Origin of the sequence: Actinosynnema sp. NPDC023794, from assembly GCF_040639675.1 — a bacterium.
Taxonomy (GTDB): domain Bacteria; phylum Actinomycetota; class Actinomycetes; order Mycobacteriales; family Pseudonocardiaceae; genus Actinosynnema; species Actinosynnema luteola.
The window spans coordinates 1-98812 of sequence record NZ_JBFAFR010000032.1 but is presented as its reverse complement, the minus strand read 5'-3'; the positions used below and the strand labels follow the sequence as shown (position 1 = coordinate 98812).

The 98812-nt window shown below is 71.3% G+C and carries 99 protein-coding genes, 1 pseudogene and 1 riboswitch; of the genes and pseudogenes, 50 read left to right on the top strand and 50 right to left on the bottom strand.

From position 1 onward, the window contains the following. Nucleotides 1-95 precede the first annotated feature (95 nt). Nucleotides 96-1331 carry a class I SAM-dependent methyltransferase gene (locus tag AB0H12_RS37975; protein ID WP_499629643.1) on the bottom strand — a complete coding sequence of 412 codons (1236 nt, stop codon included), beginning with the start codon at nt 1329-1331 and terminating at the stop codon, nt 96-98. A gap of 15 nt (nt 1332-1346) precedes the next feature. After that, on the bottom strand, nt 1347-2729 hold the full coding sequence (locus AB0H12_RS37970) for an FAD-binding oxidoreductase (protein WP_499629641.1): 1383 nt from the start codon (nt 2727-2729) through the stop codon (nt 1347-1349). 88 nt (nt 2730-2817) lie between these two features. Here AB0H12_RS37970 and AB0H12_RS37965 point away from each other — a divergent pair, with 88 nt between their 5' ends. The 4 genes from AB0H12_RS37965 to AB0H12_RS37950 all read left to right on the top strand — a co-directional run bounded on the left by AB0H12_RS37965 (nt 2818) and on the right by AB0H12_RS37950 (nt 6248). Further along, the gene (locus AB0H12_RS37965; protein WP_499629639.1) at nt 2818-4410 is read left to right on the top strand and encodes an acyl-CoA dehydrogenase family protein; all 1593 of its coding nucleotides are present in this window, start codon (nt 2818-2820) and stop codon (nt 4408-4410) included. Beyond that, on the top strand, nt 4407-5162 hold the full coding sequence (locus tag AB0H12_RS37960) for a crotonase/enoyl-CoA hydratase family protein (protein WP_499629637.1): 756 nt from the start codon (nt 4407-4409) through the stop codon (nt 5160-5162). The genes AB0H12_RS37965 and AB0H12_RS37960 overlap by 4 nt, the downstream gene beginning before the upstream one ends. A gap of 113 nt (nt 5163-5275) precedes the next feature. Continuing rightward, complete coding sequence (locus AB0H12_RS37955) at nt 5276-5488, top strand: hypothetical protein (protein ID WP_499629635.1); 213 nt, start codon at nt 5276-5278, stop codon at nt 5486-5488. A 103-nt stretch (nt 5489-5591) separates the two neighbouring features. Further along, nucleotides 5592-6248: a maleylpyruvate isomerase N-terminal domain-containing protein gene (locus tag AB0H12_RS37950; protein ID WP_499629633.1), complete on the top strand. Its 657-nt coding sequence runs from the start codon at nt 5592-5594 to the stop codon at nt 6246-6248. Nucleotides 6249-6314: 66 nt separating this feature from the next. Here the strand turns inward: AB0H12_RS37950 and AB0H12_RS37945 are convergent, their stop codons facing one another. From AB0H12_RS37945 to AB0H12_RS37930, 4 genes are all read right to left on the bottom strand, one after another. Further along, nucleotides 6315-7478, bottom strand: coding sequence for an acyl-CoA dehydrogenase family protein (locus AB0H12_RS37945; protein WP_499629631.1), 1164 nt, complete (start codon nt 7476-7478; stop codon nt 6315-6317). A gap of 3 nt (nt 7479-7481) precedes the next feature. After that, a complete protein-coding gene (locus AB0H12_RS37940) occupies nt 7482-9398 on the bottom strand; it encodes an acetyl/propionyl/methylcrotonyl-CoA carboxylase subunit alpha (protein WP_499629629.1) in 1917 nt (638 codons plus the stop codon). A 5-nt stretch (nt 9399-9403) separates the two neighbouring features. Beyond that, the gene (locus AB0H12_RS37935) at nt 9404-11008 is read right to left on the bottom strand and encodes a carboxyl transferase domain-containing protein (RefSeq protein ID WP_499629627.1); all 1605 of its coding nucleotides are present in this window, start codon (nt 11006-11008) and stop codon (nt 9404-9406) included. 116 nt (nt 11009-11124) lie between these two features. Next, on the bottom strand, nt 11125-11913 hold the full coding sequence (locus AB0H12_RS37930) for an SGNH/GDSL hydrolase family protein (RefSeq protein WP_499629625.1): 789 nt from the start codon (nt 11911-11913) through the stop codon (nt 11125-11127). Between the two features lie 182 nt (nt 11914-12095). Between AB0H12_RS37930 and AB0H12_RS37925 the strand changes: the two genes are divergently transcribed. Together AB0H12_RS37925 and AB0H12_RS37920 are read left to right on the top strand one after the other, a co-directional pair. Next, nucleotides 12096-12689, top strand: coding sequence for an SACE_7040 family transcriptional regulator (locus tag AB0H12_RS37925; protein WP_372470780.1), 594 nt, complete (start codon nt 12096-12098; stop codon nt 12687-12689). 120 nt (nt 12690-12809) lie between these two features. Then, nucleotides 12810-14960: a phospholipase A2 gene (locus AB0H12_RS37920; RefSeq protein WP_499629623.1), complete on the top strand. Its 2151-nt coding sequence runs from the start codon at nt 12810-12812 to the stop codon at nt 14958-14960. Nucleotides 14961-14999: 39 nt separating this feature from the next. Here AB0H12_RS37920 and AB0H12_RS37915 read toward each other — a convergent pair. From AB0H12_RS37915 to AB0H12_RS37900, 4 genes and pseudogenes are all read right to left on the bottom strand, one after another. Beyond that, nucleotides 15000-15824, bottom strand: a pseudogene (locus tag AB0H12_RS37915) (acyltransferase family protein); the annotation flags it as partial. Further along, complete coding sequence (locus AB0H12_RS37910; protein WP_499629621.1) at nt 15821-16495, bottom strand: alpha/beta hydrolase; 675 nt, start codon at nt 16493-16495, stop codon at nt 15821-15823. The gene AB0H12_RS37910 and the pseudogene AB0H12_RS37915, both read right to left, overlap by 4 nt. Before the next feature lie 63 nt (nt 16496-16558). Further along, a complete protein-coding gene (locus AB0H12_RS37905) occupies nt 16559-17206 on the bottom strand; it encodes a response regulator (protein ID WP_499629619.1) in 648 nt (215 codons plus the stop codon). Beyond that, nucleotides 17203-18318 carry a sensor histidine kinase gene (locus AB0H12_RS37900; protein ID WP_499629617.1) on the bottom strand — a complete coding sequence of 372 codons (1116 nt, stop codon included), beginning with the start codon at nt 18316-18318 and terminating at the stop codon, nt 17203-17205. Before AB0H12_RS37900 ends, AB0H12_RS37905 begins: the two co-directional genes overlap by 4 nt. A gap of 179 nt (nt 18319-18497) precedes the next feature. Here AB0H12_RS37900 and AB0H12_RS37895 point away from each other — a divergent pair, with 179 nt between their 5' ends. The 3 genes from AB0H12_RS37895 to rdmE all read left to right on the top strand — a co-directional run bounded on the left by AB0H12_RS37895 (nt 18498) and on the right by rdmE (nt 22113). Further along, the gene (locus tag AB0H12_RS37895) at nt 18498-18998 is read left to right on the top strand and encodes a hypothetical protein (RefSeq protein WP_499629616.1); all 501 of its coding nucleotides are present in this window, start codon (nt 18498-18500) and stop codon (nt 18996-18998) included. Nucleotides 18999-19505: 507 nt separating this feature from the next. Further along, nucleotides 19506-20522, top strand: a complete 1017-nt coding sequence (locus AB0H12_RS37890) for a Gfo/Idh/MocA family protein (protein ID WP_499629614.1) — start codon at nt 19506-19508, stop codon at nt 20520-20522. 43 nt (nt 20523-20565) lie between these two features. Continuing rightward, nucleotides 20566-22113 (top strand): aklavinone 12-hydroxylase RdmE, encoded by a 1548-nt coding sequence (rdmE, locus tag AB0H12_RS37885; RefSeq protein ID WP_499629612.1) that lies wholly within the window; start codon nt 20566-20568, stop codon nt 22111-22113. A gap of 159 nt (nt 22114-22272) precedes the next feature. Here rdmE and AB0H12_RS37880 read toward each other — a convergent pair whose 3' ends face one another. After that, nucleotides 22273-23544 carry an MFS transporter gene (locus AB0H12_RS37880; RefSeq protein WP_499629610.1) on the bottom strand — a complete coding sequence of 424 codons (1272 nt, stop codon included), beginning with the start codon at nt 23542-23544 and terminating at the stop codon, nt 22273-22275. 171 nt (nt 23545-23715) lie between these two features. Between AB0H12_RS37880 and AB0H12_RS37875 the strand changes: the two genes are divergently transcribed. From AB0H12_RS37875 to AB0H12_RS37855, 5 genes are all read left to right on the top strand, one after another. After that, nucleotides 23716-24069 (top strand): SSI family serine proteinase inhibitor, encoded by a 354-nt coding sequence (locus AB0H12_RS37875; protein ID WP_499629608.1) that lies wholly within the window; start codon nt 23716-23718, stop codon nt 24067-24069. 295 nt (nt 24070-24364) lie between these two features. Beyond that, entirely contained in the window at nt 24365-26278 is a 1914-nt protein-coding gene (locus AB0H12_RS37870; RefSeq protein WP_499629606.1) for an ABC1 kinase family protein, read from the top strand. A gap of 31 nt (nt 26279-26309) precedes the next feature. Continuing rightward, nucleotides 26310-27017 carry a hypothetical protein gene (locus AB0H12_RS37865; protein WP_499629604.1) on the top strand — a complete coding sequence of 236 codons (708 nt, stop codon included), beginning with the start codon at nt 26310-26312 and terminating at the stop codon, nt 27015-27017. Further along, nucleotides 27010-27324: a transcriptional regulator gene (locus AB0H12_RS37860; protein WP_499629602.1), complete on the top strand. Its 315-nt coding sequence runs from the start codon at nt 27010-27012 to the stop codon at nt 27322-27324. Before AB0H12_RS37865 ends, AB0H12_RS37860 begins: the two co-directional genes overlap by 8 nt. Further along, nucleotides 27321-27806 carry a glutathione peroxidase gene (locus AB0H12_RS37855; RefSeq protein WP_499629600.1) on the top strand — a complete coding sequence of 162 codons (486 nt, stop codon included), beginning with the start codon at nt 27321-27323 and terminating at the stop codon, nt 27804-27806. Before AB0H12_RS37860 ends, AB0H12_RS37855 begins: the two co-directional genes overlap by 4 nt. A 68-nt stretch (nt 27807-27874) precedes the next feature. Here the strand turns inward: AB0H12_RS37855 and AB0H12_RS37850 are convergent, their stop codons facing one another. Together AB0H12_RS37850 and gcvH are read right to left on the bottom strand one after the other, a co-directional pair. Next, a complete protein-coding gene (locus AB0H12_RS37850) occupies nt 27875-29239 on the bottom strand; it encodes an L-serine ammonia-lyase (protein WP_499629598.1) in 1365 nt (454 codons plus the stop codon). Nucleotides 29240-29243: 4 nt separating this feature from the next. Further along, on the bottom strand, nt 29244-29624 hold the full coding sequence (gene gcvH / locus AB0H12_RS37845) for a glycine cleavage system protein GcvH (RefSeq protein WP_499629596.1): 381 nt from the start codon (nt 29622-29624) through the stop codon (nt 29244-29246). A gap of 123 nt (nt 29625-29747) precedes the next feature. Continuing rightward, nucleotides 29748-29842, bottom strand: a riboswitch (glycine riboswitch). A 195-nt stretch (nt 29843-30037) separates the two neighbouring features. On the opposite strand from gcvH, the gene ald reads away from it, so the two are divergent. From ald to AB0H12_RS37805, 8 genes are all read left to right on the top strand, one after another. Beyond that, the gene (gene ald, locus AB0H12_RS37840; RefSeq protein WP_499629595.1) at nt 30038-31144 is read left to right on the top strand and encodes an alanine dehydrogenase; all 1107 of its coding nucleotides are present in this window, start codon (nt 30038-30040) and stop codon (nt 31142-31144) included. A 343-nt stretch (nt 31145-31487) separates the two neighbouring features. Continuing rightward, nucleotides 31488-31670, top strand: a complete 183-nt coding sequence (locus AB0H12_RS37835; protein WP_123745591.1) for a hypothetical protein — start codon at nt 31488-31490, stop codon at nt 31668-31670. Between the two features lie 5 nt (nt 31671-31675). Continuing rightward, the gene (locus tag AB0H12_RS37830) at nt 31676-32050 is read left to right on the top strand and encodes a hypothetical protein (protein ID WP_499629593.1); all 375 of its coding nucleotides are present in this window, start codon (nt 31676-31678) and stop codon (nt 32048-32050) included. Between the two features lie 48 nt (nt 32051-32098). Beyond that, nucleotides 32099-33316, top strand: a complete 1218-nt coding sequence (locus AB0H12_RS37825; RefSeq protein WP_499629591.1) for an ABC transporter ATP-binding protein — start codon at nt 32099-32101, stop codon at nt 33314-33316. Next, nucleotides 33316-34188 carry an ABC-2 transporter permease gene (locus AB0H12_RS37820; RefSeq protein ID WP_499629590.1) on the top strand — a complete coding sequence of 291 codons (873 nt, stop codon included), beginning with the start codon at nt 33316-33318 and terminating at the stop codon, nt 34186-34188. The genes AB0H12_RS37825 and AB0H12_RS37820 overlap by 1 nt, the downstream gene beginning before the upstream one ends. Before the next feature lie 94 nt (nt 34189-34282). Further along, on the top strand, nt 34283-38038 hold the full coding sequence (locus AB0H12_RS37815; RefSeq protein WP_499629588.1) for an ABC transporter ATP-binding protein: 3756 nt from the start codon (nt 34283-34285) through the stop codon (nt 38036-38038). A gap of 59 nt (nt 38039-38097) precedes the next feature. Continuing rightward, nucleotides 38098-38523, top strand: a complete 426-nt coding sequence (locus tag AB0H12_RS37810; protein ID WP_499629586.1) for an FAD-dependent monooxygenase — start codon at nt 38098-38100, stop codon at nt 38521-38523. Next, the gene (locus AB0H12_RS37805; protein ID WP_499629658.1) at nt 38496-38702 is read left to right on the top strand and encodes an aromatic-ring hydroxylase C-terminal domain-containing protein; all 207 of its coding nucleotides are present in this window, start codon (nt 38496-38498) and stop codon (nt 38700-38702) included. The genes AB0H12_RS37810 and AB0H12_RS37805 overlap by 28 nt, the downstream gene beginning before the upstream one ends. Before the next feature lie 67 nt (nt 38703-38769). Here AB0H12_RS37805 and AB0H12_RS37800 read toward each other — a convergent pair whose 3' ends face one another. Then, nucleotides 38770-39255, bottom strand: coding sequence for an SRPBCC family protein (locus AB0H12_RS37800; RefSeq protein ID WP_499629584.1), 486 nt, complete (start codon nt 39253-39255; stop codon nt 38770-38772). Continuing rightward, nucleotides 39252-39617 carry an ArsR/SmtB family transcription factor gene (locus tag AB0H12_RS37795; protein ID WP_499629582.1) on the bottom strand — a complete coding sequence of 122 codons (366 nt, stop codon included), beginning with the start codon at nt 39615-39617 and terminating at the stop codon, nt 39252-39254. The genes AB0H12_RS37800 and AB0H12_RS37795 overlap by 4 nt, the downstream gene beginning before the upstream one ends. A gap of 364 nt (nt 39618-39981) precedes the next feature. Between AB0H12_RS37795 and AB0H12_RS37790 the strand changes: the two genes are divergently transcribed. After that, complete coding sequence (locus AB0H12_RS37790; protein ID WP_499629580.1) at nt 39982-43701, top strand: multifunctional oxoglutarate decarboxylase/oxoglutarate dehydrogenase thiamine pyrophosphate-binding subunit/dihydrolipoyllysine-residue succinyltransferase subunit; 3720 nt, start codon at nt 39982-39984, stop codon at nt 43699-43701. 77 nt (nt 43702-43778) lie between these two features. After that, nucleotides 43779-43958 carry a DUF6104 family protein gene (locus tag AB0H12_RS37785; protein WP_230572188.1) on the top strand — a complete coding sequence of 60 codons (180 nt, stop codon included), beginning with the start codon at nt 43779-43781 and terminating at the stop codon, nt 43956-43958. Nucleotides 43959-44391: 433 nt separating this feature from the next. Here the strand turns inward: AB0H12_RS37785 and AB0H12_RS37780 are convergent, their stop codons facing one another. Continuing rightward, nucleotides 44392-45384, bottom strand: coding sequence for an aldo/keto reductase (locus AB0H12_RS37780; RefSeq protein WP_499629578.1), 993 nt, complete (start codon nt 45382-45384; stop codon nt 44392-44394). A gap of 137 nt (nt 45385-45521) precedes the next feature. Between AB0H12_RS37780 and AB0H12_RS37775 the strand changes: the two genes are divergently transcribed. Further along, nucleotides 45522-46889, top strand: a complete 1368-nt coding sequence (locus AB0H12_RS37775) for an O-antigen ligase family protein (RefSeq protein WP_499629576.1) — start codon at nt 45522-45524, stop codon at nt 46887-46889. Beyond that, complete coding sequence (locus AB0H12_RS37770) at nt 46886-47332, top strand: hypothetical protein (RefSeq protein ID WP_499629574.1); 447 nt, start codon at nt 46886-46888, stop codon at nt 47330-47332. Before AB0H12_RS37775 ends, AB0H12_RS37770 begins: the two co-directional genes overlap by 4 nt. Nucleotides 47333-47348: 16 nt before the next feature. On the opposite strand, the gene AB0H12_RS37765 is transcribed toward AB0H12_RS37770, so the two are convergent. The 4 genes from AB0H12_RS37765 to AB0H12_RS37750 form a co-directional block, all read right to left on the bottom strand. Beyond that, nucleotides 47349-48005 carry a response regulator gene (locus AB0H12_RS37765; protein ID WP_499629573.1) on the bottom strand — a complete coding sequence of 219 codons (657 nt, stop codon included), beginning with the start codon at nt 48003-48005 and terminating at the stop codon, nt 47349-47351. Beyond that, nucleotides 48002-49057: a sensor histidine kinase gene (locus tag AB0H12_RS37760; protein ID WP_499629571.1), complete on the bottom strand. Its 1056-nt coding sequence runs from the start codon at nt 49055-49057 to the stop codon at nt 48002-48004. Before AB0H12_RS37760 ends, AB0H12_RS37765 begins: the two co-directional genes overlap by 4 nt. An 11-nt stretch (nt 49058-49068) precedes the next feature. Then, nucleotides 49069-49662, bottom strand: a complete 594-nt coding sequence (locus AB0H12_RS37755; RefSeq protein WP_499629569.1) for a hypothetical protein — start codon at nt 49660-49662, stop codon at nt 49069-49071. Nucleotides 49663-49728: 66 nt separating this feature from the next. Beyond that, nucleotides 49729-50622, bottom strand: coding sequence for a LysR family transcriptional regulator (locus AB0H12_RS37750; protein WP_499629567.1), 894 nt, complete (start codon nt 50620-50622; stop codon nt 49729-49731). Nucleotides 50623-50692: 70 nt separating this feature from the next. Here AB0H12_RS37750 and AB0H12_RS37745 point away from each other — a divergent pair, with 70 nt between their 5' ends. Beyond that, entirely contained in the window at nt 50693-51571 is an 879-nt protein-coding gene (locus AB0H12_RS37745; RefSeq protein WP_499629565.1) for a dihydrodipicolinate synthase family protein, read from the top strand. Nucleotides 51572-51587: 16 nt separating this feature from the next. Here the strand turns inward: AB0H12_RS37745 and AB0H12_RS37740 are convergent, their stop codons facing one another. Continuing rightward, the gene (locus AB0H12_RS37740) at nt 51588-52388 is read right to left on the bottom strand and encodes a hypothetical protein (protein WP_499629563.1); all 801 of its coding nucleotides are present in this window, start codon (nt 52386-52388) and stop codon (nt 51588-51590) included. Nucleotides 52389-52900: 512 nt separating this feature from the next. On the opposite strand from AB0H12_RS37740, the gene AB0H12_RS37735 reads away from it, so the two are divergent. The 4 genes from AB0H12_RS37735 to AB0H12_RS37720 all read left to right on the top strand — a co-directional run bounded on the left by AB0H12_RS37735 (nt 52901) and on the right by AB0H12_RS37720 (nt 55769). Then, complete coding sequence (locus AB0H12_RS37735; RefSeq protein WP_499629561.1) at nt 52901-53512, top strand: hypothetical protein; 612 nt, start codon at nt 52901-52903, stop codon at nt 53510-53512. A gap of 127 nt (nt 53513-53639) precedes the next feature. After that, the gene (locus tag AB0H12_RS37730) at nt 53640-54497 is read left to right on the top strand and encodes an ATP cone domain-containing protein (RefSeq protein WP_499629656.1); all 858 of its coding nucleotides are present in this window, start codon (nt 53640-53642) and stop codon (nt 54495-54497) included. 62 nt (nt 54498-54559) lie between these two features. Beyond that, nucleotides 54560-55252 carry a hypothetical protein gene (locus tag AB0H12_RS37725; RefSeq protein WP_499629559.1) on the top strand — a complete coding sequence of 231 codons (693 nt, stop codon included), beginning with the start codon at nt 54560-54562 and terminating at the stop codon, nt 55250-55252. A gap of 16 nt (nt 55253-55268) precedes the next feature. After that, nucleotides 55269-55769 (top strand): NUDIX domain-containing protein, encoded by a 501-nt coding sequence (locus AB0H12_RS37720; RefSeq protein WP_499629557.1) that lies wholly within the window; start codon nt 55269-55271, stop codon nt 55767-55769. Between the two features lie 203 nt (nt 55770-55972). Here AB0H12_RS37720 and hutI read toward each other — a convergent pair whose 3' ends face one another. The 8 genes from hutI to hutH all read right to left on the bottom strand — a co-directional run bounded on the left by hutI (nt 55973) and on the right by hutH (nt 63783). Beyond that, nucleotides 55973-57118, bottom strand: coding sequence for an imidazolonepropionase (gene hutI, locus AB0H12_RS37715; protein WP_499629556.1), 1146 nt, complete (start codon nt 57116-57118; stop codon nt 55973-55975). Further along, on the bottom strand, nt 57115-57291 hold the full coding sequence (locus AB0H12_RS37710; RefSeq protein WP_499629654.1) for a DUF397 domain-containing protein: 177 nt from the start codon (nt 57289-57291) through the stop codon (nt 57115-57117). Before AB0H12_RS37710 ends, hutI begins: the two co-directional genes overlap by 4 nt. Before the next feature lie 20 nt (nt 57292-57311). Beyond that, a complete protein-coding gene (locus tag AB0H12_RS37705) occupies nt 57312-57629 on the bottom strand; it encodes a DUF5753 domain-containing protein (protein WP_499629652.1) in 318 nt (105 codons plus the stop codon). Then, nucleotides 57581-58072 carry a Scr1 family TA system antitoxin-like transcriptional regulator gene (locus AB0H12_RS37700; protein WP_499629554.1) on the bottom strand — a complete coding sequence of 164 codons (492 nt, stop codon included), beginning with the start codon at nt 58070-58072 and terminating at the stop codon, nt 57581-57583. Before AB0H12_RS37700 ends, AB0H12_RS37705 begins: the two co-directional genes overlap by 49 nt. A gap of 126 nt (nt 58073-58198) precedes the next feature. Beyond that, complete coding sequence (locus tag AB0H12_RS37695; RefSeq protein ID WP_499629552.1) at nt 58199-59467, bottom strand: formimidoylglutamate deiminase; 1269 nt, start codon at nt 59465-59467, stop codon at nt 58199-58201. Further along, nucleotides 59464-60642 carry an allantoate amidohydrolase gene (locus AB0H12_RS37690; RefSeq protein WP_499629551.1) on the bottom strand — a complete coding sequence of 393 codons (1179 nt, stop codon included), beginning with the start codon at nt 60640-60642 and terminating at the stop codon, nt 59464-59466. The genes AB0H12_RS37695 and AB0H12_RS37690 overlap by 4 nt, the downstream gene beginning before the upstream one ends. Beyond that, nucleotides 60635-62278, bottom strand: a complete 1644-nt coding sequence (gene hutU, locus AB0H12_RS37685; protein ID WP_499629549.1) for a urocanate hydratase — start codon at nt 62276-62278, stop codon at nt 60635-60637. The genes AB0H12_RS37690 and hutU overlap by 8 nt, the downstream gene beginning before the upstream one ends. Next, nucleotides 62278-63783 carry a histidine ammonia-lyase gene (gene hutH, locus AB0H12_RS37680; protein WP_499629547.1) on the bottom strand — a complete coding sequence of 502 codons (1506 nt, stop codon included), beginning with the start codon at nt 63781-63783 and terminating at the stop codon, nt 62278-62280. Before hutH ends, hutU begins: the two co-directional genes overlap by 1 nt. Nucleotides 63784-63927: 144 nt before the next feature. Here hutH and AB0H12_RS37675 point away from each other — a divergent pair, with 144 nt between their 5' ends. The 3 genes from AB0H12_RS37675 to AB0H12_RS37665 are packed head-to-tail and all read left to right on the top strand — an operon-like array spanning nt 63928 to nt 66424. Further along, nucleotides 63928-64866, top strand: coding sequence for an ABC transporter ATP-binding protein (locus AB0H12_RS37675; RefSeq protein WP_499629545.1), 939 nt, complete (start codon nt 63928-63930; stop codon nt 64864-64866). A gap of 3 nt (nt 64867-64869) precedes the next feature. Continuing rightward, nucleotides 64870-65637 carry an ABC transporter permease gene (locus AB0H12_RS37670; RefSeq protein ID WP_499629543.1) on the top strand — a complete coding sequence of 256 codons (768 nt, stop codon included), beginning with the start codon at nt 64870-64872 and terminating at the stop codon, nt 65635-65637. Then, the gene (locus AB0H12_RS37665; RefSeq protein ID WP_499629541.1) at nt 65630-66424 is read left to right on the top strand and encodes an ABC transporter permease; all 795 of its coding nucleotides are present in this window, start codon (nt 65630-65632) and stop codon (nt 66422-66424) included. Before AB0H12_RS37670 ends, AB0H12_RS37665 begins: the two co-directional genes overlap by 8 nt. 90 nt (nt 66425-66514) lie before the next feature. Here AB0H12_RS37665 and AB0H12_RS37660 read toward each other — a convergent pair whose 3' ends face one another. Both AB0H12_RS37660 and AB0H12_RS37655 read right to left on the bottom strand, forming a co-directional pair. Continuing rightward, entirely contained in the window at nt 66515-67528 is a 1014-nt protein-coding gene (locus AB0H12_RS37660; RefSeq protein WP_499629539.1) for a hypothetical protein, read from the bottom strand. Continuing rightward, the gene (locus AB0H12_RS37655) at nt 67525-68004 is read right to left on the bottom strand and encodes a SigE family RNA polymerase sigma factor (protein WP_499629537.1); all 480 of its coding nucleotides are present in this window, start codon (nt 68002-68004) and stop codon (nt 67525-67527) included. The genes AB0H12_RS37660 and AB0H12_RS37655 overlap by 4 nt, the downstream gene beginning before the upstream one ends. Nucleotides 68005-68049: 45 nt before the next feature. Here AB0H12_RS37655 and AB0H12_RS37650 point away from each other — a divergent pair, with 45 nt between their 5' ends. Continuing rightward, nucleotides 68050-68820, top strand: a complete 771-nt coding sequence (locus AB0H12_RS37650) for an IclR family transcriptional regulator (RefSeq protein ID WP_499629535.1) — start codon at nt 68050-68052, stop codon at nt 68818-68820. A gap of 345 nt (nt 68821-69165) precedes the next feature. Here AB0H12_RS37650 and AB0H12_RS37645 read toward each other — a convergent pair whose 3' ends face one another. From AB0H12_RS37645 to AB0H12_RS37630, 4 genes are read right to left on the bottom strand one after another with little or no spacing between them, the layout of a single operon-like run. Next, nucleotides 69166-70050 (bottom strand): ABC transporter substrate-binding protein, encoded by an 885-nt coding sequence (locus AB0H12_RS37645; protein WP_499629533.1) that lies wholly within the window; start codon nt 70048-70050, stop codon nt 69166-69168. After that, on the bottom strand, nt 70047-70808 hold the full coding sequence (locus tag AB0H12_RS37640; RefSeq protein WP_372470781.1) for an ABC transporter permease: 762 nt from the start codon (nt 70806-70808) through the stop codon (nt 70047-70049). The genes AB0H12_RS37645 and AB0H12_RS37640 overlap by 4 nt, the downstream gene beginning before the upstream one ends. Next, nucleotides 70808-71413 (bottom strand): ABC transporter permease, encoded by a 606-nt coding sequence (locus AB0H12_RS37635; protein ID WP_499629651.1) that lies wholly within the window; start codon nt 71411-71413, stop codon nt 70808-70810. The genes AB0H12_RS37640 and AB0H12_RS37635 overlap by 1 nt, the downstream gene beginning before the upstream one ends. 49 nt (nt 71414-71462) lie before the next feature. Then, nucleotides 71463-72512, bottom strand: coding sequence for an ABC transporter ATP-binding protein (locus AB0H12_RS37630; RefSeq protein WP_499629531.1), 1050 nt, complete (start codon nt 72510-72512; stop codon nt 71463-71465). A 104-nt stretch (nt 72513-72616) separates the two neighbouring features. Between AB0H12_RS37630 and AB0H12_RS37625 the strand changes: the two genes are divergently transcribed. Together AB0H12_RS37625 and AB0H12_RS37620 are read left to right on the top strand one after the other, a co-directional pair. Further along, nucleotides 72617-74170, top strand: coding sequence for a bis-aminopropyl spermidine synthase family protein (locus tag AB0H12_RS37625; RefSeq protein ID WP_499629529.1), 1554 nt, complete (start codon nt 72617-72619; stop codon nt 74168-74170). A gap of 86 nt (nt 74171-74256) precedes the next feature. Continuing rightward, nucleotides 74257-75042 (top strand): hypothetical protein, encoded by a 786-nt coding sequence (locus tag AB0H12_RS37620; protein ID WP_499629527.1) that lies wholly within the window; start codon nt 74257-74259, stop codon nt 75040-75042. A 9-nt stretch (nt 75043-75051) separates the two neighbouring features. Here AB0H12_RS37620 and AB0H12_RS37615 read toward each other — a convergent pair whose 3' ends face one another. The 4 genes from AB0H12_RS37615 to AB0H12_RS37600 form a co-directional block, all read right to left on the bottom strand. Further along, nucleotides 75052-75675, bottom strand: a complete 624-nt coding sequence (locus AB0H12_RS37615; RefSeq protein WP_499629525.1) for a hypothetical protein — start codon at nt 75673-75675, stop codon at nt 75052-75054. Further along, complete coding sequence (locus AB0H12_RS37610) at nt 75672-76139, bottom strand: YbaB/EbfC family nucleoid-associated protein (protein ID WP_499629523.1); 468 nt, start codon at nt 76137-76139, stop codon at nt 75672-75674. Before AB0H12_RS37610 ends, AB0H12_RS37615 begins: the two co-directional genes overlap by 4 nt. Before the next feature lie 49 nt (nt 76140-76188). Beyond that, complete coding sequence (locus AB0H12_RS37605; protein ID WP_499629521.1) at nt 76189-79362, bottom strand: sensor domain-containing protein; 3174 nt, start codon at nt 79360-79362, stop codon at nt 76189-76191. 223 nt (nt 79363-79585) lie between these two features. Beyond that, nucleotides 79586-80746, bottom strand: a complete 1161-nt coding sequence (locus tag AB0H12_RS37600; protein WP_499629649.1) for an NAD(P)-dependent malic enzyme — start codon at nt 80744-80746, stop codon at nt 79586-79588. 313 nt (nt 80747-81059) lie between these two features. On the opposite strand from AB0H12_RS37600, the gene AB0H12_RS37595 reads away from it, so the two are divergent. Then, a complete protein-coding gene (locus AB0H12_RS37595; protein ID WP_499629519.1) occupies nt 81060-81653 on the top strand; it encodes a dTDP-4-dehydrorhamnose 3,5-epimerase family protein in 594 nt (197 codons plus the stop codon). 138 nt (nt 81654-81791) lie between these two features. Here the strand turns inward: AB0H12_RS37595 and AB0H12_RS37590 are convergent, their stop codons facing one another. Then, nucleotides 81792-82127 (bottom strand): S26 family signal peptidase, encoded by a 336-nt coding sequence (locus AB0H12_RS37590; RefSeq protein WP_499629517.1) that lies wholly within the window; start codon nt 82125-82127, stop codon nt 81792-81794. Nucleotides 82128-82205: 78 nt separating this feature from the next. Here AB0H12_RS37590 and sodN point away from each other — a divergent pair, with 78 nt between their 5' ends. The 4 genes from sodN to AB0H12_RS37570 all read left to right on the top strand — a co-directional run bounded on the left by sodN (nt 82206) and on the right by AB0H12_RS37570 (nt 84689). Further along, a complete protein-coding gene (gene sodN, locus AB0H12_RS37585; RefSeq protein WP_073891370.1) occupies nt 82206-82625 on the top strand; it encodes a superoxide dismutase, Ni in 420 nt (139 codons plus the stop codon). A gap of 179 nt (nt 82626-82804) precedes the next feature. Then, on the top strand, nt 82805-83596 hold the full coding sequence (locus tag AB0H12_RS37580; protein ID WP_499629515.1) for a hypothetical protein: 792 nt from the start codon (nt 82805-82807) through the stop codon (nt 83594-83596). Between the two features lie 9 nt (nt 83597-83605). Continuing rightward, entirely contained in the window at nt 83606-84211 is a 606-nt protein-coding gene (locus AB0H12_RS37575; RefSeq protein WP_499629514.1) for a histidine phosphatase family protein, read from the top strand. Further along, a complete protein-coding gene (locus AB0H12_RS37570) occupies nt 84204-84689 on the top strand; it encodes a GNAT family N-acetyltransferase (RefSeq protein WP_499629512.1) in 486 nt (161 codons plus the stop codon). Before AB0H12_RS37575 ends, AB0H12_RS37570 begins: the two co-directional genes overlap by 8 nt. Here the strand turns inward: AB0H12_RS37570 and AB0H12_RS37565 are convergent. After that, a complete protein-coding gene (locus AB0H12_RS37565) occupies nt 84664-85161 on the bottom strand; it encodes a hypothetical protein (RefSeq protein WP_499629510.1) in 498 nt (165 codons plus the stop codon). The two genes, AB0H12_RS37570 and AB0H12_RS37565, sit on opposite strands and share 26 nt — an antisense overlap. A gap of 69 nt (nt 85162-85230) precedes the next feature. Here AB0H12_RS37565 and AB0H12_RS37560 point away from each other — a divergent pair, with 69 nt between their 5' ends. After that, on the top strand, nt 85231-85680 hold the full coding sequence (locus tag AB0H12_RS37560; protein ID WP_499629508.1) for a MarR family transcriptional regulator: 450 nt from the start codon (nt 85231-85233) through the stop codon (nt 85678-85680). Between the two features lie 90 nt (nt 85681-85770). Here AB0H12_RS37560 and AB0H12_RS37555 read toward each other — a convergent pair whose 3' ends face one another. The 3 genes from AB0H12_RS37555 to AB0H12_RS37545 form a co-directional block, all read right to left on the bottom strand. Continuing rightward, nucleotides 85771-86577, bottom strand: coding sequence for an SAM-dependent methyltransferase (locus AB0H12_RS37555; RefSeq protein WP_499629506.1), 807 nt, complete (start codon nt 86575-86577; stop codon nt 85771-85773). Nucleotides 86578-86777: 200 nt separating this feature from the next. Beyond that, nucleotides 86778-87527, bottom strand: coding sequence for a S1 family peptidase (locus AB0H12_RS37550; RefSeq protein WP_499629504.1), 750 nt, complete (start codon nt 87525-87527; stop codon nt 86778-86780). A gap of 145 nt (nt 87528-87672) precedes the next feature. Further along, entirely contained in the window at nt 87673-88077 is a 405-nt protein-coding gene (locus tag AB0H12_RS37545; RefSeq protein ID WP_499629502.1) for a hypothetical protein, read from the bottom strand. Nucleotides 88078-88379: 302 nt separating this feature from the next. On the opposite strand from AB0H12_RS37545, the gene AB0H12_RS37540 reads away from it, so the two are divergent. Continuing rightward, nucleotides 88380-89324, top strand: coding sequence for a diacylglycerol/lipid kinase family protein (locus AB0H12_RS37540; protein ID WP_499629500.1), 945 nt, complete (start codon nt 88380-88382; stop codon nt 89322-89324). Nucleotides 89325-89549: 225 nt separating this feature from the next. Beyond that, entirely contained in the window at nt 89550-89804 is a 255-nt protein-coding gene (locus tag AB0H12_RS37535; RefSeq protein ID WP_053719541.1) for a WhiB family transcriptional regulator, read from the top strand. A gap of 158 nt (nt 89805-89962) precedes the next feature. On the opposite strand, the gene AB0H12_RS37530 is transcribed toward AB0H12_RS37535, so the two are convergent. Both AB0H12_RS37530 and AB0H12_RS37525 read right to left on the bottom strand, forming a co-directional pair. Further along, on the bottom strand, nt 89963-91441 hold the full coding sequence (locus AB0H12_RS37530) for a histidine kinase N-terminal domain-containing protein (RefSeq protein ID WP_499629647.1): 1479 nt from the start codon (nt 91439-91441) through the stop codon (nt 89963-89965). Beyond that, nucleotides 91442-91657 carry a biotin/lipoyl-binding carrier protein gene (locus tag AB0H12_RS37525; RefSeq protein ID WP_499629498.1) on the bottom strand — a complete coding sequence of 72 codons (216 nt, stop codon included), beginning with the start codon at nt 91655-91657 and terminating at the stop codon, nt 91442-91444. Nucleotides 91658-91763: 106 nt separating this feature from the next. On the opposite strand from AB0H12_RS37525, the gene AB0H12_RS37520 reads away from it, so the two are divergent. Next, nucleotides 91764-91838, top strand: a complete 75-nt coding sequence (locus AB0H12_RS37520) for a 50S ribosomal protein bL37 (RefSeq protein WP_096498094.1) — start codon at nt 91764-91766, stop codon at nt 91836-91838. Between the two features lie 93 nt (nt 91839-91931). On the opposite strand, the gene rsrA is transcribed toward AB0H12_RS37520, so the two are convergent. Then, nucleotides 91932-92234 carry a mycothiol system anti-sigma-R factor gene (gene rsrA, locus AB0H12_RS37515; protein ID WP_499629496.1) on the bottom strand — a complete coding sequence of 101 codons (303 nt, stop codon included), beginning with the start codon at nt 92232-92234 and terminating at the stop codon, nt 91932-91934. Continuing rightward, nucleotides 92231-92857 carry a sigma-70 family RNA polymerase sigma factor gene (locus AB0H12_RS37510; RefSeq protein ID WP_498717611.1) on the bottom strand — a complete coding sequence of 209 codons (627 nt, stop codon included), beginning with the start codon at nt 92855-92857 and terminating at the stop codon, nt 92231-92233. The genes rsrA and AB0H12_RS37510 overlap by 4 nt, the downstream gene beginning before the upstream one ends. Before the next feature lie 214 nt (nt 92858-93071). On the opposite strand from AB0H12_RS37510, the gene ybaK reads away from it, so the two are divergent. Further along, nucleotides 93072-93548 carry a Cys-tRNA(Pro) deacylase gene (ybaK, locus tag AB0H12_RS37505; protein WP_499629494.1) on the top strand — a complete coding sequence of 159 codons (477 nt, stop codon included), beginning with the start codon at nt 93072-93074 and terminating at the stop codon, nt 93546-93548. Nucleotides 93549-93566: 18 nt separating this feature from the next. Here ybaK and AB0H12_RS37500 read toward each other — a convergent pair whose 3' ends face one another. Together AB0H12_RS37500 and AB0H12_RS37495 are read right to left on the bottom strand one after the other, a co-directional pair. Continuing rightward, nucleotides 93567-94181: an alpha/beta hydrolase family protein gene (locus AB0H12_RS37500; protein ID WP_499629492.1), complete on the bottom strand. Its 615-nt coding sequence runs from the start codon at nt 94179-94181 to the stop codon at nt 93567-93569. Next, complete coding sequence (locus tag AB0H12_RS37495; protein ID WP_499629645.1) at nt 94178-94939, bottom strand: SOS response-associated peptidase; 762 nt, start codon at nt 94937-94939, stop codon at nt 94178-94180. The genes AB0H12_RS37500 and AB0H12_RS37495 overlap by 4 nt, the downstream gene beginning before the upstream one ends. 101 nt (nt 94940-95040) lie before the next feature. Between AB0H12_RS37495 and aroA the strand changes: the two genes are divergently transcribed. From aroA to AB0H12_RS37480, 3 genes are all read left to right on the top strand, one after another. Continuing rightward, a complete protein-coding gene (gene aroA / locus AB0H12_RS37490) occupies nt 95041-96315 on the top strand; it encodes a 3-phosphoshikimate 1-carboxyvinyltransferase (protein WP_499629490.1) in 1275 nt (424 codons plus the stop codon). A 1-nt stretch (nt 96316) separates the two neighbouring features. Further along, complete coding sequence (gene rsgA, locus AB0H12_RS37485; protein ID WP_499629488.1) at nt 96317-97327, top strand: ribosome small subunit-dependent GTPase A; 1011 nt, start codon at nt 96317-96319, stop codon at nt 97325-97327. Between the two features lie 307 nt (nt 97328-97634). Further along, a partial coding sequence (locus AB0H12_RS37480) for a non-reducing end alpha-L-arabinofuranosidase family hydrolase (RefSeq protein ID WP_499629486.1) occupies nt 97635-98812 on the top strand: 1178 nt, incomplete at its 3' end.

The window sequence follows — 98812 nt, the reverse complement described above, 5'->3', positions numbered from 1 at the left end:
TGCCGGTCAGACCCGCGGCGTGCGCGTAGGCCGCCCGGACGCCGAGTTCCCGTTGCTCCATGTACGTCGGGTACGTGTGGTAGTCCGACGCCACGTCAGCCGAGCCACTCCGGGCGCAGCGGCATGTGCGACGTGGTGCCGTCGAGCTTCACGCCCAGCACCTGGTGCAGCTGGATGTTGTTGCGCTCGAAGCCCAACCGGGACGCGGCCAGGTACAGCCGCCACACCCGCGCCCGGCCGAGCCCCACCTCGGTCACCGCGTCGTCCCAGTGCTTCTCCAGGTTCTCGCACCACCCCGCCAGCGTCATGGCGTAGTGCTCGCGCAGGTTCTCCTCGTGCCGCACCTCGAACCCGGTGTCGTGCATCAACGACACGAGGTGGCCCGGCCCGACCAGCTCGCCGTCCGGGAACACGTACCGGTCGATGAACCCGCCGGTCCGCGCCGGCTGCTTGTTGTCCGGCCGGGTGATGCAGTGGTTGAGCAGCCGCCCGCCCGGCTTGAGCTTGCCGTACAGCGACCGGAAGTACGCGGGCAGCTTGGCCTTGCCGATGTGCTCGGTCAGGCCGATCGAGCTGACCGCGTCGAACCCGGTCTCCCGCACGTCCCGGTAGTCGAGGTAGCGCACCTCGGCCAGGTCGGACAGCCCGGCCTCCACGATGGCCTTCTGCGCCCACTCCGCCTGGTTGCGCGACAACGTCACGCCGAGCGCCTTCACGCCGTACTCGCGCGCGGCGTGCATGACCATCCCGCCCCAGCCGCAGCCGACGTCCAGCAGCCGCATGCCCGGCTTCAGCCCGAGCTTGCGCGCCACCAGGTCGTGCTTGGCGAACTGCGCCTCCTCCAAGGTGGACTCCGCGGTCGGGTACACGGCGCACGTGTACGCCATGGACGGTCCGAGGACCCACTCGTAGAACGTGTTCGACACGTCGTAGTGGTGCGCGATCGCCTCGCGGTCGCGCGCCTTGGAGTGCCGCAGGCCGCGCAGCCGGCGCTCCTGCGGCGGCACCTCGATCCTCGTGCCCAACCTGGTGCGCCCGAGCGTGGCCAGCAGCTCCACCCGCTCGCCCCAGGGCACCTCGCGCAACGAGATCTCGGACAGCTGCTTCAACGCCCCGTACACGTCACCGATGATCTCCAGGTGCCCGGTCACGTACGCGCGCGCCAGACCCAGCTCACCCGGCGCCGACGCCAGGTACGACAACGCCTCCGGTGTGCGCACCTCGATGCTCACACCCGCGTCGGCCGGCCCCGCGTGGCTGCCGTCGTACGCGCTGAACCGCACGGACTCGCCACCTCCGACCGCCCGCTGGAACACCTCCGCCAACCGCATTGGCCCCGGCTCCCTTCACCTACGGAGAACACACTTGGCGTACAAATCGGGCAGCCGGCCCGCCGGGTCGTACCGCTTCTTCAGGTCCTGGTACGTCGGGCCGTTGTAGTTCTCCCAGAACTCCTCCTCGCCGTAGTAGGAGTCGGAGTACAGGGACTTGTGCCCGCCCAGCTCGGTGACCTTGTCCTCGATCAGCCGGTTCCGGCTGCCCAGCTCCTCGTCGGGCCGCAGCGACACCGTCGACCAGAAGCCGACGTTGACGTACAGCACGTCCGGGTCCATCGGGTACAGCGGCCAGACCGTGCGACTGCCGTCCGGGCGGGCCCTCAACCGCACCGGGCACAGCCACACCGGGCTGATGCCGATCTCCCGGTGGAAGAAGTCCAGGAACTCGGCGAGCCGGTCCACCGGGATCTCCACGTCCTGGATCACCGGCTCCTGCACCGCCTTGCTCAACCGGTCGGACAGCTTGTGCCGCCGGTCCCACGCCACCACCTTGCGGTACACGTCCGAGCGCAGGTACCGCTTGGGCACGAGCCGCCGCACGACCGGGTGCTGCACGCCGAACGCCCGTGAGCACCAGAACCAGTCGGTGTCCCACCGCCACAGGTAGTCCCGCACGGTCAGGTAGTCGACGCTGCGCCGCTGGATGGACCGGTAGTAGATCTGGTTGCCGGTGTAGTCCGAGGTGAACGGCGCGGTGTCGGACCAGCTCCCCAGCGTCACGTACTGCTCGCCGCCGGAGAACACCGTCCCGTCGACGAAGTCGACCGGTTCACCCTGGTGCGAACCGTCGGCGCAGACCTCGGCGAGCATCCGGGCGCACTCGGCGGCGTCGGCGAACGGCACGTGCCGCAGCCGCACGTACGGCTTCACCGGCTCCAGCTCGATCTCCAGCCGCAGGGTGTAGCCGAGCGTGCCGTAGGAGTTCGGGAACCCGTGGAAGAGGCCGCCGTGGAGATCGTCCTGGGGGCGCGTGGTGACGACCTCGCCGTCGCCGGTCATCACTTCCAGCTCGCGCACGGACTCGTGCGGCAGGCCGTTGCGGAACGAGCTGGACTCGATGCCCAGCCCCGCCACGGCGCCGCCCAGCGTGATCGTCTTGAGCTGCGGCACGACCAGCGGCATGAGGCCGTGCGGCAGGGTGGCGTCGACCAGGTGCTCGTAGGTCGTCATGCCCTGGACCTGCGCGGTCCGCGCGGCGGCGTCCACCGACAGGACCCGGTTGAACCGGGCCACGTCGAGGCCGCCGGACTGGTCGGCGCGGAACCGGAAGAGGTTCGACGTCGACTTGGCCAGGCGCACCGGCGCGCCTGCCGGGATCGCCGCGTACTGGCCGCGCAACGCGGCCACGGCCCGCTCGTGGTCGGCCTCCTGGCCCTGCCGGTGATCCGTCACGGCACCGACGTTAGGCCGCCGGAGCTTGATCAGCACCCCCAAATTTCGCACCACCTCAAGTTACCGACGGGTAGTACGCTAGGCGGTTATGACCCACGCCACTCATGAGGTGACCAACCAGGTCCCGCCGCTGGAAGGGCACGACGTCTCGGCCGACCCGGCGTTGCTGGACGGCCTGCGGCGCGGCGGCGCGGAGTGGGCCGAACCCGAGGTGCGCGCGCTCGGCGTGCTCGCCGGCACGCCGCACGTCCAAGACCTGGGACGGCTGGCCAACGCGCACCCACCCGTCCTGCACACCCACGACCGGTACGGGCACCGGGTCGACGAGGTCGAGTTCCACCCCGCCTGGCACGAGCTGATGGGCACGGCGGTCGCCAACGGCCTGCACGCGGCGCCGTGGCGGGACGACCGGCCGGGCGCGCACGTCGCCCGCGCGGCCAAGTTCTACGTGTGGAGCCAGGCCGAGGCGGGCCACGGCTGCCCGATCTCGATGACGTACGCGGCCGTGCCCGCGCTGCGCGCGACGCCCGCGCTGGCCGAGCGGTTCGAGCCGCTGCTGGCGTCGCGGGAGTACGACTTCGGGTTGCGCGAGCCGTCGACCAAGCGGGGCCTCATCGCGGGCATGTCGATGACGGAGAAGCAGGGCGGGTCGGACGTGCGCGCGAACACCACGCGCGCCGCGCCCGTCGGTGACCACTACCTGCTGACCGGGCACAAGTGGTTCACGTCCGCGCCGATGTCCGACCTGTTCCTGACCCTGGCGCAGGCGCCGGGCGGCCTGTCGTGCTTCGTGCTGCCGCGCGTGCTGCCCGACGGCACGCGCAACGCGATGTTCCTCCAGCGGCTCAAGGACAAGCTCGGCAACAAGTCGAACGCGTCCGCGGAGCTGGAGTACGACGGCGCGGTCGGGTGGCTGGTCGGCGAGGAGGGCCGGGGCGTGCGGACCATCATCGAGATGGTCAACATGACCCGGCTGGACTGCGTGCTCGGGTCCGCGTCCGGGATGCGGCTGGGTCTGACGCAGGCCACGCACCACGCGGCGCACCGCGAGGCGTTCGGCGCGTACCTGGTCGACCAGCCCGCGATGCGCAACGTGCTGGCCGACCTGGCGGTGGAGTCGGAGGCGGCGACCACGGTGGCGTTGTGGCTGGCCGGCAACCGGAGCAGGCTGGGGCTCGCGGTGAGCAAGTACTGGGTGTGCAAGCGGGCTCCGGCGCACGCCGCCGAGGCGTTGGAGTGCCTGGGCGGCAACGGGTACATCGAGGACTCGGGGATGCCGCGGCTGTTCCGGGAGTCGCCGTTGATGTCCATCTGGGAGGGTTCGGGCAACGTGGCGGCGTTGGACGCGCTGCGCGCGCTCGGGCGTTCGCCGGAGGCGGTGGCGGAGTTCTTCGGCGAGTTGGACGCCGCGCGCGGCGCCGACCGGCGGTTGGACGCGGCGGTCGACGGGCTCAAGGACGAGCTGACCGATGTGGCCGACCTGGAGGTGCGGGCGCGCAGGCTCGTGGAGCGGATGGCGTTGGCGTTGCAGGGCGCGCTGCTGGTGCGGTACGGGCACCCGGCGGTGGCGGACGCGTTCTGCGCGTCGCGGTTGTCCGGTGACTGGGGCGTGGCGTTCGGCACGCTGCCGCGCGGTGTCGACTTCGGTGCGATCGTGGAACGGGGGTTGCCGAAGCCGTGAGCGCCGTCCGGGTTGAGCGGTCGGGACCGGTGTTCACCGTCCTGCTGGACCGGCCCGCCGTGCGCAACGCGGTGGACGGGCCGACCGCGCACACGTTGACCGAGGTGTTCCGCGAGTTCGACGAGGACCCGACCGCGGCGGTGGCCGTGCTGCACGGTGAAGGCGGCACGTTCTGCTCGGGCGCCGACCTGAAGGCGTTGGGCACTCCTCGGGGCAACGACGCGGAGTCGCCGTCCGGGCCGATGGGTCCGACGCGGTTGCGGCTGTCGAAGCCGGTGATCGCGGCGGTGTCCGGGCACGCGGTGGCGGGCGGGCTGGAACTGGCGCTGTGGTGCGACCTGCGGGTGGCGGACTCCGACGCGGTGTTCGGGGTGTTCTCGCGGCGGTGGGGCGTGCCGCTGATCGACGGCGGGACGGTGCGGTTGCCCCGGTTGATCGGCGCGTCGCGGGCGATGGACCTGGTGCTGACGGGTCGGCCGGTGACCGCCGCGGAGGCGTTGGACATCGGTCTGGTGAACCGGGTGGTCCCGACCGGGACGTCGCGTGCGGCGGCGGCGGCGTTGGCGCTGGAACTGGCCTCGTTCCCGCAGGTGTGCCTGCGGGAGGACCGGCTGTCGTTGCTGGAGCAGGAGGGGTTGCCGGAGGAGGCCGCCCTGGCCGGCGAACTGGAGCACGGCCGGATCTCGCTGACCGAGGTGGACAAGGGCCTGCGCCGGTTCCAGTCGGGTGAGGGCAGGCACGGGCGGTTCTAGCCCGTCACGCGCGCCGCTGATCAGGCCTTTCAGCGGCGCGAGGGCGGTTCGACGAGTCGCGGTGCCTCCGGTGGGCGGTACCGGGCCGGCCGGGGAACCGGGATGGTGGTGGCGTGCGATCCGACCGCGGCGCCACTGCCGGAACCCTCATCGCGAACAGCGGTCGAGCCGTGCACGTGGTCACCGGCGCGGCCCTCGGTGGTGGCCTGGTGGCCGCCGCCGCGCCCTGGTGGGCGTGGGTCGTCCTGCTCCCGGGCCTGTGGCTGTCATCCGTCGCCTTGCGCCGGATGACGCCTTCGGACCTCTTCACCAGGTGCGGCGCCTAGACGAGGCCCGCGCCGGGCGTCCGCAGGAACGTCGTTCGGGTCGCCCCGAGGACGTCTCGCGCTTCGCTTGTCCGCCATCGCGGCACCGCACTACCTTGCCGACGTGGACCTCTTCTCCCACACCTGGACGGCGTTGCGCACGGCGGTCGCCGAACTGCCGGACGAGGACTTCACCCGGCCTTCCGGCTGTGCCGGCCGGCTCGTGCGTGACCTGGTGTGCCACCTGGTCATCGACGCCCAGGACGTCCTGATCACCCTCGTGACCCCCGCCGGAACGGGAGCGACCCGCGACGCGGTGACCTACTGGAACGTCGCCGCGACGCCACCGACCGGCGACGACCCGCTCGACGCGCTGACCGTCCGGCTGGCCGCGGCGTACCGGGAGCCGGGGCTGCTCAAGTTCCACCTCGACGACGTCGGCGCCGCCGCCGGCCGTGCCGCCGAACTCGCCGACCCGGACCTCCTCGTGAGCACGCGCGGTGAGGTCCTCACCGCGGGCGACTACCTCACCGCGTACGTCCTGGAGTGGACGCTGCACCACCTCGACCTGGTCGCACACCTCCCGGACGCGGCGGACCCGCCCGCCGAGGGCCTCGCCCGGTCCCGCGAGATGCTGGAGGCGATCGCCGGAACCGCGTTCCCCGGGTCGTTCTCCGACGAGGACGCGCTGCTCGTCGGCACCGGCCGCCGCGCACCCACCCGGGCGGAGGAGGTCGAGCTGGGCGGGTTGACCGCGAAACTCCCGCTCATCCTCGGGTGATCGCCCAGGCGGGTGACGCGCCCGCCGGATCAGGCCGAGCGGGTCAAGCCGGGCCGAGCGAGCAGGTCAGGCCGAGCGGGTCAGGCCCAGTTCGCGGGCGATCAGCATCTTCTGCACCTCGCTGGTGCCCTCGCCGATCTCCAGGATCTTCGCGTCCCGGTAGAAGCGGCCGACCGGGTACTCGTTCATGAACCCGTACCCGCCGAAGATCTGCGTCGCCTGGCGCGCGTTGTCCATCGCCGCCTCCGACGACACCAGCTTCGCGATCGCCGCCTCGCGCTTGAACGGCTCGCCGCGCAGCATCTTCGCCGCCGCGTGGTAGTACGCCAGCCGCGCGGTGTGCGTGCGCGCCTCCATCTCGGCGATCTTGAACTGGATGGCCTGGTACTCGCCGATCTTGTGGCCGAACGCCTCGCGCTCGCCCGCGTACTTCAGGGACTCGTCCACGCACCCCTGCGCCAGGCCGACGCCGATCGCCGCGATCGCCACCCGGCCCTCGTCCAACGTCTGCAGGAACTGCGCGTACCCGCGCCCGCGCTCGCCGACCAGGTTCTCCAACGGCACGCGGCAGTCCTGGAACGACAGCTCACGCGTGTCCGACGCGTTCCACCCGACCTTGGAGTACTTGCGCGAGACCGAGAACCCCGGCGTGCCCGACGGCACGATGATCGCGGAGATCTCCGGCCTGCCGTCCTCCCGCCGCCCGGTCACCGCCGCCACCGTCACCAGACCGGTGACGTCCGTGCCCGAGTTGGTGATGAACGCCTTGGTGCCGTTGATCACCCACTCGTCGCCGTCGACCCGCGCGGTGGTCCGCAGCGCGCCCGCGTCCGACCCGCTGCCGGGCTCGGTGAGCCCGAACGAGCCGAGCACCTCACCGCTGCACAACCGGGGCAGCCAGGCCGCCTTCTGCTCGGCCGAACCGAACCGGAACACCGGCATCGTCCCCAGCGAGACGCCGGCCTCCAGCGTGATCGCCACCGAGGAGTCGACCCGCGCCAGCTCCTCCAACGCCAGGCACAACGCGAAGTAGTCGCCGCCCATCCCGCCGAACTCCTCCGGGAACGGCAGCCCGAACAGCCCCATGCGCCCCATCTTGGCGACGACCTCGTAGGGGAACTCCTCGCGCTCGTAGAAGCCCCCGATGACCGGCGCGACCTCCTCGCGGGCGAACTCCTCGACGGTCTTGCGCAGCGCCTCGTATTCCTCGTCAAGGCGGAAGTCCAACATCGCTCACTCCTCGTGGGGCACGACGACGGCAAGGGTTTCGTCCAGCGCGACCTGTTGGCCGGCCTGGACGTGCACTTCGGCGAGCACGCCTGCCACGGGTGACGTGACGGTGTGCTCCATCTTCATCGCTTCGACCACGAACAACGGCTGGCCGGCCGTCACGTGCTCGCCCCGCGCGACCCGCGCCACGAGCACCGTGCCGGGCATCGGGCTGGTCACCGGTCCACCGCTGCCCGCCGACGACGACGCGGCGGCCTCCGACGGCAGGGTCTCGGTCAACGCCCACGCGCGCCCGTCCGCGCCGAGCCACAGCACGTCGCCCTCGCGGGCCACCGCGTACCGCCGGCCGCCGACCACGAGCCACGTGCCCTCGACGTGGGCCGCGAGCCGCAGCGGTTCCCGTCCGTCGACGGACACCTCGTCGCCGCGGACCCGGACCTCGACCCCGTCGATCAGCCACTTCGTCCACGCGTGCTCGCCGACCCGCCACCCACCGGACCGCTCCCACGGGTCGTCGCCGCGCGTCGCGAGCTGCCGTTCCAACGCCGCCGCCGCCAGCACCTCGTCCGGCACGTCGTGGCGCGTCAGCGACTCCAGCTTCCGCTCCACCAGCCCGGTGTCCAGCGCACCCGCGCGCACGTCCGGGTCGGCCAGCAGCGCGCGCAGGAACGGGATGTTCGTCGTCACGCCCAGCAGGACCATCCGCCCCAACGCGGAGTCCAGCCGGCGCAACGCCTCCTCGCGCGTCGCCCCGTGCGCGATCACCTTGGCCAGCATGGGGTCGTAGTCGCTGCCGACGGTCAGCCCCACGCGCAACGCCGAGTCCACCCGCACGTCGGACGGCTCGTGCAGCGCCAGCACCGTGCCGCCGGTCGGCAGGAACCCGCGGGCCGGGTCCTCCGCGTAGACGCGGGCCTCGACGGCGTGCCCGGTCAGCTCCACCTCGTCGAGCCGGAGGTGCTCACCCGCCGCCACCCGCAACTGCCACTCGACCAGGTCCACCCCGGTCACCAGCTCGGTGACCGGGTGCTCCACCTGGAGCCGGGTGTTCATCTCCATGAAGTTGAGATCGCCGGACTTGCCGTCCGCGATGAACTCGACCGTACCGGCCCCGATGTAGCCGACGGCCTTGGCCACAGCGACCGCGTACTCGCCTGCCCGCTCGCGGGCCTCGGGCGTGAGGAACGGCGAAGGCGCTTCCTCGACGATCTTCTGGTGCCGCCGTTGGAGGCTGCACTCCCGCTCGCCGAGGTGCACCACGCGGCCGTGGGCGTCGGCCATCACCTGGACCTCGATGTGCCGGGGGTCGGTGACGAACCGCTCGATCAGCAGCGCGTCGTCGCCGAACGACCCGCGCGCCTCACGCCGCGCCGACTCGATGGCGTCCCTCAGGTCGTCACCGGACTCCACCAGCCGCATGCCCTTGCCGCCACCGCCGGCCGACGGCTTCAGCAGCACCGGGAAGCCGATCTCGGCCGCCGCCTCGACCAGGTCGTCGTCGGTCATCCCGACCTCGGTCCGCCCCGGCACCACCGGCACGCCCGCCGCCGCGACGGCCAGCTTGGCGCGGATCTTGTCGCCCATCGCCTCGATGGCGTCCGCGGGCGGCCCGATGAACACCAGCCCGGCCTTCTCGCACGCCCGCGCGAACTCCGCGTTCTCGGCGAGGAAGCCGTACCCGGGGTGCACCGCCCGCGCGCCCGTCGAGAGCGCCGCCTCGATGATCCGCTCGACCGACAGGTAGCTCTCGCGCGCCGACGCGGGTCCGATCCGGACCGCCACGTCGGCCATCCGCACGTGCAGCGCATCGGCGTCGGCATCGCTGAACACGGCCACCGAGTGGATCCCGAACCGCCGCAACGCGCGGATCACGCGCACCGCGATCTCGCCGCGGTTGGCGACCAGCACAGAGTCGAACATCGCCATCACATCCGGAAGACGCCGTAGGAAACCGGCTCGATCGGGGCGTTCGCCGCCGTGGACAGGGCCAGGCCGAGCACCATCCGCGTGTCGAGCGGGTCGATCACGCCGTCGTCCCAGAGCCTGGCCGTGGAGTAGTACGGGTTGCCCTGGTCCTCGTACTGCTGCCGGATCGGCGCCTTGAACGCCTCCTCGTCCTCGGCCGACCACTCGTCGCCGAGCTGGTCGCGCCGCACCGTCGCCAGCACCGAGGCCGCCTGCTCGCCGCCCATCACCGAGATCCGGGCGTTGGGCCACATCCACAGGAACCGGGGCGAGTAGGCCCGACCGCACATGGAGTAGTTGCCCGCGCCGAACGACCCGCCGATGACGACGGTGAACTTCGGCACCCGCGCGCACGCCACCGCCGTCACCATCTTCGCGCCGTGCTTGGCGATGCCCGCCGCCTCGTACTCGCGGCCGACCATGAACCCGCTGATGTTCTGCAGGAACACCAGCGGCACGCCGCGCTGGTCGCACAGCTGGATGAAGTGCGCGCCCTTCAACGCCGACTCGCCGAACAGCACGCCGTTGTTGGCCACGATGCCGACCGGGTGACCGTGGATCCGGGCGAACCCGGTGACCAGCGTCGCGCCGTACTCCTTCTTGAACTCGTGGAACCGGCTGCCGTCCACGACGCGGGCGATCACCTCGCGCACGTCGTAGGGCGTGCGGCTGTCCGTGGGCACGACGCCGTACAGCTCGGCGGGGTCGACGGCGGGCTCGACGGTCGGCTCGACCTGCCACGGGCGCGGCGCGCGCGGACCCAGCGTGCTGACGATCGAGCGCACGATCCGCAACGCGTGCGCGTCGTCCTCCGCGAGGTGGTCGGTGACGCCGGACGTGCGCGAGTGCAGTTCGCCGCCGCCCAGCTCCTCGGCCGTGACAACCTCGCCGGTCGCGGCCTTCACCAGCGGCGGGCCGCCGAGGAAGATCGTGCCCTGGCCGCGCACGATCACCGCCTCGTCCGACATCGCGGGCACGTACGCGCCGCCCGCCGTGCACGAGCCGAGCACGGCGGCGATCTGCGGTATGCCGCGGGCCGACATGGTGGCCTGGTTGAAGAAGATCCGGCCGAAGTGCTCGCGGTCCGGGAACACCTCGTCCTGCTTCGGCAGGAACGCGCCACCGGAGTCCACCAGGTAGACGCACGGCAGGTGGTTCTGCAACGCCACCTCTTGGGCGCGCAGGTGCTTCTTCACCGTCAGCGGGTAGTAGGTGCCGCCCTTGACGGTGGCGTCGTTGGCGACGACCACGACCTCGCGGCCGGACACGCGGCCGACGCCCGTGATGACGCCCGCGGCGGGAGCCTCGTCGCCGTACATGCCGTCCGCCGCCAGCGGCGACAGTTCGAGGAACGGCGAACCGGGGTCGAGCAGCGTGTCGACCCGGTCGCGCGGCAGCAGCTTGCCGCGCTCCACGTGCCGGGTCCGCGCCTTCTCCGGGCCGCCCAGGGCGGCCCGGCCGAGCTTGGCGCGCAGCTCGTGCACGAGCCGCGCGTGCTCGTCGTGGTAGCGCCGGAAGGCGTCGGCCGACTTGTCGGCCGTGCTGCGCAACACCGGGGCGTCCATCGAACTCCTCGCGGTTAGCCGTCGTTAACCTGAGGAGATGTTAGCGCTTGTTAACTCCTGTTCACAAGCCGGAGGGGGCCGCGGGTGCGGCCCCCTCCGGGTGATGCCGGGTCGGGTCAGCCGGTGACGGCGTTGAGCTGCGGCAGGTAGCCGAGGCGCTGACCGTTGCGGTTGGGGTGGTAGGACTCCTCCACCGGCCAGGACAGGCTGTTCAGCCACCAGTCCGACGAGCAGATCTCGTGCCCGGTGAACGCCGTGCGCAGGTCGCGATAGGCGAACGACTTCGCGCCCGCCCGGGCGGAGATGACCTGGTGCAGGGTGTCGGCGGCGGAGTTGATCGCCGCGCGCTTGGTGTCGCTCAGGCCGACCGAGCAGCTGCCCGGCACCTTGTACAGGCGCGGGTAGCCGAGCACGACGACCGTGGCGGACGGCGCGCGGGTGCGGATCTGCGCGTAGACGTTGTCCAGCAGGCCGGGCAGCGTGCCGGTGGCGTAGGCCTTCGCCTGGTTGACCCGGTTGACGCAGGTCGAGTCGGAGCCGAAGGTGCACGTGGTGATCACGTCGGTGAAGCCGGCGTCGTTCCCACCGATCGAGATGCTGACCAGGGAGGTCGAGGCCGCCAGCGCGCTGACCTGGTTGGCGAGCACGTCGCCGGTCTTGGCGCCGGAGCAGGCCACGAACTTGAACGACGCGGGCGCGTGCGACGCCGCCCAGAGCGCCGGGTAGCTGTATTGGCTGCGCTTGCAGCTGCCGGAGTCGCTGTAGTACGAGCCGGTGCCCGTTCCGGACGAGTAGGAGTCGCCGAGTGCGACGTAGTTGGCGGCGGCGGCTTCGGCCGGCACGACGAGTGCCAGCGTGGCGACGAGTGCCAGCGCCGCGCTGGACAGGGTTCGGACAAGGCGCATCGGAGCCTCCCGGAGGGAAACAACGCAGGGTGTGATGCGGAGCACAACAAGGGTTACCAGTAAGTAGTCCTATATAAAAAGAGTGGGTCAAGAGTTAACTACGCGTTTCGACCGCCGGCCCGTGATCGTGTGCCGGCCGCCAGGTTAACGCCCGTTTACGTGGACTGGGCCGGCCGTTTAAGATGGGCGTCGTGCCAGCCGAGCCAGCGAAGCAAACCCGCCGTGACCAGATCCTGGCCGCCGCCGCCGAACTGTTCGCCCGGCACGGCTTCCACGGCGTCGGCATCGACGACATCGGTGCCGCGGTGGGGATTTCCGGGCCGGCGCTGTACCGGCACTTCCGCAGCAAGGACGCGATGCTGGGCGAGATGCTGACGTCCATCAGCGAGCGACTGCTGGACGGCGGGCAGAACCGGGTGGCCGCTTCGGGCGACCCCGCGCACGCGCTTCGGGAATTGATCCGGTGGCACGTCGACTTCGCGTTGGACGACCCGGCGTTGATCACCGTGCAGATCCGCAACCTGGCGAACCTGACCGACCCGGACCGGCGGCGGGTGAGAGCGCTCCAGCGGCGTTACGTCGAGGTGTGGGTGGAGACGATCCGCAAGACGTCGCCGGAGGTGGACGAGCCGACCGCCCGTGCGGCGGCGCACGCCGTGTTCGGGTTGATCAACTCCACCCCCCACAGCGCGCACCTGGACCGTGACCAGATGGCCGCGCTGCTCTCGCAGATGGCGCTGGCGTCGTTGTCCGGCGCGCTGCCCGTGCGGCCGTGAAGTCCCGGGCCGCGTGTTCTCCAGCGTTGAACTCGGGGGTCCTGGACGTAGGACACGCGCGTTCTGGAGGTAGGACACGCGCCGGCTGGGAGTAGGACTCTCGCGTACGCTGGGCTGCCAATGGGTGACGTGGCGGTGAAGACCACCGGGGGGTGGCCGGGGCTCCGGTTGTTCGCCCGCCTGCCCGGCTGGTTCAGGTTCGTGCTGGTGGCGCTGGCCGTGTTCGTGTGCGGCGTGATCGCGTCCAGGCCGGCGGGCGCGACCGACACCTCGCCGCTGGAAGGTGACGTCGCGGTGGCGGCGAGGGCCGTCGAGGCGATGGCCCACCCGACCGGGGCGAACCCGCTCGTCGGGTTCCCGGCCGACTTCGGCGAGGTGACCAACCGCGAGCCGGTGGCGGTCGTCGGGCCCGACGGGTCCACCCGGGCCGTCGACCCGAACGGCGGGTGCTCCGGACCGGCGGGCAACACGGAGTGGGACTTCGGCACCGGCTGCAAGGCGCACGACCTGGGCTACGACCTGCTCCGCTACGCCGAGCACAAGGGCCGCCCGCTGGGCCCGGAGGCCCGCAAGTCCCTCGACGCCCGCCTCGCGGCCGACATGCACGCCCAGTGCGACGTGAACCCGCGCGGCCGCGCCGGCCAGTGCCACGCGACCGCCCAGCTCTACGCGGCGGGCCTGGAGTTCAACTCGTGGCGGCAGCGCTGGGGACCGCCCGGTCACGAACCCGTCCTCGCCTGGGGCTTCGGCAGCGCCGTCGTGGTGTTCCTGCTGCTCGCCCGCCTGCCCCGCAAACGGGGACCCGACGAACCCGTCGACGCGCCCCGGCCACGGGCCACCCACGACCGCTACGCCACGTTCCTGCGGCTGAGCGCGCTCGCCCTGGTGGTGATCGGCCAGTCCGTGATCACCGTCCTGCACTGGGCGGGGGTGAGCGCGACCTGGCTGTGGTTGCTCACCTGGGCGTTGCAGGCCATCCCGGTCTTCTACTTCGCGGGCGGCCACGCCAACCTCGCCGCCTGGCACGCCGTGCAGGCCGACCACGGCGGCTACGGCCGCTACCTGGCCGGGCGCATCTCCTGGCTGCTGCGACCCGTGCTGGCGTTCGTGCTGGCCTGGCTGGTCCTGCCGCTGCCGCTCGAGCTGCTCGACGTGGACAAGTCGCGGGTGGAGATGTTCGGCCGGCTCATCGCGCACCCGCTGTGGTTCCTCGGCCTGTACCTGGTCGCGGTCGCCGCCACCCCGGTCATGGCCTGGTTGCACCGCAACGCCCGGCTGGCCACGCCGGTCGCGCTCGTCGCCGCCATGATCGTGGTCGACCTCGCCCGCATCGGCTTCACGTGGCGCACCGGCGGCTACCTCAACCTGGTGCTGGGCGCGCTGCTGCTGCAACAGCTCGGCTTCCACTACGCCGACGGCAGCCTGCACCGCGTCTCGCGCAAGGTGCTCGGCGCCCTCGCGCTCGCCGCCGTGCCGGTGCTACTCGCGCTGATCACGTTCGGCGGCTACCCGCGCACGATGATGCCGCTGCCCGGCGAGGGCAGCTCGAACCTCAGCCCGCCCACCGTGTGCCTGCTCGTGCTCGGCCTCGCCCAGATCTGCGTCGTGCTGCTGCTCAAGCCCCGCGTCACGGCCTGGCTGGCCGGCAGCAGACCCTGGCGGGTCGTCGAGTTCGCCCGGACCACGCCCATGACGGTCTACCTCGGCTACCTGACCGTGCTGGCCGCCGTGATCGGGGTGCTCGGGCTGCTCGACTCGCCGGCCGCGTTCGACTGGGTCGCCACCAAGCCGCGCTGGCTGGCCGTGCTGGTGCTGCTGCTCCTGCCCGTCCTGGCCGTGTTCCACCGCTTCGAGCGCAACGCCGCGCTCAGCCCCTGCCGCACCCGCGAGACCCACCGCACCCGGCTCGCCGTCACGCTCGGCGCGGGCTACGGGGTGCTGGGCGTCCTCGGGTTCGTGGTCACCGGGTTCGCAGGCGCGGCGGGCACGCTGGTCGTGTTCAAGGTCGACCCGCTCCAGAACCTGATCCACCTGCTGCTGGGCTGGTACCTGCTGCACACCGCGCACACCGGCACTTGCCACGGCCGCCGTCCCTGGCTGCTCACCGCGCTGGCCTGCGTGCCGCCGCTGCTGGTGCTGGAGCCCACGGGCGCGATGGTCGTCCTGCACGGCGCGACGATCGTCGTCGCCCTGGCCGCGGCGGTACCGAAGCAGGACGAGGCACGCGCAGGTGAACACCGGCAGCCACGTCCCGCGTTCCAGCACCCATAGCGCGTCCGACGGCGGCGTGTGCAGGCCGCGCAACGAGCCGAACACCGATCCCGCCAACGTCACCACCAGCAACGCGCTCTGGTGCACCAGGAAGATCGGCAGCGCCCGCGCGTTCAGCCCCCGGGCCGGGAACGACGGCCGGACCAGCAGCACCAGCCCCACCTGCGCCATCGCCAACGCCAGCGCGGCGGCCGACGGCGGCGACAGGTTCGACTCCGCCGCGCCCGGCACACCGACCGCGCTCGCCGGGTACCCGACGGCCAACAGCAGCGCGAACACCACCCCGCCGGCCACGAACAGCACCGCACCCCACGAGCGGTGCTGCCCGCGTTGGGCCACGAGCACACCCACCTGCCACGGCGCCCACCACACCGCGACCACGTTCACCCAGCCGACGTCCACCGCGACCAGCGCGACCGGGATCACCAAGCCCCACCACCCCAGCCGCCGCAGCAACGGCGTGAACGCCGACAGCACCACGTACACGACGAGGAACCACAACGGCGTCACGACGAGGTACCCGACGGTCATCACGGTCTGCTGCGGCAACCCGCGCATCGACAGTCCGAACAGGACGGCGGCCCACGCGCCCAGCAGCACCACCACCGGCAGCACGAGCTTCCGCGCCCGCGACCACCACGGCACACCCGACCGCACCGCGCCGAACCCGCCGGTGAAGAAGAACAGCCCCAACGTCTGGAGCACCCACGTCAGCGGCGCCAGCTCCGGCATCCACCGCAACGGGCTGTCCACCACCAGCCCGTCGCCGGTGAGCACCACGGCCGTCACCAGCCAGTGCCCCAGCACGACCCCGACGATGGCGATCGCGCGCGTCGCGTCGATCACCGGATCCCGTTGCGTCATGGCGCCTCCCCCACCGCGAGCCGGGCCAGGGCGCGCAAGGACGCCGTGCCCTCCCGGAAGTACTCGTCGTGGCCGATGTCGCCGACGTCGAACACCCGCGCGCCGAACGCCGGTGCGACCGGGTCCGCCCCGTGCCCCAGGTCGCCCAGCCGCACCGAGGGCACCCACCGCGTCCAGTCCCGACCGCCGCGCGCCGCCCAGACCCGCGCGCCGGACGTCACCGAGTCCACCCGCACGCCGGGTGATCCGAGGAGCACCACGTCGTCGACGGGCGGCTGGGCCAGCCCGCACACCACCGACCCGTAGCTGTGGCACATCAGGTGCACGTGCCCCGGCAACGTCCGCACGTACTCGTCCAGCGCGACCGCGCCCGCCCGTGCCAACCGGCCGCCGGCCGCGTCCACCCCGAGCCCCGACGGCGTCCGGTACCCCAGCCACGCGACCACCGCGACGTCGTCCCGCCCGACGGACGCGTGCAGGTCGCGCGCCATCCGCCCGACCGTGTCGTCGAACCGCCGGTCGTCCACATCGGACCCCGGCACGACGACGGCGACGTGCGCGGCCCGGGCGAGGTCGCCGCGCACCTCGATCCTGGGCGTGAACGGCGGCGGGTCGCCACCCGGCACCGCCAGGACCAGCAGCGCGGCCACCAGCGCGATCTTCTTCGGCATGGCGCCGAAACTAGGAAGGCCACACCCCTCGGATCGTCACCCCGCGGTGCCGTTCCGGAGGCCCTACCCCGGTACCACGAGACCGGACTCGTAGGCCGCGATGACGGCTTGCGCCCGGTCGCGCAGGCCGAGCTTCATCAACACCCGGCTCACGTGCGTCTTCACCGTCTGCTCGGCCAGCACCAGGTGCGCGGCGATCTCGCCGTTGGACAGGCCCTGCGCGATCAGCCGCAGCACCTCGGTCTCCCGCTCGGTCAACGCGGTCAGCGCGGCGGGCTTCACCACCCGCACCGGCTGCGCCTTCACGAAGTCCTCGATGAGCCGCTTGGTCACCGACGGGGCCAGCAAGGCCTCGCCCCGCGCCACCACCCGCACCGCGGCCAGCAGCTCGCTCGCGGGCGCGTGCTTGAGCAGGAACCCGCTCGCACCGGCCCGCAACGCCTCGTAGACGTAGTCGTCCAGGTCGAACGTGGTCAGCACGAGCACCTTGACCGGGTCCTCGGCCAGCAGCCTGGTCGCGGTCAGCCCGTCCATCTCCGGCATCCGCACGTCCATCAGCACCACGTCCGGCCGCAGCCTGCGGACCTCGCTGACGGCGGCGACACCGTCGCCGGCCGACCCGACCACGCTGATGTCCGCCTGGGCGTCCAGCAGCGCGGAGAACCCCTCGCGCACCATCTCCTGGTCGTCCGCCACCAGCACCCGGATCATCGCTGCCCCACCGGCACGGTCGCCCGCACTTCGAACCCCCCGTCCGCGGTCGGTTCGGCGGTCAGCGAACCGCCGTGCACCGCCACCCGTTCCCGCATGCCCCTGAGCCCGTGCCCGCCGCCACCGCCGAGCGACGGCCCGCCCGCCGTGTTCCGCACGACGACCCGCAGCTCGTCGTCCACCAGGTCGACGGTGACCGACGTGGTCGCGCCCGGCGCGTGTCGCCCGGCGTTCGTGAGCGCCTCCTGCACGATCCGGTACGCGGTCAGCCCGACGGCCTCCGGCACCTCGGCGTCGGTGACGGTCGCGTCCGCGTGCAGCGACCGGATGTCGGCCAACCCCGGCTGCGGCGTCCGGTCGGGCCGCCGGCCGGACTCCCGCAGCACGCCGAGCAGCTGCTGCATGTCCGTGATCGCGGCCCTGGCCGCCGCGCCGAGCTCGGCGAACTCCTGCTTGCCCGCCTCGGGCAGGTCCGCGATCCGGTAGGGCGCGGTCTCGCACCGGACCACCACCAGCGACATGTGGTGCGCGACCACGTCGTGCATCTCGCGGGCGATCCGGGCGCGTTCGACCAGCGCCGCCTTCTCGTCCTGCTCGGCGTGGTAGCGCCGCTCGGCCCGCCCGCGCGCGCCGAACGCGTACCCGAGCAGGAGCACCAGCAGCAGCAGCCCGATGGTCGGCAGGGCCACGCCCGACTGCTCCATCCCGAGCAGCACGCCGGACGTGATCAACGCCACGAGCAGCACGACCCGGCCGCGGTGCGCGGTCGCGACCGCCAGCAGCACCGGCACGTACCACCACCACTGCCAGCTGCCCAGGGTCGACGGTTCCGAGGGCGTCAGCAGCCGCATGACCACCAGGCCCGCCGTGGCCAGCCGCCACGCCAGGAGCGTGGAGCGCAGGGTCAGGGCGGTGCTGCCGGCGACGATGGCGAACAGCAGCGGCCACCAGCCGTCCGGTTCCTCCCGCGTGACGTAGTCGGAGCTCACCCCGATCGCGATGATCAGGCCGTGGAGCAGCACCGCCACCATCAGCGGGTGGCGGAAGCGGAAGCCGTCGTAGACCCGCGTGCGGTCGCGGAACAGCACGACCTGGAGGAGGGTGCGGATCACGGCCCCGATGCTATGCGGCAGGCCGCGCCGACACATGCCACCACGGTCTGTCATACCCCGGTACGACGCGCCCATACCGGAGAGGCGACGCACCGGACAAGCCGTTGCGGTGGGCGAACACCACCGGGTAGGCAATATGCAGAGCTGTGCGCCCCTACTCCGTGTTGGAAGATGGCTGAATGCACCCGCAGCAAGATCCGGATCGCTGGTCGCGGCTCCAGGCCGTGGCCGGCGAAGCCCTGACCGCGGCCAAGGTCGGGGAGGACGCGGTCGCGGTCGACCTCGTCACCGGGTACCTCAGCGGCTCGCCCGAGGGCAACGAGGAGATCCGGGAGCTGGTCCTCCTGCTGTTCTCGGAGTGCAGCGGGATGGTCGCCGCCCTCGGCTCGGGCGGCGCGACACCGGTGAAGATGCAGGTCTTCGACGAGGACGGGCAGGAGGTGCCGATCGACGACGCCGACCCGCCGGTCCGCACCGCGATCCGCACGCTGCTCGCCGAGGTGCACGGCGACCAGGAGGCGGCGGCCGAGCAGATCGAGATCGCGCTGGCCAACGGGCAGCCGCAGGAGCTGGCCACGGTGGTGCTCCAGGCCCTGCGGTGGACGGTGAAGCTGGCCGTGGAATGCGGTCTGCGCGACCTGCCCGTGTCGCCCTGGATCGCGACCGCGCTCGAAGAATAGTCGCGTCCGCCCGCACCCGCGTGGCACCGGAACCGTGACGAGCCTTGCCACGTCACGACGAACCAGCGCGCCGCTCGCACCGCGCCCAGGTCGTGCCGGACACGCTTGTCACCCGATTGGGTGGTCATTGCGTGACCACCAACGGCGAGTACGGCGGCAACCTGCGCTTCGACGGGCTTCGGCTTCGCGGCGGCGGTTCGGGTCCCCCTCCCGCCACCCGCCGGCGGCGGGAGGGGTCTTCCCCGAAGTGGCCTCGTGGCTCACCGCGCCGACAGCCGCACCAGGCCGCGCGTGACGCCCGGAGACGACCTGCCGCTCGGGCGTGGTGTCGCCGGGTGGTCGATGCCGGGAAACGGGTCACCGGCGCGACGGCGCCACCGGTGTCGCACAGACCCTGCGCCCGCGGCGGCGCCGGGGTGCCACGAGCGGGATCATGGGCCTGAACGTAGCGCTGGGTGACGGTCCGCGACAGGGCGTCCACAACTTGGGACGCCTAGGGTTCGGGTCATGCGCACCGCACTGATCGGTTACGGGCTCGGCGGAGCCGCCTTCCACGCACCGTTCCTGTCCACCACGCCCGGCTTGGCGCTGGCCGCCGTCGTCACGGGGAACCCGGAACGGCAGGCGGAGGTGTCGTCCCGCTACCCGGAGGCCGAGCTGATCTCGTCGGTGGACGAGGTGTGGGGGCGGGCCGACGAGTTCGACCTGGTCGTGGTCACCACGCCGAACCGGTTCCACGCCGCGCACGCCCGCGCCGCGTTGGAGCACGGGCTGAACGTGGTGGTGGACAAGCCCTTCGCGCCGTCGGCCGTCGAAGCGCGGGAGCTGGCCGACCTGGCGGCGGCACGCGGGGCACTGCTGGCGCCGTTCCACAACCGGCGCTGGGACGGCGACTTCCGGACCGTGGCGCGGCTGGTCGGCGAGGGCGCGCTGGGGCGGGTGCACCGGTTCGAGTCTCGGTTCGAGCGGTGGCGGCCGGAGGTGAAGGAGAGCTGGAAGGAGTCCGGCGACCCGGCCGACCTCGGCAGCATCGTGTTCGACCTGGGCACGCACCTGGTGGACCAGGCGGTGGCGTTGTTCGGGCGTCCGACGAGCGTGTACGCGGAGGTGCGGGCGTTGCGGGCCGGTGCGCGTGCGCACGACGACGCGTTCCTGGCGTTGACCCACCCGTCCGGCGCGGTGTCGCACTTGTGGGCTTCGGCGTTGGCGGCGGCGTCGGGACCGCGGTTCCGGGTCCTGGGCGACCGGTCGGCGTACGTGAAGTACGGGATGGACCCGCAGGAAGAGGCGTTGAAGGCGGGCGAGGTGCCCGGCGGTGAGGGGTGGGGCGAGGACGCGGTGGAGCAGTGGGGCGTGCTCGGCGCGGAGCCGGTGCGCACGGAGCCGGGGGCGTACCAGGACTTCTACGCGGCCGTCGCCGCTGGTCAGGCCCCTGTTCCGGTGGCGGACGCGGTGGCCGGGCTCGAGGTCGTAGAGGCGGCGTTCGCGTCGGCGCGCTCGGGTGAGGTCGTCTCGCTCGCCTAGGTGTCTTGCCTACCGAATCTCTCAGTGACTAAGATTCTTAGTCATGGGAGACGACAGGCGTGTGCAGGTCCTGGTGGTCGGGGCGGGGCTCAGCGGGTTGACGGCGGCGTTGTTCCTGGCGCAGCAAGGCGTTTCGGTGCTGGGGATCTCGAAGCACCGGGGCACGTCGCCGCACCCGAAGGCGACCGGGCAGACCCACCGGACGGTCGAGGTGCTGCGGCGGGCCGGTGTCGCGGACGAGGTGCTGGCGGGTGGCGCGGATCTCGACGGCGGACTGGTGATCAAGGTCGCGGAGAGCCTGCGGGGGCGGGTGTTTCACACGATCGTGCACGAGGACGACACCTGGGAGACCTCGCTCAGCCCCGAGCGCTCCGGGATGGCGAGCCAGGACCACGTGGAGCCGGTGTTGCTGCGGCGGGCACGTGAGCTGGGTGCGGAGGTGTTGTTCGAGACCGAACTGGTGTCGTTGGCGCAGGACGACGACGGGGTGTCGGCGCGGGTTCGTTCGGCTGGGGGCGAGTACACCGTTCGGGCGGACTACGTGATCGGGGCGGACGGGCACCGCGGGGTGGTGCGCCCGTTGGCGGGCATCGGGCGGCAGGGGCCCGGTGAGCTGTCGAGCCACGTCGGCGTGGTGTTCGACGCGGACCTGACCTCGCACGTCGCGGCCGACAAGCTGACGTTGTACTACTTGCGGAACCCGGCGTTCACCGGGGCGTTCGTCGGCACGAACACCGCGCGGCGCAACGTGTTCACGATCGAGTACGACCCGGCGCGCGAGTCGGTGGCGGACTACACCGCGCGGCGGTGCGTCGAGCTGCTGCGGATCGCGACGGACGCGCCCGACCTGGAGCCGGAGGTCCTGGAGGTCACGGCGTGGGAGATGGCGGCGTGGCTGAGCGACCGGTTCCGGGCCGGGCGGGTGTTCCTGGTCGGTGACGCGGCGAAGGTGACACCGCCGACCGGCGGGCTCGGCGGCAACACGGCGATCGGCGACGGGTACGACATCGCGTGGAAGCTGGCGGAGGTGCTGAAGGGCGAGGCCGGCGAGGGGCTGCTGGACAGCTACGAGGCCGAACGGCGGCCGTACGCGAAGCTGGTGGTGGACGGGTCGTACGCGAACTACGTGCAGCGGTTCGCGCCGCACCTGGCGGGCCCCGACGTGCCGGCCGAGGTCGACCACCTGCACCTGACCCTGGGCTACCGCTGCCGTTCGAGCGCCGTGCTGATCGACGACACCGACCCATCCCCGATGGAGGACCCGGCCAACCCGTCCGCCCGCCCCGGCTTCCGCGCCCCGCACGTCGTGGTGACCCGCGACGGCCGCCAGGTGTCCACTCTGGACCTGTTCACCACCTGGACCCTCGTCACCCTGAACCCCGCATGGCGCCACACCACCGTGCCGTCCCTGCACATCCCCACCATCACCGACCACACCGACACCCTGTCCACGCGCTACCGCATCGGCCGGACCGGCGCCGCCCTGATCCGCCCCGACGGCGTCATCGCCTGGCACACCCCCAATCCCCCCACCCCTACCTCGCCCTCCACCTCCCTCACCGCCACCCTCCACACCCTGAAATCCCTCTAACCCGCGCGTGTCGAACGTTCAGCGCCCGCGTGTCGAACGTTCAGGACCACCGTGTCGAACGTTCAGGACACCCGAACGTAGGACACGCGGGACCTGAGCGTTCGACACGCGGGACCCGAGCGTTCGACACGTCGGACCCGAGCGTTCGACACGCGGGGGTCAGGGGGTGGTGCGGCGGAGGGTTTCGCCGATGGCCAGCAGGGAGAGGGCGCTGACCACGGCGCCCGCGATCAGGTAGAGGGAGATCGGCCACGAGGCGTGGGTCGGGGTCACGCCGAGGAGCCACGTCGCGATCACGGGCGACAGGCCGCCACCCAGCACGGCGCCCAGCTGGTAGCTCAACGACACCCCGCTGTACCGCACCCGCGTGCCGAACAGCTCGGCGTAATAGGCGGGCATCGGCCCGAACACCGCCGCCGAACCGGAGAACGCCACCACCATCGCGAGCACCACCAACCCCGGCGACCGCGTCTCCACCAGCCAGAACAACGGGAACGCGAACACGCCCAGGAACGCCGCCCCACCCAGCATCACGGGCAACCGCCCCACCCGGTCGGACAGCCGCGCGAACACCAGGATCGCCAACGCCTGCGCGAACGCGCCGATCAGCCCGGCGGTCAACAACGTCCCCCGAGCCATCCCCAGCTGACGCGTCCCGTACGACACCGCGAACGTCGCCACCACGAAGATGAACATGTTGAACCCGAGGTTCACCCCCGCGCCGAGCAGCACCTTCCGCCACGACTCGCGCAGCACCACCGCCACCGGCAGCCGCACCGCGCCCGCCTTCTCCCGCGCCTCGCGGAACACCGGGCTCTCCTCGACCGACAGCCGCACGTAGAGCCCGACACCCACCAGCACCAGGCTGGCCAGGAACGGCAACCGCCAGCCCCAGCTGAGGAACGCGTCGCCGGACACCGCGGTCGACGCCGCCATCGCGCCGTTGGCCAGCAGCAACCCGATCGGCGACCCGAGGAACGTCCAGCTGCCGTACCACCCGGTCCGCCCGACCGGCGCGTGCTCGACCGCCATCAACGTCGCGCCGCCCTGCTCGCCGCCCAGGAAGAACCCCTGCACCACCCGCAGCAGGACCAGCAGCAACGGCGCGGCCAGCCCGATCGAGGAGTACGTCGGCAGCAGCCCGATCGCCGCCGTGCACAAGCCGGTCGCCGTCAACGTCAGCACCAGCATCGACCGCCGCCCGACGCGGTCGCCGAAGTGACCGATCACCACCCCGCCCAGGGGCCGGGCCAGGAAACCCGCGCCGAACGTGGCGAACGCCAGCAGCGTGCCGATGCGCGGGTCGAAGGAGGGGAAGAACAGCTTGTCGAACACCAGCGCGGACGCGGTGCCGTAGAGCAGGAAGTCGTACAACTCCACCGCGTTCCCGGCGGAACTGGCGAGCGCCACCCTGCGCACCTCGGAAGCCATTCACCCACCCTGGCCCGCACGGGCGCACAACCCACCTCGACCGTGAGCCACGTCACACGATCACGGCCACGTCCGGGGCAGGGCGGCCGACCCGGTTGGATCTCGACGGAAACCACACGATCCGGTGAGATGCCTGGAGTTGAGCGCTGGTCGGCCGCCACCCTGTGGAACATGGCACCACTCCCGTTGTTCGCGGCGATCGCCGCGCTCATCCCCTCGTTCGCCACACCGGAGTCGAGCTTCGTGCTCAGCGTGCAGCGCGGCGAATCGATCCTCTTCTCCAACCTGACCTGCGAACCCGCCGGCGGCCTGCACCCCAAGGCGGACGAGGCGTGCCTCGCGCTGTCCGGTGTGGACGGTCAGATCGACGGCCTGTCGACCGGCCAGGGCCTGTGCACGCTGGAGCACGACCCGGTGCGCGTCACGGCGTCCGGCACGTGGCGCGGCGAGACGCGGTCGTTCGAGGCGGACTTCCCGAACCCGTGCGTGATGCGCGCGCAGACGGGTCCGGTGTTCGACTTCTGACCCGGCGCACGGGACGGAAACCCGTGGAGGGCCCGCGACACCGCCGCCGAAGTCGTGGCCCCTCCACGGGATCCTGCAAAGGTCCTCGGACCTCTCCGGCGACCGTAGGGACTCGAAGACCGGATCGTCAACCTTCTTCACATGCGTGAAATGAGGTCGCCGCACGGCCCAGCCCAGACCATTACCGGGTGACCACCTCCCTGGGCCATCCGAGTGATCGGAGCTCTGCTCCTCGACACGGACCGTCTCAGGCAGCCCGTTCTATCCTCCGCGCGAACCGCTTGGGGGAAGACGTATGGGTGATTTCCTGTTGTACACGGTCGCCGTTCCGGTGACGTTCCTGTCCTTGGTGCTCGGCATGGCGCTGGCCGCGCGCCGCATCCTCGGGCTCCACGTCGGGCTCGTCCGCACCACGCTCGCGTGCATGGTCGGCCTGTCGGCGAGCGAGGCGGCGCTGAACGCGATGCCGGGCCCGGAGACCACGCCCGCGCTGGCGACCGTGCAGATCGGCGTGGCGCTGCTGATGATGATCGCGCTGCTCACGTTCGCCGAGATCGTCGTGCCGACCGGGTCGATCCCGCCGCCCACCGAGTGGTGGCGCGCGCTGCGCGGGCGGGTCTCGCGCACCCGCCGCTACTCCCGGATCACCGCGATCGCGTTCCGCCACGGCCTGGGGCCGTACCTGCGCGGACGGGAGCGCACCGACACCCGGCTGGCCCGGTCGCTGCGGCTGGCGCTGGAGGAGGGCGGCGTCACGTTCGTCAAGCTCGGCCAGGTGCTGTCCACGCGGCCGGACCTGCTGCCGCCGGACGTGGTCGACGAGCTGACGCTGTTGCAGGACAAGGTGCCGGCCGCGCCGTGGCCCGCCGTGCGCGAGGTGCTGGTCGCCGAGCTGGGTCAGCCGCCGGAGGACGTGTTCGCCGAGTTCGACGAGCGGCCGATCGCCGCCGCGTCGGTCGCGCAGGTGCACCGGGCGCGGCTGAAGTCCGGCGAGGACGTGGTGGTGAAGGTGCAGCGGCCGGCCGTGCGGCGGGTCGCCGAGGGCGACCTGGACATCGTGAACCGGCTCGCGTCGACGTTGCACGACAAGACGCGGTGGGGCAAGGCGATCGGCGTGCGCGACCTGGCCGCCGGGTTCTCCGCCGCGTTGCGCGAGGAGCTGGACTTCCGGGTCGAGGCGCGCAACCTGGCGGCCGTGCGGGCGGCGTCCGACGGCGCCGACGTGGTGCTGCCCGCCGTGCACGAGGACCTCTGCACTGCACGCGTGCTGGTCATGCAGCGGCTGGACGGCGTGCCCGTGCGGTCGGCGTCGCTGGAGGCGGTGGACCGCGACGCGCTGGCCCGCACGCTGCTGGACGCGCTGCTGCGCCAGGTGATGCTCGACGGCGTCTTCCACGCCGACCCGCACCCGGGCAACATCATGCTGCTGGGTGACGGCAGGCTCGGCATGCTGGACTTCGGCTCGGTCGGCCGGATCGACGCGCAGCTGCGTGCGGCGCTGGGCAAGCTGCTGCTGGCCATCGACCACGGCGACCCGGCCGGCCTCCGCGACGCGCTGCTGGAGCTGGTGGCCCGGCCGGACGAGATCGACGAGCAGCAGCTGGAGCGCGCGCTCGGGCAGTTCATGGCACGGCACCTCAGCACGGGGATGCGGCCGGACGTGGAGATGTTCGGCGACCTGTTCAAGCTGGTCTACCGGTACGGGCTGAGCATCCCGCCGGAGATCGCGGCGGTGTTCCGGGCGCTGGCCACGGTGGAGGGCACGCTGGCCGCGTTGTCGCCGGGGTTCAACATCGTGGTCGAGTCGCGCTCGTTCGCGGACAAGCAGTTCAGCGCGCACCTCGCGCCGGAGTCGCTGAAGCGGACCGTGACCGAGGAGCTGCACGCGATCATGCCCATGCTGCGGCGCCTGCCGCGGCGGGCGGACCGCATCTCCAGCGCGTTGGAGCAGGGTCGGCTGGGGCTGAGCATGCGGCTGTTCGCCGACGAACGCGACCGGCAGTTCATCGTCTCGCTGCTGCACCAGGTGATGCTGACGGTGCTGGGCGCGACGGCGGGCGTGATGGCCGTGCTGCTGCTGGGTGCGGACGGCGGGCCGCAGGTCGGTCCGGACATCTCGCTGTTCCAGGTGTTCGGCTACAACCTGCTGGTCATCAGCGTGCTGCTCGGGCTGCGGGTGGTGGTGACCATCTTCCGGCCCCGTGGTTGACGCGGTTGGTTTGCGGTGCAAACCTGACCGGGTGGCAGACCTGCTGGGTGACCTGGCCGACCTGCGCCGACGGGCGCGGGAGGACCGGCACGCCTACCCGTTCCCCCTGCTGTTCTTCGGCGTCACGGCGTTCCTGGCCGTGCCTCTGTACGCGCCGGGGTCGGCGCCGCGGGGCTTCGACGTGCGGTACCCGGTGGCGCTCGGCCTGTACTGGTCGGTCGTCCTGGTGGTGGGCGGTCTCGCGACGGTGTGGTGGTACCGCAGGCGTGGTGCGCGGGTGGGCATCGAGACGTCCACGCGCGGCTACCTCGGCGCGCTGGCGATCGGCCTCGGCGGCCCGGTGGTCGGCCTGGCGCTCGATCACCTCCCGTTCAGGTTCTACTCGGGCACGGGCGTCGGGCTGATCCTGCTCGCCGCGGCTACCGTGCTGTGGCGCAGGCAGGCCCCGCGCGCGGTGACGTTGACGACGGCCGTGCTGGGCACGGCGGTGCTCCAGCACGACCAGCCGGCGATCGCGCCGTTCATCGCGATCGGCCTGGGCCTGGTGGTGCTGGCCGCGCTGGAGGGCAGCACCCGGTTCACCACCATCACCGCCGCGTACCTGGTCGCGCTGTGCGTGTCCGCCGCCTTCACGCCGCTGGAGGTGGTCACGCCCGGCCCGTGGTCGTTGGGCAGCGTGGTCGTGCTGCCCGGCTCGGTGCTGGTCGTCGGCGGTCTGAGGGGCTTGCGGCGTGGCTGAGCACCCGACCGCGTCGCTGGACGACGTGGTGCACCAGAGGCACCGGCTGGGCATCCTCACCGTGGCGGCGGAGGCGAAGCGGGTCGAGTTCGGCTACCTGCGGTCCACTTTGGAGTTGACGGCGGGCAACCTGTCGCGGCACATCGCGGTGCTGGAGGCGGCCGGGCTGGTGGCCGTGGAGAAGGGGTACGACGGCAAGCGGCCCCGGACGTGGGTCGGCGTGACGGCGGCGGGCCGGGCCGCGCTGGCGGCGGAGATGACGGCCCTGCGCGCGCTCGTCGAGCGGCACGTAGCCTCGCACGCATGAGCATCCACGACATCCCGCTGCGCACGCTGTCCGGTGAGCCGTCGAGCCTCGGCACGTTGGCGGGCAAGGCGTTGCTGGTGGTGAACGTCGCCTCGAAGTGCGGGCTGACGCCGCAGTACCAGGGCCTGGAGCGGCTCCAGGAGCGGTACGCGGCGCAGGGGTTCTCCGTGGTCGGGTTCCCGTGCAACCAGTTCGCCGGGCAGGAGCCGGGCACGGCGGAGGAGATCGCCGAGTTCTGCTCCGCCACGTACGGCGTGACTTTCCCGCTGTTCGAGAAGGTCGAGGTGAACGGCCCGTCCCGGCACCCGCTGTACGCCGAGCTGACGTCGTTCGCGGACCTCGACGGCGCGGCCGGGGACGTGCAGTGGAACTTCGAGAAGTTCCTGCTCGCGCCGTCCGGCGACGTCGTGGCGAGGTTCCGGCCGCGGACCGAGCCGGAGGACGAGGCGGTCGTGAAGGCGATCGAGTCGGTGCTCCCCTAGTCCGACGGCGACGGCGACGGCGACGGCGACGGCGGGGAGGCGGGCGCGCGACCACCTCCCCGCCCAGGTCAGCACTCGATGACGTTCACGGCGAGGCCGCCGCGCGCGGTCTCCTTGTACTTGACCTTCATGTCCTTGCCCGTCTCACGCATGGTCTTGATGACCTTGTCCAGCGACACGAAGTGCGAGCCGTCGCCGCGCAACGCCATCCGCGCCGCCGTGATCGCCTTGATCGAGGCCAACGCGTTGCGCTCGATGCACGGGATCTGCACGAGTCCCCCGATCGGGTCGCACGTCAGCCCCAGGTTGTGCTCCATGGCGATCTCGGCCGCGTTCTCCACCTGCTCCGGCGTGCCGCCCAGCACCTCGGCCAGCCCGCCCGCCGCCATCGAGCACGCCGAACCGACCTCGCCCTGGCACCCGACCTCGGCGCCGGAGATCGACGCGTTCTCCTTGAACAGCACGCCGACCGCGCCCGCCGTCAGCAGGAACCGCACCACGCCGTCGTCGGACGCGCCCGGCACGAACCGGGTGTAGTAGTGCAGCACCGCGGGCACGATGCCGGCCGCGCCGTTGGTCGGCGCGGTCACCACGCGGCCACCCGCGGCGTTCTCCTCGTTCACCGCCAACGCGAACAGGGTCACCCAGTCCATCACCCGCAACGGGTCCGTGGCGTAGTGCTCGGCGGCCATCCGCTGCCGCATCTCGGCCGCGCGCCGCCGCACCTTCAAGCCACCGGGCAGCACGCCGGTCTGCGTGCAGCCGCGCTCGACGCACTCCTGCATCACGTCCCAGATGCGCAACAACTCCGAGCGCACCGACTCCTCGTCGCGCCACGACCGCTCGTTGGCGAGCATGACCTCGCTGATCGACAGCCCGGTCTCCCGGCACCGCGCCAGCAGCTCGTCACCCGTGTGGAACGGGTGCGCGACCGGCGTCTCGTCGGGCTTGATCCGGTCCGCTCCGGTGGCCGTGTCGTCCACCACGAACCCGCCGCCGACGGAGTAGTACACCGCCGAGTCGACCACGACGTCACCCGAGTGGGCGGTGAAGCTCATCCCGTTGGGGTGCAGCGGCAACGACTTCCGCCGGTGCATCACCAGGTCGGCGTCCTCGGTGAACGCGATCTCCCGCGCCCCCGCCAGCCGCAGCCGCCCCGTGGCGCGGATCTCCGCCAGCCGCCGTTCGGCCTCCTCCGGGTCGACCTCCTCCGGCCGGCTGCCCTCCAGGCCGAGCACCACCGCCTTCGGGCTGCCGTGCCCGTGCCCGGTCGCGCCGAGCGAGCCGAACAGCTCCACGTGCACCCGGTCGACCGAGGCCAACGAGGGCCGCAGCCGTTCCGCGAACATCATCGCCGCGCGCATCGGGCCCACCGTGTGCGAGCTCGACGGTCCGATGCCCACGGAGAACAGGTCGAACACGCTGATCGCCATGACCTCAGTCCCCGGTCAGTTCCGCGTACTTCGCCGCGGTCAGCAACCCGGACGCGTCCGTCACGGCCACCTTGAACAGCCACCCGGCCCCGTACGGGTCGTTGTTGATCAACGACGGGTCGTCGACGGCGGCCCGGTTGACCTCCACCACCTCGCCGCTGATCGGCGCGTACAGGTCGCTGACCGACTTGGTCGACTCCAGCTCGCCGCACACCTCGCCGGACTTCACCACGGCGCCGACCTCGGGCAGCTCCACGAACACGATGTCACCCAACGACTCCGCCGCGTACGACGTGATGCCGACCGCCACGGGGTCCTGGGTACCCGGCGCCCAGTCCACCCACTCGTGCTCGGGCGTGTACAGCAGGTTGTCCGGAAAAGTCACGACAGCGCTCCCTCACGGCAAGGTCCACCAGAGCCCCACTCTGTCCTGGGACCTGAGAGCTTCACCGACGCCGGAGCGGCGGCTTGCACCGTGGGTGCGCGGACGTGCGCTTTCCAGAGTCGCCTCACCCGAGCGGTTCTCGCTGCCTGAGAGTGTGCGGGGTACTTGCTCCTTCGGCGCCCCGGCACGTTCACCGAGGTCTCTCCCGCGCGGGTTCCGGCGCTCCTGGCGCGCCGCGGCCGATGTTCAGTTGGTTGGCCCGCACGCTAGGTGCCCGGCACGACGGGTGTCAACGCACCGTCGGACTTGTTCGATCGGCACAGTGGCGCAGGGGTGCGTTGGTGCCGGCCGCACGATGACACCGAACACCCGTTACCGGACCTTTGGTGTAACACCGGCCGAAGGAGCCCACCGTGCGGATCGCCGTCCCCCGCGAGATCAAGAACCACGAGTACCGCGTCGCGCTGACCCCGGCGGGCGCGCACGAGCTGACGCAGCGCGGTCACGACGTGGTGGTCGAGGCCGGCGCGGGCCTCGGTTCGGCCATCACCGACGAGGAGTACCTGGCCGCGGGCGCGAAGGTGCTGGCCACCGCGGACGACGTGTGGGCCGAGGGCGACCTGGTGCTCAAGGTCAAGGAGCCGATCGCCGAGGAGTACCCGCGGCTGCGCCAGGGCCAGGTCCTGTTCACGTACCTGCACCTGGCCGCCGACCGGCCGCTGACGCAGGCGCTGCTGGACTCCGGCACCACCGCCGTCGCCTACGAGACCGTGCAGTCGGCGAACGGCGCGCTGCCGCTGCTGGCGCCGATGTCCGAGGTGGCGGGCAGGCTCGCGCCGCAGGTGGGCGCGTTCTCCCTGATGAAGCCGTCCGGCGGGCGCGGCGTGCTGCCCGGCGGCGTGCCCGGCGTGCACCCGGCGCGGGTGGTCGTGATCGGCGGCGGCGTGGCGGGCCTGAACGCGGCGGCGATCGCCGTCGGCATGGGCGCGGACGTGCAGATCCTGGACACCAACGTCGACCGGCTGCGCCACATCGACGCCCTCTACCAGGGCCGCCTGCGCACCGTGACGTCCAACCGGTACTCCGTCGAGCAGGCCGTGCGCGAGGCCGACCTGGTCATCGGCGCGGTGCTGGTGCCCGGCGCGAAGGCGCCGAAGCTGGTCAGCAACGAGCTGGTGGCCGACATGAAGCCCGGCTCCGTCCTCGTGGACATCGCGATCGACCAGGGCGGCTGCTTCGCCGACTCGCGCCCGACCACGCACGCCGACCCGACCTACCAGGTGCACGACACCGTCTTCTACTGCGTGGCGAACATGCCCGGCGCCGTGCCGCGGACGTCGACCTACGCGCTGACCAACGTGACGCTGCCGTACGCCGTCGCGCTGGCCGACCAGGGCTGGGAGGCGGCGCTGCGCGCGGACGCGTCGCTGGCGCACGGCCTGAACGCGCACGAGGGCCTGCTGACGAACCTGCCGGTCGCGCAGGCGCACGGGATGACCCACACGCCGCTCGACCTCTGAGACCCCCAAGCGCGAAGGGCCCCGCTCACAGCACGTGAGCGGGGCCCTTCGGCGATGAAAGACGGCCCGCTCAACCAGCCTGGGGGTCACTGGGAGCGGGCCGCGTGACCAATCTTAGCCGGGAACAGGGGTCCCTGCCCAGTGACCCCACCGATCCGGCCGACATCCGTTCCGGCGGCGGCGACGCGCTGTGCACGAACTCAAGCAATCGAGTGAACTTGGGTGATAACGGGTAAGTCACGACGGCCCTACGACCGATGCACAGGGCGGGAACCCCGCGGCTACCCGGCGGGGTCGTCCGTTCGCGCGGCGCTCTGCCGCGCCTCCTCCGATCGGAGCGCAGATGGCTGAACCCGAGGGCTGGATCGACTGCCACGACCCGTTCGGGCGGGACCGGTCGATGACCGTGCTCGTCGAGGACGACCGGGTGCTGCTGGTCGCGCCGCCCGGCGAGTCCGCCGTGATGTCCGTCACGCAGACGCGCAGGCTGCACCGCCTGCTCGACCAAGTCGCCGACAGGATGTGACGGCCGTGGACGAGGCGCTGCGGGCCGCCGTGATGCGCCGGCTGGCGTTGCTGGACGAGGCCGCCGAGAGCGGCGAGGCGGACGCCCTCGTGCCGCTCGCGCGGTCGGAGATCCACCGCCTGGCCGACGGCTGGCGGCTGTTGTTGACCGTGCACCAACCGGATCCGGACGGCCGCTGCGGCGCGTGCCCCGGCGTCCTGCGGCACAAGAAGTGGCCGTGCCAGGTGTGGACGATGGCCCACCAGCACCTCATCGGCGACGGCCTGCCACACCGCGAACGCCGCCGTCCGCTGCGCACGCTGCGCCATTCGAAGGAGGTCGAGACGACGGCCGAGATACCGAGGGTCGCGTCGAAACCGCGGCATGCCCTCCCCGAGTGACCCTCCTAGGGCAGGATGACGCCCGGTAGGAGTACTCGGGAGGGACGCGTGCACGACGGCACTGGCCGCATCGTGGTGCAGAACTTGACCAAGCAGTTCGGTCCGGTCGCAGCGGTGCAGAATCTCAGCTTCACAGTGGAACCCGGTTCGGTGACCGGCTTCCTCGGTCCCAACGGGGCCGGCAAGACGACGACGCTGCGCATGCTGCTCGGCCTGGTGACCCCGACCGCGGGCATCGGACTGATCAACGGCAGGCCGTTCGCCCAGCTCGGCAACCCGGCCCGGGTGGTCGGCGCGGTGCTGGAGGCGCAGGGCTTCCACCCCAAGCGCACGGCGCGCAACCACCTGCGGGTCTACGCCGCCGCGATCGGCGTGCCCGACTCGCGCGCCGACCAGGTGCTCCAGCTGGTCGGCCTCGGCGCGGCGGGCGACCGCAAGGCGGGCGGGTTCTCGCTCGGCATGAAGCAGCGGCTGGCCCTGGCCACCGCGCTGCTCGGCGACCCGCAGATCCTGGTGCTCGACGAGCCGGCCAACGGGCTCGACCCGGAGGGCATCGCGTGGCTGCGGACGTTCCTGCAGTCCTACGCGCGCAGCGGGCGGACCGTGCTGATCTCCAGCCACCTGCTGGCGGAGGTCGAGCAGACCGTCGACCAGGTGGTCATCATCAGCCGTGGTCAGACCATGTACTACGGCTCGCTCGACCAGTTGCGCGACCAGCAGCAGGGCCGCGTGCTCGTGCAGCCGTCGGACACCGGCGCGCTGGTCGCGGCGCTGCGGGAGGACGGGATCAGCGCGATCGAGCAGCTGCCGGACGGCCGCATCGCGGTCACCGGCGTGGAGGCCAGGCAGGTCGCCGACACCGCGTTGAAGGCGGGGGTGTCGGTCTACGGCATCCAGGAGGAGAAGGCCGACCTGGAACGGCTGTTCTTCCAGCTCACCAACGGCCAGTACGCGGCGCCGGGCCAGTACGCCCAACCCGTCGGGTACCAGCAGCAGCCGCCGCCCGGCTACCAGCCGCAGTACCAGGCACCGCCGCAGGGCTACCAGCAGCAGCCGCCGCCGGGCTACCAGCAGCAGTACCAGCAGCCGCCGCCCGGCTACGAGCAGCAGTACCAGCAGCAGTACCAGCAGCCCCCGCAGGGCAACGAGCAGTACCAACAGCCTCCGCAGGGCTACGAGGCGCCACCACCGGGATCCCAGCAGCCGCCGCAGGACAACCCGTACGGTCAGCAACACGGTCAGGGCGGCCTCGGGGGCGGTGCGTGATGGGCAACCTGATCAAGGCGGAGTTCCGCAAGACCACCACCACGGGCCTGTGGTGGGGCCTGATGATCCCGACCGTGCTGCTCGCGTTCGGCTGGGCGCTCGGCACCGGGGCCATCTTCAAGACCGTCTCGGACTTCATGAACAGCTCCGACGCCGAGGAGCTGGCCACGCTGCTCAACGTGGACCCGTCGCAGTGGCAGATGTCGGTGTTCGGGATCGCGCGCAGCATCAACGTGGCCACGATCTTCCCGATGATCTTCGGCGGCCTGGCGATCGCCAACGAGATCAACCGCAAGACGATCACCACCACGTTCCTGACCTCGCCCAACAGGGTGTCCGCGCTGGCCGCGAAGATGATCGTCTACATCCTGTGGGGCGCCATCTTCGGCATCGCGATCGTGGCCGCGGTGAGCATCGGCATCGCGATCACCTCGGACGCGGGCTCGCTGCCGGACGCCGGCGGCTGGCTGGCGCTGGCCGGTGTCGGCGTCCTGTCGTCGATCCTGATGACCATGTTCGGCGTCGGCGTCGGCGCGCTGATGACCAGCGTCGTCGGCACCACCGTGGTGCTGCTGCTCTACATGCTGATCGTGGAGAACGGCATCCAGCTCGTGCTGGCGTCCCAGGGCCTGCCGGAGATCATCGGCTTCCTGCCCAACGGCGCGGTGAACGGCCTCACCGGCTCGGTGGCGTCGTCGCTGTTCCTGTCGAACGCAGGCGTCGTGCCGGAGGACATGGTCGAGGCGCTGCGGGCGTTCGCCGGCGCGCTCGGGGCGTTCGACTGGTGGTTGAGCGGATTGATCTTCCTCGCCTGGTCGGCGCTGTTCTTCCTCGGTGGCTGGGCAGCCACTCAGCGCAAGGACATCACCTGATCGCGTGTTCTTGATCGGCTGACGGAGGCCGCCCCGAAGGTTCGGGGCGGCCTCCGTCACGTCCGGGGGGCCGACACCGTCGGTGGTCCGACCTATGTTGGAGGTCGTGACTTCTTCCGACGGCTGGATCCGCAGGCTCGCCAAGGCGTGCTGGCAGCACCGTGCGCTCGTGGTGCTCTCGGTGCTCGCCGCCGTCGTCGGCGTCGGGTTGCAGGCCGTCGGCCCGTTGCTGATCAAGGTCGCCGTCGACGACGCGATGGCCGGCCGCACGGACCGCCTGGCCTGGCTGGCGATCGTCCTGGTCGGCTTGGAGCTGCTGACCTTCGGCACCGCGTTCGTGCGCCGGTTCCTCGGCGGCCGGCTGGCCGTCGACGTGCAGCACGACCTGCGGCAGGCGGTGTTCGGCGCGGTGCAGCGGTTGGACGGCCCGAAGCAGGACGCGTTGCGCACGGGCCAGGTGGTGTCCCGCTCGATCACCGACCTCCAGCTGGTCAACAGCCTGCTGTCGATGACGCCGCTGGCGTTCGGCACGGTCGTGTTCGCGGTCGCGGCGATCGTGGCGATGTTCTGGCTGTCGCCGCTGCTGACCGTGATCGCGCTGGTCATCATCCCCGCCGTCGGGGTGGTCGCGGCGCGCAGCAGGCTGACCCTCTTCCCCGCCACCTGGTCGGCCCAGCAACGCGCGGCCGACGTGGCCCAGCACGTGGAGGAGACCGTCACCGGTGTGCGCGTGGTGAAGGGGTTCGGCCAGGAGGCGCGCGAGGTCTCCCGGCTGGAGTCGCGCGCCAAGCTCCTGTTCGCCGAGCGGATGCGCGCGGCCCGCCTGACCGCCCGCCCGTCCGCGACGCTGAACGCCCTGCCCTACCTCGGCCAGGTGGCGGTCCTGGCGCTCGGCGGCTGGATGGCGCTGCGCGGGGAGGTCACCCTCGGCACGTTCCTGGCGTTCGCGACCTACGTGGCCACCCTCGTCGGCCCGACCCGCCTGCTGGCGAGCCTGATGGTGACCGCCCAGCTGGCGCGCGCCGGTGTGGAGCGCGTGTACGAGCTGGTCGACTCGCAGCCGACGGTCGTGGACGGCGACCGCGACGTGCCCGCCGGTCCGGTGGCCGTCGAGCTGCGGGACGTGGTGTTCGGCTACACGCGCAGCGAACCGGTGCTCTCAGGCGTGTCCCTCCGCGTGGAACCGGGCGAGACGCTCGCGATCGTCGGCACCGCGGGCTCGGGCAAGTCGACCGTCTCGCTGCTGCTGCCCCGGTTCTACGACGTGCACGAGGGCGCGGTGTCCGTGGGCGACGTGGACGTCCGGGACCTGCGGCTGTCGTCCCTGCGCCGGACCGTGGGCACGGTGTTCGAGGAGGCGTTCCTCTTCTCCGACACCGTCCGCGCGAACATCGCCTACGGCCTGCCGGACGCCCCCGACGAGCAGGTGGAGGCGGCGGCGCGGGCGGCCGAGGCGCACGAGTTCATCGAAGCCCTGCCGAACGGCTACGACACCGTGGTCGGCGAGCGCGGCCTGACCCTCTCCGGCGGTCAGCGCCAGCGCGTCGCCCTGGCCCGTGCCCTGCTCTCCGACCCGCGCGTCCTGGTCCTGGACGACGCGACCTCGGCCGTGGACAACGCCACCGAGGCGGCGATCCACCGCACGCTGGCCGCCGTGACCGCCGAGCGCACGACGCTCCTGATCGCGCACCGGCGGTCGTCGCTCACGCTGGCCGACCGCATCGCCGTGCTGGACGCGGGCCGGGTGGTCGACATCGGCGCCCACGACGAACTGCACGAGCGCTGCCGCCTCTACCGCGAGCTCCTCGCCGGACCGGGCGAGGCGATCGAACAGGTCGACCCCCGTGCCGACGCCAGGCTGGAACCGGGCCCCGACGGCACGACCCCGGCCCTCTGGCCCGAGAGCGACGAGGACGACCTGGCCGTGCGCGCGGCGAACCGGGCCGTCGGCGCGGCCAAGGCCACCAGGGGCGGCGGTGGCACGTCGGCGCTGCTGGGCGGCACCCCGCCGACCCCCGAGCTGATGGCCCGCGTCCACTCCCTGCCGCCCGCCGAGGACGTGCCGATCCTGAACGGCGAGGACCCGAGCGCCCCCGACCCGGGCTTCCGCCTGCGCACCCTGCTGCGGCCCGTCCGCTGGACGATGCTGGGCGTCGGCGGCCTCCTGCTGATCGACACGGCGCTGGCCGTCGCCTCGCCGAACCTGGTGCGCCTCGGCATCGACAAGGGCGTCGTCGGCGGCCAGGTCGGCTGGCTCTGGACCGCCGCCGCGATCAGCTTCACGCTGGTCGTGCTGGGCTGGGTGTCGGCGGCGGCGGGCACCGTCGTGACCTCCCGGCTCGGCGAACGCCTGCTGTACCTGCTGCGCGTGCGCAGCTACGCCCACCTGCAACGACTCGGGCTGGACTACTACGAGCGAGAGATGGCCGGCCGGATCATGACCCGGATGACCACCGACGTGGACGCCCTGTCCAGTTTCTTGCAGACCGGCCTGACCACGTTCGCCATCAGCGTGCTGACCGTCGTCGGCATCGCGGTGGCCCTGGTCGTCACCGATCCGGGACTGGCGCTGGTGGCGCTGAGCGTGCTGCCGATCCTGCTGATCGCGACGGTGGTCTTCCAACGCCTCTCGTCGGCGGCCTACGCGGAGGCGCGCGAACGCGTCAGCGCGGTCAACGCCGACCTCCAGGAGAACGTCTCGGGGCTGCGCGTGTCGCAGGCGTACACGCGGGAGGCGCGGTCGGCCGAGGCGTTCGCCGAGCGCAGCGACGCCTACCGCCGTTCCCGCATCCGGGCGCAGCGGTACATCGCCACCTACTTCCCGTTCCTGTCGCTGCTCTCGGGCGTCGCGCAGGCCGGGATCCTCGTGGTCGGCGCGTACCGCGTGGCGGAGGGCACCCTGTCCCCCGGCGTGCTCCTGGCGTTCGTGCTGTACCTGGGCCTGTTCTTCTCGCCGCTGTACCAGCTGTCGGGCGTGTTCGACGGCTACCAGCAGGCCAGGGTGGGCCTGAGCCGCATCGGCGACCTGCTGCGCACCCCGACCACCGTCCCGCCGGCCGCCGACCCCGTGCCGGTGTCCCACCTGCGCGGCGAGGTGGAGCTGCGCAACGTCACGTTCGCCTACCAGGGCACCACCCGTCCCGCGGTGGAGGACATCTCGCTGCACGTCTCGCCGGGCGAGACCGTCGCCTTCGTGGGCGCGACCGGCGCGGGCAAGTCGACGCTGATCAAGCTGGTGGCGAGGTTCTACGACGCCACCGGGGGCGCGGTGTTGATCGACGGCGTGGACCTGCGCGCCTACGACCTGTCGGCGCTGCGCCGACGACTCGGCATCGTCCCGCAGGAGGCGCACCTGTTCGGCGGCGACATCGCGGAGAACGTCGCCTACGGCAAGCCGGACGCGACCAGGGCCGAGATCGAAGCGGCGGTCCGGGCGGTCGGCGCCATGCCCGTGGTGGCCGCCCTGCCCAACGCGTTCCACCAGCAGGTGGGCGAGCGCGGCCAGGGCCTGTCCGCCGGCCAGCGCCAACTGGTCGCCCTGGCCCGGGCCGAACTGGTCCAGCCGACGATCCTGCTGCTCGACGAGGCCACCGCCGCCCTCGACCCCGCCACCGAGTCCGCGGTCCTGGAGGCCGGCGACCACCTGGCCGGGGACCGGACCACCTTCGTCGTCGCCCACCGCCTGGCCACCGCCGCCCGCGCCGACCGGATCGTGGTCCTGTCCGGGGGCCGGATCGTGGAACAGGGCTCCCACGCCGAGCTGCTCGAAGCGAACGGCCACTACGCCCGCCTCTGGGCCCACGGCACCGACGTCGAGCCGGACGCCAGCGAGCTCACCCCGAGCCACTGACCAGCAGGCGGTCGGACCGCCCGCCCACAAAACCTTCCGGATCGGCCGGCGTCCGCCGGGTGCTGGGCGCCGACGTGCCGCTCGGCCCATCGCCCGGCCCCGGCCCCCAGGTGCTGAGCAGGCTCGACGGCGGCAACACCAGGGTCGCCGAGCGGCACCGGGACGGCCGGGTGTTCCTGGTCGGCGACGCCGCCCACGTCTTCGCCGCCGGCGGCACCGGCCTCGACGTCGGCCTCCAGGACGCGGTGAACCTGGGCTGGAAGCTCGCGGCGGCGATCAACGGCGCCGTCGACGTCCTCGACACTCGCCCAACCGGGCGTCGTGCGGGTCCTGGCCGACCTGGTCGCCAGCGCGGACGTCCGCTACCAGGTCGGCGACGACGCCCACCCGCTGGCCGGCCTGCCCGCACCCGACCTCGACCTGCGCACGGCCGGCCGGCACGGTCCGCCTCGCCGAACTGGTCAGAACGGCGCCGCCACTGCTGATCGACCTGATGGGGAGCGACGGCCCGTGCGTCGACGGCGTCGAGGTCGTCCGCGCCGAGGCGGACACCGACGTCACCGCGCTGCTGCTCCGCCCCGACTCCTACGTGGCGTGGGCGTCGAACGACGCGCGCCCGGACCAGGACGAGCTCCGGCAGGTCGCCGCGCGGTGGTTCGGCTGACCGGCCACCCCTGCGGGCACGGGGCCGCCCCGCAGCCCGTGCGGCCTGCGGGGCGAAGAGCGATCGCTCAGCCCTCGGCGAGCAGTTCGTCCAGCTGCTCGTACCCCTCGACCACCCCGGTCTCCATGCCGCTGGCCAACATCATGTCGCGGGCTTCCGTCGTCCCGAACACGCTGGCGGCGTGCAGCCGCGTCCGACCGTCGCCCAGGTCCTCGAACGTCAGGGTGTCCAGCGAGACGCCGTCCGGGAAGCCCTCGAACGTGAAGGTCTGGACGATCCGCTCACCAGGCCTGACCTCGTGGAACGAGCCGTAGAACCGGTACTCCTCGTCACCGTGGCTGTGCACGAAGCGGTACGCGCCGCCGGTCGACGCGTCCCACCGCTCCACGCGCATCTCCAGGTAGCGCGGGCCCTGCCACTTCACGACGAGGTCGGGATCGACGTGCGCGCGGAACACCGCGTCCACCGGGGCGTTGAACTCGCGGGTGATGTGGATGACCGGCGCGGCCGGGTCGGCGCTGATGCTGGTCTCGGGGTGCGTGGTCGTGGTCATGATGCTTCTCCTTCGATTCGGGTCTGTCGGGTGCCCTCGGTCGCCATCTCGGCGAGGACGGCGTCCAGCCGCTGGTAGCGCTGCTCCGCCTCCTGCCGGTAGCGCTCGATCCACTTCGTCATCAGGTCGAACACCTCCGCCTCGAGGTGGACGGGCCGTCGTTGCGCCTGCTTGCTGCGACTGACGAGCCCGGCGTCCTCGAGCACCTTGAGGTGCTTCGACACGGCCTGCACGGTCACGGAGTACGGCTCGGCCAACTCGTTCACGGTCGCGTCGCCCACCGCCAGCCGCGCCACCATGTCGCGCCGGATCGGGTCGGCCAGGGCCGAGAAGACCCGCGACAACTGGTCGTCCACCGCCATCTCCTTACTCAACCTCTCGGTTGAACAAACCCTACGACCCACGCCGACCGAAGTCAACCGAAAGGTTGAAGAAGCAGGTCAGAGACCTGTCGACGACCCCGCTTCAGCCGGCTGAACACCTCACACCCGACCGACCACCGCCGTGCGCACAACTACTCCGAGTTGAAGCACCGCCGGACGTGTGACGGGCTTAACCTCAAGTGATGCTCAAGCACCCATAACACGAACCGATGACCTGACCGATTCTGTGAGAGAACACTCGGTGCGCTGCCCCTCCTGTGTGTGAACTGCACCAGACGGGGGACTAGCCTGACCATGAGTGAGTCATTACCAAGAGCGAGATGGATAGAGGCGAGCGCCAGCCGTGTCCAGCAGCAGTCCTGCTTCTCAGTTCGGCCCCAATGAGTGGCTGGTCGAGGAGATGTACGAGCAGTTCCTCGCCGATCCGTCGTCCGTGGACCCGGCCTGGCACGACTTCTTCGCCGACTACAAGTCGACGCAGCGGTCGGGCAACGGGGCGGCGGCAGCCGCGGAGAGCGGCACCACGACCGCCACCAAGACCGCTCCGGCCCAGGCCGCGCCGTCCACCGCGAGCACCGCCGCGCCGACGACCGCGCGGCAGCCGCAGCAGCCGGCGAAGAGCCAGGCCGCCCAGTCGGGAACGACGGCTCAGCCGGCCCAGAAGCCCGCGACCAAGCCCGCGCCCGCCCAGGCCGCCAAGGCCGCGCCGGTGCAGCCGGTCAAGGGCGAGGAGCAGAAGCAGCTGCGCGGCGCCGCCGCCGCCATCGCGAAGAACATGGAGCTCTCGCTCACCGTTCCGACCGCGACGAGCGTGCGCGCCGTGCCCGCCAAGCTGCTGGCCGACAACCGCATCGTGATCAACAACCACCTCAAGCGCACCCGCGGTGGGAAGGTCTCCTTCACCCACCTCATCGGGTACGCGGTGGTGCGGGCGCTCAAGGCCTACCCGAACATGAACCGGCACTTCGGCGAGGTCGACGGCAAGCCGTTCGTGATCACGCCGGAGCACGTGAACTTCGGCCTGGCGATCGACCTGCCCGGCAAGGACGGCGCCCGCACGCTGGTCGTGGCCTCGATCAAGGGCTGCGAGAACATGACGTTCACGCAGTTCTGGCAGGCCTACGAGGACCTGATCCGCAAGGCGCGGACGGGCTCGCTGACCACCGAGGACTTCTCCGGCACCACCATCTCGCTGACCAACCCCGGCACCATCGGCACCAACCACTCCGTGCCGCGCCTGCAGGCCGGCCAGGGCACGATCATCGGCGTCGGCGCGATGGAGTACCCGGCGCACTTCCAGGGCACCAGCGAGCAGGCCCTGACCGACATGGGCGTCAGCAAGGTCATCACGCTGACCTCCACGTACGACCACCGCGTGATCCAGGGCGCGGAGTCCGGCGAGTTCCTGCGCCGCATCCACCAGCTCCTGCTGGGCGAGGACGGCTTCTACGACGACGTCTTCACGTCGCTGCGGCTGCCGTACGAGCCGATCCGCTGGGTCGCCGACATCCCCGAGGGCGCGGTCGACAAGACCGCCCGCGTGATCGAGCTGATCGACGCGTTCCGCACCCGCGGCCACCTGATGGCCGACACGGACCCGCTGAACTACCGGCAGCGCAGCCACCAGGACCTCGACGTCCTGTCGCACGGCCTGACCCTGTGGGACCTGGACCGGGAGTTCCCGGTCGGCGGGTTCGCGGGCCAGGAGCGGATGAAGCTGCGCGACATCCTGGGCGTGCTGCGCAACTCGTACTGCCGCACGGTCGGCGTCGAGTACATGCACATCCTCGACCCGGAGGAGCGCCTCTGGATCCAGGACCGCGTCGAGGTGCCGCACGAGAAGCCGCCGGCCACCGTGCAGAAGTACATCCTGTCGAAGCTCAACGCCGCCGAGGCGTTCGAGACCTTCCTGCAGACCAAGTACGTCGGCCAGAAGCGGTTCTCGCTCGAGGGCGGCGAGACGGTCATCCCGCTGCTCGACGCGGTGCTGGACAAGGCCGCCGAGCACGAGATCGACGAGGTCGTCATCGGCATGCCGCACCGCGGCCGGCTGAACGTGCTGGCGAACATCGTCGGCAAGCCGATCTCGCAGATCTTCCGCGAGTTCGAGGGCAACCTCGACCCCGGCCAGGCGCACGGCTCCGGTGACGTCAAGTACCACCTGGGCGCCGAGGGCAAGTACTTCCGGATGTTCGGCGACGGCGAGACGAAGGTGTCGCTGACCGCGAACCCGTCGCACCTGGAAGCCGTCGACCCGGTGCTCGAGGGCATCGTCCGGGCCAAGCAGGACATGCTCGACAAGGGCGGCGAGGGCTTCACCGTGCTCCCGGTCGCGCTGCACGGCGACGCCGCGTTCGCGGGCCAGGGCGTGGTCGCCGAGACGCTGAACCTGGCGCTGGTGCGCGGTTACCGCACCGGCGGCACGGTGCACGTGGTCGTGAACAACCAGGTCGGCTTCACCACCGCGCCCGAGCACTCGCGCTCGTCGAAGTACTCGACCGACGTGGCGAAGATGATCGGCGCGCCGGTGTTCCACGTCAACGGCGACGACCCCGAGGCGTGCTACTGGGTCGCCAAGCTGGCGGTGGACTACCGGCAGGCGTTCAACAAGGACGTCGTGATCGACATGGTCTGCTACCGCCGCCGCGGCCACAACGAGGGCGACGACCCCTCGATGACGCAGCCGGCGATGTACGACGTGATCGACACGAAGCGCTCGGTGCGCAAGACCTACACCGAGTCCCTGATCGGTCGCGGCGACATCTCGGTCGAAGAGGCCGAGAAGGCGTTGCAGGACTTCTCCTCGCAGCTGGAGCACGTGTTCAACGAGGTCCGGGAGCTGGAGAAGCACCCGATCAAGACCTCGCCGTCGATCGAGCAGGAGCAGCAGGTCCCGACCAAGCTGCCCACCGGGGTCGACCGGTCGATCATCGAGAAGATCGCCGACGCGCACGTGAACCTGCCCGAGGGCTTCACCCCGCACCCGCGGGTCAAGCCGGTGCTGGAGCGGCGCGCCAAGATGGCCCGCGAGGGCGGCATCGACTGGGCGTTCGCCGAGCTGCTGGCGTTCGGGTCGCTGGTGCTGGAGGGTCGCACGGTCCGCCTGGCCGGGCAGGACTCGCGGCGCGGCACGTTCGTGCAGCGGCACGCGACGCTGGTGGACCGCAAGCGGTCCGAGGAGTACACGCCGCTGCAGAACCTGGCCGAGGGCCAGGGCAAGTTCATGGTGTACGACTCGGTGCTGTCGGAGTTCGCGGCGCTCGGCTTCGAGTACGGCTACTCGGTGGCCAACCCGGACGCGCTGGTGCTGTGGGAGGCGCAGTTCGGCGACTTCGTCAACGGCGCGCAGCCGATCATCGACGAGTTCATCTCGTCCGGTGAGGCGAAGTGGGGCCAGGTGTCCGACGTCGTGCTGCTGCTGCCGCACGGTCACGAGGGCCAGGGCCCGGACCACACGTCCGGCCGGATCGAGCGGTTCCTCCAGCTGTGCGCGGAGGGCTCGATGACGATCGCGGTGCCGTCGACGCCGGCGAACTACTTCCACCTGCTGCGGCGGCACGCGCTGGACGGCGTGAACCGCCCGCTGGTGGTGTTCACGCCGAAGTCGATGCTGCGCCTGAAGGCCGCGGTCAGCCCGGTCGAGGCGTTCGTGGAGGAGAAGTTCCAGTCGGTGATCGACGACCCGACCGGCGTCGACCCGAGCGCGGTGCGCAAGGTCCTGCTGTGCAGCGGCAAGATCTACTACGAGCTGCTGGCCGAGCAGGAGAAGCGGGGCGTCAAGGACGTCGCCGTGGTGCGCGTCGAGCAGCTGTACCCGGTGCCGGCGCGCAAGCTGACCGCCGCCCTGGACCGCTACCCGAACGCCACCGAGGTCCGCTGGGTCCAGGAGGAGCCCGCGAACCAGGGCGCGTGGCCGTTCTTCGGGCTGGCGCTGCCCGAGCTGCTGCCGTCGCGGTTCGCGGTGAAGCGCGTGTCGCGTCGCCCGATGGCCGCGCCGTCGGCGGGTTCGTCCAAGGTGCACGAGGTCGAGCAGCGCGAGCTGATCGCGAAGGCGTTCGAGTAACACCCGTTGGTTCGCGCCGAGCCGTCGAGACCTCCCCGGGTTTCGGCGGCTCGGCCGTTTCGTTGGAGGAAAGGCCCGTGTACTTCACCGATCGCGGCATCGAGGAACTGGAGGCCCGGCGGGGCGAGGAGGAGGTGACGTTCGCCTGGCTGGCCGACAAGCTGCGGGCGTTCGTGGACCTCAACCCCGACTTCGAGACGGCCGTCGAACGCCTGGCCACCTACCTGGCACGTGACGACGAGGACTTCGAGGACTGAGCGCTCCGACACCGGGCCGACAACCAGGTCCGGTCGTGGTCAGCCAGGCGGCGGGCCGTGAACAGGTGGGACCACCAGGTGCGGTCGTCGGCGCGGTGGACGAAGGTGAGGACGATTGGGGTCACCCGTCCGCCCGAGAGGCCCTGGTTGATCACCGACCGACTCCCCGGCGCGCGTGCACGGACGAGTCCTGTCCGGAGGCGACCGGGACCAGCGAGGGGTTCTACGTGCCGGCATCAGCGGTGTCCGAGATCGAATCCCGGACGAACGAACCTGACAGGCGCGATGTGGCCACAGTCAGCGGAGCGCGCTTCGACCTGCCTGAGGGGGACCACCGCAGTGAAAGGTACGACCAGCCGGCTGGTCGACCTGCCTTCGCTGATCAGCACCACCAGCGAGCGAGATCAGGACGCGACGGTCTGATCGGGTCACGTCACCAGGCGTACGCCTCCGGGGCGGGCTTGGCGCCGTTCGGGCCCGGGGCCGGGAACAACGAGTCCAGCGTCGCCAGCACCTCGTCGTCGAGCTTGATCTCGGTGGACCGCAGCGAGCCGACCAGTTGCTCCAGGGTGCGGGGGCCGATGATCGGCGACGTCACGCCTTCCTGGTGCAGGAGCCACGCCACGCCGACGTGCGCCGGGTCCTCGCCGAGGTCCGCCGAGAGCTTCTCGTAAGCCTCGATCGCGTCGCGGTGCTTCTCCAGCGCCTCCAGGCTGCGCCCCGCCGTGCCGCGCGATCCACCGCCCTCGCGCTGCTTGCGCAGCACACCGCCGAGCACCCCGCCGCCCAACGGCGACCACGGGATCACGCCGACGCCGTAGTGGCGCGCCGCCGGCAGGACCTCCAGCTCGACGAACCGGTTGACCAGGTTGTAGATCGACTGCTCGCTGACCAACCCCAGGAAGTGGCGCTCGCGCGCCGCCTGCTGCGCCTGCGCGATGTGCCACCCGGCGAAGTTGGACGACCCGAAGTAGATCACCTTGCCCTGCTGCCGCAGCACGGAGAAGGCCTCCCAGATCTCGTCCCACGGCGTGGCCCGGTCCACGTGGTGCATCTGGAGCAGGTCGATGTGGTCGGTCTGCAACCGTTGCAGCGACGCGTCCGCGGCCCGCCGGATGTGCAGGGCGGACAGCCGCTTCTCGTTCGGCCAGTCCCCCATGTCGCCGTACAGCTTGGTGGCGAGCACGGTCTTCTCCCGACGCCCGCCGCCCTGCGCGAACCACCGGCCGATGATCTTCTCGGTGACGCCCTCGCCCCGCTGCCACCCGTAGACGTCGGCGGTGTCGAAGAAGTTGATGCCGTGCTCGTGGGCCCAGTCCATGATCGTGTGGCTGTCGGACTCGGACGTCTCCGGGCCGAAGTTCATCGTGCCGAGGCACAAGCGGGACACGGACAGGCCGGAACGGCCGAGCTGGGTGTACTCCATGCGGCCAGCCTGCCTCAAGTCGATCGCCGGGACCACCTGGCCGGGTTCTGCGCAAACCGCTCCGCCGCAACGGATCCCGAGGTTAAGATCCGCGCCTACCCCGCCTCGGGCGGGCATGGGGGCTGGGGGAGGCCTGCATGGGGGGAGTCGCGCACGACCACGTCCGGGCACGGGACGCGGTCGCCCTTCCGCACGCCGTGCTGCTCGTGCTCGCCGCGATCGCCGCGGCCGTCGTCGCCCAGGGCGGGTACTACCTGCCCGGCCGGCTCTTCACCGGCGCGCTCGTCGCGTTCGCGCTGGTCCTGGCACTGCGCGACCGCCCGGGGCTCGGGCTGGTCCCGGTGGCGTGCGCGGGGCTCGCCGCGTGGGCCGTCCTGCGCGCGGCCCTGACCGGTTCGGTCACCCACTCCCTGCCCACGGTCGCGGCCGTCGGCTGCCTGGCCGCGGCGGTGGTCGTGGTCCGGGGCGCCGACGCCAGGCAACGGGAGCTGTGCGCGTCGGTGCTGGTCGGCGCAGGCGCGCTGGTCGCGCTGACCGGCTGGGTGGCCGTCGTCTGGCGGGTGCCGTCGTGGTCGGTGGTCGCCGACGGCCTGGCCCGCGCCGCCTCCACCGTCACCTACCCCAACGCCGCCGCCGCGCTGCTCGCCGCGCTCACCGTGCTCGCGCTGGCCCTGAACACCGCCCACCCGGACTCGTTGCCGCACGCCGGCGCGGTGTACGCGCTGGTCGTCGGCGTCGGCGCGACGCTCAGCCGCGCCGGTCTTCTGGCGCTGCTGGCCGGGATGGTGGCGTTGGCCGTGTTCAACGACGTCCGCGCCACCCTGCGGCACGCCGGTCCGCCCGTCCTCGGCGCGCTGATCGCCGTGGGCGCGCTGGCGCCGTCGTTCCCGGTCGCCGAACCGGCCCGCCCGGCGCTCGCGGTGGCAGGCCTCGTCGTCGGTCTCGCGGTCACCCTCGGCCTGAACCGGGTGACACCGCTGTTCCGGCTGGTCGGTGTGGTGGCCGGGCTCGCCGCGATCGGGCTCGGGGCGCTCTTCGCCCTCGACCTGGGCAGGCTGCTCGCGGGCCGGGTCTCGACCAGTTCACCGGACCGCGCCGGCGCGACGGGCGCGGCGCTGGACCTCGTCGCCACGCGGCCGTTGGCGGGCGTCGGACCCGGCAACGGGTGGTTCACGTTCACCGGTCCCGGCGGCGACTCCCGCGTGATGCGGTACGTGCACAACGAGTACCTCCAGGTCCTGGTCGAGCTCGGCGCGATCGGGCTCGGCCTGGTGCTGCTGGTCCTGGCCGCGCTGGCCGTCACGGTGTGGCGTGGCCGCGCCGGGTCGTCGTGGGCGGGGGCCGCCGCGGGCCTCGTCGTCCTGCTGGTGCACAGCGGTTTCGACTTCCTGTGGCACCTGCCCGTGATCGTGCTGACCGCCGGGCTGCTCGCCGGCCTGGCCTCCCCCGAACGCGCTGCCCGCACACCCGTGCGGACAGCACCCACCGCAGAGGAGAACCGATGAAGATCCCATCCATCCGCAACCTGCGCCCGGCCCGGGCGGCGGCCGTGCTGGCCGTGGTCGCGGGCGCGATCTTCGCGTCCGTGCTGCCGTCCAGCGCCGACGTGAGCGCGCAGTCCCCGTCGCAGCCCGCGATCCAGCTCCAGGCGCAGGGGGAAAGACTCGCGCGCGGGGCAGCGGTCAAGATCGACGTGCAGATCGTCTGCCCGCCGCCGGGCTACGCCTACGTCAACGTCCGGCTCACCCAGCGCGTCGGTCCCGCCATCGCGACCGGCTCGGGCTTCGCGCAGCCGTTCTGCACCGGCGGCACGCAGACGGTCACCGTCTCGGTGCACGCCGCGGAGTTCCCGTTCCGCGCGGGCACGGCCTTCGCCTCGGCCACGATGTCCGGCCCGTTCAACGGCCAGATCTCGGACGACCGCGAGGTCACGATCGTCAACCCGTGACGTGGCGGGGTGGGGCTCACCCTGACGAGTGGGCCCCGCCTCCGGGCGCCGCGAGGCCGAACTCGTAGGCCGCGATCACGGCCTGCACCCGGTCCCGCAGGCCGAGCTTGCTCAGCACGTTGCTGACGTGCGTCTTCACCGTGTGCTCGGTGACCACCATGGCCCGCGCGATCTCCGCGTTGGACAGGCCGCGCGCGATCAGCGCCAACGTCTCCTGCTCCCGCGCCGTCAACGCGGGCACCCGCACGGGCGCGCGGTCGGTCGCCGTGAACCGGGAGATCAGCTTCCGCGTCACCGACGGCGCGAGCAGCGACTCGCCGGCCGCGATCACGCGGACCGCGTGCGCCAGGTCGTCCCGCCGCACGTCCTTGAGCAGGAAGCCGCTCGCGCCCGCCTTCAACGCGTCGTACACGTACTCGTCCACGTCGAACGTGGTCAGCATCAGCACCTTGGTCTCCGCGCTCACCTGCCGCGCGGCCTCGATGCCGTTCACGCCCGGCATGCGGATGTCGAGCAGCACGACGTCCGGCCGCAGCTCCCGCACCGCCGCGACGGCCGCCGCGCCGTCGCCGACCTCCGCGACCACCTCGATGTCCGGCTGGGCGTCGAGGATCATGGCGAACCCGGCGCGCACCAGCTCCTGGTCGTCGGCGACCACCACGCGGATGCTCATGCCGGCAACCTGACCAGCACCTGGAACCCGGGCCGGTCGGGGCGCGGGCCGGCGCTCGCCGTGCCACCGCACGCGGCGGCACGTTCGTGGACGCCGATCAGGCCGTGCCCGCCGCCGCCAGGCCGGCCGCCGCGGCCGTCGTCGACGACGCTGATCACGAGCGAGTCGTCCCGCCAGTCGAGTCGGACGTCCACCCGGGCCGCGCCCGCGTGCTTGACGACGTTGGTCAGTGCTTCCTGGGTGATGCGGTAGGCGGCGACGGCCACGTCCGGGCGCAGCGCCAGCGGTTCGCCGACGCCGGTGAAGCCGACCTCCAGCCCCGCGTTGCGGAGCTGCTCGGCCAACCCGGGCAGGTCGTCGATCGTCGGCTGCGGCGCGTGCGGCCCGTCGTCGCCCTTGAGCACCGCGAGGATGCCCCTGAGCTGGACCATCGCGTCACGTCCGGCCGCCGCTATGGCGTCGAACGCGGCCTCGGCCCGCGCCGGGTCGGCCCGCAGCACCACCGGCCCGGCCTCGGCCTGCACCACCATCACGCTCACCGCGTGGGACAGGATGTCGTGCATGTCCCGGGCGATCCGGGCGCGTTCCCGCTCGGCGGCGCGCTCGGCCTCGACCCGGCGCTCCCGCTCCAGCCGGGCGGCGCGCTCCTCGGAGGCTGCGGTGGCCCGGCCGAGGCCGTAGGCGGCGACGAACAGCACCACCGTCCGCAACGCCGTCTCCGACGAGCCGACCAGCAGCACCGTGCCGCCGACCGACACCACCAGCGCCACCACCCGCGCCCGTCGGCCCGAGTGGGCGGCGACGGCGTGCACGGCCACGATCCCGCCGTACCAGACGGGCTGGGCGGGCACGTCGCCGCCGAGGTCGTACAGGCCGGTCGCGACCAGGCTCGCCGCCAGCGCCGCCAACGGGGCCTCGCGCCGCCACAGCAGGGGCACGGCCGAGGCGATCACGACCGCGTGGCCCCACCAGTGGTAGGAGTCGTCACGGGCCAGGAACGGCCACAGCTGCACCACCGCGACCAGCGCGGGCAGACCCAACCGGAGTAGCACGTGAAGCATCCTCACACGAGGACGGGCGTGGTCTCGCGGACCTGGCGGACGTCACGTTCCCGGCGGGCCAGGGGCAGGAACGAGACGAGCATCAGCACCGCGCCGACGGGGATGAGGTCCTTGTCGACGAGCGGCATCGCGAGGTCGGCGAACACCAGCACCGGCGTCCACGCCTTCACGTGCCGGTGCAGGGCGAGCTGGACCACCAGCACGAGTTGGCCGACGTAGAACAGGTACGGGCCGAGGTCGTAGACCACCGTCGACACACCCGGCAGGGTCCGGACCTCACGGGTCCACGTCGCCATCCCCGCGTGGTCGTCGGCCACGAACCCGGCCACCACGTCCACCGCGAACTGGCCGAACAGCGCCAGCGCGCCCACCGCGGCGACCACGGCGGTGACGCGGGCACTGGGCCCGATCAGCCGGCGCATCTGCCGGAAGATGCCGATGAACAGGGCCAACGCGGCCAGGAACGCCAGGTGCCCGATCGTCCAGGCGGGACCGGGTCCGCGTTCGCCGTCGAACCCGTCGATGATCCGGAAGACGCCGTAGGTCAGGACGAGCAGCGGTGCGGCGACGAACTCGGGGCGCTTGATCGTTGTCATGCCGCAGATCCTGCGGATTCCGCGACCGGAACTGATCGCTCGCGCGAGCGGTCTTCCGCCTCACTCTCAAGAGGGAGGAGCGAGGTACGCGCGGGTCGAGGACTCCAGCGCGGCCACGCACGCCGCGACCACGGGGTGACCGCCCGCGCCGCGGCGGTAGGCGATGCGGGTGCGGCGGTGGACGTCCAGCGGGACCAGGCGGACGTCGGCGGGCGGGCGCGTGGCGCCGAGTTCTGGCACGAGCGCGACGCCCTGACCGGCGGCGACGAGGGCGAGCACGGCGGTGAAGTCGTCGGCGTGGTGGCGCACCCTGGCGGTGAAACCGGCCGCCTGGCAGACCCGCGTCGCCACGGTGTGGCAGAGCGTGCCGGGGGTGCCGACGATCCACGCCGCGTCACGCGTGCTCGCGATCGTCCCCTCCGGCCCTTCGGCGGGCACGGCGAGGAACACCTTCTCGTCCAGCAGCCGCACGGAGTCCACGCCGGGGTCCGGCTCGACGGGCGCGATGTCGTAGTCGTGCCACAGCGCCACGTCCAGCCGCCCGTCGCGCAACGCGTCAGGCATGTCGACCGGGTCCAGCTCGGTGACCATGAGGTCGAGCGCCGGGTGGTCACGGCCCAGCGCGACCAGCGCGGCCGGCAGCAGGGTCGGCACGGCGCTGGGGAACGCGCCGATCCGCACGGTGCCGGACAGGCCGGTGCGTGCGGCGGCCAACGTGGCGGTCGCGGCTTCCAGGGCGGCCAGGATCGTCTCGGCGTGCTGGACGAGCGCGGTGGCGGCGGGCGTGAGGCTGACGCTGCGGCCGGTGTGCTCCAGCAGCGGCACGCCCGCCTCGCGTTGCAGGGCGGCGAGCTGCTGGGACACGGCGGACGGCGTGTAGGCGTGGGCCTGGGCGACGGCGGCGATCGTGCCGAGGCGGGCCAGGTCGCGCAGGAGCCGCAGGCGGCGGACGTCGAGCATCAGTTCAGCTTACGGTTGCCGTGAGGAACGCGAACTGGTGCTTCACGGTCTGGGCGGGCACCGTGGCGGTATGACGCTCACCGGCCTGCACGTCCCGCTGATCACGCCGTTCGACCGGTCGGGGGCCGTGGCCCTCGACGCCCTGGAGGCCCTCGCCCACCAGGCGTTGGACGACGGCGCGCGCGGCCTGGTGGCGTTGGGCACGACGGCGGAGCCCTCGTCGCTCACGCCGGTCGAGCAGCAGGCCGTGCTCGGTGTCGTCACGCGGGTCTGCCGTGAGCGCCACGCACCGCTGGTGGTCGGCGCGAACACCCCGCAGGCGTTGGCGGCGCTGGCCGACCACCCGGAGGTGGAGGCGTCGCTGACCGCGGTGCCGTCGTTCGTCCGGCCGGGAGAGGAGGGCGCGCTCGCCTACCTGACCCGACTGGCCGCCGACAGCCCGGTGCCGCTGGTCGTCTACGACATCCCGTACCGGACGGGCCAGTACCTGTCCGCGGCCACGTTGCGGCGACTGGCGGACGTGCCGGGGGTCGTCGGCCTGAAGTACGCGGCGGGCGGGATCAACGCCGACACGGTCGAGCTGTTCGCCGACCTGCCGGACCTGGTGGTCCTCGGCGGGGACGACACGTTCATCTCACCGCTGCTGGCGCTGGGCGCGCACGGCGGCATCCTGGCTTCGGCGCACGTCGCCACCAGCGAGTTCGTCCGGCTGATCGACGCTTGGCACGCCGGTGACGTCGCCGTGGCGCGCGCCCTGGGCGGACGGCTGGGCCTGCTGTCGGCCGCGCTGTTCGCCGAGCCGAACCCGACCGTGGTGAAGGCCGTGCTACACGCTCAGGGCCGCATCCCGACGCCGGACGTCCGCCTCCCGCTCCTGCCCGCGGGCCCCGAGAGCACCTCGGCCGCCCTCACCGCCGCCGAACGCCTGCTCGCCACACCGCGTGCGTGAGCCGGTAAGCAGGCACTCAGAACGACTTGATCCTCGTTCGGGAATGCTGCGCGGCATTCTCGAACCAGAGGACGGACATCAGGTCGAAAGTTTGAGGACCACGAGGAACGTCGCGAACGCCTTCGGTGCGGAGAAGTTCGAGGGAGAGAGGCTCCCAGGAGCCTGCCGACAACTGAGCCGTCAGGACTCGGTGAACGGGCTTGCCTGCGTCCTGCGCCTTGCGCAGCCAGCCCGGCAGAGCGCGGGCGTAAGCTTTTCCAGCGCCGATGGCCAGCAAGAATTGCATCGAAGTCATGAACCGCCCACGAGGTATCGACTCGAGCGCCCAGGAGGCGCGATCAACAAATGAGTCGGGCGATGAAGGGTAGACTGCGGGGTACACTTCCAATTCGGAACCCTGCACCACCACACCCTCACGAACCACAACGCCGAGGTACCGGCGTATACCTCGGAATCGGCGATTCGCGACGCCGGCGAGATCTGCTCCGTACTTGCACGGCTCACACACCATCGTCACGCGTATCGCGACATCGTGTTCTCCGACGAGAAGTGCTCCGGGAGCAACTCGGTCTTGACCGCCGGACGGGTTTCGCAGTAGCAGGTTCGAGCGAGCGCCTTCAGCGGAAACACCACAGTCCGAAAGGCTGTCCACGAATGCGAGGGAAACTTGGCGAGGTGATCGCTCCGGGTTCACGTCGCCGATAACGCCGTGATCGGGGCCGAACTTCAACGCGTCCGCCCTGCTCATCTGCTCCCCAGCCAGAACCTTCGCGAACAACGCTTCTACCTTCAGGTTCGACATCCGTTCGGTCGGCACCGGGCAACCGTAGCAGTGGACTCTCGAATCTGCTGCAGACGCGCCTTCGTCGGCTCATGGGGGCACGACCTCTGTCGAGATGGCGCGCAAGGGGACGGTCGATCCGGGGGGGTGGCTCCGAGGACTAGGGCCGATGCGGCGACCTCCCGTCCGACTCCACCTAGATCTGGACATCTACGGCCCGAGCGCGACCGAGAGCAACCAGAACGTCCACCTATAGGGTGCGTTTCCCTCCCCTGCAGGTCACGCTGCAACTTCGGACGGCAGCATCTGCGGGAGGCGTCATGGTCCGGGAACCTTCGACAGCCTTGAGGCCAAGCCACGACGACAACGAGTTGACTCAGGCTTTTCGGGCTTTGCGACCGACCGTTGCCTACGGTGCTCGCAGCTTTCCAAGCGTGGCCCAGTATCGTCGGGCGGTTGCCGAACTCGAGGAAACAGATCGTTGGGACAGACCTCGTGTCCTCGTCGCGGCCCAGCGAGACTGGCATGCCAGAGGACAGAACGGCTGCGTGTTCGCACGCCTGACGGCGCTCGCCGCAGGAGGACTCCGATGGGACTACGTCGTCGCCGACTTTGAAGCCGGGGTGTCGACGACAGAGGTCGTCGGCGATCTGGTGCGAGACTCCGCCACGGCGGACGGCGTTGAAGTCTTGAGCCTTCTCGTTCCCGCGCTCACAACTGCAGATGAAGTGGCGAAGTTCATCCGTGAACTCGTCGAGTCATCGGCTTTCTGGCTGGAACGCGACGAGGCGATCGACGACTTGATGGTCGCCCACCTTCGCTATCCCGTGCCGGCCGCTTCCACCGACGTCCAGGCCTGGGTCATGGGTTTCGGACCGTTCGAGTGGATGCCCAACACTCGCCGAAGCCCATACTTCGAACTCGTGATCCGCGTTCAGGAAAAGAGATCCTGGCTCTTCCACCGACTCAACCAGGACCGTGATATCGCTCACCTCGCCGATGTTCCCCTGAACATGCCACAGCACCACTGGGAACACCGGTGGCAGAGCACTCGCCGCCGCACGAGGATGATCCTGCAGAAGGAGCCGGACAGCTACTCGGCGGCCAAGTGCACCCTGGCTATTCCGCTCGCAGAGCTACACGGCCCCGACCGCACGTGACCACTGCACTTCGCAAATCCGAGACAACTTCACAATTGTCGGGGCGAGCCGACCACTGACGACTGTAACGGGTCACGCGCTGCCAGCGATCCATGAGGAACGGAGGCGGGTGAGCCGGGGGTGGACGATGCAATGTCCATACTGCCAGACGGAGCACACACGAGTGCTCGAAACGCGGCGCGCCGAAACGGGCACCGTGCAGCGACGTCGGGCGTGCCAGGAGTGCGGGCAACGCTTCGCGACGGTCGAGCGGATCAGTACGGAATTCCTCCGGGTCCGCAAGCAGGACGGCAGCTTGGAGAACTTCAGTCGCGAGAAGATCGCAAAGGGAATAGGTAAGGCATCGAGTGTCTTCCGCATCTCGACCGCCGATATCGATGCATTCGTCGAACGGATCGTCGATCGTCTTCAACCACCCGGGCCCGGCATCCCGATCCCATCCCATGAGATCGGTCACCTGGTGTTGCAGATACTCCAGGACTCAACCTCGGTGACCGACGTCGCACGCATCCGGTTCGCGATGACGTTCCTCGGGAAAGTGAGCCGTAAAGGCGGATTCAGAGACGCGCAAGATTTACGGCACTGGCTTGAGAACAACTACCCGTTGCCGATCACCCATGCCCACGTCGATCACACGAACCCAGATGTGCTCAAGCGCACACCCGGTCACGTGGAGACGTTCGACCATCGCAAGCTGGAGCGAAGCATCGGCCTGGCCGCCAAGGGACGCGGCACTGACTCCTTTGTCCGCACATTCGCCAGCCGGGTGGCCCGACTGGTGCGCGAACGGATCGTCGACCAGCCCGTGATCACCAGCCAGCAGATCGCGACGGAAGTCCTGAGCAGCCTGCGCCAACATGACGAGATCGCTTACCTGCGCTATGCGGCCACCGTGAAGCCCTTACGGTCGGTGGAAGACTTCTGGCGGGAAGTGCTTTCCCTCACCACAGGTCCCGAAACACGTAGTACCGAGATTCCGGGTTGAGTTCGACACGGACAGGTCGAGGAGGTTCAGGAAAACTTATGTCATCCTTCATCGTCGGGGTCGTGAGCTCGCTGGTCGCCAGCATCCTCATACTCGGTGGCGGCTGGTTCGGCTCGTTCAAGTTCCGGCGATTCTGCACGCGAACCCTGGGCAAGTTGGCCAAGGTGGACATTCTCGCCGCGTTTCCCACGCAAAGGGATGCGGCTGGCGATGTCACAGCCGCGCTCGAGCAGGCCGCCGAGGTGTCGTTATTCGTCGGCCGAGGCAGCGAACTGACCAGGGCAACCTTCGATGGAATGTGGAACGCCGCAGGGGGCAGAATCCGCAAGATCCGGGTCCTGCTGCCCGATCCGGAGATGTCAGGACCTGGGTCCTGGTTTGCCGATCGCGAAAACGAGATGGCCGGCCATGACACGGCTTACGGCGACAACCTCATCGCCGAACAAGTCAAAACCAATCTCCGCTACCTCATGGGCAAAGCCGCCGGAAAGCCGGAGATCGAAGTTCGGGTGTACGACTTCCCACATCTGGGCCGCCTGATCATCACGGACAAGTCGGCCTTCCTCACGACCTACCGGGGTAGCGAGCACGGTTCCGCCTCGCCTTGCCTCCTGTTCAGCCGAAGTGGCCCACTCTACGACTTCTGCATGCGCATCTTCGACAAGGCGTGGATGAAGGCCAAACCTTATCGCCTGCCTGCCCGCCCGGCAACGGCAACTCGTGATGGCCACCCTCGAACCCGGCACCGCGAATAGTTCTCGGGGATGAGAAATGTCGACAGACCAACCTCAACGGTGTGACCACACGAGCGTCGGAGTGGTGATCGAAGGCCCCGGCGGCTACCTGGCGATGCTGAAGAGAGCGCGGTTCCCGGTCGGGATCGCGCCCGTTGCCGGACACGTGGACCTGCATGGCACGCCTCGGCTTGCCGCGTTGGCGGAGGCTGCCGAAGAACTAGGCGTGAACCTTGACGACGAACAACTCGAGACCACTCCAATATGCGGACGGGTTGTTGACAACCGCTGTCGTCGAGCCGGCGGCCACTACCATTCGTGGTGGATCTACCGCGTCGCCCTGGCGAGTCTGGTCGAACTGATACCAGATTCGGCCGAAACGCTGGGAGCGTCTTGGTGCGCACCAGCTGTCGTGGCGGACCTCGCGGCACGAACCCGCGCATACCGCTCAGGAGAGCTGTCCGCGACCTCGTGGAGCAACGAGCCAGGTCTCGAAGAGGTGTGGGTGGAATTCTTGACCGAGCTGAGATACATCTGACATGGCCACCCTGAAGGTCACGCGGTGGTCGTTGCGGCCGTATTCCATCGGTGTGGAAGAAGGAGCGGTTCGGCAGGTCTCGCCGTCGGGCCGCGTCAACGGCGAGCACCAGGCGGCCATCGGCGGCACGCGACGACGGCGAACGCACCGGCACGTCGCGCAACCGATCGGACCGTTGTTGACCGCACCAGGCCAAGGGAAGCTCACCGCCGCCGAACGCCTGCTCGCCACACCGCGTGCGTGAGCGGGACGCCCGGCCGGTACGCCAGGTGCGTGGTCGAGGGCGCGTCGAGCACGTGGAGGTCGGCGCGGGCGCCCGGTGACAGGTGACCGACGTCGTCACGCCGCAACGCCTTGGCTCCGTTCAGCGTGGCGGCGGTGACGGCCTCCTCGATGGTCAGGTGCATCTGGAGGACTGCTGTCGTGATGCAGTAGGCCATCGAGGTGGTGTAGGAGCTGCCCGGGTTGCAGTTGCTGGCGAGGGCGACGGTCGCGCCCGCGTCGAGGAGTTGCCGGGCCGGTGGCAGCGATTGGCGGGTCGACAGGTCGCAGGCGGGCAGCAGGGTCGCGACGGTGGACGAGTGCGCCAACGCGTCGACGTCGGCGGCCGAGAGGTACGTGCAGTGGTCGACGCTGGCCGCGCCCAGCTCCACCGCCAGCCCCACACCGGGGCCCTCGCCCAGCTGGTTGCCGTGCACCCGCAGCCCGAGGCCCCTGGCCCGCGCGGCTTCGAGCACGGCCCGGGACTGGTCGGCGTCGAACGCGCCCCGCTCGCAGAACACGTCCGCCCACCGCACGTGCGGCGCGACGGCGTCCAGCATCTCGCCGACCACCAGCGACACGTACTCGTCCGCGTCCACACCCGGTGGCACCAGGTGCGCGCCCAGGAAGGTGACCTCGTCGGCCACGTCCGCCGCGATCCGCGCCGACCGCACCTCGTCCTCGACGGTCAGCCCGTAGCCGGTCTTGGTCTCGATCGTGGTCGTGCCCTGGGCGACGGCCTCGCCGACCAGCCGGCGCAGGTTCGCCGCGAGCTCGTCGTCCGACGCCTCCCGGGTAGCGCCGACCGTCACCGCGATCCCACCGGCCGCGTACGCCTGACCGGCCATGCGGGCTTCGAACTCGGCCGTCCGGTCGCCCGCGAACACCAGGTGCGTGTGGCTGTCCACCCAGCCCGGGAGGACCGCCCGCCCCTCCACGTCGATCCGGGTGTCGGCGGCCGGCGCGGAGGACGCGGGGCCCACCCACTCCACGCGGTCGGTGAAGACGAGGGCGACATCGGCGAGGCGACCGAGTTCGGGGTCGTTCGTGGTCAACTCACCGATACCGGTGACGAGCGTGCTGCTCACGACCGCACGAACCGCTGCCACGCGGACGCCGAGAAGGCCAACCTGCCCGCATCGGGCTTCTTCGAGTCCCGAACCGCCACGACCGGGGAGGCGAAGGCCACCTCGACGCAGTTGCCTTCGTTACCACCGCCGCTGCGACTGCTCTTCCTCCACACCGCACCGGTGAGGTCCATAGTGGACAACAGGCCGCCTCTCATTCCTGCTCGGCGATGATCTGCTCGATGAAGGCGACCGAGTCCTGTGGACCGAGCGCCCGATCGAGCAAGTGGTCGAACAGCAGCTTAGCCCGCCACACCTCGTTGGGTTCCTCTACTTGGATGGAGCCGGTCGGGTACTCGACGTACAGGATGGTCCGGTCTTCCGGATCGGGGAAGTCCAACAGGGTGAAGGAACCGGTCTGTCCGCCATGTGCGCCGATGCCCCTCGGCAGGACGCGCAAGTTCACAGTGCTCAGCTCGGCCATCATGACCAGGTGTTCGAGCTGATCGCGCATGACAGCCGGGCCACCGATCGTCTGGCGAAGCGCGGACTCATCGAGGAGGGCGGACAGGTGCAGGGGTCTTCCTCATCGATCAGCCGCCGCTGCCGGATGGTCCGGACCTCGACCTGCGCGTTGAGCTCAGTCTGGGTGCGCTTGAGCGCGTCCGCCTCGAAGACCGCCCGCATGTAGGGCTGGGTTTGGAGCAGACCAGGGACGTAGATGAGCGCTACTTCCCGAATCTCCGTCGCCTCGGTCTCCAGGTCGACGTAGCCCAAGGCCCTCATACCGAACTTCATCCACCACTGCGGCTTCAGGGCATCGCGGACGTCGTCGATGAGGTGCGGGTCGTACTGGTCGTAGACATCCATCATCGAGCGGGCGAGGTGGACGTCGACTTTCGTCTCCCCCGCTTCCAGGCGGTAGAGGCTGTTGCGGTGCTTGTCCAGGGCGATGGCGGCGTCTTCGATGGTCATGCCTGCCGCCTCGCGCATCCGGCGCAAGCGGCGGGCCAACTTCCTGCGACGAAAGGTCGGGCGCGGTGGTGGCATGAAGCCATGATCCTGAGCGGGAGTGCGGCGAGTGGGAATCTCGCCACCCGATCAGGCGAGTACGTCGTTGAGGAGCCGCGCGACGTCTCCCAGCTGCTCGTGCACACCATCGCGGGCTACGACCTTCCCCCCTACTACTACGACAGAGACGTCCGAAGCGGTCGCGGCCAGGACAATTTGCTCTGGGGCGGTGCCGGCGGTGCGGACCGAGTTCACCCGAACGGCTACGAGATCCGCCGGTGCGCCGACCTCGATCCGACCGGCTTCGGGCCAGCCGATCGAGGCGTGGTTCGTCAGTGCCGCAACGAGGTCCGCCGGCGCGAAACGGCCGCGTTCACCCGTCCGCAGGCGCTCGTGGTGCTCCAGCGCCCGCGCCTCCAACAACGGGTCGATCACCGCGTGCTGGTCGCTGCCCAACGACAGCGGCGACCCGGCCTCGACCAGCTCCCGCGCCGGGCCGATGCCGTCCGCCAGGTCCGCCTCGGTCGTCGGGCAGAAGCAGACACCGGTGCGCGTCGAACCGAGCAGACCGATGTCCTTAGTGGACAGGTGCGTCCCGTGCACGGCCGTCGTGCGCGGCGTGAGGGCGCCGGCCTCGGCCAGCAACTCGGTCGGGGTGAGGCCGTACGCCGCCAGGCACTCCTCGTTCTCGGCCGGTTGCTCCGACAGGTGGACGTGCAGCGGCCGATCGGGGAACGCGCCCGCTACCAGCGACAACGTTTCACGTGGCACCGCGCGGACCGAGTGGATCGCCGCGCCGACCTTGGTGTTCCCGTCACCGCGCAGCTCGGCGACCCTGTCCAGCCACCGGTCCCCGGTCCCGTCGGAGAACCGCTCCTGCACGCCGCGCACGGGCTGCCCGATCCCACCCGCCAGGTAGCAAGCGTCCAACAGGGTGAGCCTGATCCCGGCGTCACGCGCCGCCTGTCGCAGCGCCTCCGCCATCTCGTTGCCGCCGTTGTGCAGGTAGTGGAACTCGCCCACCGCCGTCACGCCGGCCACCGCCATCTCCGCGTACACGGCCGTGGCCAGCTTCAGGTACGAGTCGGGCGTCAGCCGCTCCGCCACCGCGTACATCCGGTCGCGCCACGTCCAGAACGTGCCGCCGTCGGAGTTCGTGCGCCCGCGCAACGCCCGGTGGAACGCGTGCGAGTGCGCGTTCGCGAAGCCCGGGAGCACCAGGCCGTAGAGCCGTTCCACGCCGAGCGGAATGGTGTCCACAGTGGACACGGAGGCGATGACCCCGCGGTCCACCCGCACCAGCACCCGCGCCGCGACACCGTCCGGCAGCCACACCCGCTCGCACCAGAAGCTCTTCATCGCGTCAGGTGCTCCAACGTCGTCGCCAGCGCCAGCACGCCCGCCGCGCAGTCGTCCGCCTCGGCGAACTCCTCCGGCGCGTGGCTGATCCCGGTCGGGTTGCGCACGAACAGCATGGCGGTGGGCACGTGCGCCGCCAGGATCCCGGCGTCGTGACCGGCACCGGTCGGCAACGCGGGCGTGTCGTCACCGAGCGCTTCCCGCAGGCGGGACATGAGGCCGGGGTCGAAGTGCACCGTCCCGCCCCAGCTCTCCTCGGTCACGCGCACCTCGCAGCCCTCCGAGGCAGCCGCCTCACGCGCCGCCGACGTGATCTCCGAGACCACCTCGCGGGTGCGCGGCTCGTCGTCGGCCCGCGCGTCCAGCCACACGTCCACCGACGACGCGATGACGTTGGTGCCACCGGGGTTCGGCACGACCCGGCCGACCGTGGCCCGCGCGCCGGAAGTGGCCGCACGGCGGGCGGCCAGCACCAGCTGCGCGGCGGGCAGCATCGGGTCGCGCCGGTCCTCGATCAACGTCGCGCCGGCGTGGTTGCCCTCGCCGCTGAACGTGTACCGCCACCGCCCGTGCGCCAGGATCGAACTCGCCAACCCCACCGGCACCTCCAACCCGCGCCCCTGCTCCACGTGCAGCTCGACGAACGCGCCGACGGACGACAGCGCGCGGTCGTCCCGACCCATCCGCAACGGGTCGAACCCGGCCGCGTGGGCGGCCTCGCCGAACGTGACGCCGTCCGCGTCCACCAGCCTGGCCGCGGCCTCGGCCGTGATCGCGCCCGTCATCAACCGCGACCCGAGGCAGGCGACGCCGAACCGCCCGCCCTCCTCCTCCACGAACACGACGATCGCCAGCGGCTTCGAGGGCACGAACCCGCGAGCGCGCAGCAGGTCGAACGCCTGCAACGCCGACACGACGCCCAACGGCCCGTCGAACGCGCCGCCGCCGGGCACCGAGTCGAGGTGGCTGCCGGTGATCACCGCGTCCGGCCCGGGCGCGCCCCACCACGCCCAGAGGTTGCCGTTGCGGTCGGGCCGCACGTCCAGCCCCCGCCGCTCGGCCTCCTCCACGAACCACGCCCGCAGCTCCAGCTCGACCCGGTCGAAGCCGTGCCGCGAGTAGCCGCCGCGCCGCGCGTCGCGCCCGACGTCGGCGATGTCCGCGAGGTCAGTCATCGGCGCTCATCGGGATCGGGACGTTCTTCGACGCGGCCACGTCGACCGCCCGCTGGTAGCCGGCGTCGACGTGCCGGATCACGCCCATGGCGGGGTCGTTGGTCAGCACCCGTTCGATCTTCTGCGCCGCCAGCGGCGTGCCGTCCGCGACCGTGACCTGGCCGGCGTGGATGGACCGGCCGATGCCGACGCCGCCGCCGTGGTGCAGCGACACCCAGGTCGCCCCGGACGCGGTGTTGACCAGGGCGTTGAGCAGCGGCCAGTCGGCGATCGCGTCCGAGCCGTCGGCCATCGCCTCGGTCTCCCGGTACGGCGACGCGACCGAGCCGCAGTCGAGGTGGTCGCGGCCGATCACGATCGGCGCGGACAGCTCGCCCGACGCCACCATCTCGTTGAACTTCAGGCCCGCGAGGTGCCGCTCGCCGTACCCGAGCCAGCAGATGCGGGCGGGCAGGCCCTGGAACTCGACCCGCTCACCGGCCATCTTGATCCACCGCGCGAGCTGCTCGTTCTCCGGGAACAGCTCCAGGATCGCCCGGTCGGTCTTGGCGATGTCGGCCGGGTCGCCGGACAGCGCGGCCCAGCGGAACGGGCCCTTGCCCTCGCAGAACAGCGGCCGGATGTAGGCGGGCACGAAGCCGGGGAAGTCGAACGCCCGCTCGTAACCGCCCAGCTTGGCCTCGCCGCGGATGGAGTTGCCGTAGTCGAACACCTCGGCCCCGCGGTCCAGGAAGCCCACCATGGCCTCGACGTGGTCGGCCATCGACTCGCGGGCCCGGTCGGTGAACTCGTCGGGCTTCCGGGCCGCGTAGTCGGGCCAGTCCTCGACCGCGACGCCCTTCGGGCAGTACGCCAGCGGGTCGTGCGCGGAGGTCTGGTCGGTGACGATGTCCACCGGCACGTCGCGGCGCAGCAGCTCCGGCAGCACCTCGGCGGCGTTGCCGATCAGGCCGACCGACAGCGCCCGGCCCTCGGACTTCGCGGCGAGCACGCGGGCGATCGCGTCGTCGAGGTCGTCGGCGATCTCGTCCAGGTAGCGGGTCTCCACGCGGCGGCGGGCGCGCTGCGGGTCGACCTCGACGCACAGGGCCACGCCCTCGTTCATGGTGACCGCAAGCGGTTGCGCGCCGCCCATGCCGCCGAGGCCCGCGGTGACCGTGAGCGTGCCGCGCAGGGTGCCGTTGAACCGCTTGGTGGCCACCGCGGCGAACGTCTCGAACGTGCCCTGGAGGATGCCCTGGGTGCCGATGTAGATCCACGAACCGGCCGTCATCTGGCCGTACATGGTCAGGCCCTCGGCTTCCAGCCGGCGGAACTCGGGCCAGTTCGCCCAGTCCGGCACGAGGTTGGAGTTCGCGATGAGCACGCGCGGCGCCCACTCGTGCGTCCGCATGACGCCGACCGGGCGGCCGGACTGCACGAGCAGCGTCTCGTCGTCGGCGAGGTTCGCCAGCTCGCGGCTGATGGCGTGGAAGCTCGGCCAGTCGCGGGCGGCCTTGCCCGTGCCGCCGTAGACGACCAGGTCCTCGGGGCGTTCGGCCACGTCCGGGTCGAGGTTGTTGTGGAACATCCGCAGCGCGGCCTCCGTCGGCCAGCTGCGGGCGGTCAGTTCGGTCCCTCGGGCAGCGCGCACCATCACAGGGCTCCCTTCCGGATGAGGTCTTCGGCGGCGGCGATCTCGGGCGCGAGGTGGCGGTCCGGGCCGGGGCCGGGGACGTGCTCGCGCAGCTTCGCGACGGCCGCCGCGGTGGCGGGTGCGGGGTTGAGCGGTTTGCGCAGGTCCAGTGCGCGGGCCGCGGTCAGGAACTCGATCGCGAGGACCCGGCGCAGGCCGTCGGCGGACTGGCGCAGCTTGCGCGCGGCGGACCAGCCCATGGAGACGTGGTCCTCCTGCATCGCGCTGCTCGGGATCGAGTCGACGGACGCGGGCACGGCCAGGCGCTTGAGCTCGCTGACGATCGCGGCCTGCGTGTACTGGGCGATCATGTGGCCGGAGTCGACGCCCGGGTCGTGGGCCAGGAACGGCGGCAGGCCGTGCGACCGGTTGACGTCGAGCATCCGGTCGGTGCGGCGTTCGGCGATGCTCGCCACGTCCGCGGTGGGGATGGCGAGGAAGTCCAGCACGTAGGCGATCGGCGCGCCGTGGAAGTTGCCGTTGGACTCGACCCGGCCGTCGGCCAGCACCACCGGGTTGTCGATGGACGAGGCCAGCTCGCGGTCGGCGACGGTCTCGGCGTAGGCCACGGTGTCCCTGGCCGCGCCGTGCACCTGCGGCGAGCAGCGCAGCGAGTAGGCGTCCTGCACGCGCGTGCAGTCCGGGCCGCGGTGGCTGTCCATGATCTCGGAGTCGCGCAGGATCTCCGCCATGCGCCGCGCGGAGCGGCCCTGGCCGGGGTGCGGGCGCAGGGCCTGGAGGTCGGCGGCGAACACCCGGTCCGTGCCGAGGAGGGCTTCCACGCTCATCGCGGCCGTCAGGTCGGCGACGTCGAGCAGGTAGTTCAGGTCCCGGACCGCCAGGATCAGCATGCCGAGCATGCCGTCCGTGCCGTTGATCAGCGCCAGGCCTTCCTTCTCGGCCAGGCGGACGGGCCGGATGCCCGCCTTGGCGAGGGCCTGCGCGGCGGGGACCAGGTTGCCCTCGGCGTCGCGCACGTCGCCCTCGCCGGTGAGCGCGAGGGCGGCGGCGGACAGCGGGGCCAGGTCGCCCGAGCAGCCGAGCGAGCCGAACTCGTGCACGACCGGGGTGATGCCGGCGTTGAGCATCGCCGCCATCGCCTCGGCGGTCTCCAGCCGGACGCCGGTGTGGCCGCTCGCCAGGGTCTTGAGGCGGAGCAGGACGAGGGCGCGCACGACCTCGCGCTCGACCTCGGGACCCGCGCCCGCCGCGTGCGAGCGGACCAGGGACTGCTGGAGGGCGGCGCGGCGGTCCGGCGGGATGTGCCGGACGGCCAGCGCGCCGAAGCCCGTGGACACGCCGTAGGTCGGCTGCTCGGCCGTGGCCAGGCGTTCGATGTGCGCCCGGGCGGTGGTGACCGCCTCGCGGGCCGCCTCCGTGATCTCCACGGGCGCGTCGCCCCGGGCGACGGCGTGGACGTCGTCGCGGGTCAGCGGTTTCGGACCCAGCTGCACGGGTTGCTGCATGTGCCCATCTCAACCCGGCGGCCCGATCCGCACGACCCGACATCCGCCGATCGTGTCTGGGATCCGAGACGCCTCGGCCAACCGAAACCACTCCTCACGCGTCCTGCTCCACCGGTAGCGTCGAGAACCACCATGGGGGTGACCGTGAGTGTCCGCGTGCAGGACCTGACCAGGACGTTCCGCAAGGGCAAGGGCTGGCGGCCCAAGGGCGAGGAGGTGACCGCGCTCGCCGGGCTCACGCTGGACGTCCCGACGAACGAGGTCCACGGCCTGCTCGGCCCGAACGGGGCGGGCAAGACCACGCTGTGCAAGATCCTGTCCACGATCCTGCTGCCGACCTCCGGCACCGCCGAGGTGCTCGGCCACGACGTCGTGACCGGCGCGGCCGAGATCAGGCACCTCATCGGCATCGTGTTCGGCGGCGAGCGAGGCCTCTACGGGAAGCTGACCGCGCGCCAGACCCTGCGCTACTGGGCCGCGCTCTACAAGCTCCCGGACGCACGGGCGAAGGTCCGCACCGACGAGCTGCTCACCCGCCTGGGCCTCGCGGACAAGGCCGACGACCTCGTGGAGACGTTCTCGCGCGGCATGAAGCAGCGCGTGCACCTGGCCCGCGGCCTGATCGGCGACCCGAAGCTGATCCTCTTCGACGAGCCGACCACGGGCATGGACCCGGTGGCCGCGCGCGACTTCCGCAAGCTCATCGGCGAGCTGCGCGACGAAGGCCGCACGATCCTCATCACCACCCACGACATGGACGAGGCCGAGGAGGTCTGCGACCGCGTCACGTTGATCGACAAGGGGCGCGTGCTGGCCACCGAGTCGCCGCGCAGCCTGGCCGCGATGTCCGGCCTGCACCGCTGGGTCGAGGCCGAGACGTCGTTGGACGTCACCGGCATCCCCGGCGTGGTGGACACCGAGACCCGCAACGGCGTGCTGCGCGTCAAGACGACCGACGACCGGGCGGCACGCGCGGTGCTGGACTTCCTGCTGGACCACGGCGTGCGCTCGGTGCACGCCGTGCCGCCCCGGCTGGAGGACGTCTACCTGGACCTCATCGGCCGCCGCGGCATGGAGGTCTGAGCGGTGCGACTGTTCCTGTCCGGGGTGCGCACGCAGTTCTGGTTGCTGCGCAGGCAGCCCGACGAACTGCTGACGCTGTGCACGATCCCGTTCACCGTGGTGATGATGCTGTCCATCGTGATGCACGCGGCCCGCCCCGACCTGGTCGCCAACGCGTTCCTCGCGCCCACCCTGATGGGGTTGTGGGGCTTCGCCACGGGACTGGCGACGGTCGTGCTCGTCGGCGAGCGCTGGACCAGGACGCTGGAGCTGGGCATGGCCGCGCCCGGCGCCGTGCACTCCGTCTACCTCGGTCGGATCTCGGCGGTGATGGTGCTGGGCGTCGTCCCGCTCGGCGAGACGTGGCTGCTGGGCGAGCTCCTGTACGGCGTGACGCCGGCGGTGCACCACCCGTGGGTGTTCTGGGCGGCCATGGCGGCGTCGGTGTTCGCGATGATCGGCACCAGCCTGCTGCTGGCGGCGTCCATGCTGCTGACCAAGAACAGCAACAACTACCTGAACTTCCTCAGCTTCCCGATCTACCTGCTGTCCGGCGTGATGGTCCCGGTGCACTACCTGCCGGAGCCGCTGCAACCGCTGTCCCACGTGATCTTCCTGTCGTGGTCGGCCGACCTGATGCGGGACGCCATGGCCGCCGATCCCGTCACGGGCGCCGGTTGGCGGCTGCTGGCGATCACCGGGCTCGGCGTCGCGGCGCTGGTCGGCGGGCGGGTGCTGCTGGCGGCCACCCTGCGCCGGGCGCGCGAGCTGGGGGTGGTGACGTATGCGTGACCAGCTGCGGGTGCTCAAGCACGGGCTGATCGCCTCGTGGACGATGTTCTCGGCGTTCCAGACCTGGAAGACGTGGACGTTCATGTGGCTGTCCCGGCTGCTGATCCAGGCGTGCTTCTACGCGCTGATCGGGCGGATGCTCGGGTCGCAGCAGCAGGTCGACTACCTGCTCATCGGCAACGTGGTCGCGATCATGGCCATCGACGCGACCGTCGTCATCCTGCTGGCCGTCGGCGAGCGGCAGTCCGGCACGCTGGCGCTGATGGTCGCCGCGCCGTCCACCCACCTCACCGTGTACCTGGGGCGGGGGTTGGTGAACCTCGGGTCGGGGGTGGCGGCGTCGACCACGGCGTTCCTCGTGCTGCCGCCGTTGTTCGGGGTGGACCTGCCGTGGCCGAAGGCGGTCCTGATACCCCTGATGGTCTTCGTGGTCGGTTTGTCGTGCTACTGCTACGGGACGTGCGTGGCGTCGTTCGTGCTCGGGTTCCCGTCGGCGCGGTGGTTGGCGCTGAACGTCAGCTACCTGGCGCTGATGACGTTCTGCGGGGTGAACGTGCCGACGTCGTTCTGGCCGGACTGGCTGCGGGCGGTCACGTCCGTGCTGCCGATGACGCACGGGCTGGCCGCGATCCGGGCGTTCGTGGCCGAGGGGCCGGCGTCGACCGTGCTCGCGCAGCTCGGGTTGGAGGTGTGCGTCGGCGCGGCGTGGATCGCCGTGGCGGCGGTGAGCTTCAACCGCATGGTCCGCCGCGGGCGGCGTGACGGGACGATCGAGTTCGGCGGCTGACGTGGTGGGCGCTCCCGTGCGGAGTGCGCCCACCACGTCGCGTCGGCACGACCGGGAACCCCCTGATCGTGCGTGGTGTTGCCGGACGCCCTACCGCGTGCCGATCCAGGCCACGTCCGGAGCGGTGTCCACCGCCAGCGCCGCCGCCACCCGGGCCAGCACCTCGACCGGGGCGTGCTTGGTCTCCAGGCCGGGCGGCACCTCGCCCTTGCGGGGATCGAACTCGTCCGGCTTCACCCGCACCTGGAAGTTCGGCGCGAGCTGCACGGCGAGCAGGCCGAACTTGTCGGCGCTGTAGTGCGCGGGCTTGCCGTCCACGGTGGTGGGGGTGGAGTTGGCCGGGGCGTCGGCGGTCCGCAGCAGCTCCACGCGGTACCGGACGTCCTCGAAGTCGCTGGTGCCGGAGATCGCCCAGTCGGTGGCCGAACCCTTCACCTGGACGTACGGGTACTCGTTCAGCGAGAACGGGATGCGCATCGTCGTGGTGTCCGCCACGACGGAGTCGGCGATCAGCCGCGTCTGCGCCCGGACGTCCACGCCGGTCACGTTCTCCAGGCTGACGCTGAGCACGAGGTCGGGGGCGGCGCTCCAGTACAGGTTGTCGCCGAACCAGGCCGCGGCGCCGCCGCCGACCGTCGTGCGGTCGCCGACCGGCGCGTCCTCGATCTTGGGGACCATGTAGCTCGCGATGGCGGTGAAGACGCCGAAGCGGACCAGCGGCGAGCCGTGGTCCGTGGAACCGGGCGCGTAGAGGCGGGCCGTGCCCCACGGGCCGATGATGCGCTCGCGCTCGGTGTAGCCGTCGAGCATCACCCCGGGCCGGTACCCGAGGACCCTGGTGGGCACGTCGGCGACCGGGACGGGCGCGGCCGTGGTGCTGAGCTGCCGACCGGGCGGGGCCTGGCCCACGACCGGCGCGTTCACGGTGGTCACCACCAACGCGGCCGCGGCGGCCGTCGTGCCGGCGGCGGCGAGCACCAGGAGCAGCGGCTTGCGCGCCCGGCGCGGCCGGTGCAGGGCGGCGAGCACCGCTCCGGGCGGCGGCGTGCGCTCGGCCCGGTGGTGCAGGGCGTCGGTGATCAGGGTTTCGGTGGTGTCGTTCACAGCGACTGCCTCACGCGTTCGTCGGCGCGCAGGACTGCCAGCGCGCGGGAGATGTGACTGCGGACCGTGACCTGGGCGCAGCCCAGTACGGCGGCGATCTCGGCGTCGTCGCAGCCCTCGTAGTAGCGGAGGACGACGGCGGCCTTCTGCTTGCGCGGGAGCCGGTCGATGCGCTGGAGCATCGCCTCCCGCTCGTCGTAGTGGTCGGTGGGGTCGGGCTGGGGCGGGTCCACGCCCGTGAGGGGGAGGTGCGCCTTGAGGCGGCGGCGCCAACCGAGGTACTCGTTGGTCACCATCCGCTTGAGGTACGCGGCCGGCACGTCGACCGAGCCGATGCGCGACCACTTCTGCTGTGCCCGGATCAGGACCTCCTGGACCACGTCCTGGGCCAAGTGCGGATCCCCGGTCAGCACGGTGGCGTAGCGCAGCAGCGGGGTCACCTGTGCCGCGGCGAACTCCTCGAAGCCGGTGCTCATACCCCTCCAATGCGCCCGCTCGCGATTTTGTTGAGAATGAGTTCCGTGGGAGGCAGCAGCGACGTGCCGGCGTTGCGCCGAGGGCTCGCGGTGCTGCGCCTGCTGGCGAGCAGGCCCGGTCCGCTGTCGGCGGTGGCGGTCGCCCGGGAGCTCGGTCTGCCCAGGTCGACGACCTACCACCTGCTGGCCGAGCTGACCGCGGCCGGGTTCGCGACGCACTTCCCCGAGGAACGACGGTACGGGCTCGGCGTGGCGGCGTTCGAGCTCGGGTCGGCCTACCTCCGGCACGATCCGCTGGAGCGCTTGGCCCGGCCCTTGCTCCGGCGTCTGGTCGACACCGTCGGCCGGACCGCGCACTTGGGCGTGCTGCACGGCGCGGAGGCGCTGTACCTGGTTCGGGAGCAACCTCGCCAACCGACCACGATCGTGTCGGACGTGGGCGTGCGGCTGCCGTCACACCTGACCGCGTCGGGCCGGGCGATGCTGGCCCGGTTGCCCGCGGCGCAGGTCAGGGCCCTGTTCCCAGGCCCGTTCGTCGACCGGACGGGCCGGGGACCGCGGAACCTGCCCGCGCTGCGGCGGTTGTTGGCCGTCGAGCGGCGGCGGGGCTGGGCGGTGGAGGACGGTTACGTGACGGCCGGGTTCGCGTCCGTGGCCGCCCCGGTCTTCGACCACGGTCAACGGCCGATCGCCGCGATCACCGTGACGTTCCGGCACGTGTGCGAGGCGGAGTGCGGGGAGACGTGGCCGGAGCTGGCGGCGGAGGCGCGGCGTGCGGCAGAGGAGTTGACCGCCCGGATCGGCGGACGGGCGTGAAGTGGCGGGTGCAAAACAGTGCGGGGTTGGGCTGAACAGCACGACTTCGAGCGCTCTCATGGTCACATCCGGCTCGTGGTCGAATCGGGCCTTCGCGGGACGGTTTCGGGTCCGTTGTGGTCGGTTGGCGAGGTGCCCTCGGCGCGAGTTCGGGGCAATCGATCAGTGCCGGCTTTCCTCCCGACCCACAACAGACCCGCAGCCCAACCACCAAACCCCGTCATCCTGCTGATCTGCCCGTCCGGCGAGGACGCTTTTGATCTTTCTCTCTCCCCTTTCACGGAACACAAAACGGCCCGGCCACCCGCAAGGGGCAACCGGGCCGCAAACCCACCAGGCCGAGACCTACAGCGTGACGGACTTCAGGAAGTCAGCCGCCACGTTCGCGATCGTCTCCTTGTCCACGTCCACCCGCTTGACGAGATCGGCCAGCTTCTCCGTGGTCAGCGCCGCGGACACCTTGTTCAGCGCGTCCTTGCCCTTGGCGTCGATCGCGTCCGACCGGAGCAACGGCACCACGTTCTGCGCCGGGTACATGACCTTCGGGTCTTCCAGCTCCACGAAGTCGTTCGCCTTGATGTCCGCCGACGTCGTGTAGAGGTTGGCCACCTGCACGGTGCCGTCCTTCAGCGCGTCCACGGTGATCGGGCCGCCCGTGTCGGTGGTCTTGATCTCCGTGAACTCGACCCCGTACAGCTCCTGGATCTTGGCCTCCCAGCGCTGCGCCCACTCACCGGCCGCGCCCAGCGCGTACTTGCCGGAACCGAGGTCGGCGATCGACTTCACGCCGCCGTCCGCGGTGGCCTTGGTGACCACCAGGACGTCCTTGTCCTCCGCGTCCGACTTCTCCAGCACCTCCAGGCCCGACGGGGTCTTGGACTTCAGCGCCGTGTAGACCTCCTCGGCCTCGGTGGTGGTGTTGGTCTTGTCGAAGTAGTTGAGCAGGTTGCCCGTGTACTCCGGCACCACGCCGAGCGACTTGTCCTGCAACGCCTTCACGACCAGCTCGCGCGCTCCGATGCCGGCCTTCACCGTCACCTTCGCGCCGGTCGCCTTCAACGCACCGGCGTAGATCTCGGCCAGGATCTTGTTCTCGGTGAAGTCGGCCGAACCGACCACGACCTCACCCGACGCGGCCTGCTGGCCGCCCCCGCCGAGGTCCTCCTTGGACCCGCACGCGGAGACGACCAGGGCGGTCGCCGCGACGACAACGGCCAACGTGCGCTTCATGCCGTACTTCCTCCAGACTCGACGGGCGCCGGCTCTCCCCGACGCCTCGACCGCGACCCGCTCGACCGCGCCTTCCCACTCCCCGCGCGACGAGCCTTGGCCGACAGCCTCAAACCCGCGGGCACGACCAGCCTGCCGACGCCCGCGAGCACCACGTCCAGCACGACCGCGAGCAGCGCGATGAGGATCGCGCCGCCGACGAACTGCCCGTAGTCCAACACCCGCAGGCCGTCCAGCAGGGGACGTCCCAACGTCTCGATACCCACGTACGCCGCCACCGACGCGGTCGCGACCACCTGCAACATGGCGTTGCGCAGACCACCGACGAGCAGCGGCAGCGCGTTGGGCACCTCGACCCGCCACAGCCGCTGCGCGCCGGTCATGCCCATGCCGCTCGCCGCGTCGACCACGCCGCGGTCCACGTCCTGGATGCCGGCGTAGGTCCCGGCCAGGATCGGCGGCACGGCCAGCACGACGAGGCCGATCAGCACACCGGTCGTGCCACCGCCCGCGACCAGGTACAGGAACGTGACCAGGCCCAGCGTCGGCAACGCCCGCAGCGCGTTGCTGCCGCCGACCAGCACCACCCCGCCTCGCCCGGTGTGCCCGACGTACAGGCCCAGCGGCACGGCGATCAGCGCGGCGCCGAGCACCGCGCCGAAGCAGTACAACAGGTGGATGCCGACCCGCACCGGGATCGACTTGCCGCCCGACCAGTTCGCCGGGTCGACCAGCCAGGCCAACGCGTCCGCGAAGATCACGGCGCACCACCCGCCCGCACCCACGGCGTCAGCCGGTTGCGCAGCAGCACCAGCAGCAGGTCGACCACGAGCGCCAGCACGAGCGTGAGCACGATGCCGACGATGATCGGCGCCAGGTAGCGCTGCCGGAAACCGTCGGTGAACAACGTGCCGAGACCGCCCGTGCCGATCAACGCGCCGACGCTCACCAGGCTGATGTTGCTCACCGAGCCGACCCGCACGCCCGCGGCCAGCACCGGCACGGACAGCGGCAGCTCCACCGTGAAGAACCGCCGCAACGGCCGGAAGCCCATCGCGGTCGCAGCGGCGGTGACGTGCGCGGGCACGGCGGCCAGCGCCTCGGCGACCGGCCGGACCAGCAGCGCGGTCGTGTAGACCGTCAACGCGAGGATCACGTTCAACGGGTCGAGCACCTGCGTGCCGATGACCGCCGGGATGATCGCGAACAGCGCCAGCGACGGGATCGTGTAGACCACGTTCGACAGCCCGATCAGCGCCGCGTTGACCTGGCGGAACCGGTGGCACAGCAACCCGAGCACGATCGCCAGCACGATCGACACGACCAGCGGCACCAACGACAGGTAGACGTGGTCCAGCAGCATGTCCAGCAGCGCCGCCCTGGTGCCCGCGTCGCTGAGGTACTTCGGGATGTCACCCACGGCGGCTCTCGATCACGTCCAGCACCTGGCGCGCGGTCACCACGCCGGCCAGCCGCCCGTCATCGCGCACGGCGACGCCCAGCCCGGACGGCGAGGACAACGCGGCGTCCAGCGCGCCCCGGATCGACGCGCCCACCTCGTACAGCGAACCGCCCGGCACGACCGACGCGTCCGGCGCGACCCAGCCCTGCGGACGTTCCTCCGCGTCCACCACGAGCCGCCAGTCCGAAGAGGACTCGACCTCGGCGCCCTCGACGACCGTCGGCACGTCCGCCACCTCCACGCCCGACGAGTCCACAAAGGATAGACTGCGGTAACCGCGGTCCTTGCCCACGAAGCTCGCCACGAAGTCGTCCGCGGGCCGGGTCAGCAGCTCGGCGGGCGGCGCGTACTGGGCGAGGAAGCCGCCGGTGCGCATCACCGCGACCTTGTCGCCGATCCGGATGGCCTCGTCGATGTCGTGCGTGACGAACACGATGGTCTTGTCCAGCTCGGCCTGCAGCCGCAGCAGCTCGTCCTGCAGCCCTTCCCGCACCACCGGGTCGACCGCGCTGAACGGCTCGTCCATCAGCAGCACCGGCGGGTCCGCGGCCAGCGCCCGCGCCACGCCGACGCGCTGCTGCTGGCCGCCGGAGAGCTGCACGGGGTAGCGGTGGCCGAGTTCGGCGGGCAGGCCGACCAGCTCCAGCAGCTCGGCGGCGCGCTCCCTGGCCTTGCGGCGCGTCCAGCCGGTGAGCAGCGGCACCGTGGCCACGTTGTCCAGCACGGTCCGGTGCGGGAACAGGCCCGCCTGCTGGATCACGTACCCAATGCCGCGCCGCAGTGTGGGCGGATCCACACCCAGCACGTCCGCGCCGTCCACCAGGACGGTGCCCGACGTCGGGTCGATCATCCGGTTCACCATGCGCAGGGACGTGGTCTTGCCGCACCCGGACGGTCCGACGAAGACGGTGATCGTGCCCGCCTCGACCACGAGGTCAAGGCCGTTCACCGCGGTGGTCCCGTCGTCGAACCTCTTGGTCACGTCGCGGAACTCGATCACCCGTGGGTCCTCCTGCCGGTGGGCATCAAGCGTCGAACGACCCTAGCCCGTCAGTCCGACCGCGGCACGGCGTTTCAGCATCCGGTCAGTAGGCTGCACCGGTTGTGGCAACCGAACTGGTGCGAGCACTCCTCGCTGAACGCGGCCCGCACGCCCGCAAGCTGCGGCGCGTGGTCGACCTGCTGTCCGGCGACTGGCACACGCTGGCCGAGCTGGTTCGGCTTCCCGCCGTGCCGCGGCGCACCGTGCAGGAGTTGCTGACCGCGGTCGGCGACGACCTGGAGACCAGTCGCGACCGGTTCCGGCTCGCGCCGGCCAAGGCCGCCGACTACGCGGAGTTCCGCGCCGGTGACGACCTGGTGGACCCGCTGGACGCGCTCGTGCCCCGGCACGGCGAGCACCTGCGGTCGATCCTGGCCGACATCGCGGACGTGCCGCCGCCGCTGGCCGCGCTCGACCACGTGCAGGCGACGCCGGAGACGGCGCTGAAGCGCGCGTTGTGGCTGGACACTACCTACGACCTGGCCGGCCGCACGCTGCTGTGCCTCGGCGACCACGACCTGACCTCGCTCGCGGTGTGCGCGGTGAACCCGGCCGTCGAGGTCGTCGTGGTCGACGTGGACGACCGGCTGCTGGAGCACATCTCGACCCGTGCCCGTGAGCGCGGGTGGTCGGTTCGGACGGTGCACGCGGACTTCCGGTTCGGCCTGCCGGCCGCCGTGCTGGAGTCGGCGGACCTCGTGTTCAGCGATCCGCCGTACACGCCGGAGGGCATGGCGCTGTTCGCCGCGCGGGCGGTCGAGTGCCTGGCCGACCTCGGCCGGGGACGGGTGCTGCTCGCGTACGGGTTCAGCGACCGGACGCCCGCGCTGGGGCTGAAGGTGCAGCAGGAGTTGCAGCGGCTCGGACTGGTGTTCGAGGCGATCCTGCCCGCGTTCCACCGGTTCGACGGCGCGCAGGCCATCGGCAGCGCGGCCGACCTCTACGTGTGCAGGCCGACGTCCCGCCGTTCGGCGTCACCCGGATCGGCGAAGACCTCGATCTACACGCACGGTCCGCAGTCGGTGGAGGCGACCGGGCCGGGTTCCACGGCGCTGGCCGCCCTGGTCGACCTGGCGCCGCGGCCGGAGTCCTCGCCGCCGCCGAAGCCGCGCGCGCCGGGGTGGGCCGACCCGATCGGCAAGGGCGCGGCGTCGTTGGCGGTCGACCTGTCCGGCGACCCCGGGCCGTGGCTGCTGCGGACGCTGCTGGCGTGCTCGCCCGGCCGGATGGCGGCGCTCGTGCCCAACAACCACCCGAACGTGTCCTCGGCGGCGGGTCAGCAGGAGCTGAGGTCGTTGGTGGACACCAGGTTCGCGCTGCGGTTCCTGCGGTCCACTCCGGACGGCAAGCACTGCGTGGTGGTGGCCGACCAGGTGTTGGCGGGCACGTTGGACGTCGGCGGGCTGACCGTGCGGGAGGTGCTCACGCGCGCGCACGGCAAGCTGGGCAACGTGTGGCGCGAGGCGTTGGTCACGGCCACGCGCGGCGCGATGACCAAGCGGGAGGCGCGGGAGCGGATCGGCGAGCACGACGACCTGGAGCTGAGGCTGATCGACCTGCCGCGGCACCGGATCGCCGAGCTGCTGCCGCTGATCCGCGCCTCGGCGTCCCAGTAGCGGGAGGTTTCCGCCGGAATGCGGCGAACCGCGCCGTGCGGGCCGCGTCCGACGGTAACTTTCAGCTCGAACCTGGAGGCGCGCGCATGACTCACCCCAACCCCGGTCAGCAGTACCCGGGCCAACCGATGCCCGGTCAGCAGTACCCCGGCCAACCGATGCCCGGCCAGCCCATGCCCGGCCAACCGTTCCCGGGTCAGCAACCGTTCCCCGGCCAGCCGCCGTTCCCAGGCGCCCAGCAGCCCTACCCGGGTCAGGGCTACCCCGGACAACCGGGCCCGCCCAAGCCGCCGGGCAAGGGAGCGGCCGTGGTCGCCGGGCTGCTGTACCTGCCGGGCGTGCTCCTCGCCCTCATCGGCTCGGCCTCCCTCGCCAGCCGCGGGGCGTTCGGACGTGACCTCTGGGGCGCGATCCTGATGCCGCCGTTCCCCCGTGTCGTCGTGGGCTTCGAGGTCGCGGTCGCGATCTCGTTCGTGCTGCCGGGGTTGGCCCTCATCCTCACCGTGCTGCTCCTGGCCAGGGTGCCCGGTGTGCGCTGGGGACTGGTCTTGATCTCGCTGCTGGCGGCGGTGCACTACGGCCTCATGGCCGCCAACGTCATGTCGGCCCTCCCGCCGACCCGCGGGATCCTGCCGGTGCTCGGGCTGGTGCTGTGGCTCGTCGCGGGCTTGGTGGCGGTGTTGCCGCCTGTCGGCCGGGCGATGCGCGGTGCGAAGCCGAAGACGCCGCACCAGCAGGCCGGACCTCCGATGGGTGGCCCGCCGATGGGTGGCCCGCCGATGCCCGGACAACCGATGCCGGGCCAACCGATGGGCGGACCTCCGCCCGGCGTTCCCGGCCCGCCTCCACCCGCCCAGGGTCAGTGGGGCTGACCGGGGAACTCACTCGCCGAAGCGCGTGATGGCCTTGAGCATGTCGCGCGCCTTGCCGAACAAGGCCTTCAGCGCGCTCAGGATCCGCACCACCACGAGCACGACGTCCGCCAACCGCCGGTTGATCCGGTCCAGCACGACCGCGCCTCGCCCGACCGCCCACGCCGCGAACTCGGGCAGCGAGCCGCCGGCCGTGATCTCCGACGCCGCGAGCGCGACGGCGGCGTTGCCCAACACCTCCCCGACGAACAACGCGACCACGTCGCGGAACACACCGCGGATCGCGGCGGTGATCGCGCCCACCTCGGCCACGTGCGCCGCCACGTCCACGCACAGCCGGCTCATCCCGGCGATCTCCGCGGTGAGCCGACCGCCGCCGGCCCGCCGCCGCACCATGCCGTCCAACGTGGTGGCGACCTGCTTCCAGGTGGCGACCGCGTCCTCGAACCGGTCGCCGTGACCCGACACCCAGTCCAGCGGCTCGCGCAGGAAGTCCACGTGCTCGACCAACCACCCGAGCCCGGCGTCGGTCAGCAGGCCCAGCGGGTCGGCGTCCGCGGTCGGCACGGCGAGGTCGGCCTCGAGCGTGTCCGGCGCCGACCCGGTCAGCTCCAGCACGGGGAACCCGGTCACCGAGGCGCCGACCCCGGCTCGTCCTCGGGCGCCCGCAGGCTCCGCGGCAGGGGCAGGTCCGCACCGGCCTCCCGCTCCAGCACCGCCGCCGGCCCCGCCTCCGACACCGGCTCTGGCACCGACACCGGGACCGCCGGGACCGAGCCGGTCAGGAAGTCCATCGCCGCCGTGCCACCGAACTGCGGCTCGACGATCGACGCCGCCTGCCGCGCGGCCAGCTCCTGCGCGCGCCGCACGGTGTCCATCACCACCTCGCCGAGCCGGGCGTGCGAGAACTCCGCGGCGTCGGGCGAGAACTCGATGTGCCGCAACGACCCGTTCGGCGCGACGGTCGCCGTCACCGCGCCGTCCGGCGACCGCTGCGTGGCCTGCGCGCGCCGGATCCGGTCCCGCAGCTCGCGGGACCGCTCGGCCAGGTGCCGTGCCCTGGCTTCGAGGTCGGCGATCATCCGTTCCTGGTTCACCGGTCGGCACCTGACGTCGTGGCGTCCATCGGGACGGGAGTATCGCGTATCAACCGGCGCGGGGGATGTGCAACGGGCCAAGTGCCAGCACCGCGCGGAACTCCTTGGGCGGCACGGGACGCGAGAACAGCCAGCCCTGGTAGGTGTCCACGCCGATGCCGCGCAGCACGTGGAACTGGGTCGCGGTCTCCACGCCCTCGGCCACGCACTTGCGGTCCATCGCGCGGGCCATGTCGACCACGGCCTTCGCCACCGCGAAGTCGGACGAGTCGCTGCCGACCCCGGAGACGAACCGCCGGTCGACCTTGATGATCTGCGCGGGCAGGTCCTTGAGCCGGGCCAGCGACGAGTAACCGGTGCCGAAGTCGTCCACGGCGAACCGGATGCCCCGCTCCACCAGCTCGTCCATCGTCTGGCGCACCCGTGAGGGCAGGTCGACCAGCGCGGTCTCCACCAGCTCCAGCACCACCCGGTCCCACGGGATGCCCGCCTCGGCGATGGCGTCGGCCACGATGTCGACGAACTCCGGGTCGCCCGGCACCAGACCGGCCAGGTTCACCGCCACCGACACCGGCTTGCCGCCCGGCTCCGGCCAGGTCGAGGCTTCCTTCAACGCGGTCCGCAGCACCCACCGGTCCAGCTCGCGCAGCAGGTCGCCCTGCTCGGCCACGGGCAGGAAGATGTCCGGCGGCAGCAGCCCGCGATCCGGGTGCGGCCACCGCACCAGCGCCTCCGCCGTCTGCACCACGCCGTCCACGCCGACCACCGGCTGGAAGTGCAGCGTCAAACCGTCGTGCTGCAACGCCTCCCGCAGCTGGCCCTCCAGGTGCACCTGCCGGTCGGCGGAGGCGATCAGCGCCGCGCTGGCCAGCGACACCCGGCCCGCGCCGGACCGCTTGGCCTCGAACATCGCCGCGTCGGCGAAGCGCAGCAGGTCGTTGCCGGTGGCGCGGGACCCGTTCGGCACGGCCGCGCCGATCGACGCCGACACGCGGACCAGCTGCCCGTGCACCGGCACCGCGGTGCGCAGCAGGCCCGCCACCTTCGTGGCCAGCGCGTCCACGCCGCCGACCCGGTCGAGGTTCTCGCAGATGATCACGTACTCGTCGCCGGACAGGCGGGCCGCCGTGCAGCCGTCGGGCAGGCCGCCCTCCAGCCGCCGCGCCAGCGCCACCAGCAGCTCGTCGCCCGCGTCGTGGCCGAGCGAGTCGTTGACCCGCTTGAAGTTGTCGATGTCGCAGAACAGCACCGCGACCTTCGACCGGTCCGGCGACTCCAGCAGCTCGCCGAGCATCTCCTTGACCAGCGCCCGGTTCGGCAGGCCGGTCAGCTCGTCGTGCGTGGCCTGGTGCCGCAGCGCCTCGGCCGTGCGGCGGCGCTCGGTGATGTCCTGGAACACGATCAGCCAGAACCGGCGGCCGTCGTCCTGCACGGACAGCGCGATGTGCAGCTCGCAGTACACCTGCACGCCGTCGCGGCGGACCAGGATGCGCTGCGGGATCTTGTGCGTGCGATCGGCGTCGGGCGCGGACATCTCGTCGATCGAGGGCAGCCCGGCGCTCGTGTCGTCCGGGTGGGTGAGCGCGCTCGCGGTCATCCCGCGCAGCTGCTCCAGGTCCATGCCGAGCAGGTCGCACAGCGCGTCGTTGGCGTCGACCAGCCGCTCGCACTCGTCGAACAGGCCGATGCCGACCGGCGTCAGCGACACCAGGTCCGCGAAGCGCTGGCTGGACCGCTTCATCCTGGTCTCGGCGGCGCGCTGCTCGGTGATGTCCTGCGCCGTGCCGACCGCGAGCGGCAGGCCGTCCGGGCCCTTGACCACCACGCCGTAGCTGCGGAACACGCGCAGCCTGCCGTCGTCGCGGCGCACGATCCGGTGTTCGAGCTGGATCGGCACCTCCTCGGTGGCCAGCTGCTGCCAGAGGTCGTCCACCCAGCCGCGGTCGTCGGGGTGCACGAGGTCGAGGTAGGTCTGGTAGCGGATGCGCTCCTCGCGCGGCACGCCGAACAGCTCGTGCAGCATGTCCGACCACGCCACGTCGCCGGTCTGCAGGTTCCACTCCCAGACGCCGAGCTGGGCGGCCTTCTGCGCGTCGGCGAGCCGACGGCGGTCGTCGCGGAGCTGGCGCTCCAGCGCGCGGGCCTCGGTGACGTCCTGGACGGTTCCGTGCAGCCTGCTGACCTTGTCGCCCTCGAACTCGGCCCGCGCCCGGCACACGTAGACGCGGTCGCCGTGCTCGCTGCGCACCTCGGCCTCGACCGTGCTGCCGTCCTCCGCGCGCCGCACCAGGTCCTGCAACTGGGCGCGGTCGTCCGGGTGCACGGCCATCAACGGGGCGCCGCCCGGGTCGACGCCCGCGGCGGCGCCCATCTCCTGCAGCACCTCGCTGCGGTGCAGCGAGCCGGACTCGACGTCGTAGCTCCAGCTGCCCATGCGCGCGATGCGCTGCGCTTCCAGCAGCCGGGCGCGTTCGGTCTCCAGGGCGCGATCGGACCGCCACTGGTCGGTGATGTCGCGGATGTAGCCGGTGATGAACTGGGTCCGGCCGTCGGATCTCAGCTTCGCCTCGGCCACGCCGCGGATCCAGCGCTGCTCGCCGTCGGGCAGGATGATCCGGTAGACGATGTCGATCGGGTTGCCGTCGAGCGCCCGGTTGGCCCAGTAGCTGGCGACCATCTCGTAGTCGTCGGGGTGCACGACGTCGAGCACGGCCTGCGCGCCGGGCACCACCTCGCCGGGCCGCACACCCATCATCTCGTAGTGCGACTCGGACCAGACCGTGACGCCGGTGTCCGGGTCGTACTCCCACGAGCCGATCTGCGCGACTCGTTGCACGGTGCGCAGCCTTCGCTGCTCGTCACGCAGGTCTGCGGCGGCTTGCGCCAGGTCGGAGACGTCGACCAGCAGCACGGCGTGCAGTCCGGTGCCCGGCACCGGGGTGCGCACCACGCGGACCGGCACCAGCGCGCCGTCGGCCTGGTGCAGGCGCAGGTCGTCGGTGCCGCCCAGCAGCAGTTCGCCGAGGGATCGGCCGATGAGGTGCTCGGCGGAACGGGCCTTCGTCAACGCCACCGCGGCGGGACTGGCCCGCATGACGACGCCCTTGGGGTCGCACAGCAGTGTGGGAGCCTCGGGCAGCGCGATGCCGTCCAGCGCCACCTCGCCGTCCTGCGGACGCGCTGGGTCGAGCACCACCGGAGCGCGTCCAACCCGCTTGGGCACGGTCCCACCTTCCCGTGTTCACGGCAGGGATGACCGGCCCGACCGCACCCAAAGACGGCGTCCCTCTCGACGGGCAATATTCACCCGAGGAGAGGGACGGTAGCGCTTCGGAGCGTCATCGCCCACCCCTCAACGGGCTAACGAAACAACACGTTAGCGGTTTCGTTGCCTGTCGACGGGTACGGACGGATGCGGCCGGAGCTCTCCCAACTCCGACTTGGAGTCAGGCTACTCCGTCTTCGCGGGCTGCCAAGGCCACGGCGGCGGCCACTTCCGGACCGACCCGCGGGTCGAGGGCACTCGGCACGATCCGGTCGACCGAGAGGTCGTCGGCCGCGACCGCCGCGATGGCCTCCGCGGCGGCGAGCTTCATGCCCTCGGTGATCCTCTTCGCGCCCGCGTCCAGCGCGCCGCGGAAGATGCCGGGGAACGCGAGGACGTTGTTGATCTGGTTCGGGAAGTCGCTGCGCCCGGTGGCGACCACGGCGGCGTGCCGGCGCGCCACGTCCGGGTGCACCTCGGGGTCGGGGTTGGACAGCGCGAACACGATCGAGTCGTCGGCCATGCTCGCGATCAGCTCTTCGGGCACCTTGGACGAGGAGACGCCGACGAACACGTCCGCGCCGCGCAACGCCTCGGCGATGCCGCCGCGCAGGCCGCTGCCGTTGGTGACCTCGGCCAGCTGCTCCTTCACCGGGTTCAACGCGTCCCGGCCGACGTGCACGATGCCCCGAGAGTCGACCACGGTGACCTCGCCGATGCCCGCCGCCAGCAGGATCTTCGCGCACGCCACACCGGCCGCGCCCGCGCCGGAGACGACCACGCGCTGGTTCGCCAGGTCCTTGCCGAGCACGGTGTTCGCGCCGCGCAGGGCCGCCAGCACCACCACCGCGGTGCCGTGCTGGTCGTCGTGCATGACCGGCACGTCCAGGGCCTCGACGAGCCGGGCCTCCAGCTCGAAGCAGCGCGGCGCGGCGACGTCCTCCAGGTTGACCGCGCCGAACGACGGGCGCAGCCGGACCAGCGTCTCCACGATCTCGTCCACGTCCGTGGTGTCGAGCACCAGCGGGATGGAGTCGAGGCCGCCGAAGGTCTTGAACAGCGCCGCCTTGCCCTCCATCACCGGCAGCGACGCGCTCGGGCCGATGTCGCCCAGGCCGAGCACGGCGGTGCCGTCGCTGACCACGGCGACCAGCCGGTGCGCCCAGGTGTACTTGGCGGCCAGCCCCGGGTCGTCCGCGATCGCCCGGCTGACCCTGGCCACACCGGGCGTGTAGGCGATGGAGAGCGCGCGTGGGTCGGCCAACGAGGCGGTCGCGCCGACGGCCAGCTTTCCGCCTTCGTGGGCGCGGAAGATTTCCTCGTCGCTCAATTCGGTGGTCATCTGGGGCTGGTCGTTCAATGCGGTCACGGAAGTCCTCCTGCGGTGCGCGATACCTGCGGCGCACCGGGACCGGCGTTGTCACGCGGGTCGACGGGGCCTGTCTGGGAGTCGTCCCCGCGGTCTGCGGGACTGCTCTCGGTGGCGGTGTGCGGGCAAGCATGGCAGCGTCCCCGGCCGCTGTCTGCGGCGGGGATCACAGTTTTTCCGCAGGTCAGAGGTAGTGCCACAGAACGTACGTCCGGTTTTCTGAACCGACCGGTCAGTTTCCGCAGGCAGGATCGGTCAAGAACCGCCGCGTTCTAGGGTGGGCGCCATGCAGGCACGTGAGTTGAAAATTTCCGGCGCTTTCGAGTTCACCCCTTCGGTGTTCCCCGACGATCGCGGCATGTTCGTCGCGCCGTACCAGGAAGCGGCGTTCACCGAAGCGGTCGGACACCCGATGAAGATCGCCCAGACGAACCACAGCGTGTCCAAGCGCGGCGTCGTGCGCGGCGTCCACTACGCCGACACGCCGCCCGGACAGGCCAAGTACGTGCACTGCCCGCGCGGGCGGATGATCGACATCGTGGTGGACCTGCGCGTCGGCTCGCCCACGTTCGGCGAGTGGGACGCGATGGAGCTGTCGGAGGGGTTGTTCAACTCCGTGTACCTCCCCGAGGGGGTCGGGCACGCGCTGATGGCGCTGGAGGACGACACGGTCGCGTCGTACCTGTGCTCGGAGGGGTTCAACCCGAAGGCCGAGCACGGCATCCACCCGTTGTCGATGGACCTGCCGTTCCCCTCCGACATCACGCCGGTGCTGTCGCCGAAGGACGCCTCCGCGCCGACGTTCGAGGAGGCGCGCGACGCCGGGCTGCTGCCGTCGTACGACGACTGCGTGGCCTGGTACGCCAAGCTGCGCGCCTGATCCCGGCCCGTCGACCCGCCGGCCCTTCGCGGAGGCCGCCGGCGGTTCACCTTCCCGCGGCCCGGCGTCCTCCCCGCGGTCCCCCGGCCTCGGTGTCTTCCCGCAGCCGCCGGCCGACTTGCCCGCTGCCGCCGGCGTTCAGCCCTCCGGGGCGGGCCGCCGGCGCAACAGCCGGGGGCGCGGCCAGAGCCGGGCGCGGATCACACCCACCACCTCCGCGGGCCCCAGCGTCCGCGAGTCCGTGGAGGCGAACGGGTTGTCGCCCTCGACGTGCCAGCCGCCGCCGTCGGCCCGCACCGCCCGCTTGATCGACAGCTGCCCGGGCCGCGCCGCCCACCTGACCAGCACGAGGTCGTGCCGGCGGGGCGGTTTCCCGAAGTGGACCAGGACCACGTCCCCCGTCCGCAGCGTCGGGACCATCGAGGGTCCGACCACCCGAACCAGCGGCAACGGGTTGGCCTCGTGCCGTGCCAACGATCACCTCCACCTGCTCGCGCCGAGGCCCCGGAGTAGGGTTCGTCACGTCGGAGCATCCACTGTCAGGGAGGAAAGATGCGACTTCTGTCGCGCATCCGTTCACTCCGCCGCCCGCTCCTGGAGGCCACCGCGCACTGCGACCTCCCGTGCGGTGTTTACGACCCGGCCCAGGCCCGGATCGAGGCCGAGTCGGTCAAGGCGATTCAGGAGAAGTACCAGGCGAACGAGGACCCCGAGTTCCGCGCCCGCGCCATCCTGATCAAGGAGCAGCGCAGCGAGCTCGTCAAGCACCACCTGTGGGTGCTGTGGACCGACTACTTCAAGCCGCCGCACTTCGAGAAGTACCCGGAGCTGCACGACTTGTTCAACCGGGCCACGAAGGCGGCCGGCGCGTCCGGCGCGAAGGGCTCCATGGACCCCGCCAAGGGCCAGGAGCTGCTCGACCTGATCGCCCAGATCGACAAGATCTTCTGGGAGACGAAGGCCGCGGCCTGATCACCTGCTCCACACGGCGCTGACCGAGCGGAACGCTTCGCCTGGTCAGCGCCGTTTCGCGGCCCGGCCCGTCCCGGTGCGCTGTTCGGGTGACCGTGCACCGGCCCGCGTCCGGACGGCGGCCTGCCCTGGGACGATCAGCGGGTTCCGTTCGGCGGTCGGCAAGGAGATCTCGCCCGATGAGCACCCCGTTGCCCTCCGTGGACTCGGTGCGGAAGCCGTGGGGTGCGGCGGCGCGGTTGTTCCGCGTGCCGCCGCCCGCGGACTCGCCGGCGTTGGGCCGGGTCTCCTCCTGGCGGTCCGTGCTCGGCCTGCTGACGTTGATCGTCCTCGGCCGGGGCGATCGGGGTGTGGTGGACACCTTGAACGAGGACGGCTGGGGCAAGACCGTCGAGAACGTGATCATCGCGCTGGCCATCGTGCCCGTCGCGGTGCTGCTGCTGTACCTGCGCACCCACCGCGAGCCCCGCGCCGGGCTGCGCCTGCGGCCGGTGATCGGGAAGATCGCCCTCCTCCTGCTGACGACCTTCGGCGCGATGGCGCCGATCGTGCTCGTCGTCACCAACGACCTCTTCGACACCTTGAAGCCGACCGACTTCGGCACGGCGGTGCTCGCGCTCTTCGGCGGCCTGCTCGCCATCGCGTACGCGCTCTGGGTGGCCGTCTACGTCGGCTGCGCGGCCTGGTGGGCCGTGCGCGGCAGCTGCTTCATCGGCGAGTTCCACCCCCTCCTCGGTCCCGCCGTCACCACCGCGGTGGTCGTCACCGCCACCGCGGTGGAACTCGTCGAGGCCGACACCAACGGCGTGTCCGACCCGGTCTGGCTGACGCTCACCCTCGGCGGCCTGGTCACCACCCTCGTCCTGGCCGCCGTCGAGTACTCGATGCTCCGCGCGCGGCGGATCGGCTGGCGCACCGGCCCCCGGCCGCAACCGGTGCCCCGACCCGGTGACGGGGTGCGGCGTCCGTAAGCTCGGGCCGTGACCTCACACGTCTACCTGCTCCGGCACGGTCAAACAGAGTGGTCCGAGAGCGGTCGGCACACCGGCCTGACCGACGTCCCCCTGACCGACACCGGGGTGCAGCAGGCCCGCCGCGCCGGCGCCGTGCTGGCCCGGCTGCGCGCCACCGACCTGCCGCCCGCGCTGGTGCTGTCGAGCCCGCGCCAACGCGCCTGGCGGACCGCCGAGCTGGCCGGGCTGCACGACGTCGAGCGCACCGAGGAGCTCGCCGAGTGGGACTACGGCGACTACGAGGGCCTCACCACGCCCCAGATCCGGGAGACCGACCCGGGCTGGACGGTCTGGACCCACGCCGTGCCCAAGGGCGAGACGCACGACGAGGTGCACGCGCGCGCCGCCAAGGTGCTCGACCGGGCGCGCCAGGCGTTGCTCAGCGGTGACGTGGTGCTGGTCGGCCACGGCCACTTCAGCCGCGTGCTCATCGCCACCTGGCTGAACCTGCCGCCGAGCGAGGGTGTCCACTTCGGACTGGACCCGGCCGGCACGACGGTGCTCGGCGACGAGCGCGGTGACCCGCAGGTCCGGCGGCTGAACGTGCCCGCCTGGGAGGTCGACGTTGACTGATCCCCGCGTCCGCCGCGTGCGCGAGGAGGACGTGCCCGCCGTCGTCGCCCTGGTCGAGGAGCTGGCCGAGTACGAACGCGCGCGGCACGAGTGCCGGCTGACCGTCGAGCAGCTGCGCGACGCGCTGTTCCGCCCCTCGCCCGCCCTCTTCGGCCACGTGGCCGAAGTGGACGGTCGGGTCGTCGGCATGGCCCTGTGGTTCCTCAACTTCTCCACCTGGCGCGGCACGCACGGCATCTACCTCGAAGACCTCTACGTCCAGCCGGACCAGCGCCAGAGCGGCCTCGGCCGGGCGCTCCTGCAAGCCCTCGCCGAGGAGTGCGTCGCCCGCGGCTACGCGCGCCTGGAGTGGTGGGTGCTCGACTGGAACGCGCCCGCGATCGGCTTCTACAAGTCGCTCGGCGCGCTCCCGATGGACGAGTGGACCGTCTTCCGCCTCACCGACGACTCGCTCACGCGACTGGGACTGCACGGCTGACGCCGACCTGCCGGATCAGCCCCACCCACCACACGAACGTGAACGCGATGACGGTCGGGTTCTTCGCGAACAGCAGCACGGCCAGGTAGGTCTGCCGCGCCGACTCGGGCAGCAGCCCGCCGACCACCTGCTCGGCGACGACGTCGAACACCAGGAACGCCACCGCCAGCAGCACCCCCTGCCACACCAGGCTCGGCCAGTGCCGCGCCGCGAACGACCGCGCGTTCGCCCACTTCAGCCGCTCACCCCGGGTCGCCAACCGCCAGATCACGACGACCAGCAGCACCCGCGTGGCCATCACGACGACCTCCGAGGCGAACGCCACCCCCTCCGGCACCAGGTCGCCCCAGTTCACCACCACGAGCCGCTGCACGGACGCCACCAGCGACAACCCGACGACCACCACCCAGTGCCGCAGGTAGAACCGCGCGGCCCAGCGCGGCACCTCGACCGCCAACCCCAGCTCCGACATCCCAGGACCCCACTCCTCGATTTATTTTAGTTCAGTGTACTGAAATATCGAGCGCGGTAAAGTGACGACATGGACGGACGGGACTTCGGACGTGAGCTGAGCACGGCGGTGGTCGCGTTCCACGAGGCCGTCGGCGCGCGCTTGGGCGTGACGGCGGTCGACCAGCGCGCGCTCGCGCTCATCGCCGGCAAGGGCCCGCTGTCGGCGGGCGAGCTGGCCAAGGAGATCAACCTGACCCCCGGCGCCGTCACCGGCGTCGCGGACCGGCTCGAACGCGCGGGCCTGGTGCGGCGCGAACCCGACCCCGGCGACCGCAGGCGGGTGGTGATCACCGCGATCCCCGGCGCGTTCGGGCAGGTCTTCGCCGGGTTGAGCTCGGCCATGGCCGAGCTGAGCGCGCGCTACAGCCCGGAGGAGCAGCAGGTCATCGGGGACTGGGTGGTCCGCGCGGTCGCCGTGCTGCAGGAGCAGACCCGCCTGCTCAGCGAGGCCGGGAAGCCGTCCCCCGGTCGGCCGTGACCCGGTGCGCGACCGCCGCCGGGCACACCGCTCGGGCGACAACCGCCGCGAACCCGGTCGAACCCAGGACCGGCGACCCGACCGGCGTGATCAGCCGTTCGGCCGCTTCACGCCCACCGCGCCGTAGGTCACGGCCTCGGCGCCGGTCTCCGGCTCGCCCTCGCCACGCCACTTCGTCGCCAGCACCAGCCCGGGCTCGAACAGGTCGAACCCGTCGAGCATCGCCTGGACGTCCGACCTGGACCGTGCCACGACCGGCGAGTCCGTCTCGGCGGCCACGCCGACCAGCTTGCGCACCAGCTCCGGCTGCTCGTCCGCGGTCAGGTGGCTGATCACCAGGTAGCTGCCGTCGGCGATCACGTCGCGGTAGCGGTGGACCAGCTCGATCGGGCGGTCGTCGTCGGCGATGTAGGGCAGGATCGCGACCATCAGCACGGCGACCGGCCGGGTCAGGTCGAGCAGCCCGCGGACCTCGGGCGCGGCCAGCACCGCGTCCACGTCCCGGATGTCGGCCTCGGCGATGGCCGCGCCCGCGTTGTCCCGCAGCATGGTGCGGCTGTGGGCCACGGTGGCGGGCTCGTTGTCCACGTACACCACGCGGCACGTCGGGTCGGCCTGCTGGGCGACCTCGTGCACGTTGCCCGCGGTGGGGATGCCGGAGCCGAGGTCGAGGAACTGGCGGATGCCCTGCGCCACGCACAGCCGGACGGCCCGGCGCAGGAACGAACGGGTGTGCTGGACCATGGCGGCGGTCGGGATCTCGTTCATCGACCGGTCGGCGAACTCGCGGTCGACCGCGAAGTTGTGCGCTCCGCCGAGGTAGTAGTCGTAGAGCCGGGCCACGTTGGGGCGCTCGACATCACCATTGGTCGACACCCACCTCGGGGGGTTCTGCACTGCGCACCTCACCCTGCCTGCACCCGGAGCGGCGTGAACGCCTGCCAGACCGTATCTGGCTACTCCGTTCGTGTCCATCCGCCAAATGTGAACACGCAGGGTGATTGTGACTGGTGAGTGACCCCGGATCAAACCGTGGTGCCCCGGCCGAGGGGCGGCGCCGGGGGAGAGGTGCCTGCCCCTCGGCCGGGGAGCTCGGCTCACACTCCGGCGTAGGAGCGGATCCAGTCGCGGTAGCGGGTGACGGCGGTGTAGTTCGACCGGGTGGAGCGGTCGCTGGTGGAGGCGACGCCGACCTGGTAGCGGCGACCGTCGACCGGGCTGGTCGCGAACATCGGGCCACCCGAGTCGCCGCCGGCCGCGATGCCGTCGACGCGGGACACCGAGATCGCGATGCCGCCGCGGTAGTCACGCCCGTTGACCGAGGTGACGCGGGTGTTGGCGTACTTGAGGTAGCGGGACTGGCAGTTGATCTCCGGCTGGTTGGTGCAGGTGGCGCCCCAGCCGTAGAGCTGCACGGTCTGGCCGACGGCCACGGCCGTGGTGGTGCCCAGCGGCGCGTAGGTGCCCGAGACCGACCGGTCCAGCCGCGCCAGCGCCAGGTCGACCGACGGGTGCTGGATGATCTGGGTGGCGGTGGCCAGGGTGCCGCCGGTGGTCTGGTCGAGGCTGCCGATCCGGAACGTGTAGGTGCCCGAGCTCGCCACGCAGTGCTGCGCGGTCAGGACCCACTGCGGGGCGATGATCGTGGCCGAGCAGTTCTGCTGGCCGTTGCGGAACAGGCGGGCCGCCCACGGGGCGTTGCTCGCCGTGCCGCCGCCGATGATGTACGGCTCGACGACGCCGGCCTCCTGGGCCGACGCCGCCGGCGCGATCGCGGTCAGGGCGAACGCGGACAGCAGTGCGGTAGTGGCTCCGACCACCGCGGACAGGGCGCGAGTGAATCGCATGGAGTTGTCACCTCAACGAACGCAGGGAGTGGTGAATTCACCACCCACAGCGTCACCTGTCGGAGTGACGCCGGCCACCCGCCGTTAGTCGGCGAGCGCCCAGACGATGGTCTGCGGCCGATTGGCCCTGACCGACCGGAACCGACTACCCGTCCGCTTCTCCCTCGTCCACGCCGAGCGCCCACCGGCGCACCGGGTTGGTGAACAGCAGCACGAGCGTGCCGACGACGTACGCACCGAGCAGCGCGCCCCACAGCTGGCGGTCGGACGGCCCGTACATGTACCAGGCGACGCCCAACAGGAGGAGCTGCACGACGACCGCGGGCGTGCGACCCCAGTGCTTGCCGAGCACCAGGCCGACGCCGGCCGCGAGCACACCCGCCGACAGCACCGCGAAGTAGGCGGCCTCACCGAGCACCTCGCCGGACTTCTCCGCGCTGAACGACCGCACCACCAGCGCGACCGCGAACGCCAGCCCGGTCAGGCCCTGCAACGCGGTCAGCGCGCCCGCCGCCCGGACCGCCGGTGGGACCTTGCCTTCGGTCGACACGCCGCGCCCCTTCAGCTGTGCGCCCCTCAACTGGGCCTTTCCTCACAGTGCGTACTCGTCACGCATCGTAGGCCACCCGGTTGGCGTGTCCCGCTCGACCGCCCCAGGGGCGATGATCACAGGAGTCTCTTCGGCGAGCCGGCGGTCGGGCCGGGGTGCACTTGTCGCGAGACGCAGCACGACGCGGGACCCAGGGAATCGGGACACGGAAAGGAGACGTCGGCCACTTTCGTGCGCTCTGCAGCCTCCTCCCGGGTGATACGCAACCTGTCGGAGGTCACGCGCTGTCCTACTCTGCAAGAGTGCGCGCACTTCTGGTGGTCAACCCGCAGGCGACGGCAACCACGCCTGCCGGTCGGGACGTGCTCGCGCACGCACTGGCCAGCGATGTGAAGCTCGACATCGTCGAGACGGACTACCGCGGCCACGCGGCGGACGCCGCCGCGCAGGCCGTCCTGGACGGGTACGACCTGGTCGTGGCGCACGGCGGCGACGGCACGGTGAACGAGGTGGTCAACGGCGTGCTGCGCGAGGGCGCGCAGCCGGGCCTGCCCATGCTCGGCGTGGTCCCCGGCGGCTCGGCGAACGTGTTCGCGGGCGCGCTCGGCCTGCCGCGCGACCCGGTCGAGGCCACCTACCGCCTGCTGCAGGCCATCGAGCACGGCACCAGCCGCAAGGTCAGCGTCGGGCACGTCGCGGCCACCGGCGCGGGTCTCGACCACGACCGCTGGTTCACCTTCAACGCCGGCGTCGGCTGGGACGCCGACGTGGTCGCGGCCGTCGAGCACCAGCGCGCCAAGGGCCGCCAGGCGTCACCGACCCTGTACGCCCGCACCGCGCTGACCAGCTACTTCACCCAGCGCAGACAGCCGCCCACGCTCACCGTGCGCATTCCCGACGAACCGCTGTTCGAGGACGTGCGGCTCGCGTTCGTCTCGAACACCGACCCGTGGACCTACCTCGGTGACAAGGCGATCCGGCTCAACCCCAGCACGTCCTTCGACGGCGGCCTCGGCCTGTTCGCGCTGCACGGGATGGGATTGCCGACAGTTCTTCGCTATCTCGCGCATCTCTTGGCCACGGATGGGAACCCCAAAGGCGGGAACCTGCTCCGGCGCGACGACGTCGAGTTCGTCCGCGTGACGAGTCCGGAACCCGTCAACCTGCAGGTTGACGGTGACCTGCTCGGCTCGTGCACCGAGGTCGAGTTCACCGGGGTGCCAGGCGCGCTCACGGTCGCCGTGTGATCGTGGCGTGACCGGCCCGGTACCCATCCGCGATGTTGTGACCTGGTGTGACGTCCCTGTGTGAAAGCGCAGGTGAACCCAGTCGATCTTTCGGGTGAGTTCACTCACCGGGTTGGGGCTAAACCCTTGACATCCCCGCCGTTCGTGAAAGCATTCACAAGCACCCCAAACCGACCGCTGACGAGTGGCGCGCCTTCGCGCGCGCCTAGCTGAGGAGTAGTTCCAATGGACTGGCGCCACCGCGCGATCTGCCGCGACGAGGACCCCGAGCTGTTCTTCCCCGTGGGGAACAGCGGTCCTGCGCTCCTGCAGATCGCCGAGGCGAAGACCGTCTGCCGCCGCTGCCCCGTCGTCTCCGACTGCCTCTCGTGGGCGCTCGAGAGCGGCCAGGACGCCGGCGTGTGGGGCGGGATGAGCGAAGACGAGCGTCGCGCCCTCAAGCGCCGCAACGCTCGCACCCGGGCTCGCAGCAACGCCTGAGCCGCCTCGAGCAAACAAGACGAAAGGCCCGACACCGTGCCAGGTGTCGGGCCTTTCGCTTGTGTTGCACACCCTCCCGCATGACCACGTGACTCCACGACGGCTGAGCCGTCGATCGGACCGCTGAGGTAGGTCGTCACGTGTGCACGGGGAGCAGTCTAACGCCGGGCTCTGAGCGGTACGCGCAGGACCGCCTCTGTACCGCCTCGGGGCCGCCTCCGCAAGCTCAACGAGCCCCTGAGTTCGGACTCCACCAGCGTCCGGACGATCTGCAGCCCGAGCCGGTCGGTGCGCTCCAGCGAGAAGCCCTGCGGCAGGCCGCGACCGTCGTCCGAGATCACGACGTCGAGCCACTTCGCCGAGCGCTCGGCGTGCACGACCACCTCGCCCCGCTGGCCCGCCGCGTACGCGTGCTCGAACGCGTTCTGCACGAGTTCGGTCAGCACCATCACCAGCGGGGTGGCGAGCTCGGCCTGGACGATGCCGAACTTCCCGTCCCGGCGCACCACGACCTGCGACTCGGTGGCGGCCACGTCCGACATCATCGGGATGACCTTGTCCACCACGTCGTCGAGGTCCACCCGCTCGTCCACCGACATGGACAGCGTCTCGTGCACCAGCGCGATCGACGTGACGCGGCGCACCGACTCGGCCAGCGCCTCGCGCGCCTCCTCGCTGCTGGTCCGCCTGCTCTGCAGGCGCAGCAGCGCGGCCACCGTCTGCAGGTTGTTCTTCACCCGGTGGTGGATCTCGCGGATCGTCGCGTCCTTCGACATGAGGGCGCGGTCGCGGCGGCGGACCTCCGTGACGTCGCGGCACAGCACCAGCGCGCCCGCCGCGCTGCCACGCGGTCGCAGCGGCAGGGCGCGGAACAGCACGGCCGCGCCGCGGCGCGACTCGGCCTCGATGCGCATGCTCGGCTGGCCGTCCAGGGCCGACCGGATGCGCTGCGCGACCTCGGTGGCGTCGAACGGGTCGCCGATCAGGGACCGCGTCAACGGGGCCAGGTGCACGCCGACCAGGTCGGACGCGTGGCCCATGCGGTGGTAGGCGCTCAGCGCGTTCGGGCTGGCGAACACGACCGCGCCCGAGGCGTCCAGCCGGATCAGGCCGTCACCCACGCGAGGGCTGGTGTGCACGTCCGGCGACGGCTCGGTGGTCGGGAACGTGCCGTCCGAGATCATCTGGCACAGGTCGGCGGCACTGCCCAGGTAGGAGATCTCCAACGGGCTCGGCACGCGCGGCACGGCCAGGTTCGTGTTGCGGCTGAGGACCGCGATGACCTCGTCGTTCCGCTTGACCGGGATCGCCTCGCGGCGGACCGGCACGCCGAGGTGCCAGCGCGGGTCCTCCTCGCGGCAGATCCGGGCCTCGGTCATCGCGCGGCGCAGCTGGGGGTGTTCCTCGACGTCCACCATGCTGCCGACGACGTCCTCGGGGTGCGCGGTCGGCGCGGTCGTCGGCCGGGCCTGCGCGACGCACAGGAACGTCGTCTCGTCCAGCGGCACCCACATCAGGAAGTCGGCGAAGCTGAGGTCGGACAGCAGCTGCCACTCCGCGACCACCAGTTGCAGGTGGTCGACGGCTCCGCCGGAGAGCTTGGTGTGCTCGGCCAGGAGGTCGGTGAGCGTGGACAGCTACTCCACCACCGCGATGAGGTCGCCCTCTTGGACCACGTCGCCGGGCGAGACGGCGATGCGGGTGATCCGGCCCGCGCCCTCGGGGAGGACCGGGATCTCCATCTTCATGCTCTCGAGCACCACGACCGTGGTCTCGTGCGTGACCTCATCGCCTTCCTCGACGGCGATCTGGGCCACGTTGGCCACGATCTCGGCCCGGATCTCCTCGGCCATGGTCCTCCTTCGTCGAGTCCATCCAACCACGATTCAGACCCGGTGCCGTGCCTGGGCGACCGCGTGACACACTGGGATGAAGCATGACGAGCACTAGGAGAACCCCATGTCGAAGCGTGCCCGCAAGCGCCGCGACCGCAAGAAGGGTGGCGCCAACCACGGGAAGCGCCCCAACGCCTGATTCAGTGTCACGGCGTGCGAAGGCCCCGGAGCACCGCTCCGGGGCCTTCGACTTGCACCGCTCGTCCGGGGTCCGCGAACGGGACCCCGACGGTCAGCTGCCGGCCGTCTCGGTCCTGGTCGCGGTCGTGGTGACCTCGACCTCCACCGTCGTCTGGTAGAGCCGGGCGCGCAGGCGCCGCCGCAGCTCCTCGGGCGCGTGCTCGCCGCCGCACTTGCGGGCCAGCAACGCCTTCAGGTGCTCCTCGATGCCGTACTGCTCCAGGCACGGGTGGCACTCCTCCAGGTGGGTCTGGAGCAGCTCCTTGCGCCTCTCGTCGCACTCGTGGTCGAGGAAGAGGTAGACCTCGGACAGGACCTCGGAGCAGTCCGTCTCGTGCGGTTCGCCGCAGCTCATCGGCCCGCCACCTCCTGCTGACCGTCGCGGATGATGCCGCGCTCGCGCGCGGTGTCCGCCAGCTGGTCGCGAAGCTGCCTGCGGCCCCGGTGCAACCGGGACATCACGGTTCCGATGGGGGTGCCCATGATGTCTGCGATCTCCTTGTAGGCGAAGCCCTCCACGTCCGCGAGGTACACCGCGATCCGGAACTCCTCCGGCAGTCGCTGCAAGGCTTCCTTGACGTCTGAGTCCGGCAGCCGGTCCATCGCCTCGACCTCCGCCGACCGCAACCCGGTCGACGTGTGGCTCTCCGCCTGCGCCAACTGCCAGTCCGTGATCTCGTCCGTCGGCTGCTGGATCGGTTGGCGCTGCTTCTTGCGGTAGCCGTTGATGTAGGTGTTGGTGAGGATGCGGTACAGCCAGGCCTTGAGGTTCGTGCCCTCCGAGAAGGACGCGAAGGCGGCGTACGCCTTGAGGTAGGTCTCCTGGACCAGGTCCTCGGCGTCGGCCGGGTTGCGGGTCATCCGCAGGGCCGCCGAGTACAACTGGTCGAGCATCGGCATAGCGTCGCGCTCGAACCTGGCTGCGCGCTCGGCCGTTGTCTCGTCCGTCGGCGTGTCCTGCGTTCGCGTGGCTGGCACCGCGCTCCCTTCCCACCGGCTGGTCAGCGCGGTGGATGGAACTGTCTGGGACGCAGTCGAGGATACGCGGCGGTCACCGGGTCGGCAGTGAGCCGAGCCACGCGGTGGGCGCGCCTTGACCTGCCTGCCGACCTGCTGGTCCATCACCTCGGTAGCCACGTTCGCAGCAACGCGACGACGTCGCCGCGCATTCCCTCGACTATCGTGCGCGATCATGGCCGGTCGTGGAACGCCCGCCACCGCGTTGCTGGACAAGCAGAAGGTGGCCTACGCGCTGCACGCCTACGAGCACGACCCCCGGCACGAGTCGTACGGGCTGGAGGCCGCGGAGGCGTTGGGGATCGCCCCCGAACGGGTGTTCAAGACCCTGGTCGCGGACGTGGACGGCAGGCTGGCCGTCGGTGTGGTTCCGGTCACGGGGCAGCTGGACCTCAAGGCGCTGGCCGCCGCCGTGGGCGGGAAGAAGGCGAAGATGGCCGACGTCGCGGCGGCCGAGCGCGCCACCGGGTACGTGGCGGGAGGCATCTCGCCGTTGGGGCAGAAGAAGCGGCTTCCGGTGGCGCTGGACGCCTCGGCGGAGGCTTTCGAGACCATCTACTGCTCGGCCGGACGGCGTGGGCTCGAGGTCGAGATCGCACCGGAAGCGCTGGTCAGGCTCACGCAGGCGGTCATCGCACCGATCTCGGCCTGATACGCCGGGCGCCGACGGTCACACCTCGAGCGGGCGCAGCACGCGGTCGAGCCACTCGCCGACGGCCCGGCCCACCGCGCCCACGTCGGCCTTGAGGTTGTGGTCGCCGGGCAGCAGCACGACGTCGCGGTGGTGCGCCGCCTCTGGCCTGCCGAACGGGTCGTTCTCGCCCTGCACGACCAGGGTGGCGACCTCGACGCCGTCCAGCTCCGACATCCGGGACTTCTCCGGCTTGCCCGGCGGGTGCACGGGGAACGCCAGGCACAGCACCGCCGCCGCCTGACCCTCCGACGACGTCCGGCACGCCACCCGCGCGCCGGAGGACCGGCCGCCGAACAGCAGCGGCAGGTCGTCGAACCAGGTCTCGCCGAGCTCCTCGGCCACCGCGAGCCACGCCGCGTCGAGCTGGTTGGCGGGCGCGGGCGCGCGGCGGCCGGCCACCCGGTACGGCTGCTCGACCAGCGCCACGTGCACGCCGATGTCCACCGCCGCGCGGGTCGCGGCCACCAGGTCCGGCGCGGCGATACCGCCGCCCGCGCCGTGCCCGAGCAGGAGCGCGGCGCGGCTCTCGGAGGCGCAGTGCAGCTCGGCCCGCGCGGGGCCGAACGGGGTGTCGACCACCCGCGAGGTCATTTCAGCTCGAACAAGGTGGGCTCCGGCTTCTCGGACTCCCCCAGCGTGACGGCCGCCATCAGCGACGGGTCGTTGTTCTTGATGCTGTTGACCTTCGTCGACACCGGGCGCAGCTCCAGCGCGTCGACCAGGTCGAGGTCGGGCGCGAGCAGGTCCTTCGGGTCGTCGTTGTCCGGGTCGAGCCACGCCGCCCAGCGGTCCTTCGGCAGCACCAGCGGCATCCGGTGGTGCACGGAGGTCATCTCGCCGATCGCGTCCGTGGTGAGCACGGCGCAGGTGATGATCGGCTTGCGCTCGTCGCCGTCCTGCTGCCACCACACCGACCAGATGCCGGCCATGGCGAGGCTGGAGTCGTCGCCGGGGTTGATGAAGTACGGCTGCTTGCGGCCCTCGCCGGGCTGCCACTCGTACCAGCCCGCGGCCGGGACGATGCACCGGCGCTTGGCCGCCGAGTTGCGGTAGGCGGGCTTGTCCAGCACGCTCTCCGCCCGCGCGTTGATCATCTTCGCGGCGCCGGACAGGTCCTTGGCCCAGTGCGGCACCAGGCCCCAGCGCATCACGCGGACGCTGCGCTCGGTGGTGTCGGGGTCGGGGTTGCCCTCGTCGTCCCGCGGGTGCCGTTCGACCACGGCGAGCACCTGCTTGGTCGGCGCGACGTTGTAGTCCGCGCCGGGCGCCTCGCCCTCGGTGCCGTCGACCGCGTCGAACTCCGCCGCGAGCAGCGCGGGGTTCTTGGTGGACGCGTACCTGCCGCACACACCGATCACCTCTCCACAGATCACCCTCGGGCGAAGCCCATCGTCGCACGTCGGAAAGCCCGGTGCGAGCTGTCGACCACCCGATGCGGAATCATCAAGCCATGACTCAGCAGTGGTCCGCTCCCACCGCCGACGGCCCGGTCGACGCGACGGTACCCGTGCCAGGCTCCAAGTCGATCACCAACCGCGCGCTCGTGCTCGCCGCCCTGGCCGACCGCCCGTCCACCGTGCACGCGCCGCTGCGCAGCCGCGACACCAACCTGATGGTCGACGCGCTGCGGTCGCTCGGCGTCGAGGTCGCCGACGGTCCGGACGGGTCCTGGCTGGTCACGCCGCACGAGATGCACGGCCCGGCGCAGGTCGACTGCGGCCTGGCGGGCACCGTGATGCGGTTCCTGCCGCCCGCCGCCGCGCTCGCGGTCGGCGACGTCACCTTCGACGGCGACCCGCACGCGCGGACCCGGCCGATGACCACGATCCTGGACGCGCTGCGGGCGCTGGGCGCGGACGTGGCGGGCGACGCGCTGCCGTTCACGCTGCACGGCAAGGGCGGCGTGCCCGGTGGCGAGGTCACCATCGACGCTTCGGCGTCGTCCCAGTTCGTGTCCGGGCTCCTGCTGTCGGGCGCGCGTTACGAGAGCGGCGTGACGATCCGGCACGACGGCAAGCCCGTGCCCTCCATGCCCCACATCGAGATGACCGTGGCGATGGTGCGCCAGGCCGGTGTGGTGGTGGACGACGCGTCGCCGAACGAGTGGCGGGTCGAGCCGGGCCCCGTCGAGGGCCGCGACTGGCACGTCGAGCCGGACCTGTCCAACGCGACCGCGTTCCTGGCGGCGGCGGCGGTCACCGGCGGTCGGGTGACGATCCCGGGTTGGCCGACGCGGACCACGCAGCCCGGCGGCGCGGCGCAGGACCTGTTCGGGCGCATGGGCTGTGAGGTGGCGCTGTCCGACGCCGGCCTGGTCCTGCGCGGGCCGGACCGGTTGACCGGGATCGACGTCGACCTGCGCGACGAGAGCGAGCTGACGCCGACCGTCGCGGCCTTGGCGGCGCTGGCCGACGGGCGGACGCGGATCCGCGGTGTCGCCCACATCCGCGGTCACGAGACGGACCGGCTCGCCGCGCTCGCCGCCGAGATCAACCGGCTGGGCGGCGACGCGGAGGAGACCGAGGACGGCCTGGTCATCACGCCGCGACCGCTGCGCGGCGGCGTGTGGCGCGCCTACGCCGACCACCGGATGGCCACCGCCGGCGCGATCATCGGCCTGGTCGTCGAGGGCGTGTCCGTGGACGACATCGGCTGCACCACGAAGACGCTGCCCGACTTCCCGGGCATGTGGGCGGCCATGCTGGCGCTGCCGGGGGCGCGCTGACGTGGCGAGGGGCGACTGGCGGCGGTTGGACGAGTCCGACGTGCGGGTGCGGCCGGGCAAGGGCACCCGGCCGCGCAGCAAGCGCCGGCCCGAGCACGCGGACGCGGTGCCCGCCATGGTCGTCGGGGTCGACCGGGGGCGGTGGACGTGCGCGATGGACGGCGACCCCGGGCGGATGGTCGTCGCCATGCGGGCGCGGGAGCTCGGCCGCACGCCGGTCGTCGTCGGCGACCACGTCGGGCTGGTCGGCGACACGTCCGGTCAGCCGGACACGTTGGCGCGGATCGTGCGGGTGGAGGAGCGGCGCAGCGTGCTGCGGCGCACGGCGGACGACACGGACCCGTTCGAGCGGGTGGTGGTCGCCAACGCCGAGCAGCTGGTGATCGTGTCGGCGTTGGCGGACCCGCAGCCCCGACGCGGCTTCATCGACCGGTGCCTGGTGGCGGCGTGGGCGGGCGGGCTGGAACCGCTGCTGTGCTTGACGAAGTCGGACCTGGCGTCGCCGGACGAGCTGCTCGCCGCGTACGCCGAGCTGGACCTGCCGGTGGTGGTGACGCGGTCCGACCAGGACCCGGACGAGCTGCGCGGGCGGCTGGCGAACCGGTTGTCGGCGTTGATCGGGCACTCGGGTGTCGGCAAGTCGACGTTGGTGAACCGGCTGGTGCCCGACGCGCACCGGGCGGTGGGCGTGGTGAGCGGGGTGGGCAAGGGCCGCCACACGTCGACCCAGACCGTCGCCCTGCCGTTGCCGGAAGGCGGGTGGGCGGTGGACACGCCGGGCATCCGCTCGTTCGGCCTGGCGCACATCACGCCGGACGACATCGTGGGCGCGTTCCCGGACATGAAGGCCATGGCCGAGGAGTGCCCGTCGGGCTGCGGTCACCAGGGCCCCCCGGACGACCCGGACTGCATGCTGGACGAACTGGTCAGCACCGGCGAGGCCTCCCCCGGCCGCCTGGCCTCCCTGCGCCGCCTCCTGTCCTCCCGCGGCAAACTGGAGGAATACGACTGATCCCTTTGCCCGCCCATTGAGACGGTCAAGCTCGCCCTGTTGACCTCAAGGCCTTGCGCACTCCATTCTGGGAACAGATCAACCGCTTAACTGCCGGTAGCGTCGTCGTGCCCGGAAGGTGCCCATGAGAACGCGCTCAAATATTTAGCACTATCGCTAAAACGTTTAGCGACGTGCTTGTCGCTCGGCCATATCGGCACTCGGTCGAGCGCGCCGACTTCTTGAGCCGGTGGTCGTTCTCGTCGACAACTGCGATCGCGGACGGCCACTGTTCGAAAACTTGCGCAAAGTCCGCAGAGGAGACGTCATGTCAATGCAACGACGCAGCTTCATGACCAGGTTCAGAGCAGCCAATGTCGGCGCCGCGGTGGCGAGCGCCGCACTGCTGGCAACGGCTGCGACCCTCGTGGCGCTGCCGGCCGGCGCCGCGGCCGCGGGCTGTTCGGTGAACTACGCCGTGGCTTCGCAGTGGCAGGGCGGGTTCACCGGCAACGTGTCGGTCACCAACCTGGGTGATCCGCTGACCGGTTGGACGTTGACGTGGTCGTTCGGCGCGGGCCAGACGGTGACGCAGTCGTGGAACACGTCGTTGACGCAGAGCGGTTCCGCGGTGACCGCGAAGAACGTGAGCTACAACGGTTCGATCGCCACCGGCGGTTCGGCGTCGTTCGGTTTCAACGGGTCGTGGACGGGCAGCAACCCGGTTCCGACGAGTTTCGCCCTGAACGGCGTGGTGTGCACCGGTAGCACGACCTCGACGACATCGACGACCAGCACCACTTCCACGACCACGACGACCACGACGACGCCCGGCACGTGTTCATTGCCGTCGAGGTACCGCTGGTCGTCCTCGGGCGCGCTGGCGAACCCGAGGTCGGGTTGGGTCTCGCTCAAGGACTTCACCTACGTGCCCCACAACGGCAAGCACCTGGTCTACGGCACGACCCACGACTTCGGGACGCGCTGGGGCTCGATGAACTTCGGGCTCTTCAGCAACTGGTCCGAGATGGCCTCGGCGCCCCAGCAGGCCATGAACATCGGCACCGTCGCACCCACGCTGATCTACTTCGCCCCGAAGAACATCTGGGTGCTGGCCTACCAGTGGGGCGGGACCGCGTTCAGCTACCGGACGTCGACCGACCCCACCAACCCGAACGGGTGGTCGGCGCAGCAGGTGCTCTCCACGGCCAGCATCACCGGCTCCGGCACGGGCCCCATCGACCAGACGCTCATCGGCGACGGCCAGAACATGTACCTGTTCTTCGCCGGTGACAACGGCAAGATCTACCGCCAGGTCATGCCGCTCGGGAACTTCCCGGGCAGCTTCGGCTCGTCCTACACCACGATCATGAGCGACACGACGAACAACCTGTTCGAAGCGGTCGAGGTGTACAAGGTCCAGGGCCAGAACCAGTACCTCATGATCGTCGAGGCGATCGGCTCCAACGGCCGGTACTTCCGCTCGTTCACGTCCAGCAGCCTCAG

What these genes read in the sequence shown, in the direction of transcription:
- AB0H12_RS37975 (WP_499629643.1), bottom strand. Translation starts at nt 1,331, where the DNA reads ATGCGGTTGGCGGAGGTGTTCCAGCGGGCGGTCGGAGGTGGCGAGTCC.
- AB0H12_RS37965 (WP_499629639.1), top strand. Translation starts at nt 2,818, where the DNA reads ATGACCCACGCCACTCATGAGGTGACCAACCAGGTCCCGCCGCTGGAA.
- AB0H12_RS37945 (WP_499629631.1), bottom strand. Translation starts at nt 7,478, where the DNA reads ATGTTGGACTTCCGCCTTGACGAGGAATACGAGGCGCTGCGCAAGACC.
- AB0H12_RS37940 (WP_499629629.1), bottom strand. Translation starts at nt 9,398, where the DNA reads ATGTTCGACTCTGTGCTGGTCGCCAACCGCGGCGAGATCGCGGTGCGC.
- AB0H12_RS37935 (WP_499629627.1), bottom strand. Translation starts at nt 11,008, where the DNA reads ATGGACGCCCCGGTGTTGCGCAGCACGGCCGACAAGTCGGCCGACGCC.
- AB0H12_RS37930 (WP_499629625.1), bottom strand. Translation starts at nt 11,913, where the DNA reads ATGCGCCTTGTCCGAACCCTGTCCAGCGCGGCGCTGGCACTCGTCGCC.
- AB0H12_RS37925 (WP_372470780.1), top strand. Translation starts at nt 12,096, where the DNA reads ATGGGCGTCGTGCCAGCCGAGCCAGCGAAGCAAACCCGCCGTGACCAG.
- AB0H12_RS37920 (WP_499629623.1), top strand. Translation starts at nt 12,810, where the DNA reads ATGGGTGACGTGGCGGTGAAGACCACCGGGGGGTGGCCGGGGCTCCGG.
- AB0H12_RS37910 (WP_499629621.1), bottom strand. Translation starts at nt 16,495, where the DNA reads ATGCCGAAGAAGATCGCGCTGGTGGCCGCGCTGCTGGTCCTGGCGGTG.
- AB0H12_RS37905 (WP_499629619.1), bottom strand. Translation starts at nt 17,206, where the DNA reads ATGATCCGGGTGCTGGTGGCGGACGACCAGGAGATGGTGCGCGAGGGG.
- AB0H12_RS37895 (WP_499629616.1), top strand. Translation starts at nt 18,498, where the DNA reads ATGCACCCGCAGCAAGATCCGGATCGCTGGTCGCGGCTCCAGGCCGTG.
- AB0H12_RS37890 (WP_499629614.1), top strand. Translation starts at nt 19,506, where the DNA reads ATGCGCACCGCACTGATCGGTTACGGGCTCGGCGGAGCCGCCTTCCAC.
- rdmE (WP_499629612.1), top strand. Translation starts at nt 20,566, where the DNA reads ATGGGAGACGACAGGCGTGTGCAGGTCCTGGTGGTCGGGGCGGGGCTC.
- AB0H12_RS37880 (WP_499629610.1), bottom strand. Translation starts at nt 23,544, where the DNA reads ATGGCTTCCGAGGTGCGCAGGGTGGCGCTCGCCAGTTCCGCCGGGAAC.
- AB0H12_RS37875 (WP_499629608.1), top strand. Translation starts at nt 23,716, where the DNA reads ATGGCACCACTCCCGTTGTTCGCGGCGATCGCCGCGCTCATCCCCTCG.
- AB0H12_RS37870 (WP_499629606.1), top strand. Translation starts at nt 24,365, where the DNA reads ATGGGTGATTTCCTGTTGTACACGGTCGCCGTTCCGGTGACGTTCCTG.
- AB0H12_RS37855 (WP_499629600.1), top strand. Translation starts at nt 27,321, where the DNA reads ATGAGCATCCACGACATCCCGCTGCGCACGCTGTCCGGTGAGCCGTCG.
- AB0H12_RS37850 (WP_499629598.1), bottom strand. Translation starts at nt 29,239, where the DNA reads ATGGCGATCAGCGTGTTCGACCTGTTCTCCGTGGGCATCGGACCGTCG.
- AB0H12_RS37835 (WP_123745591.1), top strand. Translation starts at nt 31,488, where the DNA reads ATGGCTGAACCCGAGGGCTGGATCGACTGCCACGACCCGTTCGGGCGG.
- AB0H12_RS37820 (WP_499629590.1), top strand. Translation starts at nt 33,316, where the DNA reads ATGGGCAACCTGATCAAGGCGGAGTTCCGCAAGACCACCACCACGGGC.
- AB0H12_RS37815 (WP_499629588.1), top strand. Translation starts at nt 34,283, where the DNA reads ATGTTGGAGGTCGTGACTTCTTCCGACGGCTGGATCCGCAGGCTCGCC.
- AB0H12_RS37800 (WP_499629584.1), bottom strand. Translation starts at nt 39,255, where the DNA reads ATGACCACGACCACGCACCCCGAGACCAGCATCAGCGCCGACCCGGCC.
- AB0H12_RS37795 (WP_499629582.1), bottom strand. Translation starts at nt 39,617, where the DNA reads ATGGCGGTGGACGACCAGTTGTCGCGGGTCTTCTCGGCCCTGGCCGAC.
- AB0H12_RS37780 (WP_499629578.1), bottom strand. Translation starts at nt 45,384, where the DNA reads ATGGAGTACACCCAGCTCGGCCGTTCCGGCCTGTCCGTGTCCCGCTTG.
- AB0H12_RS37775 (WP_499629576.1), top strand. Translation starts at nt 45,522, where the DNA reads ATGGGGGGAGTCGCGCACGACCACGTCCGGGCACGGGACGCGGTCGCC.
- AB0H12_RS37770 (WP_499629574.1), top strand. Translation starts at nt 46,886, where the DNA reads ATGAAGATCCCATCCATCCGCAACCTGCGCCCGGCCCGGGCGGCGGCC.
- AB0H12_RS37765 (WP_499629573.1), bottom strand. Translation starts at nt 48,005, where the DNA reads ATGAGCATCCGCGTGGTGGTCGCCGACGACCAGGAGCTGGTGCGCGCC.
- AB0H12_RS37755 (WP_499629569.1), bottom strand. Translation starts at nt 49,662, where the DNA reads ATGACAACGATCAAGCGCCCCGAGTTCGTCGCCGCACCGCTGCTCGTC.
- AB0H12_RS37750 (WP_499629567.1), bottom strand. Translation starts at nt 50,622, where the DNA reads ATGCTCGACGTCCGCCGCCTGCGGCTCCTGCGCGACCTGGCCCGCCTC.
- AB0H12_RS37745 (WP_499629565.1), top strand. Translation starts at nt 50,693, where the DNA reads ATGACGCTCACCGGCCTGCACGTCCCGCTGATCACGCCGTTCGACCGG.
- AB0H12_RS37730 (WP_499629656.1), top strand. Translation starts at nt 53,640, where the DNA reads ATGCAATGTCCATACTGCCAGACGGAGCACACACGAGTGCTCGAAACG.
- AB0H12_RS37720 (WP_499629557.1), top strand. Translation starts at nt 55,269, where the DNA reads ATGTCGACAGACCAACCTCAACGGTGTGACCACACGAGCGTCGGAGTG.
- AB0H12_RS37710 (WP_499629654.1), bottom strand. Translation starts at nt 57,291, where the DNA reads ATGGACCTCACCGGTGCGGTGTGGAGGAAGAGCAGTCGCAGCGGCGGT.
- AB0H12_RS37700 (WP_499629554.1), bottom strand. Translation starts at nt 58,072, where the DNA reads ATGACCATCGAAGACGCCGCCATCGCCCTGGACAAGCACCGCAACAGC.
- AB0H12_RS37695 (WP_499629552.1), bottom strand. Translation starts at nt 59,467, where the DNA reads ATGAAGAGCTTCTGGTGCGAGCGGGTGTGGCTGCCGGACGGTGTCGCG.
- AB0H12_RS37690 (WP_499629551.1), bottom strand. Translation starts at nt 60,642, where the DNA reads ATGACTGACCTCGCGGACATCGCCGACGTCGGGCGCGACGCGCGGCGC.
- hutU (WP_499629549.1), bottom strand. Translation starts at nt 62,278, where the DNA reads ATGGTGCGCGCTGCCCGAGGGACCGAACTGACCGCCCGCAGCTGGCCG.
- hutH (WP_499629547.1), bottom strand. Translation starts at nt 63,783, where the DNA reads ATGCAGCAACCCGTGCAGCTGGGTCCGAAACCGCTGACCCGCGACGAC.
- AB0H12_RS37665 (WP_499629541.1), top strand. Translation starts at nt 65,630, where the DNA reads ATGCGTGACCAGCTGCGGGTGCTCAAGCACGGGCTGATCGCCTCGTGG.
- AB0H12_RS37655 (WP_499629537.1), bottom strand. Translation starts at nt 68,004, where the DNA reads ATGAGCACCGGCTTCGAGGAGTTCGCCGCGGCACAGGTGACCCCGCTG.
- AB0H12_RS37645 (WP_499629533.1), bottom strand. Translation starts at nt 70,050, where the DNA reads ATGAAGCGCACGTTGGCCGTTGTCGTCGCGGCGACCGCCCTGGTCGTC.
- AB0H12_RS37635 (WP_499629651.1), bottom strand. Translation starts at nt 71,413, where the DNA reads ATGCTGCTGGACCACGTCTACCTGTCGTTGGTGCCGCTGGTCGTGTCG.
- AB0H12_RS37620 (WP_499629527.1), top strand. Translation starts at nt 74,257, where the DNA reads ATGACTCACCCCAACCCCGGTCAGCAGTACCCGGGCCAACCGATGCCC.
- AB0H12_RS37600 (WP_499629649.1), bottom strand. Translation starts at nt 80,746, where the DNA reads ATGACCACCGAATTGAGCGACGAGGAAATCTTCCGCGCCCACGAAGGC.
- AB0H12_RS37595 (WP_499629519.1), top strand. Translation starts at nt 81,060, where the DNA reads ATGCAGGCACGTGAGTTGAAAATTTCCGGCGCTTTCGAGTTCACCCCT.
- sodN (WP_073891370.1), top strand. Translation starts at nt 82,206, where the DNA reads ATGCGACTTCTGTCGCGCATCCGTTCACTCCGCCGCCCGCTCCTGGAG.
- AB0H12_RS37580 (WP_499629515.1), top strand. Translation starts at nt 82,805, where the DNA reads ATGAGCACCCCGTTGCCCTCCGTGGACTCGGTGCGGAAGCCGTGGGGT.
- AB0H12_RS37565 (WP_499629510.1), bottom strand. Translation starts at nt 85,161, where the DNA reads ATGTCGGAGCTGGGGTTGGCGGTCGAGGTGCCGCGCTGGGCCGCGCGG.
- AB0H12_RS37560 (WP_499629508.1), top strand. Translation starts at nt 85,231, where the DNA reads ATGGACGGACGGGACTTCGGACGTGAGCTGAGCACGGCGGTGGTCGCG.
- AB0H12_RS37550 (WP_499629504.1), bottom strand. Translation starts at nt 87,527, where the DNA reads ATGCGATTCACTCGCGCCCTGTCCGCGGTGGTCGGAGCCACTACCGCA.
- AB0H12_RS37535 (WP_053719541.1), top strand. Translation starts at nt 89,550, where the DNA reads ATGGACTGGCGCCACCGCGCGATCTGCCGCGACGAGGACCCCGAGCTG.
- AB0H12_RS37525 (WP_499629498.1), bottom strand. Translation starts at nt 91,657, where the DNA reads ATGGCCGAGGAGATCCGGGCCGAGATCGTGGCCAACGTGGCCCAGATC.
- rsrA (WP_499629496.1), bottom strand. Translation starts at nt 92,234, where the DNA reads ATGAGCTGCGGCGAACCGCACGAGACGGACTGCTCCGAGGTCCTGTCC.
- ybaK (WP_499629494.1), top strand. Translation starts at nt 93,072, where the DNA reads ATGGCCGGTCGTGGAACGCCCGCCACCGCGTTGCTGGACAAGCAGAAG.
- AB0H12_RS37500 (WP_499629492.1), bottom strand. Translation starts at nt 94,181, where the DNA reads ATGACCTCGCGGGTGGTCGACACCCCGTTCGGCCCCGCGCGGGCCGAG.
- aroA (WP_499629490.1), top strand. Translation starts at nt 95,041, where the DNA reads ATGACTCAGCAGTGGTCCGCTCCCACCGCCGACGGCCCGGTCGACGCG.